The sequence below is a fragment of the Allobosea sp. UNC402CLCol genome (genome assembly GCF_000745475.1).
Lineage (GTDB): Bacteria > Pseudomonadota > Alphaproteobacteria > Rhizobiales > Beijerinckiaceae > Allobosea > Allobosea spartocytisi.
In genome coordinates, this window is record NZ_KN050692.1 from 327,955 (window position 1) to 437,309 (window position 109,355).

Annotated in this window: 118 protein-coding genes, 3 tRNA genes and 1 riboswitch (1 of these 122 running past the window's edge); of the genes, 55 read left to right on the forward strand and 66 right to left on the reverse strand. The window is 66.2% G+C overall.

Translation table 11 applies throughout. From position 1 onward, the window contains the following. Nucleotides 1–181: hypothetical protein (locus GY40_RS28075; protein WP_197062813.1), on the reverse strand; the 181-nt coding region annotated here is incomplete at its 3' end. A 19-nt stretch (nucleotides 182–200) separates the two neighbouring features. Between GY40_RS28075 and GY40_RS27320 the strand changes: the two genes are divergently transcribed. The 12 genes from GY40_RS27320 to GY40_RS24270 all read left to right on the forward strand — a co-directional run bounded on the left by GY40_RS27320 (nucleotide 201) and on the right by GY40_RS24270 (nucleotide 6,699). Continuing rightward, on the forward strand, nucleotides 201–494 hold the full coding sequence (locus GY40_RS27320) for a hypothetical protein (protein ID WP_081925636.1): 294 nt from the start codon (nucleotides 201–203) through the stop codon (nucleotides 492–494). Nucleotides 495–651: 157 nt separating this feature from the next. After that, entirely contained in the window at nucleotides 652–1,596 is a 945-nt protein-coding gene (locus GY40_RS24220) for a hypothetical protein (RefSeq protein ID WP_038367926.1), read from the forward strand. Nucleotides 1,597–1,605: 9 nt separating this feature from the next. Then, nucleotides 1,606–2,826 carry a RecT family recombinase gene (locus GY40_RS27800; RefSeq protein ID WP_051988479.1) on the forward strand — a complete coding sequence of 407 codons (1,221 nt, stop codon included), beginning with the start codon at nucleotides 1,606–1,608 and terminating at the stop codon, nucleotides 2,824–2,826. Between the two features lie 3 nt (nucleotides 2,827–2,829). Further along, complete coding sequence (locus GY40_RS24230) at nucleotides 2,830–3,264, forward strand: hypothetical protein (RefSeq protein WP_038367927.1); 435 nt, start codon at nucleotides 2,830–2,832, stop codon at nucleotides 3,262–3,264. Then, nucleotides 3,264–3,611 carry a hypothetical protein gene (locus tag GY40_RS24235; protein WP_038367929.1) on the forward strand — a complete coding sequence of 116 codons (348 nt, stop codon included), beginning with the start codon at nucleotides 3,264–3,266 and terminating at the stop codon, nucleotides 3,609–3,611. Before GY40_RS24230 ends, GY40_RS24235 begins: the two co-directional genes overlap by 1 nt. Before the next feature lie 150 nt (nucleotides 3,612–3,761). After that, complete coding sequence (locus GY40_RS24240) at nucleotides 3,762–4,118, forward strand: HNH endonuclease (protein ID WP_166653021.1); 357 nt, start codon at nucleotides 3,762–3,764, stop codon at nucleotides 4,116–4,118. A gap of 37 nt (nucleotides 4,119–4,155) precedes the next feature. Beyond that, nucleotides 4,156–4,404: a hypothetical protein gene (locus GY40_RS24245; RefSeq protein WP_038367931.1), complete on the forward strand. Its 249-nt coding sequence runs from the start codon at nucleotides 4,156–4,158 to the stop codon at nucleotides 4,402–4,404. Nucleotides 4,405–4,412: 8 nt separating this feature from the next. After that, nucleotides 4,413–4,667, forward strand: coding sequence for a hypothetical protein (locus tag GY40_RS24250; protein WP_038367934.1), 255 nt, complete (start codon nucleotides 4,413–4,415; stop codon nucleotides 4,665–4,667). Continuing rightward, nucleotides 4,664–4,858 carry a hypothetical protein gene (locus GY40_RS28410; RefSeq protein WP_038367936.1) on the forward strand — a complete coding sequence of 65 codons (195 nt, stop codon included), beginning with the start codon at nucleotides 4,664–4,666 and terminating at the stop codon, nucleotides 4,856–4,858. Before GY40_RS24250 ends, GY40_RS28410 begins: the two co-directional genes overlap by 4 nt. Continuing rightward, nucleotides 4,851–5,147, forward strand: a complete 297-nt coding sequence (locus GY40_RS24260) for a hypothetical protein (protein ID WP_038367938.1) — start codon at nucleotides 4,851–4,853, stop codon at nucleotides 5,145–5,147. Before GY40_RS28410 ends, GY40_RS24260 begins: the two co-directional genes overlap by 8 nt. A 2-nt stretch (nucleotides 5,148–5,149) precedes the next feature. After that, nucleotides 5,150–5,443, forward strand: a complete 294-nt coding sequence (locus tag GY40_RS24265; protein ID WP_038367941.1) for a hypothetical protein — start codon at nucleotides 5,150–5,152, stop codon at nucleotides 5,441–5,443. Then, nucleotides 5,440–6,699 (forward strand): hypothetical protein, encoded by a 1,260-nt coding sequence (locus GY40_RS24270; RefSeq protein ID WP_038367943.1) that lies wholly within the window; start codon nucleotides 5,440–5,442, stop codon nucleotides 6,697–6,699. The genes GY40_RS24265 and GY40_RS24270 overlap by 4 nt, the downstream gene beginning before the upstream one ends. Nucleotides 6,700–6,769: 70 nt before the next feature. Here GY40_RS24270 and GY40_RS24275 read toward each other — a convergent pair. Together GY40_RS24275 and GY40_RS24280 are read right to left on the reverse strand one after the other, a co-directional pair. Further along, nucleotides 6,770–6,846 (reverse strand) — tRNA-Asp (locus tag GY40_RS24275). A 150-nt stretch (nucleotides 6,847–6,996) separates the two neighbouring features. After that, nucleotides 6,997–7,488, reverse strand: coding sequence for a hypothetical protein (locus GY40_RS24280; RefSeq protein ID WP_156116069.1), 492 nt, complete (start codon nucleotides 7,486–7,488; stop codon nucleotides 6,997–6,999). Nucleotides 7,489–7,542: 54 nt separating this feature from the next. On the opposite strand from GY40_RS24280, the gene GY40_RS24285 reads away from it, so the two are divergent. Together GY40_RS24285 and GY40_RS24290 are read left to right on the forward strand one after the other, a co-directional pair. Next, nucleotides 7,543–7,618: transfer RNA gene (locus GY40_RS24285), tRNA-Val, on the forward strand. Between the two features lie 215 nt (nucleotides 7,619–7,833). Next, nucleotides 7,834–8,229 carry a DoxX family protein gene (locus GY40_RS24290; RefSeq protein ID WP_038368764.1) on the forward strand — a complete coding sequence of 132 codons (396 nt, stop codon included), beginning with the start codon at nucleotides 7,834–7,836 and terminating at the stop codon, nucleotides 8,227–8,229. A 116-nt stretch (nucleotides 8,230–8,345) separates the two neighbouring features. On the opposite strand, the gene lon is transcribed toward GY40_RS24290, so the two are convergent. The 5 genes from lon to GY40_RS24315 all read right to left on the reverse strand — a co-directional run bounded on the left by lon (nucleotide 8,346) and on the right by GY40_RS24315 (nucleotide 15,166). Further along, nucleotides 8,346–10,769, reverse strand: coding sequence for an endopeptidase La (gene lon / locus GY40_RS24295; RefSeq protein WP_038367944.1), 2,424 nt, complete (start codon nucleotides 10,767–10,769; stop codon nucleotides 8,346–8,348). 365 nt (nucleotides 10,770–11,134) lie between these two features. Beyond that, the gene (gene clpX, locus GY40_RS24300) at nucleotides 11,135–12,403 is read right to left on the reverse strand and encodes an ATP-dependent Clp protease ATP-binding subunit ClpX (RefSeq protein WP_038367947.1); all 1,269 of its coding nucleotides are present in this window, start codon (nucleotides 12,401–12,403) and stop codon (nucleotides 11,135–11,137) included. 273 nt (nucleotides 12,404–12,676) lie between these two features. Beyond that, complete coding sequence (locus GY40_RS24305) at nucleotides 12,677–13,297, reverse strand: ATP-dependent Clp protease proteolytic subunit (RefSeq protein ID WP_038367950.1); 621 nt, start codon at nucleotides 13,295–13,297, stop codon at nucleotides 12,677–12,679. Between the two features lie 161 nt (nucleotides 13,298–13,458). Beyond that, entirely contained in the window at nucleotides 13,459–14,889 is a 1,431-nt protein-coding gene (gene tig, locus GY40_RS24310; protein WP_038367952.1) for a trigger factor, read from the reverse strand. Between the two features lie 192 nt (nucleotides 14,890–15,081). Further along, nucleotides 15,082–15,166 (reverse strand) — tRNA-Leu (locus GY40_RS24315). Nucleotides 15,167–15,413: 247 nt separating this feature from the next. Here GY40_RS24315 and GY40_RS24320 point away from each other — a divergent pair. Then, nucleotides 15,414–16,796: a multicopper oxidase family protein gene (locus tag GY40_RS24320; protein ID WP_248311270.1), complete on the forward strand. Its 1,383-nt coding sequence runs from the start codon at nucleotides 15,414–15,416 to the stop codon at nucleotides 16,794–16,796. Nucleotides 16,797–16,927: 131 nt separating this feature from the next. On the opposite strand, the gene GY40_RS24325 is transcribed toward GY40_RS24320, so the two are convergent. From GY40_RS24325 to GY40_RS24335, 3 genes are all read right to left on the reverse strand, one after another. After that, nucleotides 16,928–17,461 (reverse strand): gluconokinase, encoded by a 534-nt coding sequence (locus tag GY40_RS24325; RefSeq protein ID WP_038367957.1) that lies wholly within the window; start codon nucleotides 17,459–17,461, stop codon nucleotides 16,928–16,930. Between the two features lie 5 nt (nucleotides 17,462–17,466). Next, nucleotides 17,467–18,453, reverse strand: a complete 987-nt coding sequence (gene gnd / locus GY40_RS24330; protein WP_038367959.1) for a phosphogluconate dehydrogenase (NAD(+)-dependent, decarboxylating) — start codon at nucleotides 18,451–18,453, stop codon at nucleotides 17,467–17,469. Nucleotides 18,454–18,534: 81 nt separating this feature from the next. Next, nucleotides 18,535–19,413, reverse strand: a complete 879-nt coding sequence (locus GY40_RS24335; RefSeq protein ID WP_051988482.1) for an AraC family transcriptional regulator — start codon at nucleotides 19,411–19,413, stop codon at nucleotides 18,535–18,537. Between GY40_RS24335 and GY40_RS24340 the strand changes: the two genes are divergently transcribed. Further along, entirely contained in the window at nucleotides 19,412–19,822 is a 411-nt protein-coding gene (locus GY40_RS24340; protein ID WP_038367965.1) for a DUF2000 family protein, read from the forward strand. The two genes, GY40_RS24335 and GY40_RS24340, sit on opposite strands and share 2 nt — an antisense overlap. A 4-nt stretch (nucleotides 19,823–19,826) precedes the next feature. Here GY40_RS24340 and GY40_RS24345 read toward each other — a convergent pair whose 3' ends face one another. Together GY40_RS24345 and GY40_RS24350 are read right to left on the reverse strand one after the other, a co-directional pair. Next, nucleotides 19,827–20,129 (reverse strand): hypothetical protein, encoded by a 303-nt coding sequence (locus GY40_RS24345; protein ID WP_038367967.1) that lies wholly within the window; start codon nucleotides 20,127–20,129, stop codon nucleotides 19,827–19,829. A 6-nt stretch (nucleotides 20,130–20,135) separates the two neighbouring features. Further along, the gene (locus tag GY40_RS24350) at nucleotides 20,136–21,146 is read right to left on the reverse strand and encodes a 1-aminocyclopropane-1-carboxylate deaminase (protein ID WP_038367970.1); all 1,011 of its coding nucleotides are present in this window, start codon (nucleotides 21,144–21,146) and stop codon (nucleotides 20,136–20,138) included. Between the two features lie 157 nt (nucleotides 21,147–21,303). Here GY40_RS24350 and GY40_RS24355 point away from each other — a divergent pair, with 157 nt between their 5' ends. From GY40_RS24355 to GY40_RS24365, 3 genes are all read left to right on the forward strand, one after another. Continuing rightward, entirely contained in the window at nucleotides 21,304–21,768 is a 465-nt protein-coding gene (locus tag GY40_RS24355) for an Lrp/AsnC family transcriptional regulator (RefSeq protein ID WP_038367973.1), read from the forward strand. A 100-nt stretch (nucleotides 21,769–21,868) separates the two neighbouring features. Continuing rightward, nucleotides 21,869–22,297 (forward strand): MerR family transcriptional regulator, encoded by a 429-nt coding sequence (locus GY40_RS24360; RefSeq protein ID WP_038367976.1) that lies wholly within the window; start codon nucleotides 21,869–21,871, stop codon nucleotides 22,295–22,297. Continuing rightward, entirely contained in the window at nucleotides 22,233–22,637 is a 405-nt protein-coding gene (locus GY40_RS24365) for a carboxymuconolactone decarboxylase family protein (protein WP_038367979.1), read from the forward strand. Before GY40_RS24360 ends, GY40_RS24365 begins: the two co-directional genes overlap by 65 nt. Before the next feature lie 64 nt (nucleotides 22,638–22,701). On the opposite strand, the gene urtE is transcribed toward GY40_RS24365, so the two are convergent. The 5 genes from urtE to urtA form a co-directional block, all read right to left on the reverse strand. Continuing rightward, nucleotides 22,702–23,397, reverse strand: a complete 696-nt coding sequence (gene urtE, locus GY40_RS24370; RefSeq protein WP_038367982.1) for an urea ABC transporter ATP-binding subunit UrtE — start codon at nucleotides 23,395–23,397, stop codon at nucleotides 22,702–22,704. A gap of 189 nt (nucleotides 23,398–23,586) precedes the next feature. Beyond that, nucleotides 23,587–24,351 carry an urea ABC transporter ATP-binding protein UrtD gene (gene urtD, locus GY40_RS24380; protein ID WP_038368765.1) on the reverse strand — a complete coding sequence of 255 codons (765 nt, stop codon included), beginning with the start codon at nucleotides 24,349–24,351 and terminating at the stop codon, nucleotides 23,587–23,589. 5 nt (nucleotides 24,352–24,356) lie between these two features. Then, complete coding sequence (urtC, locus tag GY40_RS24385; protein ID WP_038367987.1) at nucleotides 24,357–25,496, reverse strand: urea ABC transporter permease subunit UrtC; 1,140 nt, start codon at nucleotides 25,494–25,496, stop codon at nucleotides 24,357–24,359. Further along, nucleotides 25,493–27,112, reverse strand: coding sequence for an urea ABC transporter permease subunit UrtB (gene urtB, locus GY40_RS24390; RefSeq protein WP_156116070.1), 1,620 nt, complete (start codon nucleotides 27,110–27,112; stop codon nucleotides 25,493–25,495). The genes urtC and urtB overlap by 4 nt, the downstream gene beginning before the upstream one ends. 199 nt (nucleotides 27,113–27,311) lie before the next feature. Continuing rightward, nucleotides 27,312–28,601 carry an urea ABC transporter substrate-binding protein gene (gene urtA / locus GY40_RS24395; RefSeq protein WP_248311271.1) on the reverse strand — a complete coding sequence of 430 codons (1,290 nt, stop codon included), beginning with the start codon at nucleotides 28,599–28,601 and terminating at the stop codon, nucleotides 27,312–27,314. A 632-nt stretch (nucleotides 28,602–29,233) separates the two neighbouring features. On the opposite strand from urtA, the gene rnr reads away from it, so the two are divergent. The 6 genes from rnr (at nucleotide 29,234) to GY40_RS27810 (ending at nucleotide 33,923) form a co-directional block, all read left to right on the forward strand. Beyond that, nucleotides 29,234–31,561, forward strand: coding sequence for a ribonuclease R (gene rnr, locus GY40_RS24400; RefSeq protein WP_051988483.1), 2,328 nt, complete (start codon nucleotides 29,234–29,236; stop codon nucleotides 31,559–31,561). Further along, entirely contained in the window at nucleotides 31,558–32,004 is a 447-nt protein-coding gene (locus tag GY40_RS24405) for a DUF983 domain-containing protein (protein WP_038367989.1), read from the forward strand. Before rnr ends, GY40_RS24405 begins: the two co-directional genes overlap by 4 nt. Next, nucleotides 32,001–32,735 (forward strand): NUDIX hydrolase, encoded by a 735-nt coding sequence (locus GY40_RS24410; RefSeq protein WP_038367992.1) that lies wholly within the window; start codon nucleotides 32,001–32,003, stop codon nucleotides 32,733–32,735. The genes GY40_RS24405 and GY40_RS24410 overlap by 4 nt, the downstream gene beginning before the upstream one ends. Before the next feature lie 168 nt (nucleotides 32,736–32,903). Next, the gene (rpmG, locus tag GY40_RS24415) at nucleotides 32,904–33,071 is read left to right on the forward strand and encodes a 50S ribosomal protein L33 (protein WP_038367996.1); all 168 of its coding nucleotides are present in this window, start codon (nucleotides 32,904–32,906) and stop codon (nucleotides 33,069–33,071) included. Between the two features lie 390 nt (nucleotides 33,072–33,461). Beyond that, on the forward strand, nucleotides 33,462–33,686 hold the full coding sequence (locus GY40_RS27805) for a hypothetical protein (protein WP_156116071.1): 225 nt from the start codon (nucleotides 33,462–33,464) through the stop codon (nucleotides 33,684–33,686). A 93-nt stretch (nucleotides 33,687–33,779) separates the two neighbouring features. Next, nucleotides 33,780–33,923: a hypothetical protein gene (locus GY40_RS27810; RefSeq protein WP_156116072.1), complete on the forward strand. Its 144-nt coding sequence runs from the start codon at nucleotides 33,780–33,782 to the stop codon at nucleotides 33,921–33,923. A gap of 396 nt (nucleotides 33,924–34,319) precedes the next feature. Here the strand turns inward: GY40_RS27810 and GY40_RS24425 are convergent, their stop codons facing one another. Both GY40_RS24425 and GY40_RS24430 read right to left on the reverse strand, forming a co-directional pair. Next, nucleotides 34,320–35,696: a PleD family two-component system response regulator gene (locus GY40_RS24425; RefSeq protein WP_038368002.1), complete on the reverse strand. Its 1,377-nt coding sequence runs from the start codon at nucleotides 35,694–35,696 to the stop codon at nucleotides 34,320–34,322. 15 nt (nucleotides 35,697–35,711) lie between these two features. Next, entirely contained in the window at nucleotides 35,712–36,080 is a 369-nt protein-coding gene (locus GY40_RS24430) for a response regulator (protein WP_038368004.1), read from the reverse strand. Nucleotides 36,081–36,211: 131 nt separating this feature from the next. On the opposite strand from GY40_RS24430, the gene GY40_RS24435 reads away from it, so the two are divergent. Next, nucleotides 36,212–36,508, forward strand: a complete 297-nt coding sequence (locus GY40_RS24435; RefSeq protein ID WP_038368007.1) for a DUF3572 domain-containing protein — start codon at nucleotides 36,212–36,214, stop codon at nucleotides 36,506–36,508. Next, a complete protein-coding gene (locus tag GY40_RS24440; RefSeq protein ID WP_081925637.1) occupies nucleotides 36,509–37,855 on the forward strand; it encodes a DNA polymerase IV in 1,347 nt (448 codons plus the stop codon). Here the strand turns inward: GY40_RS24440 and GY40_RS24445 are convergent. After that, entirely contained in the window at nucleotides 37,812–38,678 is an 867-nt protein-coding gene (locus GY40_RS24445) for a cell envelope integrity EipB family protein (protein ID WP_197062814.1), read from the reverse strand. The two genes, GY40_RS24440 and GY40_RS24445, sit on opposite strands and share 44 nt — an antisense overlap. Before the next feature lie 192 nt (nucleotides 38,679–38,870). On the opposite strand from GY40_RS24445, the gene GY40_RS24450 reads away from it, so the two are divergent. From GY40_RS24450 to GY40_RS24485, 8 genes are all read left to right on the forward strand, one after another. After that, complete coding sequence (locus tag GY40_RS24450) at nucleotides 38,871–39,344, forward strand: RidA family protein (RefSeq protein WP_038368770.1); 474 nt, start codon at nucleotides 38,871–38,873, stop codon at nucleotides 39,342–39,344. Next, nucleotides 39,344–40,123, forward strand: coding sequence for a glycerophosphodiester phosphodiesterase family protein (locus GY40_RS24455; protein ID WP_038368012.1), 780 nt, complete (start codon nucleotides 39,344–39,346; stop codon nucleotides 40,121–40,123). The genes GY40_RS24450 and GY40_RS24455 overlap by 1 nt, the downstream gene beginning before the upstream one ends. After that, nucleotides 40,120–41,358 (forward strand): GNAT family N-acetyltransferase, encoded by a 1,239-nt coding sequence (locus GY40_RS24460; RefSeq protein WP_038368015.1) that lies wholly within the window; start codon nucleotides 40,120–40,122, stop codon nucleotides 41,356–41,358. Before GY40_RS24455 ends, GY40_RS24460 begins: the two co-directional genes overlap by 4 nt. Then, the gene (locus GY40_RS24465) at nucleotides 41,351–42,121 is read left to right on the forward strand and encodes a 2'-5' RNA ligase family protein (protein WP_038368017.1); all 771 of its coding nucleotides are present in this window, start codon (nucleotides 41,351–41,353) and stop codon (nucleotides 42,119–42,121) included. Before GY40_RS24460 ends, GY40_RS24465 begins: the two co-directional genes overlap by 8 nt. Before the next feature lie 88 nt (nucleotides 42,122–42,209). Then, nucleotides 42,210–42,638 (forward strand): HIT family protein, encoded by a 429-nt coding sequence (locus GY40_RS24470; protein WP_038368020.1) that lies wholly within the window; start codon nucleotides 42,210–42,212, stop codon nucleotides 42,636–42,638. Nucleotides 42,639–42,700: 62 nt separating this feature from the next. Further along, on the forward strand, nucleotides 42,701–43,165 hold the full coding sequence (locus GY40_RS24475; RefSeq protein ID WP_038368023.1) for a carboxymuconolactone decarboxylase family protein: 465 nt from the start codon (nucleotides 42,701–42,703) through the stop codon (nucleotides 43,163–43,165). A 128-nt stretch (nucleotides 43,166–43,293) separates the two neighbouring features. Further along, the gene (locus GY40_RS24480; protein WP_038368026.1) at nucleotides 43,294–43,761 is read left to right on the forward strand and encodes a carboxymuconolactone decarboxylase family protein; all 468 of its coding nucleotides are present in this window, start codon (nucleotides 43,294–43,296) and stop codon (nucleotides 43,759–43,761) included. A gap of 22 nt (nucleotides 43,762–43,783) precedes the next feature. After that, entirely contained in the window at nucleotides 43,784–44,668 is an 885-nt protein-coding gene (locus tag GY40_RS24485; protein WP_051988484.1) for a sigma-70 family RNA polymerase sigma factor, read from the forward strand. Here GY40_RS24485 and GY40_RS24490 read toward each other — a convergent pair. The 5 genes from GY40_RS24490 to clpS form a co-directional block, all read right to left on the reverse strand. Next, on the reverse strand, nucleotides 44,665–45,027 hold the full coding sequence (locus GY40_RS24490) for an AzlD domain-containing protein (protein WP_081925639.1): 363 nt from the start codon (nucleotides 45,025–45,027) through the stop codon (nucleotides 44,665–44,667). The genes GY40_RS24485 and GY40_RS24490 overlap by 4 nt on opposite strands. After that, nucleotides 45,024–45,746 carry an AzlC family ABC transporter permease gene (locus tag GY40_RS24495; RefSeq protein ID WP_038368028.1) on the reverse strand — a complete coding sequence of 241 codons (723 nt, stop codon included), beginning with the start codon at nucleotides 45,744–45,746 and terminating at the stop codon, nucleotides 45,024–45,026. Before GY40_RS24495 ends, GY40_RS24490 begins: the two co-directional genes overlap by 4 nt. Nucleotides 45,747–45,971: 225 nt before the next feature. Beyond that, nucleotides 45,972–46,256, reverse strand: coding sequence for a hypothetical protein (locus GY40_RS24500; RefSeq protein ID WP_038368030.1), 285 nt, complete (start codon nucleotides 46,254–46,256; stop codon nucleotides 45,972–45,974). A 14-nt stretch (nucleotides 46,257–46,270) separates the two neighbouring features. Beyond that, nucleotides 46,271–48,823 carry an ATP-dependent Clp protease ATP-binding subunit ClpA gene (clpA, locus tag GY40_RS24505; protein WP_038368033.1) on the reverse strand — a complete coding sequence of 851 codons (2,553 nt, stop codon included), beginning with the start codon at nucleotides 48,821–48,823 and terminating at the stop codon, nucleotides 46,271–46,273. A gap of 43 nt (nucleotides 48,824–48,866) precedes the next feature. After that, the gene (clpS, locus tag GY40_RS24510) at nucleotides 48,867–49,208 is read right to left on the reverse strand and encodes an ATP-dependent Clp protease adapter ClpS (protein ID WP_038368775.1); all 342 of its coding nucleotides are present in this window, start codon (nucleotides 49,206–49,208) and stop codon (nucleotides 48,867–48,869) included. Nucleotides 49,209–49,510: 302 nt separating this feature from the next. On the opposite strand from clpS, the gene kdsA reads away from it, so the two are divergent. Beyond that, a complete protein-coding gene (kdsA, locus tag GY40_RS24515; RefSeq protein ID WP_038368036.1) occupies nucleotides 49,511–50,380 on the forward strand; it encodes a 3-deoxy-8-phosphooctulonate synthase in 870 nt (289 codons plus the stop codon). Continuing rightward, a complete protein-coding gene (locus GY40_RS24520) occupies nucleotides 50,373–51,569 on the forward strand; it encodes an MFS transporter (RefSeq protein WP_051988485.1) in 1,197 nt (398 codons plus the stop codon). The genes kdsA and GY40_RS24520 overlap by 8 nt, the downstream gene beginning before the upstream one ends. A gap of 134 nt (nucleotides 51,570–51,703) precedes the next feature. Here GY40_RS24520 and queF read toward each other — a convergent pair whose 3' ends face one another. Continuing rightward, the gene (gene queF, locus GY40_RS24525; RefSeq protein ID WP_038368038.1) at nucleotides 51,704–52,159 is read right to left on the reverse strand and encodes a preQ(1) synthase; all 456 of its coding nucleotides are present in this window, start codon (nucleotides 52,157–52,159) and stop codon (nucleotides 51,704–51,706) included. 323 nt (nucleotides 52,160–52,482) lie between these two features. Here queF and GY40_RS24530 point away from each other — a divergent pair, with 323 nt between their 5' ends. After that, a complete protein-coding gene (locus GY40_RS24530; RefSeq protein WP_038368040.1) occupies nucleotides 52,483–52,713 on the forward strand; it encodes a hypothetical protein in 231 nt (76 codons plus the stop codon). Here GY40_RS24530 and GY40_RS28520 read toward each other — a convergent pair whose 3' ends face one another. Beyond that, on the reverse strand, nucleotides 52,714–52,839 hold the full coding sequence (locus GY40_RS28520; RefSeq protein WP_260368326.1) for a hypothetical protein: 126 nt from the start codon (nucleotides 52,837–52,839) through the stop codon (nucleotides 52,714–52,716). A gap of 300 nt (nucleotides 52,840–53,139) precedes the next feature. Between GY40_RS28520 and eno the strand changes: the two genes are divergently transcribed. Further along, entirely contained in the window at nucleotides 53,140–54,423 is a 1,284-nt protein-coding gene (gene eno, locus GY40_RS24535; protein WP_038368043.1) for a phosphopyruvate hydratase, read from the forward strand. A 21-nt stretch (nucleotides 54,424–54,444) separates the two neighbouring features. Here the strand turns inward: eno and GY40_RS24540 are convergent, their stop codons facing one another. Beyond that, entirely contained in the window at nucleotides 54,445–55,095 is a 651-nt protein-coding gene (locus GY40_RS24540) for a hypothetical protein (RefSeq protein ID WP_156116073.1), read from the reverse strand. A 172-nt stretch (nucleotides 55,096–55,267) separates the two neighbouring features. Between GY40_RS24540 and GY40_RS24545 the strand changes: the two genes are divergently transcribed. Next, complete coding sequence (locus GY40_RS24545) at nucleotides 55,268–56,251, forward strand: DMT family transporter (protein WP_038368049.1); 984 nt, start codon at nucleotides 55,268–55,270, stop codon at nucleotides 56,249–56,251. Here the strand turns inward: GY40_RS24545 and GY40_RS24550 are convergent. The 5 genes from GY40_RS24550 to GY40_RS24570 all read right to left on the reverse strand — a co-directional run bounded on the left by GY40_RS24550 (nucleotide 56,171) and on the right by GY40_RS24570 (nucleotide 60,174). Continuing rightward, nucleotides 56,171–56,953, reverse strand: a complete 783-nt coding sequence (locus GY40_RS24550) for a hypothetical protein (RefSeq protein ID WP_051988486.1) — start codon at nucleotides 56,951–56,953, stop codon at nucleotides 56,171–56,173. The genes GY40_RS24545 and GY40_RS24550 overlap by 81 nt on opposite strands. Next, the gene (gene tgt / locus GY40_RS24555) at nucleotides 56,950–58,104 is read right to left on the reverse strand and encodes a tRNA guanosine(34) transglycosylase Tgt (protein WP_038368051.1); all 1,155 of its coding nucleotides are present in this window, start codon (nucleotides 58,102–58,104) and stop codon (nucleotides 56,950–56,952) included. The genes GY40_RS24550 and tgt overlap by 4 nt, the downstream gene beginning before the upstream one ends. Before the next feature lie 261 nt (nucleotides 58,105–58,365). Continuing rightward, nucleotides 58,366–58,722, reverse strand: a complete 357-nt coding sequence (locus GY40_RS24560) for an ArsC family reductase (RefSeq protein WP_038368054.1) — start codon at nucleotides 58,720–58,722, stop codon at nucleotides 58,366–58,368. 12 nt (nucleotides 58,723–58,734) lie between these two features. Next, entirely contained in the window at nucleotides 58,735–59,442 is a 708-nt protein-coding gene (locus tag GY40_RS24565) for a glutathione S-transferase N-terminal domain-containing protein (protein WP_038368055.1), read from the reverse strand. 114 nt (nucleotides 59,443–59,556) lie between these two features. After that, the gene (locus tag GY40_RS24570) at nucleotides 59,557–60,174 is read right to left on the reverse strand and encodes a 2'-5' RNA ligase family protein (RefSeq protein WP_197062815.1); all 618 of its coding nucleotides are present in this window, start codon (nucleotides 60,172–60,174) and stop codon (nucleotides 59,557–59,559) included. A 178-nt stretch (nucleotides 60,175–60,352) separates the two neighbouring features. On the opposite strand from GY40_RS24570, the gene GY40_RS24575 reads away from it, so the two are divergent. Both GY40_RS24575 and GY40_RS24580 read left to right on the forward strand, forming a co-directional pair. Continuing rightward, entirely contained in the window at nucleotides 60,353–60,778 is a 426-nt protein-coding gene (locus GY40_RS24575; protein WP_248311272.1) for a GbsR/MarR family transcriptional regulator, read from the forward strand. 67 nt (nucleotides 60,779–60,845) lie between these two features. Then, the gene (locus GY40_RS24580) at nucleotides 60,846–61,529 is read left to right on the forward strand and encodes a methyltransferase family protein (protein WP_038368060.1); all 684 of its coding nucleotides are present in this window, start codon (nucleotides 60,846–60,848) and stop codon (nucleotides 61,527–61,529) included. A 158-nt stretch (nucleotides 61,530–61,687) separates the two neighbouring features. Here the strand turns inward: GY40_RS24580 and GY40_RS24585 are convergent, their stop codons facing one another. The 4 genes from GY40_RS24585 to GY40_RS24600 form a co-directional block, all read right to left on the reverse strand. Continuing rightward, nucleotides 61,688–62,605 carry an oxidoreductase gene (locus GY40_RS24585; RefSeq protein ID WP_038368063.1) on the reverse strand — a complete coding sequence of 306 codons (918 nt, stop codon included), beginning with the start codon at nucleotides 62,603–62,605 and terminating at the stop codon, nucleotides 61,688–61,690. 49 nt (nucleotides 62,606–62,654) lie between these two features. Next, nucleotides 62,655–63,224, reverse strand: a complete 570-nt coding sequence (locus GY40_RS24590; RefSeq protein WP_038368066.1) for a TetR/AcrR family transcriptional regulator — start codon at nucleotides 63,222–63,224, stop codon at nucleotides 62,655–62,657. Between the two features lie 250 nt (nucleotides 63,225–63,474). Then, nucleotides 63,475–65,043, reverse strand: a complete 1,569-nt coding sequence (gene guaA, locus GY40_RS24595) for a glutamine-hydrolyzing GMP synthase (RefSeq protein ID WP_038368068.1) — start codon at nucleotides 65,041–65,043, stop codon at nucleotides 63,475–63,477. 108 nt (nucleotides 65,044–65,151) lie between these two features. Beyond that, nucleotides 65,152–66,450: an RsmB/NOP family class I SAM-dependent RNA methyltransferase gene (locus GY40_RS24600; RefSeq protein WP_038368070.1), complete on the reverse strand. Its 1,299-nt coding sequence runs from the start codon at nucleotides 66,448–66,450 to the stop codon at nucleotides 65,152–65,154. 182 nt (nucleotides 66,451–66,632) lie between these two features. On the opposite strand from GY40_RS24600, the gene GY40_RS28080 reads away from it, so the two are divergent. Together GY40_RS28080 and GY40_RS24605 are read left to right on the forward strand one after the other, a co-directional pair. Then, the gene (locus GY40_RS28080) at nucleotides 66,633–66,773 is read left to right on the forward strand and encodes a hypothetical protein (protein WP_166653092.1); all 141 of its coding nucleotides are present in this window, start codon (nucleotides 66,633–66,635) and stop codon (nucleotides 66,771–66,773) included. Between the two features lie 216 nt (nucleotides 66,774–66,989). Next, nucleotides 66,990–68,150, forward strand: a complete 1,161-nt coding sequence (locus GY40_RS24605; RefSeq protein ID WP_038368073.1) for a glycerophosphodiester phosphodiesterase — start codon at nucleotides 66,990–66,992, stop codon at nucleotides 68,148–68,150. Nucleotides 68,151–68,178: 28 nt separating this feature from the next. Here the strand turns inward: GY40_RS24605 and crcB are convergent, their stop codons facing one another. The 6 genes from crcB to GY40_RS24635 form a co-directional block, all read right to left on the reverse strand. Next, complete coding sequence (crcB, locus tag GY40_RS24610; RefSeq protein ID WP_038368783.1) at nucleotides 68,179–68,607, reverse strand: fluoride efflux transporter CrcB; 429 nt, start codon at nucleotides 68,605–68,607, stop codon at nucleotides 68,179–68,181. A gap of 79 nt (nucleotides 68,608–68,686) precedes the next feature. Next, nucleotides 68,687–68,749: riboswitch (Fluoride riboswitch) on the reverse strand. A gap of 322 nt (nucleotides 68,750–69,071) precedes the next feature. Continuing rightward, nucleotides 69,072–69,788: an amino acid ABC transporter ATP-binding protein gene (locus GY40_RS24615; RefSeq protein ID WP_051988555.1), complete on the reverse strand. Its 717-nt coding sequence runs from the start codon at nucleotides 69,786–69,788 to the stop codon at nucleotides 69,072–69,074. 98 nt (nucleotides 69,789–69,886) lie between these two features. Beyond that, complete coding sequence (locus GY40_RS24620) at nucleotides 69,887–71,263, reverse strand: amino acid ABC transporter permease (protein WP_038368076.1); 1,377 nt, start codon at nucleotides 71,261–71,263, stop codon at nucleotides 69,887–69,889. Nucleotides 71,264–71,273: 10 nt separating this feature from the next. Further along, complete coding sequence (locus GY40_RS24625; protein WP_248311273.1) at nucleotides 71,274–72,467, reverse strand: amino acid ABC transporter permease; 1,194 nt, start codon at nucleotides 72,465–72,467, stop codon at nucleotides 71,274–71,276. A gap of 404 nt (nucleotides 72,468–72,871) precedes the next feature. Further along, nucleotides 72,872–73,960: an amino acid ABC transporter substrate-binding protein gene (locus GY40_RS24630; protein ID WP_248311274.1), complete on the reverse strand. Its 1,089-nt coding sequence runs from the start codon at nucleotides 73,958–73,960 to the stop codon at nucleotides 72,872–72,874. A 70-nt stretch (nucleotides 73,961–74,030) separates the two neighbouring features. Next, nucleotides 74,031–75,053, reverse strand: a complete 1,023-nt coding sequence (locus GY40_RS24635; RefSeq protein ID WP_038368079.1) for an amino acid ABC transporter substrate-binding protein — start codon at nucleotides 75,051–75,053, stop codon at nucleotides 74,031–74,033. Nucleotides 75,054–75,319: 266 nt separating this feature from the next. Between GY40_RS24635 and metC the strand changes: the two genes are divergently transcribed. After that, nucleotides 75,320–76,510 (forward strand): cystathionine beta-lyase, encoded by a 1,191-nt coding sequence (metC, locus tag GY40_RS24640; RefSeq protein ID WP_038368789.1) that lies wholly within the window; start codon nucleotides 75,320–75,322, stop codon nucleotides 76,508–76,510. A 131-nt stretch (nucleotides 76,511–76,641) separates the two neighbouring features. Here metC and ppx read toward each other — a convergent pair whose 3' ends face one another. From ppx to GY40_RS24665, 5 genes are all read right to left on the reverse strand, one after another. Further along, nucleotides 76,642–78,150, reverse strand: coding sequence for an exopolyphosphatase (gene ppx, locus GY40_RS24645; protein WP_038368082.1), 1,509 nt, complete (start codon nucleotides 78,148–78,150; stop codon nucleotides 76,642–76,644). Between the two features lies 1 nt (nucleotide 78,151). Continuing rightward, on the reverse strand, nucleotides 78,152–80,323 hold the full coding sequence (locus tag GY40_RS24650) for an RNA degradosome polyphosphate kinase (RefSeq protein WP_248311288.1): 2,172 nt from the start codon (nucleotides 80,321–80,323) through the stop codon (nucleotides 78,152–78,154). Nucleotides 80,324–80,554: 231 nt separating this feature from the next. After that, entirely contained in the window at nucleotides 80,555–81,253 is a 699-nt protein-coding gene (locus tag GY40_RS24655) for an HdaA/DnaA family protein (RefSeq protein ID WP_038368088.1), read from the reverse strand. A gap of 7 nt (nucleotides 81,254–81,260) precedes the next feature. Then, the gene (locus tag GY40_RS24660; protein WP_038368091.1) at nucleotides 81,261–82,367 is read right to left on the reverse strand and encodes an AI-2E family transporter; all 1,107 of its coding nucleotides are present in this window, start codon (nucleotides 82,365–82,367) and stop codon (nucleotides 81,261–81,263) included. 41 nt (nucleotides 82,368–82,408) lie between these two features. Continuing rightward, nucleotides 82,409–82,984: a CDP-alcohol phosphatidyltransferase family protein gene (locus GY40_RS24665; protein WP_038368791.1), complete on the reverse strand. Its 576-nt coding sequence runs from the start codon at nucleotides 82,982–82,984 to the stop codon at nucleotides 82,409–82,411. A 231-nt stretch (nucleotides 82,985–83,215) separates the two neighbouring features. Between GY40_RS24665 and purM the strand changes: the two genes are divergently transcribed. Together purM and purN are read left to right on the forward strand one after the other, a co-directional pair. Beyond that, the gene (gene purM / locus GY40_RS24670) at nucleotides 83,216–84,289 is read left to right on the forward strand and encodes a phosphoribosylformylglycinamidine cyclo-ligase (RefSeq protein WP_038368093.1); all 1,074 of its coding nucleotides are present in this window, start codon (nucleotides 83,216–83,218) and stop codon (nucleotides 84,287–84,289) included. A gap of 2 nt (nucleotides 84,290–84,291) precedes the next feature. Then, complete coding sequence (gene purN, locus GY40_RS24675; RefSeq protein ID WP_038368095.1) at nucleotides 84,292–84,909, forward strand: phosphoribosylglycinamide formyltransferase; 618 nt, start codon at nucleotides 84,292–84,294, stop codon at nucleotides 84,907–84,909. On the opposite strand, the gene GY40_RS24680 is transcribed toward purN, so the two are convergent. The 3 genes from GY40_RS24680 to GY40_RS24690 form a co-directional block, all read right to left on the reverse strand. Continuing rightward, entirely contained in the window at nucleotides 84,837–85,664 is an 828-nt protein-coding gene (locus GY40_RS24680; protein WP_081925640.1) for a WYL domain-containing protein, read from the reverse strand. The two genes, purN and GY40_RS24680, sit on opposite strands and share 73 nt — an antisense overlap. Nucleotides 85,665–85,976: 312 nt before the next feature. Further along, complete coding sequence (locus GY40_RS24685) at nucleotides 85,977–86,339, reverse strand: hypothetical protein (protein WP_038368794.1); 363 nt, start codon at nucleotides 86,337–86,339, stop codon at nucleotides 85,977–85,979. A 101-nt stretch (nucleotides 86,340–86,440) separates the two neighbouring features. Next, nucleotides 86,441–88,528 (reverse strand): molybdopterin-containing oxidoreductase family protein, encoded by a 2,088-nt coding sequence (locus GY40_RS24690; protein ID WP_038368097.1) that lies wholly within the window; start codon nucleotides 88,526–88,528, stop codon nucleotides 86,441–86,443. Between the two features lie 255 nt (nucleotides 88,529–88,783). Here GY40_RS24690 and GY40_RS24695 point away from each other — a divergent pair, with 255 nt between their 5' ends. Further along, on the forward strand, nucleotides 88,784–89,626 hold the full coding sequence (locus GY40_RS24695) for a MipA/OmpV family protein (RefSeq protein ID WP_051988489.1): 843 nt from the start codon (nucleotides 88,784–88,786) through the stop codon (nucleotides 89,624–89,626). A 116-nt stretch (nucleotides 89,627–89,742) separates the two neighbouring features. On the opposite strand, the gene ndk is transcribed toward GY40_RS24695, so the two are convergent. After that, the gene (ndk, locus tag GY40_RS24700) at nucleotides 89,743–90,165 is read right to left on the reverse strand and encodes a nucleoside-diphosphate kinase (RefSeq protein ID WP_038368099.1); all 423 of its coding nucleotides are present in this window, start codon (nucleotides 90,163–90,165) and stop codon (nucleotides 89,743–89,745) included. Between the two features lie 174 nt (nucleotides 90,166–90,339). On the opposite strand from ndk, the gene GY40_RS28525 reads away from it, so the two are divergent. Then, a complete protein-coding gene (locus GY40_RS28525; RefSeq protein ID WP_260368324.1) occupies nucleotides 90,340–90,474 on the forward strand; it encodes a hypothetical protein in 135 nt (44 codons plus the stop codon). 43 nt (nucleotides 90,475–90,517) lie between these two features. Here GY40_RS28525 and GY40_RS24705 read toward each other — a convergent pair whose 3' ends face one another. After that, nucleotides 90,518–90,787: a hypothetical protein gene (locus tag GY40_RS24705; protein ID WP_038368102.1), complete on the reverse strand. Its 270-nt coding sequence runs from the start codon at nucleotides 90,785–90,787 to the stop codon at nucleotides 90,518–90,520. A gap of 354 nt (nucleotides 90,788–91,141) precedes the next feature. Between GY40_RS24705 and GY40_RS24710 the strand changes: the two genes are divergently transcribed. Then, complete coding sequence (locus GY40_RS24710) at nucleotides 91,142–91,528, forward strand: DUF2147 domain-containing protein (protein ID WP_038368104.1); 387 nt, start codon at nucleotides 91,142–91,144, stop codon at nucleotides 91,526–91,528. 133 nt (nucleotides 91,529–91,661) lie between these two features. Here GY40_RS24710 and GY40_RS24715 read toward each other — a convergent pair whose 3' ends face one another. From GY40_RS24715 to gatB, 4 genes are all read right to left on the reverse strand, one after another. Then, nucleotides 91,662–92,369: a glutathione S-transferase N-terminal domain-containing protein gene (locus GY40_RS24715; protein ID WP_038368107.1), complete on the reverse strand. Its 708-nt coding sequence runs from the start codon at nucleotides 92,367–92,369 to the stop codon at nucleotides 91,662–91,664. Nucleotides 92,370–92,496: 127 nt separating this feature from the next. After that, nucleotides 92,497–92,985 carry a GNAT family N-acetyltransferase gene (locus tag GY40_RS24720; protein ID WP_038368110.1) on the reverse strand — a complete coding sequence of 163 codons (489 nt, stop codon included), beginning with the start codon at nucleotides 92,983–92,985 and terminating at the stop codon, nucleotides 92,497–92,499. Between the two features lie 45 nt (nucleotides 92,986–93,030). Further along, nucleotides 93,031–93,537: a GNAT family N-acetyltransferase gene (locus tag GY40_RS24725; RefSeq protein WP_038368112.1), complete on the reverse strand. Its 507-nt coding sequence runs from the start codon at nucleotides 93,535–93,537 to the stop codon at nucleotides 93,031–93,033. Between the two features lie 140 nt (nucleotides 93,538–93,677). Next, nucleotides 93,678–95,159 carry an Asp-tRNA(Asn)/Glu-tRNA(Gln) amidotransferase subunit GatB gene (gene gatB, locus GY40_RS24730; protein ID WP_038368115.1) on the reverse strand — a complete coding sequence of 494 codons (1,482 nt, stop codon included), beginning with the start codon at nucleotides 95,157–95,159 and terminating at the stop codon, nucleotides 93,678–93,680. 321 nt (nucleotides 95,160–95,480) lie between these two features. On the opposite strand from gatB, the gene GY40_RS24735 reads away from it, so the two are divergent. Then, nucleotides 95,481–96,632, forward strand: a complete 1,152-nt coding sequence (locus tag GY40_RS24735; protein WP_038368118.1) for an efflux RND transporter periplasmic adaptor subunit — start codon at nucleotides 95,481–95,483, stop codon at nucleotides 96,630–96,632. A gap of 85 nt (nucleotides 96,633–96,717) precedes the next feature. After that, nucleotides 96,718–99,918: an efflux RND transporter permease subunit gene (locus GY40_RS24740; protein WP_038368120.1), complete on the forward strand. Its 3,201-nt coding sequence runs from the start codon at nucleotides 96,718–96,720 to the stop codon at nucleotides 99,916–99,918. Between the two features lie 126 nt (nucleotides 99,919–100,044). Here GY40_RS24740 and GY40_RS24745 read toward each other — a convergent pair whose 3' ends face one another. From GY40_RS24745 to GY40_RS24760, 4 genes are all read right to left on the reverse strand, one after another. After that, on the reverse strand, nucleotides 100,045–100,251 hold the full coding sequence (locus tag GY40_RS24745; RefSeq protein ID WP_038368122.1) for a hypothetical protein: 207 nt from the start codon (nucleotides 100,249–100,251) through the stop codon (nucleotides 100,045–100,047). Between the two features lie 185 nt (nucleotides 100,252–100,436). Further along, nucleotides 100,437–101,951 (reverse strand): Asp-tRNA(Asn)/Glu-tRNA(Gln) amidotransferase subunit GatA, encoded by a 1,515-nt coding sequence (gene gatA, locus GY40_RS24750; RefSeq protein WP_038368125.1) that lies wholly within the window; start codon nucleotides 101,949–101,951, stop codon nucleotides 100,437–100,439. A gap of 83 nt (nucleotides 101,952–102,034) precedes the next feature. Continuing rightward, a complete protein-coding gene (gene gatC / locus GY40_RS24755; RefSeq protein WP_038368128.1) occupies nucleotides 102,035–102,322 on the reverse strand; it encodes an Asp-tRNA(Asn)/Glu-tRNA(Gln) amidotransferase subunit GatC in 288 nt (95 codons plus the stop codon). Between the two features lie 109 nt (nucleotides 102,323–102,431). After that, nucleotides 102,432–103,130 carry a metal-dependent hydrolase gene (locus GY40_RS24760; RefSeq protein WP_038368130.1) on the reverse strand — a complete coding sequence of 233 codons (699 nt, stop codon included), beginning with the start codon at nucleotides 103,128–103,130 and terminating at the stop codon, nucleotides 102,432–102,434. Between the two features lie 123 nt (nucleotides 103,131–103,253). Between GY40_RS24760 and ade the strand changes: the two genes are divergently transcribed. After that, nucleotides 103,254–104,954 (forward strand): adenine deaminase, encoded by a 1,701-nt coding sequence (ade, locus tag GY40_RS24765; protein WP_038368133.1) that lies wholly within the window; start codon nucleotides 103,254–103,256, stop codon nucleotides 104,952–104,954. A gap of 115 nt (nucleotides 104,955–105,069) precedes the next feature. Here the strand turns inward: ade and GY40_RS24770 are convergent, their stop codons facing one another. Further along, nucleotides 105,070–105,654, reverse strand: a complete 585-nt coding sequence (locus GY40_RS24770; RefSeq protein ID WP_051988490.1) for a GNAT family N-acetyltransferase — start codon at nucleotides 105,652–105,654, stop codon at nucleotides 105,070–105,072. Nucleotides 105,655–105,835: 181 nt separating this feature from the next. Here GY40_RS24770 and ruvX point away from each other — a divergent pair, with 181 nt between their 5' ends. Continuing rightward, complete coding sequence (gene ruvX, locus GY40_RS24775) at nucleotides 105,836–106,333, forward strand: Holliday junction resolvase RuvX (protein WP_038368799.1); 498 nt, start codon at nucleotides 105,836–105,838, stop codon at nucleotides 106,331–106,333. A gap of 129 nt (nucleotides 106,334–106,462) precedes the next feature. Here ruvX and GY40_RS24780 read toward each other — a convergent pair whose 3' ends face one another. Further along, the gene (locus tag GY40_RS24780; protein WP_197062817.1) at nucleotides 106,463–106,831 is read right to left on the reverse strand and encodes a hypothetical protein; all 369 of its coding nucleotides are present in this window, start codon (nucleotides 106,829–106,831) and stop codon (nucleotides 106,463–106,465) included. Between the two features lie 168 nt (nucleotides 106,832–106,999). Next, nucleotides 107,000–107,395, reverse strand: a complete 396-nt coding sequence (locus GY40_RS24785; protein ID WP_038368137.1) for a hypothetical protein — start codon at nucleotides 107,393–107,395, stop codon at nucleotides 107,000–107,002. A gap of 192 nt (nucleotides 107,396–107,587) precedes the next feature. On the opposite strand from GY40_RS24785, the gene GY40_RS24790 reads away from it, so the two are divergent. Continuing rightward, nucleotides 107,588–108,550, forward strand: coding sequence for an AEC family transporter (locus GY40_RS24790; protein WP_211200309.1), 963 nt, complete (start codon nucleotides 107,588–107,590; stop codon nucleotides 108,548–108,550). A 472-nt stretch (nucleotides 108,551–109,022) separates the two neighbouring features. Here the strand turns inward: GY40_RS24790 and dprA are convergent, their stop codons facing one another. Then, on the reverse strand, nucleotides 109,023–109,355 hold the end of the coding sequence (gene dprA / locus GY40_RS24795; RefSeq protein WP_248311275.1) for a DNA-processing protein DprA. It continues 888 nt past the right edge of the window; the window shows 333 of its 1,221 coding nt (coding positions 889–1,221); its start codon lies off the right edge, out of view; it ends in the stop codon at nucleotides 109,023–109,025.

Sequence of the window (109,355 nt, forward strand, 5' to 3'; positions counted from 1 at the left end):
GCTCGCGCTGCTCGCGCTGCTCGGGCTGCTCGCGCTGCTCGGGCTGCTCGGACTGCTCGGGCTGCTCGGACTGCTCGCGCTGCTCGGGCTGCTCGCATGTCGCCTTCCTCTGGAACAAGAAGGACGAGAAGGGCGACCCGAGCGCCGACATCCCGGCCGGACCGCCGCAGGTTCCTGTCATCGAGAATATCCACCAGAAGGTGTTCGAGGCCGCTTCGGCGCCCGGCGCGCTGCGCATGAGCTCGTGGCACACCTGCGGCACGACGCACTGCCGAGCCGGCTGGGTCGTTCATCTTGCAGGCGACGCTGGTTATGCGCTGGAGCGGTTTTTCAACACCGAGCTCGCGGCGATGAAGATTTACGACGCGAGCAGCGATCTTCCCAAGGTCTCGCCCGTCCACTTCTACGACGGCAACGAAGCCGCCCTCGCCGACATGAAGCGCATGGCGGATCTGGAAGCGGCCGCCAACGCGCCAGAGCCGCAGGCGGCCTGATGCCAACCCGGCGCGCCTCCGATGGTTCGTTGAGGCGCGCCACCCTCGCAGTCCACATGCGGCTCCAAGCCGAAACGGAAGCCCGCAAGGCCGGGCTGCAAATCACAGCCTGGCGCGACGGCAAGCCGGTCGTCCGCCTCCCGATGAGGAAGCCGAAATGACCGAAGCCGCGCTGAAAGAGGATTTCTCATACTGGAAGGCGCAGTTGGCCGGCCAGAACCCCGAACTGACCGACAAGCTGCCGCGTTGCGGCTGCTATCGGTACCGCGGCGATCCGGTCCTGATCCGCGTCGTCGACGGGACCATGTTCGCCTGGATTGGCCGCAAAGGTCAGCAGACGCGCCGGCTGGCTGACGCCTCGTTCGCGGAGACGACCTTCTCGTTCTTCTGCCGCGACGCCATCAGCTCAGACCTCTACGACGCCGTCGCCAACAAGAACCAGCCGTGGCCGGAGGACATCGAGAGCCTCGACGACGCCCGCTCCAACTTTCCGACCGATCCGTTCGAAGCGCTGATCGCAGAGCTCGATCTGATCGAGTTGAAGATCGCCGAGTTTTTCAAGACGCCGGTCCTTGCCGGAGACGATGTCCGCGCCCTTCAGGCCGACAAGTGGAAGGAACGAGCGCGCGAACTCTCCGGCAAGATCGAGGACATGCGGGTCGCGGCGAAAAAGCCGATCGATCAGCAGGCCAAGGAGATCCAGAAGAAGTTCGTTCCGCCGCGCGACCGCGCCGATGCCTTGGTCTCCAAGGTCAATACCGGAATGTCGGTCTATTCCCTGGCGAAGAAGCGGGCTGTCGAGGCGCAGGAAGCCGCTGATCGCGCGGCGCGGGTAAAAGCTGCCGCTGCCATGGGCGAAGCCGCCCCGGTTGAGCAGGCGCCCGTGCGCGGCCGCAGCAAGGTCGCCACCAACAGCACGACCGTCCGGACGCGCAAGGTGGCCGTCATCAATGATCTGCCCGCCGCGGCAGCTTTCTATGCGGCCCTCCCCGAGCCCCCGGTCCAGTTCGTGACGGTCATCAAGCAGATGGCCGAGCAGAACCTAAAAACCGGCGTCGCCGTGCCGGGCTGCGAACTGAAAACCCTCGAATACGTCGCCTGAGAGGCCATCATGAACGCCATTGCCAAAATCGAGCCGCGCAAGTCCGTCATCGCCACCCTTGCCGATTCCTACGGGATGGAGGCGCAGGCCTTCGAGGCGACCTTGAGGGGTACGGTGTTCCCGGCATCGGGGACGCGCGAGGAATTCGCCGCCTTTGTGCTCGTCGCGAAGGAATACCGGCTGAACCCGCTTCTGCGCGAGATCTATGCCTTCCCGAAGAAGGGCGGCGGCATCGTTCCGATCGTCGGCATCGACGGCTGGCTGAACCTTATCAATGGCCACCAGCAGTTCGACGGCATGGAATTCGACCAGCACGACGACGAGAAGGGCGCTCTGATCGCGGTCACCTGCCGCATCTTCCGCAAGGATCGGTCCCATCCGACGGTGGTGACCGAGTATCTCGAGGAGTGCATTCGGGGCACCGAGCCCTGGAAGATGAAGCGCCGGATGCTACGCCACAAGGCGGCCATGCAGTGCGCCCGCTATGCCTTCGGCTTCAGCGGCATCTACGACGAGGACGAAGCCGCCGATATCGCCCAGGTGCGCGAAGTTGGCGGGGGCTCGCTTCCAACCGCGCCGCCGCCCCCTCCTTCTGACGATGAACTCAATTCGGCTTTGAACGTTGAGGATGCAGTCGTCGTTTCCGATTCCGCTGATATCGCTCCCAAGGATGCAGCGGACGCCGCCGGCGCATCGACAACGGCCCCCCAGTCCGACGATGCGCCGGTGGCACCCTCCGATGATGCGATCGATCCCGAGGCCGAACTGTCGAACCTCGACGAGAAGCTAGGCTTCGCGACCAACTCCGATGATGTCGAAGCCTGGTACGTCGAGACGGATGTCGAGGCGGTGCTGGCTGACTTCTCCGGCTTCGTGGAGCGCGCCCGTGAGATCCGCGACCGTCACGTTCAGCGGACCTCGCGCCAGACCGATGCATCTCCCGCTGCGCCGTCCGCCGATGAGGCCAGCGACGATGTTCCACCACCTCCGGCCGGCGATGATGATGCTGGCCAGCCGGAGGATATGAGCACGCCGGAAGCCTATGAGGCTCTGGTGAAGGCGAAGCTGACCGCCGCCAGCGACTTCAAGGGCTACGAGGAGGTCCGCTCCTGGTGGAGCGCAACGCGACCTGTCCGGCACGCCCTCGGCATCAAAGAGCACGCTGATATCGAGCGGCTGCAGAACCACTTCGCTGCCCGCAAGGGCGAGCTCGAAAAGGCGAAGGGCTGAGCCATGCAGCGCGGCGACGAAATTCTCGCGCGCTGGGACGGCAAGGCGCTGCGCGCCGTCGGCGGTCGAGATCGCGACGCCATCGCGGAGTTCCCCGCCGACACCGTGTTCTCGCTGCGGAAGTGGGAACCCGGCACCCAAGGCGCGCGGGCTTTCATCTCCGTTTTCCTGAAGGTCTTCGCGGAAGCGCACCCCGACGCAACCATGACGGATCAGAAGCTCAAGGCGAGCCTCAAGGCTACGCATCATTGGATTGACGGCGTCGTGTTCGACGAGGCCGGCGGCGAAGCGAAGTTCAAATCCATCGGCAAGATGAGCCGGGACGATCTCGCGCTGTTCACGGAGCAGGCCAAGGACTTCGCCGCTGATCTCGGGCTCGATGTCGCTGCTCTTGAGGCTGAGACGGCAGAGCGCCTGAAGCCGCGGAGGGAGCGGTGATGGCATCTCCCAATTCTTGGGCTTTCCCCGGCGCGAAATGCGTCTGCATCGAGGACGATTTTTGCTCCGTCCACCAGGGCAAGTTCTCGATCCCCACTCGCATCCCGATGATCGGTGAAGTCCCGACGATCCGCGACTTCGTCGTGGGAGAGGCCAGCTTCGGAACGGGGATGGAGGACGAGGTATATGTGTCCTTCTACGAGATCGAGCTGATGCAGTCCGATGGTCCGCTGAGCGGTGCAGTCCGGTTCCAGCTTTCGTGCTTTCGTCCTCTTCTCGACCGTCCGACCGACATTTCGATCTTCGAGCGCCTGCTGAAGCCGTCCAAGCAGACGGAGGATGCGTGATGATCTGCGCTCGCTGCCACACCGACACGGTTACATGGCGCGGACCTCTCTCGGCGCTGACGCACACCGAATGCTCTTCGTGCGGCAGCATCAACTGCCTGCACGTCGAGCAGCCGGCTGATGCGGAAGGCGATCAGGAGGAGGCTCCTGATGCGTCGTGAATTCTCCCGCAAAACCCGATCCCAGGCATTTGCCCGCTCCCGAGGAAACTGCGAAGCCTGCGGCGCGCGGCTGATGCCCGGAAAGTTCCGCTACGACCACATCCTGCCCGACGCCCTCGGCGGCGAGCCGACGCTTGAGAATTGCAAGGTCCAGTGCGTGACCTGCGATGCGCCGAAGACCGCAGCAGACGTCACCCGCATCCGCAAAGCCGACCGCCAGCGGGACAAGCACACCGGCGCCTATGAGCGGAAGAAGTGGCCGAAGCAGATCCGCCGTCCGGCTCCGCCGCAGCGCCGCGCCACGGCTCCGCTGTCCAAGCCCCTTCCTCCCCGGCGGTTCACATGAGCCCCCGCCCTTTCCCCAATCGCAAGAGGAGCAAGCCGTGAGCGATATCGACGGAACGATGGCATTCGACAACGTCATGGATCGACTGCTCGATGAGCGCGAGTTTCGCATCACCGTAGTGCGCGAGCGTGATGAGACGCGCCGAGAGGTGGCGGTGGGGCAGCAGCGGATCCGCGAACTGGAGCGCGATCTCAGCAAAGCCAATGCCGATCTCGTTCGCTGGAAGGCTCTGGTGCCCCAGGACGTGCGCGAGAAAGCCGAGAAATCCGACGAGATCCCGTTCTGAGGCGCCCTATGAAGCCGATCACCATCACCTTCGGCACGTCGTCTGCCGGCGCTCGCTATTTCGATGTCGAGCAGGGCGGCAAGGTCTGCGACGGGCTGGCCTGGGACGAGATGCTTGGCCAGGTCGTCACGCTGACGCTGCAAGCGCAGCCCGGCGGCCGGGCCTATCCGATGAAGACACCGGCGGAGTGGCAGGCAGAGCGCGAACGTCGCGCCGTCGCTGCTGCCCGCCGCGAGCACGAAGCAGAGTGGGACGCGGCATGAGCAGGTTCAAGCCCCGCACCCCGAAATGGCCTTGGCGCAATTTCCTGACGGCCGATGAGGCTCGAATTCTCGCTCGAGCCGATGCAGCCAAGTCCGAATGGAAGCGGCTGAACGTCGAACGGGCCGCCATCACGAACAGAGCGATCCAGCGGGCGAAGGCCAACGCAGGGCGGGAGGTGGAGAATGGCTGACAGCCCCATCAATATGGATGACGCCCGGCCCGAGGCGGCCGCCCATCCTGATCTCGCCATCCGGCTTTTCCCGTTGGCCGATGCGCAGGCTGCCGACGCTCTCAAGCCCATCCCCCGCCAGGGCGTCGGCAGCCAATCCGCTCAGGTCTATCGATATCGTTGGGACCGCTGCGGCCGTAAGGGCCAGTGCTGCCGCGTCTTCGCGCGCGGCACGATGAACAGCGCCGGCCTTCAGTTCGAGGACGGCTTTCGCATGGTCTCCTCCGGCAACGCGCTGAGGAGGGCGTGACAATGCAACTGGCGCCGCAACCCTCCCAGGTCCGCTACACGGTCGATCCTCGCGACGTGCCGCCGGTCAAGGCTGCGCGTCGCCTTCATCTGACCCTGTCGGAGTTCGAGCGCATCCTTCCACGCCTGCTTCAGCGCGGTTTCCCACGACCGGATCCGGACACGGGCAACTACGATCTGAAGGCTGTCGATCAATGGATGGATAACCGCTCGACCTTGACCCCCGCGAATCAGCCGCGCGATGCTCGAGAGGTTACCGCTGAGCGCCTTGCCGAATTGGCTAAGAGGCGCCGATGAACCGCATCGAGCACCTCATGGGCAAAGACACGATCCGGCACCTGATCTTCATGAGGAACAGGTGGCGCTACAAGCCCTCGCATCTGATGAAGCCGCACGGATTCAAGTTCCTGACGTTCGGCCCTGGTATGATGGTCGGGAACCACAACGTTCCCTCCCCTGAGGATCAGCAGCGGGCGATCGAGCTCAACGCAGAGTGGGATCGCATACGTCTCGGGCTGCAGCAGGATGCCGCGCCGCGCTACGCGCCGGGTACCGTCGGCGCTGCCTATCTCCGCGTCATTAAGATGCGCAGCGCTGAGTTGGCGAAACAAGGGCTCAAGCAGAGCAAGGACCAACAGACGAGGGACGACTGGCCCCGCGCCTGGACCTGGATCGGTCCACTCTGGGGCGACACCGATCCGAAGACGATCCAGCCGGAGGCATTCCTGTCGATCGATGAGAGGACCGGCGAAGCGACCGGCCTGGTCGCCCTCATTGAGAAGCAGGTCTCGATTTCCGAGCGCCACCGCGTGGTCAAGGTCTGGCGCGCGCTGTGGAAGAAGATGGCAGCGATGGGATACTGTGCGCTCGATGCTGACCCGTCGCTCGCATTCGCGAACCGAGCCCCAGATGCCCGGCAGGCGATCTGGTCCGAGGGCGAGGTTGTGCGGCTGTGCAAGCGCGCATGGCGCATGGGGTACAAGGGGCTCGCGGCCTGCATGGCCACGGCTTGGGACAGCCAGCTTTCTCCTATCGACCTGCGATCTCTGACGACAGGACAGCGGGCCGACGACATACAGGGCGCGATCTTCTCTCTTGCGCGCACCAAGACCGGGCGCGCCGCCGCGGCGTCCCTCGGCAAGCGCGCAACGTGGGCGCTAGACGCCTATATCGCCAGCCTCTCGTTTGAGCTTCTGCCGAACGTGCCGATCTTCCGGACGCGTGGAAGCGGCACGACGAAGAAGGGTGGCAAGCCGCAACCGCCCTCCCCGTACACGAAAAACAAGCTCGCGGAGGACTTCCGGACGATTCGCACGGCGGAGTTAGGCGAGGCCGAGGATCGAAAGCTATCCGATATGCGTCGGTCTGGCACGGTTGAGGCCACTGCAGGCGGCGCAGATGCGCAGGCCGTTTCCACCAAGATGGCCAATACGCTCGCTGCCTCAGCCCGGCTTCAGAAGACCTATAACCCGGTCAACTTGGTTACGGTGCGGGAAGTGGATGCGATCAGGAGAGAGGGCCGGGCCAAGCTTCGCGAGAACAAAACGCGCTGAAATTTGTAACGGAGCCGGCTGGGCGTTTGTAACGAAAGGAAGAGATTAGTGACTAACCTCTTGATTTATATGGCGCGGGCGACGGGGCTCGAACCCGCGACCTCCGGCGTGACAGGCCGGCACTCTAACCAACTGAGCTACGCCCGCGCTGGGCGACTGAGGCGCGGTGGCCGTCAGCGAGGTGTGGATTATGGCCCCGGGCCGGAAGTGTCAAGCGCCCGATGCCGGCAAAACCAAATCGGTGGAAAAATATCTCCGGCACCGCGAAAGGACGCGCCCCGCGCCGGGCCGCAAAACTCATTCCCGAGAGGCCAGACAGGGATCGAGCATCACATGGCGGGCGTTCTGGCGGGCGTAGCCACCGCGCAGCACCGCCATATCGCCGAGCTTCAGGTCGTTGGCGCCATAGGTCACGCAGAGCACACGCACGCCCGGATCCGCGCAGACGGCGACATACCAGACCGCGCCATCGGTCTGGATCAGGGTGACGGGGCCGGCGATCGCCATATCGACACGCGAATCGCGCGGCACCGATTCCGGGAGCTGGGCCGCGATGCTCTCGCAGCTCGCCGGCGTCGCCGGCTGCTCGGGCTGGGAGAAGGCGGGGCGCCCCTCGAAGAAGGAATCGGGCAGGAGCGACTGCGCGGCCGCCTGTTGCGCGGCGAGGAGGGCGAAGCCGGCCAGCCACCGCAAGGCAAGACCGGGATGTCGTGATCGGAAGCTCATGGCCGGAACAGTGCCGACGAAGATGGCGGAATTCGGCTGCGTACCGGAGCGCTTTGCGGGCAACGCTGCCGAGCCTGCTTGCGATACGCGCGCCGAGGCCTTAAACGCGAGCGCTGAGGGCGGTTAGCTCAGTCGGTAGAGCGTCTCGTTTACACCGAGAATGTCGGCGGTTCGAGCCCGTCACCGCCCACCATCGCTTGAATCACCACGTCCGGTAAACTCTTCGCTCCGGCTCACGCCGCGTGCGGCGCGGATGTTCTCCCCCACGCCCGAGTTGCGCGCCCGATTGCCGGCACGGTTTTCGGACCGTCGCGACCGGCCTTCACAGCATTGTTTTCGATTCGTGTGTTGAACGGCCCGGCCCTACGGGCAAAACCCTGTCGCGTTCAACGGAAATGGATACCGCACATCATGGGATCACTCGATAGCGCTCGCCCCTATGCGCTGACGGCCTTCAGGATCGCGCTCGGCCTCGTCGTCTTCTCATTCGGGACGGCGAAAATCCTGCACCTGCACCCAGGCAACTTCACCCCTCCCGTCGGCTCCCTGCCCTGGATCGCCGGATCGATCGAGCTGATCGCGGGCTTTCTCTTCCTCGTCGGCTTCCAGACGCGCGCCGCCGCGTTCGTGCTCTCCGGCCTGATGGCGGCCGCCTATTTCATCGCGCATTTCCCCAAGAGCTTCTTCCCGACCGAGAACGGCGGCTTCGCCGCCGCCGTCTTCAGTTTCGCCTTCCTATATTTCGTGACGGCCGGCGGCGGCTATCTGAGCCTCGACCGGGCCTTGCGGACGAAGACGGCCTGACAGGCCGCCCACTGACGAACCGCCAAGCGTGCTTCAACGAAACAAGCGTGCTTCAAACGAAAAAGGCCGCCGGACCTCTCGGTCCGGCGGCCTCTCATGTCAGGCGATGCCTTCGCTCAGTGAGCGACGACGCCCGCCGCATCGTCCTCAGTGCCCTTGGGGGGGACGGCGTTGACGTCCTCCTCCCAGACGATCGGAACCGGCTGGCGGGTCAGCGCATGCTGGAGCACCTGCTCCATGCGCGAGACCGGGACGATCTCCATGCCGTCCTTCACGGACTTCGGCAGGTCGATCAGGTCCTTGGCGTTCTCCTCGGGGATCAGCACCTTCTTGATGCCGCCCCGCAGAGCCGCCAGCAGCTTCTCCTTCAGCCCGCCGATCGGCAGCACCCTGCCCCGCAGCGTGATCTCGCCGGTCATGGCGACGTCGCGGTTGGTCGGGATGCCGGTCAGGATCGAAACGATGGCGGTGGCCATCGCGATGCCGGCCGATGGCCCGTCCTTCGGGGTCGCCCCCTCCGGAACGTGAACGTGGATGTCGCGCCGGTCGAAGAGCGGTGGCTCGATCCCGAAATCGACGGCCCGCGAGCGGACATAGGACGCCGCCGCCGAGATCGATTCCTTCATCACGTCGCGCAGGTTGCCGGTGACGGTCATGCGGCCCTTGCCGGGCACCATGACGCCCTCGATCGTCAGCAATTCGCCGCCGACCTCGGTCCAGGCCAGACCGGTGACGACACCGACCTGATTCTCCGTCTCCGCCATGCCATAGCGATAGCGCGGCGGGCCGAGATATTCCTCGAGCAGCGGCTCGTCGACGACCACCTTCGCCTTCTTGCCGAGCACGATGTCCTTCACGCCCTTGCGGACCGTGTTGGAGATTTCGCGCTCGAGGTTACGGACACCGGCCTCGCGGGTGTAACGCCGCACCAGGGTCTGCAGGGCCTCGTCGGTGATCGACCACTCCTTGCCGTCGAGCCCGTGCTTCTTGATCGCGTTGGCGATCAGGTGCTTGCGCGCGATCTCGGTCTTCTCTTCCTCGGTGTAGCCGGCGATGCGGATCACCTCCATCCGGTCCAGCAGGGCCGGCGGGATGTTCAGCGTGTTCGCCGTCGTCACGAACATCACGTTCGACAGGTCGTAATCGACCTCGAGGTAATGGTCGTTGAAGGTCGAGTTCTGCTCGGGGTCGAGCACCTCCAGCAGGGCCGCCGAGGGATCGCCACGGAAGTCCTGGCCCATCTTGTCGATCTCGTCGAGCAGGATGAGCGGGTTCGAGGTCTTGGCCTTCTTCATCGACTGGATGATCTTGCCGGGCATCGAGCCGATATAGGTGCGGCGGTGACCGCGGATCTCGGCCTCGTCACGCACGCCGCCGAGCGACATGCGCACGAACTCGCGCCCCGTCGCCTTGGCGATCGACTTGCCGAGCGAGGTCTTGCCGACGCCGGGAGGACCGACGAGGCACAGGATCGGGCCGGCGAGCTTGTTGGCGCGCTGCTGCACGGCGAGATACTCGACGATGCGGTCCTTGACCTTGTCCAGGCCGAAGTGATCGTCGTCCAGCACGAGCTGGGCGGCGTTCAGATCCTTCTTGATCTTCGAGCGCTTGCCCCACGGGATGCCGAGCATCCAGTCGAGATAGTTGCGCACGACGGTCGCCTCCGCGGACATCGGCGACATCTGGCGCAGCTTCTTCAACTCGGCCGTGGCCTTGTCGCGGGCTTCCTTGGTCAGCTTGGTGCGGGCGATGCGCTCTTCCAGCTCGGCCAGCTCGTCACGGCCTTCCTCGCCGTCACCCAGCTCCTTCTGGATCGCCTTCATCTGCTCGTTGAGGTAGTACTCGCGCTGGGTCTTCTCCATCTGGCGCTTGACGCGCGAGCGGATGCGCTTCTCTACCTGAAGCACGGACATCTCGCTCTCCATGAGCGACAGGACCTTCTCCAGACGATGGGCGACGTTGGTGATCTCCAGCACGGCCTGCCGGTCGGCGATCTTGACCGCGAGATGCGAGGCGACCGTGTCGGCGAGCTTGGCAGGCTCGTCGATCTGCGAGACGGCGGCGACGATCTCGCCCGAGATCTTCTTGTTGAGCTTCACATAGCTCTCGAACTCCGAGACGACCGAGCGGGCCAGCGCCTCGATCTCGACCTTCTTGCCCTCTTCCTCGGCAAGGCCCGTGGCCTCGGCCTCGTAGAAGGACTCGGCTGCCGAATAGGAGGAGGCCTTGGCGCGGCCGACACCCTCGACCAGCACCTTCACGGTGGAGTCGGGCAGCTTCAGAAGCTGCAGCACGCGGGCGAGCGTGCCGATCTCATAGATCTCGTTGGGCTGCGGGTCATCGTCGCCGGCATTCTTCTGGGTCGCCAGCAGGATGAGCCCGTCCGTCTTCACGACTTCCTCGAGCGCGCGGATGGACTTCTCGCGACCGACGAAGAGCGGGACGATCATATGGGGGAAAACGACGATATCGCGCAGGGGCAGGACCGGGTAGGTGCCGGTCTCGCCAGAGACGAAGGGAGCGCGGGGCGTCGACGTCATTGACTTATCCTTTGCAGTTGCGCCCGGCGAACCCCCGAGATGGGCGGAACGATCGGACGTTTGCGGCCAGGGGACCATTCGCCCTTCCGCCCTCGCGCATCGCACCCTCATCAGGCATGCGACTCTCGCAAGTGCACCTAAAGTGGAGACTTCCTTTCTGGCTTTCAAGCGAGGCAGCCGGTCTATGCACTGCTGTCCTGCCTGTCGGACATACGAAGAAATCCCTGCCGTTCGGCTTTGAGTTCAGCGTCTCAATTTTCGACCGGCCCGTCGCGGAACGAAACCGCGGCCGGGCCGCATCCCATCAAAACGCAAAACGCGCGCCAAGAGGCGCGCGTCCTGTTGTCGCAATGTTGCGGCGGGCGTCAGGCAGAGGCCGTCTTGTTCTCGTCCTCGCGCTCCGCATAGATGAAGAGCGGACGAGCCTTGTTCTCCACGGCCTCCGGGCCGATGACGACCTGCTCGACGCCTTCCAGCCCCGGCAACTCGTACATGGTCTCGAGCAGGATGCCCTCCATGATCGAGCGCAGGCCGCGGGCGCCGGTCTTCCGCTCGATCGCCTTGCGGGCGATCAGGCTGACGGCCTCGTCGGTGAAGGTGAGCTGGGTGTCCTCCATCTCGAAGAGGCGCTGATACTGCTTCACCAGCGCGTTCTTGGGCTCCGTCAGGATGGTCTTCAGCGCCGGCTCGTCGAGATCCTCCAGCGTCGCCAGCACCGGCAGGCGGCCGACGAATTCCGGGATCAGGCCGAACTTGAGCAGGTCCTCGGGCTCGACATCGCGGAAGATCGCGCCGGTGCGGCGGTCGTCCGGAGACTGGACCTTGGCACCGAAGCCGATCGAGGTGCCCTTGCCGCGGCTCGAGATGATCTTGTCGAGGCCGGCGAAGGCGCCGCCGCAGATGAACAGGATGTTCGTGGTGTCGACCTGCAGGAATTCCTGCTGCGGATGCTTGCGCCCGCCCTGCGGCGGCACGGAGGCGACGGTGCCTTCCATGATCTTGAGCAGCGCCTGCTGGACGCCCTCGCCCGAAACGTCGCGGGTGATCGAGGGATTGTCCGACTTGCGGCTGATCTTGTCGATCTCGTCGATATAGACGATGCCGCGCTGCGCCCGCTCGACATTGTAGTCGGAAGCCTGGAGCAGCTTGAGGATGATGTTCTCGACATCCTCGCCGACATAGCCGGCCTCGGTCAGCGTCGTCGCGTCGGCCATGGTGAAGGGCACGTCGAGGATGCGGGCGAGCGTCTGCGCGAGCAGCGTCTTGCCCGAGCCGGTCGGCCCGATCAGCAGGATGTTCGACTTCGCCAGTTCGACGTCGTTGTGCTTCGTCGCGTGGCTCAGACGCTTGTAGTGGTTGTGGACCGCCACCGAGAGCACCTTCTTGGCGTGCTCCTGGCCGATGACGTAATCGTCCAGAACCTTGCGGATCTCCTTGGGAGTCGGCACGCCGTCCTTCGACTTCACCAGCGCGGATTTGGATTCCTCGCGGATGATGTCCATGCAGAGCTCGACGCATTCATCGCAGATGAACACGGTCGGGCCCGCGATGAGCTTGCGGACCTCGTGTTGGCTCTTGCCGCAGAAAGAGCAGTACAGCGTGCTCTTCGAGTCGCCGCCGGGCTTGCTAGCCATTGTCCATCTCCAGTTCCGGAGCCCGGGACCACACCAGCCGAGGCAGATGCAACCGTCGTCTCTCCGTCATAAAATAAGCGCTCAGATCACGATGATTAGGTTAACGGCCCGTTCCGATACATCCGGATACGCTGGGTCGATCCAAATCGGATCATGATGAAGCGCCTCGTCCGCTCACCCCGACCCCATGCAAACACGGGGCCGATCCGCTTTCAATATGGGCCTTCGACCTGCCCACGCCAACCCACAGGATCGGGACCGCTCGTCGCAACCTCACGCGTCCTCGGGCCGCTTCTCGATGACCTTGTCGATCAGGCCGAAATCGCGGGCCTGCTCGGCGGTCATGAAGTTGTCGCGTTCCAGCGCAGCGTGGATGTCCTCGTAGCTGCGGCCGGTGTGCTTCACGTAGATTTCATTGAGCCGCTTCTTCAGGCTCTCGACTTCCTTGGCGTGGATCAGGATGTCGGTGACCTGGCCCTGGAAGCCGCCGGAGGGCTGGTGGACCATGATGCGGGCATTCGGCAGGGCAAAGCGCATGTCCTTGGCGCCGGCCGTCAGCAGCAGCGAGCCCATCGAGGCGGCCTGGCCGACGCACAGCGTCGTCACCGGGCAGCGGATGAACTGCATCGTGTCGTAGATCGACAGGCCCGAGGTGACCACGCCGCCGGGCGAGTTGATGTAGAAGGAGATTTCCTTCTTGGGGTTCTCGGCCTCGAGGAAGAGGAGCTGCGCCACGATCAGCGAAGCGGAGAAGTCCTCGACCGGGCCGGTCAGGAAGATGATGCGCTCACGCAGCAGGCGCGAATAGATGTCGAAGGCGCGCTCGCCGCGGCTCGACTGCTCGACCACCATCGGGACGAGATTGTTGTAGGTCTCGATCGGATCGCGAAGCATGGATCAATCCTTGGGAGTAAGCGCCGTATCGGGCGACGAGGTCGAATCGGCAGTGTCTCGGAAGACACTCACATAAGCACGCCGAACGTGGCTGAAAAGGGAAGCGCCGCCGGTCGCGAAGGCCGGCGGCGCAAAGGCTGGCATTAAGGTTGCCGGAACGCTCAGGCGGAAGCGTCTTCGGCCTTGTCTTCGGCCTTCTTGCTCTTCTTGGCGGCAGCCTTCTTCGGCTTGGCCTCGGTGGCGGCTTCCACCTCGTCATCGGCGTAGAGCGCCTCGCGCGATACCGTCTGATCCTCGACCTTCACCTGGCCGAGCAGATGGTCGACGACCTTCTCCTCGAAGATCGGGGCGCGGATCTCGGCGAGAGCCTGCGGGTTCTTGCGGTAGAACTCCCAGACCTGCTTCTCCTGGCCCGGGAACTGGCGGGCGCGCTCGATCAGGGCCTGGGTGACCTCGTCATCCGAGATCTGCACCTTGGCCTGCTCGCCGATCTCGGCCAGCACGAGGCCGAGGCGCACGCGGCGCTCGGCGATCTTGCGGTAGTCGGCGCGGGCTGCGTCCTCGGTGGTGTCCTCGTCGGCGAAGGTCTTGTTGGCCTGCTTCATGTCGGCCTCGACCTGGCTCCAGACGCTGTTGAACTCCTGGTCGACCAGCGTCGGCGGCAGCTCGAAGGTGTACTTGCCGTCGAGCGCGTCGAGCAGGCTCTTCTTGAGCTTGCGGCGCGACTGGGCGCCGAAGTCGCGGCCGATCTGCTCGCTCACGGCGGTCTTGAGCGCATCGAGCGACTCCATGCCGAAGGCCTTGGCGAGCTCGTCGTCGATCTTGATCGCGTCCGGGCCCTGGACCTCGGTAACGGTGACCACGAACTCGGCCGCCTGGCCGGCGAGATGGGCCGCGCCGTAGTTCTCAGGGAAGGTGACCTTGATCGTGCGGGTCTCGCCCTGCTTCACGCCCTCGAGCTGCTCCTCGAAGCCGGGGATGAACTGGCCGGAGCCGAGATCGAGCGGGATGCCCTCGCCGGTGCCGCCCTCGAAGGCCTTGCCGTCGATGGTGCCGACATAGGAGATCATCAGGCGGTCGCCGGTCTCGGCCTTGGCCTTCTCGCCCTTCGCCGAATAGGTGCGGTTGCCGGACGCCATGCGCAGCAGCGCGGCGTCGACATCGGCGTCCGGAACCTCGGCGACCGGCTTCACGAGCGAAACGTCGGAGATGTCGACGAGCTCGATCTTCGGCAGAACTTCGAGGGCGACGGTGAAGGCGAGATCGCCCTTGGCCTCCATCGCGGCCTCGATCTCGTCCTTGTTCTCGGGGAAGCGGATCTGCGGCTCGAAGGCGAGCTTCAGGTTGTTGTCGGCGACGATCTTCTGGTTCGCCTCGTTGACGGCGTTCTGGAGGACGTCGGACATGACCGAGCGGCCATAGAGGCGGCGCAGATGCGCGACCGGCACCTTGCCCGGGCGGAAGCCGTTGATCTTGGCCTTGCCCTGGAGGTCCTGCAGGCTGTCGTCGAGCCTGGTCTTCAGGTCGGCGGCGTTCAGCACCACCTGGAATTCGCGCTTGAGGCCCTGGGACAGGGTTTCGGTCACGTTCATTTTTGTACCGCCAACAGCTCGTTTACGTCTCAATGTCCAAAGCGCGACGCCGGTTCCGGCCGCCACCGCGCTCGCGAAAAATTCCGGCATCGGACCGAAAAGTGGCTTCCACTTTCCGGAAAATCCGATGCGATAACAGTCGCATCGATCACCGTTACCGCATCCGGAAGGACACGCGATGATCTCGGCCGATGGTGCGGGCGGAGGGACTCGAACCCCCACGACTTTCGCCGCTGGTACCTAAAACCAGTGCGTCTACCAATTCCGCCACGCCCGCCGGCCCGATAGCGCTGCGCGCGAGCAAACGCAGCGCGGCCATCATTGGGCCGCGGTGCTATACGCATTTCAGGCGGCGGTTGCAGCAAAAAAATGACGGTTCTGCAAAATGCCGGTGCCGCCACTTTTCGGCACGCTTCCCGCCCGGCCCTCTCGCCAGTGCCCGCCGGCCGGATTATGCGGAGGGAATGACGAGCCTGCCGCCAGACCGCCCGACCACCGCGACCCGCCGTCAATGGCTGGCGGGAATGAGCAGCACCGCCCTGCTCGCCCCCCTGCCCGGCCACGCCCAAAGCCCGACACCGCCCGGCAACACAAAACCGCCGGAGGAGCCCCCGGTCAGAACGCTGGTCGCCGGCCCCGCCAAGCTCCGTTTGCGGCCGGCGCCGGCCGCCGAGACCGAGATCTGGGCCTTCGACGGCACGACGCCGGGGCCGAGCTTGCGAATCAAGCAGGGCGAGACGCTGCGACTGAAGCTGGAGAACAAGACGGCCGCGCCCCTCTCGCTGCACTGGCAGGGCCTGCGCGGCGCAGCGGCGCAGGACGGCGTCGGCGGCTTCAGCCAGCCGCCGGTCGCGCCGGGCGACAGCATCGAATACCGGCTGACGCCGCCGGATTCGGGCACCATCCTGTATCGCCCGCTGGTCATCGGCGGCTCGTCCGAGCCGGCGGGGCGGGGCTTGAGCGGGCTGCTGATCGTCGAGGAACGCGAGCCGCCCGCCGTCGATCTCGACCTGCCGGTGTTCGTGAACGACTGGCTGCTCGGCGACGACCAGGCGATCCTGCCCTTTGCCTTGCAGGCCACGAGCTCGGCCGCCGCCGGTCGGCTCGGAAACTGGCTCACCGTCAACGGCAAGCCACCGCCGCAGCCGGTCAAGCTGCTGCCCGGATCGCGCGTGCGTCTCCGGCTCGCCAATGGCTGCAACGCCCGCATCATGCGACTGCGCTTCGACGGCGCGAAGGCTGCGGTCGTGGCGGTGGACGGCCAGCCAACCGAAACCTTCGAGCCGGTGCATGCGCAACTGCCCTTCGCGCCGGGCACGCGCTACGACGTCATCCTCGACCTGCCGATCGAAGCCGGCGCCTCGGTCAACGTCACCGCCCTGATCGGCCCGGGCCTGCCACTGGTGCGGATCGTCACGGATGGCGCGGCGAAGGTCCCGCCAGCCGCGGTGCCGGCGCTCAAGCTCAACCCCGCTTTGCCCGCCGCGGTCCGGATGCAGGACGCGCTGCGGCCGACGCTGGTGATCGAGGGCGGCGGCAAGCCGACGCCGGAGCGGACGCTCGACTATACCGGCCTCGATCTCGCCCGGCCCTGGCTGGTCAATGGCGGCATCGGAGCGAAGGACGGCAAGCCGCTGTTCAGCGTCAAGCGCGGCACGCCCGTCGTGATGGCGATCGACAACCGCACCGCCTTCATCCAGCCCGTGCATGTGCATGGCCACGCCTTCCGCCTGCTGCACCCGCTCGACGACGGCTGGGAAAACTACTTCCTCGACACGGTGCAGATTCCGGAAGGCAAGAAGCTGCACATCGCCTTCATCGCCGACAACCCCGGCCGCTGGCTGATCTCCTCGACCGTGCTGGAACGCTTCGATCTCGGGTTGTGTTGCTGGTTCGAGGTGGTGTGAGGTCTTCTGCTCCGTCATTCTCGGGCGAAGCGGAGCGGAGACCCGAGAAGCCCAGGCCGAGAAGACACTGGTTTCCGAGATGCTCGGGTCAAGCCCGAGCATGACGGCGGTGGCAGTCTCGCCTGATCCGATCAGCCCGCGTCCAGCCCCAGCCGCTCCACCACATCCTGCACGATGGCGTCCTTGCTGTCCTCGACCGAGACGACGAGCGGATTCTCGTCGGGCCCCGGTTCCTGCAGCGTGGCGAACTGGCTGTCGAGCAGCGCCGGCGGCATGAAATGGTGCTGCCGGGCCGCCATGCGCCGGCCGATCAATTCGCGCGAGCCCCTGAGATAGACCAGCCTCACATCCGGCCGATCGCCGATGATGACCTCGCGATAGGCCTTCTTGAGCGCCGAGCAGGTGACGATGCCGTGCTCGCCCGTCGCCCTGAGATCGTCGATCCAGGCGGCGATGGCGGCGAGCCAGGGCTTGCGGTCCTCGTCGGTCAGCGGGGTGCCGCCGGCCATCTTGGCGACGTTCTCGGGCGGGTGGAAGGAATCGGCATCGCGGAACGGCCAGCCGAGGCGCGCCGCCAGCCGCTCGCCGAGCGAGGTCTTGCCGGAGCTGGCGACGCCCATGATGACGATGACGGCCGGGCGACCGCCCTTATCTTCTGCGCTCACGCCGGTCAGCCCTGCTTTTTCGGCTCGACATGGCCGCCGAAGCCGGCGCGCATGGCGGAGAGGATCTTCTCGCCGAAGGTGTGATCGACCCGCGAGCGGAAGCGCGCGAAGAGCGCCGAGGTCAACACCTCAGCCGGCGTCGCGGTCTCGACGGCGGCATCGACGGTCCAGCGACCCTCGCCCGAATCGGAGACGTTGCCGGTATAGGCGGAGAGCTCCTCATCGGCAGCTAGGGCCTCGGCCGTCAGGTCGAGCAGCCAGGAGGTGACGACCGAGCCGCGGCGCCAGACCTCGGCGATCTCAGCGACGTCGAAGTCGAAGCCGTAATCGGCCGGCAGGCCTTCCTTGGCCGATGCGTTGCGCAGCAGGTCGAAGCCTTCCGCGAAGGCCTGCATCATGCCGTATTCGATGCCGTTATGGACCATCTTGACGAAATGGCCTGAGCCGGTCGGGCCGCAATGCAGATAGCCCTGCTCGCTGGTCGGGTTGCGGCCTTCGCGATGCTTGGTCGGCTCGACCTCGCCCTTGCCGGGCGCCAGCACCTTGAAGATCGGCTCCAGCCGGTCGAAGGCCTCCTTGGCGCCGCCGATCATCAGGCAGTAGCCGCGCTCCAGCCCGTGCACGCCGCCGGAGGTGCCGACATCCATGTAGTGGATGCCCTTGGCCGCCAGCTCCTTGCCGCGGCGGACATCGTCCTTCCAGAAGGCGTTGCCGCCATCGATCAGCACGTCGCCTGCGCCGACGAGGCCGGCAAGTTCGGCGAGCGTGCCCTCGGTGATCTTACCGGCCGGCAGCATCACCCAGATGGCGCGCGGCGCCTTCAGCTTGGCGACCATGTCCTTGAGGTCGGCGGCGACGGTGGCGCCATCCGCAGCAAGGGCCTGCCCCGGTTTCGGATCGCGGTCATAGACCACGCATTCATGGCCAGCGCGCATCAGCCGGCGCACGATATTGCCACCCATCCGGCCGAGGCCGATCACTCCGAGCTGCATGTCAGATCACTCCTGCCGGGAAGCCGGCTCTTCTGCCTGCTTGAAGCATGGCGGCAGCGGGCGGAGCAAGCGGGGGTCGGGTCAGCGCGCCGCGGCGGCCCGCTGCTGCAGACTCCGCCAGCGACCCGGCGTGATGCCGTAGGCCCTGTGGAACTGGCGGGTGAGATGGCTCTGATCGGCGAAGCCGCAGGCAGCCGCGACCTCCGCCAAACCCGTACCGAGCGCGAGCAAGCTTCGCGCCCGGCCGAGGCGACGCATGACGAGATAGTTGTAGGGGCTCGTTCCGAAGGTCGCCCGGAATTGTCGCGCCAGGGTGAAGCGGTCGAGGCCGGTCAACCTCTCGAGATCTTCGGAGGCGACCGGTGATTCGAGATGGCCATCGAGATAATCCCGCGCCCGCTCCAGCGCCGGACGATCGAGCCGATGCCGGCGCATGCGCGCCGCGGAAGCATCGATCGCGGCCAGCGCGTCAGCCAGGGGAACCACGATGTCATCGAGCCCGAGCGCTTCGAGCGGCGCATCGAGATCACGAAGCGCGCCGGTAATGGCACTTACCAACCGAGCATCTTGCGAGACGGCGGCCGGAACGAAGGGCAGGCTGCGGCCGGCCTCGCCCATCGCCTCGCGGATCAGCCGCGGCTCGACATAGATCATCCGGTAGCGAAAGCCCTCGGCGATGCCGGAGCGGCCGTTATGGATCTCGTCCGGGTGGATGACGATCGCATGGCCGCTCAGGCTGTCGCGCCGGGCGCCGCGATAGTCGAAGGACTGCACGCCGGAAAGCGTCAGCCCGAAGGCATAGGTGTCGTGGCGATGCGGATCATAGGCGTAGCCATGGAAGAAGGCCTCGATCCGCTCGATGCCATCAGCGCCGGTGCCGAGCCGCACCCAGTCCGCGGCACCCGGCTTGCACGATCGTTCAAGACTGGCCTTTCCGGCCTCGGCTAACGCTGCACCCATGCGTTACGATACCAAGATCGCCATCGTGGTGCGCGAGAATCTCGCGACCTGGCAGAAACTCAATGTCGCGAGCTTCCTCGCCGGAGGGCTCGTCGGCGCCTCATCCGAACTCGCGGGAGAGCCCTATCAGGACGGCTCGGGCCGGTTCTACGGCCCGCTGATCCGCCAGCCCGTGCTGATCTTCGCCGCGACCGGCGAAGAGCTGACGCAGGTGCTGCAGCGCGCGCAGGGGCGCGGCGTCAGGGCCCATCTCTACACATACGAGCTTTTCGCGACCGGCAACGATGTCGACAACCGCGAAGCCGTGGCGGCGGTCGCCACGGCCGATCTCGATCTCGTCGGACTCGCTCTCCATGCCGAACGCAAGGAGATCGACAAGATCGTCAAGGGCCTGAAGCTGCACGATTGAAAGCTCAGGGAAACAGAGCCTCCACCGGGCCGGCGGCGCGCACCGGCTCGCGCATCAGGACCCGCGCGTCCACGCCGTTCGGAAACGCCGCATCGGCGCGCCAACCGGCGATGATCGCAGCCGCATCGGCCACCCTGGCGAGATCGATTACCATGATCTCGCGGGCAGCCTCCTCGCCCCTGCGCTCGGTCGCGACGAAGCGCAACTGCCCCTTGCTGGCCGCGACCAGCGCCTCGACCCGGCCGAGCAGGGCCTGCCGAACGCCCGCGGCCCGTGCGTCGTATTCGACAAGAAGCAGCCCTTCCATGGCGGCTCAGCCGTTGCGGAAGGTGTAGCTGTAGCCGTTGATCGCCGGCACGCCGCCGAGATGGGCGTAAAGCACCTTCGAACCGGCCGGGAAGAAGCCCTTCTTCACAAGATCGATCATGCCCTGCATGGATTTCCCCTCATAGACGGGGTCGGTCATCATGCCTTCGAGCCGGGCCGACATGCGGATCGCCTGAAGCGTCTCCTGCGAGGGCACGCCGTAGACGGGGTAGGCGTAGTCCTCGTTGAGGACGATATCGTCTTCGGAAATGTCCTTGCCTCCGATGAGCGCCGAGGTCTTCTGCGCGATGTCGAGGACCTGCGCCTTGGTCTGGGCCGGCGTGGCGGAGGCATCGATGCCGATGACGTTGCGCTGGCGGCCGTCCTTGGCGAAGCCGACGACCATGCCGGCATGAGTCGAGCCCGTGACAGTGCAGACCACGACGTAGTCGAACTTGAAGCCGAGTTCGGCCTCCTGCGCCCTCACCTCCTCGGCGAAGCCGACATAGCCGAGCCCGCCGAATTTATGGACCGAGGCGCCGGCCGGAATCGCATAGGGCTTGCCGCCCTTGGCCTTCACATCGGCCAGCGCATTCTCCCAGCTTTCGCGGATGCCGATGTCGAAGCCCTCATCGACCAGCTCGACATGGGCGCCCATCACACGCGACATCAGGATATTGCCGACCCGGTCATAGACGGCGTCGTCATGCGGCACCCAGCTTTCCTGCACGAGCCGGCACTTCATGCCGATCTTGGCGGCGGTCGCCGCGACCATGCGGGTGTGGTTCGACTGCACGCCGCCGATCGAGACCAGCGTGTCGGCGCCGGAGGCGATGGCGTCCGGCACGATGTATTCGAGCTTGCGCAGCTTGTTGCCGCCGAAGGCGAGGCCCGAATTGCAGTCCTCGCGCTTGGCGTAGAGCTCGACGGCGCCGCCGAGATGGGCTGAGAGCCGCGAGAGCTTCTCGATCGGCGACGGCCCGAAGGTGAGCGGATAGCGCTCGAATTTCTCCAGCATGGGTCTTGCTTGCTCCGTTAAACACCGGAGAAAGCTAACAAAATCGCTTCGAAACGTCCTTCCGAAATGAGCCCTCTTTCTATTGCACTTCCGCCGCAATAAGCAATTCTGTGACTCCTGCAATCAGAAATTGAGCCATATTTCGGAAGAATCTTTCATGCACCAGACGCTCGACAAAACCGACCTCAGGATTCTGCGACTGCTGCAAAGCGACGGGCGCATGGGCAATGCCGAGATCGCCAAGCGGGTGAACACCAGCGCCGCGACCTGCCATCGCCGCATCCAGCGCCTCTTCGCCGAGGGTTACGTCACCGGCGTGCGGGCTCAGATCGCGCCGAAGAAGGTCGAGATGGGCACGCTCGCCTTCGTCGGGGTGGTTCTGGACCGCTCGACGCCGGAAAGCTTCGGCGCCTTCGAGGAGGCGATCCGCGAGATGAAGCTGGTGCTCGACTGCCACATCGTCGCCGGCGATTTCGACTACATCCTGAAGATCCGCGTGCGCGACATGGCCGATTTCAACAAGCTCCACGCCGACAGGCTGATCGCGCTGCCGGGCGTGCGCCAGACGCGCACCTTCTTCGTGATGAAGGAGGTCGTGGACAACGCGCCGCTGGTGTTCTGAGGGATCGCGCGGTCCCTCCCCCAAAAAATCGCGTCGACGGCATTGACTTAGAGCGCACTCGAACTCGTAGCTTCCCGGGTGTCACGACGAGAAGAACGGCATGAAGATCGGCGAACTGGCCCGGCGTTCGGGGCTGACGGCCCATACGATCCGCTATTACGAGCGCATCGGCCTCCTGCCCTATGCCGACCGGGACCGGTCGAGCCAACGCGACTACGATGCCTCGATCCTGACCTGGATCGAGTTCCTGGGCAGGCTCAAGACCACGGGCATGCCGATCCGCGAGATGCTGCGCTACGCCGCCTTGCGGGAACAGGGTGCCGGCACGGAACCCGAGCGGCGCGCCCAGTTGGAGCGCCACCGCGAGCAGGTCCGCGCCCGCATCGCAGAGCTCAACGCCTGCCTTCTCGTCCTCGACACCAAGATCGCCGGCTATGCCGGCGCCGGGAACAGGATAGAAGACTATGACGCATATCAACGCTCACGCCGAAACCAGCCGGCTAGAACGCGGCAAGCGCGCGCTCGCTGAGATCGACGGCGAAGCAGGCCACAAGGTGATCGCGGCGCTCGCCGACATCGCACCCGATTTCGCGGACTATGTGTTCGAGTTTCCCTTCGGCGACATCTATTCGCGGCCCGGTCTCGACCTGCGCTCGCGCGAGATCGCGACGATCGCCGCCCTTGCGGCGATGGGCAATGCCGCGCCGCAGCTCAAGGTGCATATCGAGGCGGGGCTGAATGTCGGCCTCTCGCGAGAGCAGATCACCGAGGTCCTGATCCAGATGGCCGTCTATGCCGGGTTTCCGGCCGCGCTCAACGGGCTGTTCGCGGCGAAAGAGGTCTTCGCGGCGCGTGATCTCGCCGCCTGACGAGAGGCTGCATCGGAGCCGCTGACTCTTAATCAGCGGGTCTGGTAATCAGCGGGTCCGCCCCTCAGACCTGAATCAGCCTCTGCACCTGGTTGCCGTCGAGCTCGTTCATCGGGCCGGACAGCACGACCTCGCCGCGGTCCATCACGAACATCGTGTCGGCGAGGTCGCGGGCGAAGTCGAAATACTGCTCGACGAGCACGATCGCCATGCCGCCCTTCTGGCGGAGATAGTCGATGGCGCGGCCGATATCCTTGATGATCGAGGGCTGGATGCCCTCGGTCGGCTCGTCCAGAACCAGCAATTTGGGCCGGGTGACCAACGCTCGCGCTATGGCGAGCTGCTGCTGTTGGCCACCCGAGAGGTCTCCGCCGCGCCGGCCCAGCATGGACTTCAGCACGGGGAACAGGTCGAAGAGTTCATCCGGGACGAAGCGCTCCCTGCGCTTCAGCGGCGCAAAGCCGGTCTCCAGATTCTCCTTCACCGTCAGCAGCGGGAAGATCTCCCGCCCCTGCGGCACATAGGCGATGCCGGCCCGCGCGCGATCCTCGCTGCGCAGAGTCGAGATGTCCTCCCCGTCGAAACGGATATGGCCGGCCGAAATCGGCTGATGGCCGACGATGGCGCGCATCAGCGAGGTCTTGCCGACGCCGTTGCGGCCCATCACGCAGGTGACCTTGCCCGGTTCCGCGGTGACGGAGACGCGGCGCAGCGCCTGGGCCGCGCCGTAATGAAGGTCGATGGCGTCGACGGTCAGCATGAGGTCGCCCCCTCGCCGGAATCGCAAGGAAACACCGCGTCATCCCGGACGCAGCGCAGCGGAACTCCGGGATCCATCGGAAGCCTCCGGAGCCCTCCGATGGATCCCGGATCGGCGCCGCTTCGCGGCTTGTCCGGGATGACGGTGAGGATCAGCAGACGGACTGAGCCGGATGAGAACAGCGTCATCTCACCGCCCCAGATAGACTTCGACGACGCGCTCGTTGGCGCTGACCTGATCGAGCGGCCCCTCGGCCAGTACCGAGCCCTCATGCAGGACCGTGACCTTCACCCCGAGTTCGCGGATGAAGCCCATGTCGTGCTCGACCACGATGACCGAATGATCCCTGGCGATCTCCTTGAGCAGCACCGCCGTCTGCGCCGTCTCGCCATCGGTCATGCCGGCGGCGGGCTCGTCGACGAGCAGGAGCTTGGGGTCCTGCGCGAGCAGCATGCCGATCTCGAGCCACTGCTTCTGGCCGTGCGACAGGGAGCCCGCGAGCCGGTCGCGCTTGTCGGCCAGTTTCACGATGCCGAGGATGTCGTCGATGCGCTTCTGCTGGGGCTCTTCCGTCTTCCAGAACAGCGTCCTCCCGACCGTGCGCTTCGATTTCAGCGCGAGCAGGATGTTGTCCTCGATGGTGTGGAAGTCGAACACCGTCGGCTTCTGGAACTTGCGGCCGATGCCGAGATTGGCGATCGCGGCCTCGTCGAGCTTGGTGAGATCGACCGAGCCGCCGAACATCACCGTGCCGACATCGGGCTTGGTCTTGCCGGTGATGATATCCATCATCGTGGTCTTGCCGGCGCCGTTGGGGCCGATGATGGCGCGCATCTCTCCCGGTTCTATGGTCAGAGACAGTCCGCGGATCGCCTTGAAGCCGTCAAAGGAGACGCTGACGCCGTCGAGATAGAGCAGCGAGGAGGTCAAAGCGCCGGGCACGGGAGCGTTCATCGCGATCACTCCGCCGGAGCCGGCTCGGCGGCCGGTGTCGTGCCGGGCTTGCGGCGGCGCGCCCACAGCGCCTCGGCCGTGCCGAGGATTCCCTTGGGCAGGAAGAGCGTCACCACCACGAAGAGGCCGCCGAGCGCGAAGAGCCAATAGGGCGCCATGAAGCCCGAGGTGAAGACGGTCTTGGCCCAGTTGACTACGACGGCGCCCAAGGCCGCGCCGACAAGCGTGCCGCGGCCGCCGACCGCGACCCAGATCACCGTTTCGATCGAGTTGGCCGGGGCGAATTCGCTGGGGTTGATGATGCCGACCTGCGGCACGTAGAGCGCGCCTGCCACGCCCGCCATGCAGGCCGAGACGGTGAAGACGAAGAGCTTGAAGCGGTCGACCCGGTAGCCGAGGAAGCGGGTGCGCGACTCCGCGTCCCGGATCGCGATCACGACCTTGCCGAGCTTCGAGACGACGATGCCGCGCGCGATCAGGAAGCCGACCGCCAGCATCACGCAAGTCAGGGAAAACAGAGCGGCACGAGTCGCTTGCGCCTGGATGTTGAAGCCGAGGATGTCCTTGAAATCGGTCAGGCCATTGTTGCCGCCGAAGCCCATATCGTTGCGGAAGAAGGCGAGCAGCAGCGCATAGGTCAGAGCCTGGGTGATGATCGAGAGATAGACGCCGGTGACGCGCGAGCGGAAGGCGAACCAGCCGAAGACGAAGGCGAGCAGGCCGGGCACGGCCAGCACCATCAGCATGGCGAAGGGGAAGGACGAAAAGCCGTACCAGTACCAGGGCAATTCCTGCCAGTTCAGGAAGACCATGAAGTCGGGCAGGATCGGGTTGCCATAGACGCCACGCGAGCCGATCTGGCGCATGAGGTACATGCCCATGGCGTAACCGCCGAGCGCGAAGAAGGCGCCGTGGCCCAGGCTCAAGATGCCGCAATAGCCCCAGACCAGATCGAGCGAGACCGCCAGCAGCGCGTAGCAGAGATATTTGCCCCAGAGCGACATGGTCGAGGTCGGCACATGGAAGGGCGAGGAAGCCGGCAGCAGCAGGTTCGAGAGCGGCACCAGCACGGCCAGACCGAGCAGGATCGCGAGAAAGATGCCGCCGCGCCGGTCCATCTTCTGCAGGAGGAAGCGGGTGATCATGCTTCCACCGCCCGGCCCTTGAGCGCGAACAGGCCGCGCGGGCGCTTCTGGATGAAGAGGATGATGCAGACCAAGAGCGCGATCTTGCCGAGCACCGCGCCGGCATAGGGCTCGAGCAGCTTGTTGGCGACGCCGAGCGTCATCGCGCCGACCAGCGTGCCCCATAGGTTCCCGACGCCGCCGAAGACCACGACCATGAACGAGTCGATGATGTAGCTCTGGCCGAGATTGGGGCTGACATTGTCGATCTGGGAGAGCGCGACGCCGGCCAATCCCGCGACGCCCGAGCCGAGCCCGAAGGTCAGCGCGTCGATGCGGCCAGTGCGGATGCCCATGGCCGAGGCCATGCGGCGGTTCTGGGTGACGGCGCGCATCTGCAGCCCCATCGGCGTCAGCTTCAGGATGGCGAGCAGCGCCGCGAAGACCAGTCCCGCGAAGACGATGATCCAGAGTCGGTTATAGGTGATCGCGAGACCGCCGAGATCGAAGGCGCCGGACATGAAGGCGGGAGCGCCGACCTCTCGGTTGGTCGGGCCGAAGGCGGTGCGGACCGCCTGCTGCAGCATCAGGCTGATGCCCCAGGTCGCCAGCAATGTTTCGAGCGGCCGGCCATAGAGGAAGCGGATGACGCCGCGCTCGATGGCGATGCCGACCGCGCCCGAGACGATGAAGGCCGCCGGCAAGGCGATGGCCAGCGACCAGTCGAACAGGCCGGGCGCGTTCGCCCGGATGATCTCCTGCACCACGAAGGTGGTGTAGGCGCCGAGCATGACCATCTCGCCATGGGCCATGTTGATGACGCCCATCACACCGAAGGTGATGGCAAGGCCGATGGCGGCCAGCAGCAGCACCGAGCCGAGCGAGAGCCCGTACCAGAGGTTCTGCGCCATGGCCCAGAGACGCAGGCGGCCCTCGATGGCGGAGATCGCCCTCGCCTGCGCGTCCTTGAGCGCCGGGGTCGCCTCGCCCGCGAGCGAGCGCAACGTCGCCAGCGCATCCTGGTCGCCGCGCTCGCGCAGCAGGTCGATGGCGCCGAGACGGTCGAGCGGGGCGGCATCGGGCTTGGCGATCAGGATCGCGGCCTGGGCCTGGCGCAGGGCGGCGAGCGCGCGCGGATCGGTCTCCTTGCCGATGGCGGATTCGACGATGGGCAGGAGGCTGGCATCGCGCGACTTGAAGACCGCTTCGGCCGCGGCAGTCCGTTTCGCGGGTTCAGGATTGAGCAGGCTCAGGCCGCCGAGCGCGGCCTGCACGGTGCGCCGCACCGCGTTGTTGAGGCGAACGGTCTTCACATCCGCCGGAGCGGCGGTAAGCGCAGCGCCGGTCCTGGCGTCGACGAAGCCACCGGCCGGGGTCTTCAGCACGACGCCGCCGGGGCCGGCGAGCAGGCGACCGTCGTTCAGGGCTTCGACGATCAGCGCAGCATTGGGATGGGCGGTCGACACCAGGATTTCGACGGCGCGCGTCGTGTCGGAATAGCTGTCGGCGGCGAGGCGCGTGAAGGCCTCGTCGGCAGTCTGCGCGAAGGAGGCGATCGAGGCCGCGACCAGTGCGACGACGATCACTCCGAGATGCAGCAGGCGATAAAGGAAGGACATCAAGACCGGCTTCCGCATTCAGGTCATCCCGGGCGCCCGCAGGGCGACCCGGGATCCGGGCGTTTCCCCGAAAAGCTCAGGCATCGATCCCGCCTCTAGGCTTCGCTCCGCCGGGATGACGGAGCGGGACGAGCAACCGCGATGGAACGGCGAGATACGAGGCGAGATACGAGGGACGACCGGGATATTTCCCGTGCCGCCCCTCCCCCTCATGATCTCAGGCGCCACCGCACTTGTTGGTCTTGACGTTGAAGTTGCCGCACTTCTTCTCGACCCAGTCGCCGACCAGATCCTTGGAGCCGTCGAGCTCCTTCGACCAGGCATCGCCCGGAACGAGGCCGGAGGTCTTCCAGACCACGTCGAACTGGCCGTCATCCTTGATCTCGCCGATGAAGACCGGCTTGGTGATGTGGTGGTTGGGCAGCATCTTCGAGATGCCGCCGGTCAGGTTCGGCGCCTCGATGCCGGGCAGCGCGTCGATGACCTTGTCGGGGTCGGTCGACTTGGCCTTCTCGACCGCCTTCACCCACATGTTGAAGCCGATGTAATGCGCCTCCATCGGGTCGTTGGTGACGCGCTTCGGGTTCTTGGTGAAGGCCTGCCACTGCTTGATGAAGGCCTCGTTCTCCGGCGTCTTGATCGACTCGAAATAGTTCCAGGCGGCGAGATGGCCGACGAGCGGCTTGGTGTCGATGCCGGCAAGTTCCTCCTCGCCGACCGAGAAGGCGACGACGGGAATGTCGGTCGCCTTGATGCCCTGGTTGCCGAGCTCCTTGTAGAACGGCACGTTGGCATCGCCGTTGATGGTCGAGACCACGGCCGTCTTCTTGCCGGCCGAGCCGAACTTCTTGATGTCGGAGACGATGGTCTGCCAGTCGGAATGACCGAAGGGCGTGTAGTTGATCATGATGTCCTCGGGCTTCACGCCCTTGGATTTGAGATAGGCCTCGAGGATCTTGTTGGTCGTGCGCGGGTAGACATAGTCGGTCCCGGCGAGCACCCAGCGCTCGACCTTCTCCTCCTTGGCGAGATAGTCGACGGCGGGGATCGCCTGCTGGTTCGGGGCCGCGCCGGTGTAGAAGACGTTGCGCTCGCTCTCCTCGCCCTCGTACTGGACGGGGTAGAACAGGATGTTGTTGAGCTCCTTGAAGACCGGCAGCACCGATTTGCGCGACACGGAAGTCCAGCAGCCGAAGGTGGCCGCGACCTTGTCCTTGGTGATCAGCTCGCGCGCCTTCTCGGCGAAGAGCGGCCAGTTCGAGGCCGGATCGACCACCACAGCCTCGAGCTTCTTGCCGAGGACGCCGCCCTTCTTGTTCTGCTCCTCGATGAGCATGAGCATGACGTCCTTCAGGGTCGTCTCGGAGATCGCCATCGTGCCCGAGAGCGAGTGCAGGATGCCGATCTTGATGGTCTCCTGCTGCGCCGCCGCCGGCAGATAGGAGGAACCGAGGAAAGCGGCGCCTGCGAGCGCGGTGCCGAGGAATTCGCGACGATTGCTGTTCACGGGCTGCTCCCGAATATTCCTGTTGAGCGGCGCCGCGATCGGCACCGACAGGCCTCCCCGGCCCGAAGGCAGGTATCGCAAGCCACATGCCAACCGGCCTCACCGAACGGGTCGTCGCGCAAATCTCTGCCGCTAGGTCAGCAAACCCCGCATTTCCTGCGAAAGAGGCGGGCCCCGACGCAATGATCAGGTCACATCGATCATTTCTGCTCATTTTGCAGGCAAATCCACTGCCTGCTAATTGCGCACCGCACCATCCGCCTGAAATTTAGCCCGCAAACACGCCGCTCACGGCGCAGCGGACAGCGCTTTTTTTGGCATTTACGTGGAGCCGAGAATCACCCTAGCCTCATCTGGTCGGTAACAACTGAAAGGAGGTGATCCAGTGTCTCATTGTCATCAGCCGCTGGTGCAAGGCGGGTGGACCTGGACCTCTTCTTGCTGGGGTTCGTGTTCCGCGTGAGTTTTCGCACCTTTGATCCGGTTCGCTGGATCGCGGTTCGACAATGGAAGGGCTGTCCGAAAGGGCGGCCCTTCTTCTTTTCGTCTCGCGAATGCTGGCACTTGCTCGCCGGCCGTGGCAGACAGTCGGGTGTGGTTCATATCCTTCCCATCCTGACGAGCGGCGCCCCGTGAACGTGCCTGAACCGAGCCGCGAGGCGATCCTCGATTTCATCGAGGAGGAGCGTTCCGCCGGCCGCGAGGTCGGGCGGCGTGAGATCGCGCGTGCCTTCGGCCTCGACCAGGGCGGCAAGATCTGGCTCAAGCGCCTGCTGCGGGAGATGGAACAGGAAGGCGAGATCGGCGGCGACGGCAAGGAGCGCCCGGTGCATCCGCGCGGCGCCCTGCCCCCGGTCCTGCTCTGCGAGGTGAAGTCCCGGGATCGCGACGGCGATCTCGTGGCGCAGCCGCTCGAATGGAACGAAGCCGATGACGGCGCGCCGCCGCGAATCCTGATCGAGAACCGGCATGAGGGCCGGCGCAAGCCGAAGGATGCACGCCCTGCCCCCGGCGTCGGCGATCAGGTCCTGCTCAAGCTGACGCGGCTGCGCGGCGTCGATGGCTTCGCCTATTCCGGCCATGTGCTGAAAGTGATGGGCAAGGCGAAGGCCGCCGTGCTCGGCATCTTCCGGGCCCTGCCCGACGGTTCCGGCCGGCTCGTCCCGATCGACAAGAAGGCGCAAGGGCGCGAGGCGATCATCCCGAAGGGACGCACCGGAGAGGCCGAGGACGGCGATCTCGTCTCGGTTTCGCTCCGCCGCGAGAGCCGCTTCGGCCCGCCGGAGGCGCAGGTGCGCGAGCGGCTGGGCTCGCTCAAGTCGGAGCGCGCCGTCAGCCTGATCGCGATCCATGCCCACGGCATCCCGCATGAATTCCCGCCGGCGGCCCTCAAGGAAGCCGCCGAGGCGCCGCTAGCGAGCCTGAAGGGCCGCGAGGATTGGCGCGAGCTGCCGCTCGTCACCATCGACCCGGCCGACGCCAAGGACCATGACGACGCGGTCCACGCCGCGCCGGACGAGAGCCCCGACAACCCCGGCGGCTTCGTCGTCACCGTGGCCATCGCGGATGTCGCGGCCTATGTGCGGCCCGGCTCGGCGCTCGACCGCGAGGCTCTGGAACGGGGCAACTCGGTCTATTTCCCCGACCGCGTCGTGCCGATGCTGCCGGAGCGGATCTCGAACGATCTCTGTTCGCTGCGCGAGCATGAGGACCGGCCGGCGCTGGCCGTCAGGCTCGTCCTGAAGGCGGACGGCTCGAAGAAGAGCCATTCCTTCCATCGCGTATTGATGCGCTCGGCGGCGAAGCTTTCCTACCAGCAGGCGCAGGCCGCCATCGACGGCACGCCGGACGAGAAGACCGGCCCGATCCGCGAGAGCGTGCTGATGCCGCTCTGGGCGGCCTATGGCATCGCGGCGCGTGCCCGCGACCAGCGCCAGCCGCTCGAACTCGACCTGCCCGAGCGCAAGCTGGTCCTGAAGCCCGACGGCGCGGTCGAGCGCGTGATCGTGCCGGAACGGCTGGCGGCGCATCGATTGATCGAGGAGTTCATGATCCTCGCCAATGTCGCGGCCGCCGAGACGCTGGAGAAGGCCGGGAGCCTGTTGATCTATCGCTGCCATGACGAGCCCTCGCTCGAGAAGATGCGCGCGCTCGGCGAGGTCCTGGCTTCGATCGGCATCAAGCTGCCGAAGGACGGGGCGCTGAGGCCCGTGCTGTTCAACCGCATCCTCGGGATGATCAAGGGCTCGGAAAACGAGACGCTGATCAACGAGGTGGTGCTGCGGACCCAGGCGCAGGCCGAATATGTCGCGGAGAATTACGGGCATTTCGGCCTCAATCTACGCCGCTACGCCCATTTCACCTCGCCGATCCGGCGCTATGCCGACCTGATCGTGCATCGCGCCCTGATCACGGCGCTGAAGCTGGGCGAGGACGGGCTGCCGAAAAACGTGACGCTCGCCGAATTGCGCGAGGTCGCGACCCGCATCTCCGCGGCGGAGCGGCGCGCCATGGCGGCCGAGCGCGAGACCACCGACCGGCTGATCGCGCATTTCCTCGCCGACCAGATCGGCGCGAGCTTCGACGGGCGCATCGGCGGGGTGAACCGCGCCGGGCTCTTCGTGAAGCTCGACGGCACCGGTGCCGACGGCTTCGTCCCGGCCTCCACGTTGGGCGGCGACTACTATCGCTATGACGAGGCGGCCCATGCGCTGATCGGCGAGCGCACCGGCGAGAGTTGGCGGCTCGGCGACAAGGTCCATGTCAAGCTCGTCGAGGCGGCGCCGGTCGCAGGCGCGCTGCGCTTCGAGCTGCTCTCGGCCGGCCGCACCGTGGCGACCGGACGCGCTGGCAAGCGAAGTGGCGGCACGCCATATGGAACGAGCCGACCCGCCGCCTCCTTCGGCCGGACAGGCAAGACCAGGCCGGGCAAGAGCGGGGCGGGCAAGAGGCGCCGATGAGCGTTCAGTTTCACGGTCCTGCCGGGGACGCCGGCCTGCGCGACTGGCGCGGGGCGATCACGCGCGGCGTCAAGGGCCGCTGCCCGCATTGCGGCGAGGGCCGGCTGTTCCGCGCCTTCCTGAAGCCCGTCGACCGCTGCGAGGCTTGCGGCGAGGACCTTTACCACCAGCGCGCCGACGACCTGCCGCCCTATATCGTCATCACCATCGTCGGCCATGTCGTGGTCGGCGGGTTGCTGCTCGCCGAGAAATACGGCGACTGGCCGATGTGGTGGCACATGGCGCTGTGGCCCACTCTGACGATCATCCTCTGCCTGGCCCTGATGCAGCCGGTGAAGGGAGGCGTCATCGGCCTGCAATGGGCCTTGCGGATGCATGGCTTCGGCGGCGAAGCCGATCAGCCCGAGCGCCAGCCCCTGCCTTCCCGCGGACGCAATCCATGACCGACCATACCGTCACCCTGACCCAGGCCGAACGCGCGCGCGTCACCGTCAACCTGCGCCCCAAGGACGCCGCGACGATGCTGATCATCGATCGCAACGACGCCCGGCCCAAGGTGCTGATGGGCAAGCGCCATGAGAGCCACAAATTCATGCCGGGCAAATATGTCTTCCCCGGCGGCCGCCTAGACGACGGCGACCGGCGCATGGTGGCGACCGGCGCATTGTCGCAGATCTGCGAGGACCGGCTGCTCAAGCGCGCTGTGCGGCCGAGCGCGAGCAAGGCGCGCGCGCTGGCGCTGGCGGCGGTCCGGGAGACGTTCGAGGAAACCGGCCTGCTCTTCGGCTCGGACGAATTCGGCGTGCCCGAATTGGCGCCCGAGGGGAGCTGGAGCGAGTTCGCCGGCCATGGCGTGTTCCCGGATCTCTCCGCCATCACCTTCGTCGCCCGCGCGATCACACCGCCGCGCCGGCCGAAGCGCTTCGACACGCGATTCTTTACCATCGACGCTTCGGCCCTGGCCAAGAAGATCGACGGGGTGACGGGACCCGATTCGGAATTGACCGACCTGGTCTGGGTCGATTTCGACGAGGCCAAGGCGCTCGACCTGCCGAGCATCACCAAGGTCATCATCCAGGAGGTCGAAGCGCGGATCGCAGGCGGATTCGCGCCCTATCTGCCGGTGCCGTTCTATTGGGAGAAGCGCGGCAGCTTCGTGCGCGAGGAGCTTTGAAGCGCGACGAGGCCGCATTCCCGGATGAAGCGCACATCCGGCCACGCTATTCTTCCTTGACTTCGCCGGCCCTTTGCGGCATCTCCCGCGCTGACGGTTTGCCGGGTCTGCCCGGCCATTTTCTTTTCTGAGGGCCATCCGCGGCCCGCATGGTTCGAGGATAAGCCCATGGCCAAGGCCGTGACGATCAAGATCAAGCTGCTTTCGACCGCCGACACCGGTTTCTTCTACGTGACGAAGAAGAACTCGCGCACGATGACCGAGAAGATGTCGAAGAAGAAGTACGACCCGGTCGCGCGCAAGCACGTCGAGTTCAAGGAAACCAAGATCAAGTAAGGCACCCGCCTTCGGATCTGGATGCTTTTTGCAAAGCCGCCCGCCAGGGCGGCTTTTGCTTTTCGGGTGGCCCGAGCTTCGCAAAACAATCCGCCAGGCCGCGGCGACCGCTCCGGACCCGCGTGAAGCCGGCACCGGCGACCGCATCCTCCGCCAGGGGATGGAGTGCCCGGCTATTCTTCCTGGGACGTGGGATAGCCACCACGGTCGAACTGTCGCTCGCTCCGCTTCTGGCGATCCCGATCGGCCGTCATGACGCAGTTCGCGAAGGCGTCCGTCCCGCGCTGGAAGCCGTAGGCATCGCAGCGAGAGCGATCCTCGACGATGGGCTCGGGCGTGCTCGCGCAAGCACCCAGAGCGAGGACGAGAGTTGATGCAGCAAGGAGCCTCATGGCCACCAGCATCGTCGAGCGCATGGCGAATTTAGGGCCATCGTTCGATGCCGATGCGTCGGCGGCTCCGCCGCCACGCTTGCCGCTTGGTGTCAGCCTGCAGCGCGCCGGCGCCGCGCAAGACGCGGCCCCTCGCAACGCTTTCGCAGGCAAGCCTGTTAATCGGCTGCTCGACACGCTATTTGCTGGAGCAGCGCTGTTTCGGCTTGGCATGCGCCGCTAGAGTTTCCCCGGCACCGATCACGGAGTGCTTTCTTTGGCGAATCAAGAGGATGGGAAGGCGCATCACAGAACGAGCGGTCTCGCGCGACACTTGTTGAAGCTGCTCGTCGAGATCGACTCGTCGCGCTTTCTCAGCAAGAGAATCGCAGCGGCGCTTGGATTGATCGGCCTGCTTGGAAGCTTCGCTGCCGCCGGCTATTGGCTGCCTGCGCTCTTCCAGCACTATTTTCCGGGATAGGCTATCTGCTCCCGTCGCGCTGAAAGCGGCGAAGCATGGGCTTGCGGCTTTATCTGTTGCCACCGCTACCGGAGATGAGGTGGCCGGTCGGCGACGGTTCTGAGGAGGCCAGAATTCCGCTGCCGACCGGCCGAGCCCTTCGGTTTCCCAGGAGATGCGGCGGACCTGAGTCTCCGAGGGGCATTACCGAGCAGCGATGCCGCTGCGTTGCGGAAACACTTACAATCTGACTGAAACGAATCAATCGAATACGACCGATTCGCCATTGTTCATCGATTTTTAACCTTACCTGCTAAGCTTAAGCTTGAGGCTGCGCGCACTGACTCAAGGTCACGTTTCACGAATCGGCGCAGCGGCTTAGCGGAAAGACTTCATCCGCTGGATGCGGAAACGCCCTCAAGCGGCGTTGGCGGCAATCACGCGGTTGCGGCCGCTGGCCTTGGCCCGATAGAGCGCGTCGTCCGCGCGCTTCACGATATCGGCGGAGGAGGCGTCGCCGGCCTTGCGGCTCGCCACGCCGATCGAGACCGTGACCGGGATCTCGCGACTGTTGTTGTAAATGGCGAAGGGCGTGTTCTCGACGCGCTCGCGAATGCGCTCCGCCACGGCATAGGCCGCCTTGGGGCCGGTTTCCGGCAGAACCACCACCACCTCCTCGCCGCCCATGCGCGCGACGAGATCGATGCCGCGCGTGCAGGCGCGCACCCGGTCGGCGAATTCCTTCAGCACCTCGTCGCCGGCATCGTGCCCCCAGCTGTCGTTGACCACCTTGAAGTGGTCGACATCGAGCACCATCACCGACAGGGCGCGGGCCCTCAGCGCGGATTCGTCGAACATCGCGGCGAGGCGCGTGTCCATGAAGCGGCGATTATGCAGCCCGGTGAGCTGGTCCAGCACCGCCATTTCCATGGAGGATTGCAGGCTGTCGCGCAGCCGGTCGGTGAAACGCTTGCGGCGCACCTGCGTGCGCACGCGGGCGAGCAGCTCGTTGCGGTCGATCGGGCGGATCAGGAAATCATGCGCGCCGATGTCGAGCCCGCGCAGGATGCGGCCCCGATCCTCAGCCTCCCCCATCAGCAGCACCGAGATGTCACGGGTGCGGTCGAGTGAGCGGAGCTGGCTGCACAGGCGCAAGCCGTCCTGCCCCTGCAGGTCGAGGCTGATCAGGACCGCGTCGACATCTTCTTCCGCCGCCCGCACAGCCGCCCGCTGGGAATCGGGCTCGACCTCGACGAGATGGAAGGCCGAAAGCGCGCTCTGCAGGCGCTCGGCGACCGAGACGCGGTCCTCGACCAGCAGCACCCGCCCGTTGAGGCCGGTTTCGGCGGCGGCCGCCACCAGAGGATCGGCGATGCCGAGGCGGCGCGAGGCGGCGGCGCGGTTGCGCAGCTCGTCCGTCATGGATTTCAGCCGCGAAAGGCTGCGCACCCGCGCGAAGAGCGCGACATCGTCGAGCGGCTTGGTGAGGAAATCATCGGCCCCGGCATCGAGACCCTGCAGGCGGTCGCGCGGCTGGTCGAGCGCCGTGACGATCACCACCGGGATATGCGCCGTCACCGGCGTGCTCTTCAGGCGGCGGCAGACCTCGAAGCCGTTCATGCCCGGCATCATCACGTCGAGCAGCACGATGTCGGGCTCGCCCCGCTCGCAGATCGCCAGCGCGTCAGGGCCGCTCGTCGCCGTGAGCACGTCGAAATACTCAGCCGAAAGCTTCGCTTCCAGCAGCTTCAGATTGGCGGGAACGTCATCGACGATGAGGACGCGAGCGGACATGGAAGGGCTTTCGACTCAGGCTGCGCCGGCATAGGCGCGGACGGTCTCCAGGAATTTCGCTACCGAGATGGGCTTCGACAGATAGGCCTCGCAGCCGCCTTCGCGGATGCGCTCCTCGTCGCCCTTCATCGCAAAGGCGGTGACGGCGATGACGGGGATGGCCTTGAGGTCGTCGTCCTCCTTGATCCATTTCGTGACCTCGAGCCCCGAAACCTCCGGGAGCTGGATGTCCATCAGGATCAGGTCCGGCCGATGGGTACGGGCCAGCTCGATGGCCTCGATCCCGTCCGAGGTCTTGAGCGTGGCATAGCCATGCGCCTCGAGCAGGTCGTTGAAGAGCTTCATGTTGAGCTCGTTGTCCTCGACGATCAGAACCGTCTTCATTCGGCCGCCCTTCGTGCTGCGCCGCCAAAATCCGACTTGCGTCGGAGCTTCGGCCTGGCGGCTTCGTTCGCTAAATGTGCTAGCATGACAGCAGTTGACGAAACGCAAATCGAATATGCGACACGAGGCCGATGGCACCGCGACAAAGCTTTCCCGACGCCGAGGCGCTGGCGGTCCAGGCGCTGGGCTTCCTCGCCGCCGAACCCGAGCGAATCGGGCCTTTCCTGGCCACGACCGGGCTTGATCCCGCGAATTTGCGCGCCGCCGCCGGTGAACCCGGCTTCCTTGCCGCCGTGCTTGATCATATCGGATCGAGCGATTCGCTCCTGCTCGAATTTGCCGAAAATTTAAGGCTGAATCCGGAAATCGTGGCCGAGGCACGCCGCCGGCTCGCCGGGGACGCGCCCGGCCCCGGCGAATTCGCCTGAATGAGCGGGGTTTTGCGCGTGCGCAGCCTGTGCCGCGATTGCCTGAACGACCACGAGGCCGCGGGCCCGCTGCGGCGTTGCCCGACTTGCGGCTCGCCACGGCTGATCCGCCACGCCGAGCGCGATCGCTTAAGCCTTGCCCATATCGACTGCGACGCCTTCTACGCCACGATCGAGAAGCGCGACGATCCGAGCCTGCAGGACAAGCCGGTGATTGTCGGCGGCGGCAAGCGCGGCGTCGTCTCGACCTGCTGCTATATCGCCCGCACCTATGGGGTGCGCTCGGCCATGCCGATGTTCAAGGCGCTGGAGGCCTGCCCGGACGCCGTCGTCGTCAAGCCGAACATGGCGAAATACGTCTCGGTCGGCCGCGAGGTCCGGCAGATGATGCGGGAGCTCACGCCGCTGGTCGAGCCGCTCTCGATCGACGAGGCCTTCCTCGACCTCTCCGGCACCGAGCGGCTGCACCATGCCAGCGCCGCCGAGACGCTGGCGCGCTTTGCCCGGCGCGTCGAGGACACGCTCGGCATCACCATCTCGGTCGGGCTGTCCTATGCGAAGTTCCTGGCCAAGGTCGCCTCCGACCTCGACAAGCCGCGCGGCTTCTCGATCATCGGCCGGGCCGAGGCCGTCGCCTTCCTCGCCGACAAGCCGGTCGGGCTCATTCCCGGCATGGGGCCGGCGAGCGTCGCCAAGCTCGCGGAGGGGGGCTTCAAGCTGATCGGCGACCTGCGCGAGGCTCAAGACGAGAATCTCTTCCGTCTCGCCGGCAAGGACGGGCCGCGGCTGAAGAAGCTCGCCAACGGCATCGACCCGCGCAAGGTCACGCCCGAGCGCGAGACCAAGAGCGTCTCCAGCGAGACGACCCTGGATGTCGATCTCTCAGGTTTCGAGGAGCTGGAGCCGATCCTGTGGCGGCTCTGCGAGAAGACGTCGAAACGGCTGAAGGCTCAGGAGCTTGCGGGGCGGACCATCACCCTGAAGCTCAAGACAGCAAGCTTCCACAGCATCACCCGCGCGACCCGGCTGCCGGAGCCGACCCAGCTCGCCGCCAGGCTTTTCGCCGCCGGGCGCGACCTGCTGAAGCGGGAATGCACCGGCCCGCGCTACCGGCTGATCGGCATCGGCACGAGCGATTTCAGCCCGCCGGCCGAGGCCGATCACGGCGATCTCGCCGACACCGCCACGCCTCGGCTGAAGGCCATGGAGGGCGCGCTCGACAAGCTGCGCGCTCGCTTCGGCGACGCTTCGATCGGCCGGGGCCTGAACCTCAGGCTGCCGCAGCGTCCGTCGAGCGAACCGGCTATTTCGCGCAAGGCTCCTGAGAAAGAAGGTCCAGACGGCTGAGGGTGCCGCGCAGGGCGAAGCTGCCGTAATCGAGATGGATCGCGCCGGTGACGCCGTTCTCGTAGAGCTCGAAGGAGATGGTGTAGGACGGCGTCGATTCGCCTGCGCCGACCTTGTAGTAGGAGATCGAAACCGGCCAGCGGGCGATCTTCTCGAATTCCGGACGCTGCAACGGCTTCTCGGACGGCGCGGCCTCGATGCGCTTCCCGATGATCGAGAGCGTGTCGTAGACCTCCTTGCCGCTGTTGGCGCCGTCATAGAGCCGCACGTTCAGCGTGGTCTTGCCGGCGCGCGCGGCCTGGATCACCGCCTTCATCTGCGCATTGGGGAAAAGGGCGTCGTTCGGCTCGCGATAGGCCTCGGCCTTGGGCTGGCGCAGCTTGACCTCATAGCCGCCGCCGGCCTTCTCGGCCGTGCCGTCGACCGTTTCGGGCTGGGCGCCGCCCGACGAGCTTTCCGTCTTGAAACGGTAGCTCGCGCCGTCGCCGGCCTCGAAGCTGGTGGTGCGGGCATCGACGACGCGCGGGCCGGCCTCGGTGCCGAGCTGCGTCACCTGCCGGAACGAAAGCGCGTAGCCCTCGCAGGCGTCGCCGGTGAACTCGAAGGCGATGCGGCCCTTCGCCGCCTCGATGTTGCCGGACGGCTTGGCGCCGTCGAGAACGAGGTCGTAGACGGCGCGATGCGGCGCCAGCACCACCCGGTCGGCCGCATTGCCCTTCGGCGCGGCCTTGTCCTGCGAGGCGCTCTGGGCCTGCGCCCCGCCCGCCAGCAGCAGCGCCGCCACGCAAACCCGCCCCGCAAGGCCGAATAGACTTCCGCTCATGATGTCGCTTGTCCGCTTCCTGTCAGCGAAATCTAGGTGCATTGCGGCAATGGCGCAAACAAGGCGAAACGCCTCGGCTTCCGTGCCGTGGCAGACCTGCCCGCGCGGCATGCCGCGGCGCTTGCGAGCCGTCCGGCCATCGGCCATGAAAGGCCCCTGCCCTCGTTCGCGCAGCCAGACGGAGCCAAGACCATGAACGTCGTCGATACCAAGCTCGCCGAACTCGGCATCACCCTTCCGACACCGGCCGCGCCGATCGCCAATTACGTGCCCTACGTCATCACGGGCAAGCTGCTGGTCATCTCCGGCCAGCTCTGCTTCGGCCTCGACGGCAAGCTCTCCGACAAGCACAAGGGCAAGCTCGGCGCCGAGATCTTCAACGAGGCGGGGTTGGAAGCGGCACGGCTCTGCGCCATCAACGTGCTCGCCCAGGCGAAAGCCGCGCTCGACGGCGATCTCGGCCGGATCGTGCGCTGCGTCCGCCTCGGCGGCTTCATCAACGCCGCCCCGCATTTCTCCGCCCTGCCGGCGATCATGAACGGCGCGTCGGACCTGATGGTCGAGGTTCTCGGCGACAAGGGCCGTCATGCCCGCTCGACGGTCGGCGTCGCCGAATTGCCGGCCGATGCCGCGGTCGAAGTCGAAGCCATGTTCGAGATCGCCTGATGAGCGCCGGCCTCGCAAAGGGCGCCAGCCGGCCCGATCTCGGCTGGCTGGTGGCGAAGCCGATCGCCCATCGCGGCCTGCACGATCTCTCCGCCGGCGTGATCGAGAACAGCCCCTCGGCGGCGAAGGCGGCCATCGCTGGCGGCTTCGGCATCGAATGCGACGTGCAGCTCACCGCCGACGGCGAGGCGGTGGTGTTCCACGACTTCGTGCTCGACCGGTTGACGGGCGAGACCGGGGCGGTCGTGGCGAAGACGGCGGCCGAACTCGGCAAGATCACGCTCAAGGGTTCGAGCGACCCGATCCTGACGCTCTCCGCCTTCCTCGACCTGATCGGCGGCCGGGTCCCGCTCGTCATCGAGATCAAGAGCCGCTTCGACGGCAATCTCGCCCTGACCCGGCGCACGGCGGAGGTCCTGACCGGTCATGCGGGCCAGCCGATCGTGATCAAATCCTTCGATCCCGAGATCGTGACCGCCTTGCGCACGCTCGCGCCGCAGATCCCCCGCGGAATCGTCGCGATGAACGCCTATGATTACGGCGATTACGACAAGCTCTCGCCCGAACGAAAGCATGCGCTCGCCAATCTCCTCCACTTCACCGAAAGCCAGCCGCACTTCCTCTCCTGGAAGGTCACGGACCTCGAAAGCGCCGCGCCCTATCTCTGCCGCAACGTCATCGGGATGCCGCTGATGAGCTGGACGGTACGCACCCCGGAGGAACGGCAGCGGGCGGCCGATTTCGCCGACCAGATGGTGTTCGAGGGCTTTCGCCCTTGAGCGACGGCCCGGGCGACAGTCTCAGCGTCCGCGTTGCGACCTCGCTCAAAGCCGTGCCCGCCGGCGCGTGGAACGCCTGCGCCAATCCTCATGCCTTGCAGGACGCCCTCGCGGCGCCCTGCTCCCCATCCGCGGAAACCGGCATCGACCGCGACAACCCCTTCGTCAGCCATGAATTCCTGAGCGCGCTGGAAGAGAGTCGCTGCATCGGCGGCCGCTCGGGCTGGTCGCCGGCCTATCTGGTCGTCGAGGACGAGAGCGGGCAGATCCTCGCCGCGAGTCCCAGCTTCCTGAAGAGCCACAGCCAGGGCGAATATGTCTTCGATCATGGCTGGGCCGATGCCTATGAGCGCGCCGGAGGGCGCTACTACCCCAAGCTCCAGGTCGCGGCGCCCTTCACGCCTGCGACCGGCCCCCGCCTGCTCGTCGCCGATACGCCGCGCGCCGAAGAGGCGCGCGCAGCCTTGATCGCCGGGCTGGAGGCGCTGCGCGGGCAGACGCAGGCCTCCTCCGTCCATGTCACCTTCGCGCAGGAGCCCGACGTCACGGCGCTGAAGCAGGCCGGCTATCTCGAGCGCAACGATCTGCAGTTCCACTGGCAAAATGGCGGCTTCGCGGGCTATGACGACTTCCTCGCCACGCTGGCCTCGCGCAAGCGCAAGGCGCTGAAGCGCGAGCGGCGCGAGGCGGTTTCGGCCGGCATCACCATCGAGGCTCTGTCGGGCTCCGACCTGACGGAAGCCGTCTGGGACGATTTCCACGGCTTCTATGAGGACACCGGCTCGCGCAAATGGGGCCGGCCCTATCTCAACCGGGAATTCTTCTCGCGGGTCGGCGCAGCGATGGGCGAGCGGGTCGTGCTGATCATGGCGAAGCGGGCCGGGCGCTACATCGCCGGCGCGATCAATTTCCGTGGCGCCAACACGCTCTACGGCCGCAACTGGGGCTGCATCGAGGATCATCCCTTCCTGCATTTCGAGGTCTGCTACCATCAGGCCATCGACTACGCGATCGCGCATGGGCTCGCCCGGGTCGAGGCCGGGGCGCAGGGCGAGCACAAGCTGGCGCGCGGCTACCGGCCGGTCATCACCCGCTCGCTGCATCACATCGCCGATCCCGGCCTGCGCCGGCCGGTCGCGAACTATCTGGCGCAGGAACGCGCGGAGATCGCAGCCGCGCAGGCGGCGCTGGAGGCGGACGGACCGTTTCGGAAGGCAGAGGGCGACAATGACTGACGGCCCCGTCGAGCCTGCGAGCCCGCTGCTGTTCTGCACGGACGCCGAGCTCGGCTATCGCCGCAGCCTGAGCGATTTCTCGCAACCCCTGACGCTCGACGAGAGCTACCGACTGGCGCATCTGCCGCTGGTGGCGCCGGACCATCCGCGCGTCATTCCCTGCCAGGACGGCAAGTTCTACGAGATGGGCCGGCATCCGCGCGTGTTCTCGCTGGTGCTGCCGGTCGACGACGCGACCCTGCAAGCCTCACCGGCCTTCCGCGAACTGCAAAGCGCGCTGAAAGCGGCTCCCTTCGCCGGCAAGATCGCCTGGGACCTGCTTCCGAGGCGACGCGACAAGCTGCACGCGACCATCTGCGGTTCGCTTGGCATCGACAAGCCGCCCGCCATCGCGCCTGAAACCCGCCGGGCGCTGGCCGGGACTGGTCCTTTCGCGGTCGAGCTGCGCGGGCTGTTCTCCGGAAACGTCAATCGCGGGCGCCTCTATCTTCCCGTCTATCCGCAGAAGCAGGACGGGGTGAACATGCTGCACAAGGTCCAGGCGGCCTTCGGACGGCCGCCGGGCGATCTCTGGCTCGTCGGGCTCTACAATCTGACCGAGGATCTCGATGCGGCGGAGACGGCCGCCCTCGCCGCTCTCATCGAACGCTGGCGGGACGTGGCGCTGCTGCGATTCACCCTGCGCGAGCTCTGGCTGCTCGGCGCCAACGACGATCTCGTGCTCGACTCGCAGATCACGGAGACACTGCCGCTCGGCGGTTGACGCAGGGGCGCCGGCGGCCCCGCGGCCTTGACGCCCCGGCGGCCGGGCCACAGGTTGCGACACCTTCGTCGAACCAGCCGGACCCGCCATGAGCGCCTATGACCCGTCCAATGTCTTCGCCAAGATCCTGCGTGGCGAACTGCCCTCCCAGACCGTCTACGAGGACGCCGAGACGCTCGCGATCATGGACATCATGCCGCGCGCCGACGGGCATGTGCTGGTGCTCCCGAAAGCCCCCTGCCGCAACATCTTCGACGCCCCGCCCGAGGCGCTGAAGGCCGTCGCGCTGACGACGCAGAAGCTCTCGCATGCCGTGAAGGCCGCCTTCGACGCCGACGGACTCACCATCCAGCAGTTCAACGAGTCGGCCGGCGGCCAGGTCGTGTTCCACCTGCATGTCCATGTCATGCCGCGCTTCGAGGGCGTGGCGCTCAGGCCCCATACCGGCGCGATGGAAAAGCCGGAGATCCTCGCCGCCCATGCCGAAAAGATTCGCGCCGCGCTGAAAAATTCCTGAGGAGCATGTCACAGCGGCGCGGGCTGCCTCGTCCTGTCTTCATCAACTGATGGAGACGAACCATGAGCCAACGCCTCAACGCCTTTCAGGCCGCGCCCGGCGCGATCGACGCGATGCTGAAGACGCAGACCTACATCAATGAATGTGGGCTGGAGCACAGCCTGCTCGAGCTGGTGAAGATGCGGGCGTCGCAGATCAACGCTTGCGCCTATTGCCTGCACATGCACGCCGCCGATGCGCGCAAGGCCGGCGAGACCGAGGCCCGGCTCTATTTGCTCGACGCCTGGCACGAATCGGACCTCTACACCCCGCGCGAGCGTGCGGCGTTGGCCTGGACGGAGGCGCTGACCCGGCTCTCGCAAGGTGCGCCGAGCGACGAGGCCTTCGCGGAGCTGCGTGCGCATTTCAGCGAGAAGGAATGCGTCGACCTGTCGCTCGCCATCGGCGCGATCAACAGCTGGAACCGGATCAATGCCGGCTTCCGTACGCGCCATCCGGCCGACAAGCCGGCGAAGGCCGCCGCCTGACGCTCACGCCTTGACCGGATCGGCCCACAGGCAGAACCTGCGGGCCGGCAACCGCTATCTCTGTCATCTCATCGGATTTCCCCGAAAAGTGGCTTCCACTTTTCGGTCCGATGCCAGCGAGAACCGCCATGAACAAGCGCCTCAACCCCTATACGACCGCCCCCGATGCATTGAAGCCGATGATGGCGCTCGAGGAGGCGGTCGCGAATTCCGGCCTCGAGCACAGCCTGATCGAGCTCGTGAAAATGCGGGCCTCGCAGATCAACGGCTGCGCCTATTGCCTGCACATGCACTCCGCCGACGCTCGCAAGGCCGGCGAGAGCGAGGCCCGGCTCTACCTGCTGAGCGCCTGGCATGAATCCGCGCTCTATACGCCACGCGAGCGCGCCGCCCTGACCTGGACCGAGGCGCTGACGCTGGTGTCGCAGACCCATGCGCCGGATGCCGATTATGAAGAAGCCTTGCGCCATTTCAGCGGGGAGGAAATGGTGAAGCTCACCCTGCTGATCGGCGCGATCAATGTCTGGAATCGGATCGCGATCGGCTTCCGTTTGCACCATCCCAATGACAGGGCGCCGAAGGCTGCGGCAGCCTAGGAATCCGTATACACGGGATTTCATGACGGACGCCACCGCCGCCGGCTTCGAGCTTCATCGGCCCTATCTGATGCGCCTCGCCTACCGCATGCTCGGCTCGCTCAGCGACGCCGAGGATGTGGTGCAGGATGCCTGGCTGCGCTGGCACGAATCCGCGCCCGAAGCGCTGGCGAACCCGCGCGCCTGGCTCGGGCGCGTGGTGACGCGGCTTTGCCTCGACCTGATGAAATCGGCCCGGCGGCGGCGTGAGAACTATGTCGGAGCCTGGTTGCCGGAACCGCTGATCGAGGAGATCGGCGGCCCTTCCCGCGACGAGGACAATCTCGACATTCCCTATGTGCTGCAGCTCGCCCTGGAGCGATTGTCGCCGCTCGAGCGCGCCGCGTTCCTGCTGCACGACGTGTTCGACGTGCCGTTCTCCGACATCGCCGACACGCTGGGGCGCAGCGAGGCGGCGTGCCGGCAGCTCGTCTCGCGGGCGCGCCGGCATGCGCGGCAGGATGCCCCCCGCCACCCGCTCTCGCCGGACGAGGCCCGCCGCTACGCCATCGCCTTCTTCGAAGCGGCCCACAGCACCGATCCCACAGCCCTGAAGGGGCTGCTCGCACAGGATGCGGTGTTGCATGGCGACGGCGGCGGCAAGGCGAGCTCGGTGCTCAACCCGATCTTCGGGCGCGACAAGATCGGCCGCTTCTTCGCCGGCCTCGCCCGCAAGCCGGAGCAGCAGGGTTTCGCTCCACGCTACGAGCCGGTGCTGATCAACGAGATGCCCGGCTATATCAGCGTGGAAACCGACACCGAGCAGGCCGTGGTGCTCGATATCCGCGATGGCCAGGTCCATGCGATCTACGTCATCCGCAACCCGGACAAGCTCGGCCCGGTGCGCGACCGCCTCAAAGGCAGCTAGACCGCTCCGAACAGCCAGACGCCACCGATCAGCACCGCCTCCCCCATCAGAACCGCGAGCATCATGCGCCGCCGATCGATCGCCATGACGGCGACGGCGGCGGCCAGCGCCGTGATCCGTATCAGCAGCGGTGCGTGGGCCAGCGCACCCGGCGGCGAGACGATGAGCTTGGCGACAATGCCGGCGAGCAGCGCGGTTGCAACGGCGCGGACCCAGTCGAGCAGAGCCGATTCGGCACCGAGCCCGCGTGCGAAGACCACGGCGAGCCAGCGCCAGATCTCCGTCGGCAGCACCGCGAACAGAAAGAGCGCGAGATAGGGCCAATACGGCCCGTCGAGCCAGGCGATGGGCTGGGTCATGCCGTCTTTCGCCTTTTGCCGACGAAGAGCGCGATGGTCCCGGCGACGAGTCCGGCCACGATGAGGTCGAAGCCGCCGCCGATGAAGCGCTCGCAGATCGGGGCCAGCACGAGGCCGAGGATCAACGCGACCACATCGCCGCGATGGCGCAGCCCCGCCGTGAGCGAGACGAGGAAGAAGATCGGCGTGAGGCAGAGCAGCCCGGCGGCGAACGGCAAGGGCAGCGCCCCGACGAGATAATAGCCCGCGAAGGTGCCGAGCGCGCTCACCGCCATGCAGGTGTTGGCGAAGGCGAGGAAATAGGGAACGCGCTGGTGCAGCGGGATCGCCGGCAGCCGCCGCAGGCCCTCGGTCCAGGCGGTGACGGCGACGTAATGCGCCAGCAGGAGCTGCAGCCAGACGCTCTGGCCGGGGCGGCGCAGCAAGGGCAGGATCGCGACCGTCATCGGCAGGAAGCGCAGCGACGCAAAGCCGATCGCGATGGCGATCGCGCTCCAGGCCGCGCCCGCCGCGATCGAGGCAAAGAACAGCACCTGAGAGGGGCCGGCCCAGACGAGAATGGTGGAGAGGACCGCGCTGCCGACGGGGTAGCCGACATCGCGCGCCAGCGAGCCGATGCCGACCAGGCCGAAGCCGACGATCCAGGCCGGCAGCGACAGCGCATCGCGCATGCCGGCCAACGCGACGCGCTGCCAGCTCCAATCGGCGGATACGCTCATGCGGTCATCGGCGGGAAGGCTCGGGAGGGTTCAGGTCCCGGCGAATCCGGAGCCCCCTCCTCTATCGTTCACGCAGCCGACGCTTGCATAGACATCAGCAAGCCGGCCTGCCCTGCGGTAGTTGCAAAGGGAACCAGGCGGCGAAGCGGAATCCGCGAGCACCGCACAGCCGCAGGGTTCAGCGACGAGCCATGGCTTCGCCGCGCGCGGGATGACGGCGCCGCCTCAGCCCTTGCCCTTCAGGGCCATGGCGATCAGCTCGTTGGCGAAGTCGACCAGCTCCTTGGGGATGCCGCCGACCGACTTGATGCCGAGATAGATCAGATAGATGAAGGCCGGGACCAGGATCCAGCCCAGCACCTCCTCGAAGATAATGCGCCGCCGCCGGCGGCGGCTGCGCTTCTCGAACCAGCCGAGCTTTTCCTTCTGCCGCGGCGGTGGCGCGGCGGTTTCGGTCGCGACCTCGCCGGTCTCGGTCGCCAGCGTCGCAGTCTTCCGTCTGAACAGCACGTCTTAACGCCTTCTCACGCCTTGGTCAGCGGAACCTTCGGCACCGTGCGGACGGCACGGCCGGACGCCTTGGTCGGCGCGGCCGAGCCGCCCGGTGCCCCATTCGACCCCGTGCCGGCTGACCCTGCACCACCTTTGGGAGCACGACGAGGCGGAACGGGCTTGGCCGGGGCGGCGCCCGACACCTTGGCGCGCGACTTCGGCTCGCGCTTTGCGGTGGCGGCCACGACATCCTTCTCCGGCTTCGGCTTGACCGGGCCATCGGGGAACTCGAGGCCGAGCACCTTGATGCCGGTCTCGGACTGGACGACCACGACCTTGACGGCGCCGCCGCCCTTGAGACGCCCGAACAGCACCTCATCGGCGAGCGGCGTCTTGATCGTCTGCTGGATGAGCCGGGCCATCGGCCGGGCGCCCATCGCCTCGTCATAGCCGTTCTCAACCAGCCAGTCGCGCGCCTCGTCCGAGAGCTCGATGGTGACGTTGCGGTCGGCGAGCTGCGCCTCGAGCTGGAGCACGAACTTGTCGACGACGCGGGCGACCACGGTCTTCGGCAGGTGGCCGAAGGAGATCGTCGCATCGAGACGATTGCGGAACTCCGGCGCGAACAGCTTGTTGATCGCCTCGGTATCGTCACCCTCGCGCTTCTGGCGGGTGAAGCCATAGGCGTTCTTGGCCAGATCGGCCGCGCCGGCATTGGTCGTCATGATCAGGATGACGTTCCTGAAATCGACCTGCTTGCCGTTGTTGTCGGTCAGCTTGCCGTGGTCCATCACCTGCAGGAGGATGTTGAACAGGTCGGGATGGGCCTTCTCGATCTCGTCGAGCAGCAGGACGCTGTGCGGATGCTGGTCGATCTGGTCGGTCAGCAGGCCGCCCTGGTCGAAGCCGACATAGCCCGGAGGCGCACCGATCAGCCGCGAGACGGTGTGGCGCTCCATATATTCCGACATGTCGAAGCGGATCAGCTCGACGCCGAGCGAAGAGGCGAGCTGGCGCGCGACCTCCGTCTTGCCGACGCCGGTCGGGCCGGCGAAGAGATAGCTGCCGATCGGCTTCTCGCCATCGCGCAGGCCGGCACGGGCGAGCTTGATCGCCGAAGACAGCGCCTCGATCGCCTTCTCCTGGCCGTAGACGGAGCGCTTCAGCGTCTCCTCGAGGTTGCGCAGCACCTCGGCATCGTCCTTCGAGACGGTCTTGGCCGGGATGCGGGCCATGGTCGAGATCGCGACCTCGACCTCCTTCACGCCGATGGTCTTCTTGCGCTTGCCCTCGGGCAGCAGCATCTGCGAGGCGCCGGTCTCGTCGATGACGTCGATCGCCTTGTCCGGCAGCTTGCGATCATGGATGTAGCGCGCCGAGAGCTCCACCGCCGCCTTGATGGCGTCGCTGGTGTAGCGCAGCTTGTGGAACTCCTCGAAATAGGGCTTGAGGCCCTTGAGGATCTCGATCGTGTCCGGGATCGACGGCTCGTTGACGTCGATCTTCTGGAAGCGGCGCACCAGCGCCCGGTCCTTCTCGAAATACTGGCGGTATTCCTTGTAGGTGGTCGAGCCGATGCAGCGCAGCGTGCCGGAGGCGAGCGCGGGCTTGAGCAGGTTGGAGGCGTCCATCGCGCCGCCCGAGGTCGCACCGGCGCCGATCACCGTATGGATCTCGTCGATGAACATGATCGCCTTCGGGTGCTGCTCGATCTCCTTCATCACCTGCTTGAGGCGCTCCTCGAAGTCGCCGCGATAGCGCGTGCCGGCGAGCAGCGTGCCCATGTCGAGCGAGAAGACGGTGGCGTCGTGCAGCACCTCCGGCACCTCGCCGCGGATGATCTTGAGCGCGAGGCCCTCGGCGATCGCGGTCTTGCCGACGCCGGGGTCGCCGACCAGCAGGGGGTTGTTCTTCTGGCGGCGGCAGAGGATCTGGATGGTGCGCTGGACCTCGGCCTCGCGGCCGATCAGCGGATCGATGCGCCCGTCCCTCGCCTTGCGGTTGAGGTTGACGCAGTAAGCGTCGAGCGCGCTTTCCTTTTTCTTCTTCTCCTTGTCGTCGCTCTGGCCCTGCTCGGCGCGCTGCTCACGCTGCGGCTCGGCATCGTCCTCGGCGCCGCGCACCGGACGGCTCTCGCTGGCGCCCGGGCGCTTGGCGATGCCGTGGCTGATGTAGTTGACCGCGTCGTAGCGGGTCATGTCCTGCTCCTGCAGGAAGTAGGCGGCGTGGCTCTCGCGCTCGGCGAACATCGCGACGAGCACGTTGGCGCCGGTCACCTCCTCGCGGCCGGAGGACTGGACATGGATGACGGCGCGCTGGATCACGCGCTGGAAGCCCGCCGTCGGCTTGGAATCGTCACGGCCGTCGGTGACCAGATTGGTCAGCTCGGCGTCGATGTAGTCGACGAGGTTGCGACGAAGCAGGTCGAGATCGACGCTGCAGGCGCGCATCACCGCGGCCGCGTCCTGATCATCGACCAGCGCGAGCAGGAGATGCTCGAGAGTGGCGTATTCGTGGCGGCGCTCATTGGCCAGAGCCAGAGCCCGGTGAAGCGCCTGTTCGAGACTGCGCGAGAAACTCGGCAAGGGGCGCGCTCCTATCTGTTTTGAGAGGGTGAAATACCCAAGGCTACTTCTTCTCCATCACGCATTGCAGCGGATGCATGTGCTTGCGCGCCAGATCCATCACCAGCGTAACCTTGGTCTCGGCGACCTCGTAAGTGAAGACGCCGCATTCGCCGACGCCGTTCTGATGCACATGCATCATGATCCGCGTGGCTTCGGAGCGATCCTTGTTGAAGAACCGCTCCAGCACGTGAACGACGAACTCCATCGGCGTGTAGTCGTCGTTCAAGAGCAGGACACGATAAAGATTGGGCTTGCGCGTGCGAGTCCGGGTCAGCACCGCCGTCCCGGTTCCCTCGCGCCCGCCATCGGCCGGCGGCCCGGCCCGTTTCGGGCGGTCGGCCATGCCGACGGTGCCCGCGACACGCTCAGCGCGCGCGGACATCCCCTGCGAAATCCCGGCTCGCATCGCTCTGCCCTGGCCTGCCTCGCTCATATCCGTCCGCGCCGTACCCAACCGATCCCGCATCACGATCCAAGATAGTGCTTCGTCACTGAATTTACAGACCTCGTCTCCGCTTCGCCAGCCTGTTCGCGTCGCAGCCGATCAACTCTGCGCTGGCCTCGCCCGCCCCGACCCCGGACCGCGACTTGACCGGGGCGGTGCAGCAGCCATATGCCCGGCTGCCCGCCCGCAAAGGAAATGCCATGACCCCGCACGCCATCGTCTCCATCGGCGAGGATCTCGCCCGGCCCGTGCGCTTCGGCAACGCCCTGCCGCTCGCGCTGATCGCCGGCCCCTGCCAGATGGAAAGCCGGGGCCATGCGCTGGAATGCGCGCTGGCGCTCAAGGAGATCGCGACGGCGCTCGGCATCGGGCTGGTGTTCAAGACCTCCTTCGACAAGGCGAACCGGACCAGCGTGCGCGGCCAGCGCGGCATGGGGCTGGAAGCCGCCCTGCCCGTCTTCGCGGAGATCCGCGAGCGCACCGGCATGCCCGTCCTGACCGACGTGCATGATGCGAGTCAATGCGCGCCCGTGGCGGAGGTGGTGGACGTGCTGCAGATCCCCGCCTTTCTCTGCCGCCAGACCGACCTGCTTGTCGCGGCGGCGAAGACCGGCCGGGTGGTCAACATCAAGAAGGGTCAGTTCCTCGCTCCCTGGGATATGGTGAACGTCGCCAACAAGGTGACGGAAAGCGGCAATGCGAATGTCATGCTGACCGAGCGCGGGGCCTCCTTCGGCTACAATACGCTGGTCACCGACATGCGCTCCCTGCCGATCATGGCCGAGATCGGCGCCCCCGTGATCTTCGACGCCACCCATTCGGTGCAGCAGCCGGGCGGCAAGGGCTCCTCCTCCGGGGGGCAGCGCGAATTCGTGCCGGTGCTCGCGCGCGCGGCGGTGGCGGTCGGCGTCGCCGGCGTCTTCATCGAGACGCATCCCGACCCGGACAAGGCGCCGTCCGACGGGCCGAACATGGTGCCGCTGTCGGAGTTCCAGAGCCTGATCGCCGAGCTGCAGGGTTTCGATCGTCTCGCCAAGGGCCGCCCGTCGCCAAACCTGGCCTATGTCTGAGCCGAAGCCGGCCGCCGGCCATGATCTCGGCGCCCTCATCCCCGTGCTGGGGCTGTGCGGCTTCGCCTCGACCTTCACCATGCGGCTGGTCGACCCGCTGGTGCCGACGCTCGCCGCCGAATTCGGCCAGAGCGTCCACCAGATCGCCTTCCTGGTGACGGCCTTCGCCGGCTGCTATGCGCTCGGCCAGCCCTTCCTCGGTCCGATCGCCGACTCGGTCGGGAAGCTGCGCAGCATCTCGACCTGCCTCGCCTTGCTGTGCGTGCTGTCCGGCCTTGCGGCCTTCGCCACCAACTACTGGATGCTGTTCGCGCTGCGTGCCGGAGCCGGCGTGATGGCGGGCGGCGTGATCCCCGCCGCGATGGCGGCGATCGGCGATAGGGCTCCGATGGCCGAGCGGCAGATCATGCTCGGTCGCTTCCTCGTCATCATGATCATCGGCCAGATGGCGGGCGCCTCGTTCTCGGGGGTGGTCGCCGACCATATCGGCTGGCGGGCGGTGCTGGGGGTGGCTGCCGCGCTCGCGGCCTGCGGCGCGCTGGTGGTGCGGCTCGTCCTGAAGCCCCGACCCCTCGCCGAACGGCCGCCGCTGAGTCTCGCCGGCGCCATGACGAGCTACGCAGCCGTCTTCGCCAATCCGCGCAGCAAGGTGCTGTACGGCCTCGTGCTGCTGGAAGGCGCGCTGATCTTCGGCTTGCCACCCTTCGTCGCTGCGATCCTGCACGAGCGCTCGGGCACCGGCCCATCCGAGGCGGGGATCGCCATCGGCGCGATGGGGCTTGGCGGGTTGGTCTATGGCCTGCTGACGCGCATCCTTGTCCAGCGCGTCGGACCTGCGCAGATGATGCGCCTTGGCGGGCTTGCCGTGGCGCTGGCCGATTTCGCCTTCATCCTGCCAGCGCCATGGTGGACGTCGATCGGCATCTTCCTGTCAATCGGCTTCGGCTTCTTCCTGATCCACGGAACGTTCCAGGCCCAGGCGACGGAGCTTGCTCCCACGGCACGCGGTTCGGCGATGGCGCTCTTCGCCTGCTTCTTCTTCATGGGCCACGCGACCGGGCCGCTGCTGATGGGCACGGCCCTTCAAGCGCTCGGCACGCAAGGAGCGCTCGCCCTCTTCGGCACCGCCGTCGGCCTGCTCGGGCTGATGGCGCCGAAGCTGCTGCCGCCCTTGGGCTCGCGGACCTGAGAGGTACACGCCGCCGTCATGCTCGGGCTTGACCCGAGCATGTCTTCCCAAAGGACGTTCCCTGCGCTCCTCTGCCCGGAGATTCTCGGGTCAGGCCCGAGAACGACGCCCGGCTCCCAAACGTCCGGCCGGCCTCAGCGCCCGCGATAGGGCGCGACGCCCTGGTCGGGCAGCCAGAGCCCCTTCGGCGGCTCACCGGTCTGCCAGAACACGTCGATCGGGATGCCGCCGCGCGGATACCAGTAGCCGCCGATGCGGAACCATTCCGGTTCCAGCAGATCGACCAGTGTCTTGCCGATGCCGACGGTGCAATCCTCATGGAAGGCGCCGTGGTTGCGGAACGAGGCGAGATAGAGCTTGAGCGACTTCGACTCCACCAGCCACTGGCCCGGCAGATAGTCGATGACGAGGATGCCGAAATCCGGCTGGCCCGTCACCGGACAGATCGAGGTGAATTCCGGGCAGGTGAAGCGGGCGAGATAATGCGTACCGGCATGGGGATTGGGCACGCGGTCGAGGCGGGCTTCCTGCGGCGAGGCCGGCAGCGCGCTGGATTGCCCGAGCTGCAAGGTCGAGGCGTCGATGGACATCGGATGCTCCTGTGTTTGCGCCGCTTCTAGAGCAGGACGCGAAACAGTGGGAGCCGGTTTTTCGCGAGAATCCTGCCCCAACCCTTTGGCCAGAGCATCTTGCGCGATGGTGGGAGCTGCCCGTGCAGGCGCATGACCCTTCGGCGCGCATCGGAGCCGGGCCGCATAGCCTCGCCCGTATCGGACAAGCGCAGAGATCGCCCCAAAGACCTACCGGGCGCGATATCTCAATATTTATCGATCTTCCACACGCATCCTTGCGACGCACCATGCAACATCATAGTGCAAATCAATAGCGTAACGGATCAGATCCCGATAATTTTATGATAATTGCGGGTATATTATTTCTGCTCGGTATTCTGATTGGCCTGTCCTATGGCTATCCGGCCATCGTCATTGCCAGCGCCGCTTTGACGCTCTTCTTCTTTCCGCTCTGGTTGATCCGCGGAGAGCTGAGCTTCTTCACCCTCTTCATCTGGATCGGCTATCTGTTCGCGCTCCAGAGCGGCTTCCTGCTTGGCAGCTATTTCGCCACGCCGGATGACGAGGCGTGATCACCAGAACCAGATCGGCCTGCCGGCGTAGAGGCACAGGCCGACCCACCACGCGACGGTCAGCGCGCACCAGAACAGGACAAGGGCGAGAGAGGGGCGACGACGAGCGGACATATTCTGGAACATGCTTGTTTCCCGATGAGGCGAAGCGCCAAAACCATCGAAAAATCCGCAATCATCGCGCCACGCCTTGCCGGTCCGCGTTCCAGAGTAGCCGCTCTTCACACAGTCTCCTCTCGCCTGATCGCGCGGGCCAGAAAGCGCGATCGGCCTTGCCGCGATGCGCAACCCACAAGGAGGCCTCATTATGGCTTCCCGCGCCATGACGCGCCGGCCGGCTTGACCCCACCCCATGTCTAGCCAAGGCCGGGAACAGCCTCTAGAAGCTGCCTGTCCTTCCCGCTTGCCCCTTCTCCGGAGCCTGCCATGACCGCCATCATCGACATCATCGGACGCCAGATCCTCGATTCCCGCGGCAATCCGACGGTCGAGGTCGATGTGGTGCTCGAGGACGGCTCGATGGGCCGCGCCGCCGTTCCCTCCGGCGCCTCGACCGGCGCGCATGAGGCGGTGGAACTGCGCGACGGCGACAAGTCGCGCTATCTCGGCAAGGGCGTCCTGCAGGCTGTCGAGTCGGTCAATGTCGCGATCGCCGAGGCGATCGTCGCGATGGACGCCGAGGACCAGACCGCGATCGACCAGACGATGATCGAGCTCGACGGCACGCCGAACAAGCGCAAGCTCGGCGCCAACGCCATCCTCGGCGTCTCGCTTGCCGTCGCCAAGGCTGCTGCCGAGGCGTCCGGCCTGCCGCTCTACCGCTATGTCGGCGGTACCTCGGCCCGCGTCCTGCCCGTGCCGATGATGAACATCGTCAATGGCGGCGCCCATGCCGACAATCCGATCGACTTCCAGGAATTCATGGTGATGCCGATCGGCGCGAGCTCCTTCGCCGAAGGCCTGCGCATGGGGGCGGAGATCTTCCACACGCTGAAGAAGAAGCTGCACGACGCCGGCCACAACACCAATGTCGGCGACGAGGGCGGCTTCGCCCCCAACATCAAGTCGGCGGAAGCGGCACTGGATTTCGTCATGCAGGCGGTCGAGGCGGCCGGTTACAAGCCGGGCGAGGACATCGCGCTGGCGCTCGACTGCGCCGCGACCGAGTTCTTCAAGGACGGTTCCTATGTCTATGAGGGCGAGCGCAAGACGCGCGATCCCAAGGCGCAGGCCAAGTACCTCGCCAAGCTCGTCGGCAGCTATCCGATCGTCTCGATCGAGGACGGCATGGCCGAGGATGACTGGGAGGGCTGGAAGGCTTTGACCGACCTCGTCGGGGCGAAGTGCCAGCTCGTCGGCGACGATCTCTTCGTCACCAATGTCGAGCGCCTGTCGCGCGGCATCAAGAGCAAGACCGCCAACTCGATCCTGGTCAAGGTCAACCAGATCGGCACGCTGACCGAGACTCTCGCCGCCGTCGATATGGCGCAGCGCGCCGGCTACACGGCGGTGATGTCGCACCGCTCGGGCGAGACCGAGGACTCGACCATCGCCGACCTCGCCGTCGCCACCAATTGCGGGCAGATCAAGACCGGCTCGCTCGCCCGCTCTGACCGGACCGCGAAGTACAACCAGCTTCTGCGCATCGAGGAAGAACTCGGCACGCAGGCGATCTATGCCGGCCGCGCCGCGCTGAAGGCCCTCGCCTGATCGAGGCCCGCGCTGCCGCGCTCACCAGCGCGGCAGCAGGCCGCTCGCCTGCGACAGGCCCCAGGAGCCGACGGCCTGGACGCCGCCAGCAGCCCCCGAAACGGCATCGACGACCTTCGTCGCCGGTGCGATCACGAGACGGCTCCAGGAATCGTCGTGGGACGTCTCGGCCGTCGAGGCGACCTCGATCGCCGTCGCCGCGGCGGGGGGCAGGATGACCAGCGGCCCCGATGCCGCAACGGCGCGGGTCGTCGGCGAAGCGCTCCGGCGCGACACTGCACGGGGCGTGCTGTCGCCCGCCCGCGGCCGGCGCTCGGAGAGCATCGCGAGCTGCGGCGGCGCCCATTCCCCGGTTTCCGGCCAATTCAACGACATCGGCATCGCCAGCGCCGCCGGCGTGACCGGCGCGTTGGCCAGGATCTCCGCGCCCCCGGCCGAGATGCGCTCCAGCCGGTCGGCGATCTTGCCGTTCCGCAGCATCGCCAGCGCCGGCACGGACGCCTGATTGCCGATCGCGGCGCGGGCACCCTGTCCGGGCGCCGTACCGGACAGAAGCGCAGGCAGCGCCGCGAGCAAAGCAACAGTCGTCACCACGCCCAGCGAAAGCAGGAGGTGGTGGCCGAGCCGGCTCGCCATCGCTGCCGGGCTGGGTGGATAGAGGGTGCTGGACATCGCTGCCACTCCGGATCGCTCGCTGCCCCTTTGGCTCGCGGGAGCCAACAAGCCCTGCCCTGTGGGCGGCAGAAGGGCCGAACCGGGGCGCAATTGCGGTTCGCATCCGCAAGCGCGGGCGCCATGCGCAACGGCCCGTAACGGCAGTGCAGCAGTCGCGCTATGCCAGCGCATGGATCAGCGCGTCGCCAGCCTTCCCGCACCTCAGGACAAGGAACGCCGCCGACGCCGGCTCGCCGTCGCCGGCATGCTGCTCAGCGTGCTGATCTTCGGCTCCAACTTCGTCGTCAGCCGGCACGCCATGCTCAACGGCGTCGGTCCGCATGATCTGATGGCACTGCGTTTCGCGACGGCGGGCCTGTTGCTGATGCCGCTCTTCCTGCGCGGGGGCGGCTTGGCCACCTGTGGCGGCGTCGGCTGGAACCGCGGCCTCTGGCTCGCGGCGACCAGCGGCTTCCCGATGACCTTCCTGATGCTGACCGGCCTCACGATGGCCCCCGCCGCCCATGGCGCCACGATCGGCCCGGGCACCGTGACCGTGATCGGCATCGTCGGCAGCGTCGTCCTGTTCGGAGCAAGGCTCTCCGCGCCGCTGATCGTCGGCATCCTCGGCGTGATCTGCGGCTTGAGCTTCCTCGCCTTCGCCGGCAGCAGCGGGGCGGCGTCCGAGACGCTCAGGGGCGATCTCTGCTTCCTCGGCGTCGGGCTGCTCTGGGGCTTCTACCCACTGCTGATCCAGCTCTGGAAGATCGACGGCCTCAAGGGAGCGGTGATCGTCTCGGTGCTGTCGCTCGCCTATCTGCCGATCTACTTCCTGTTCTTCTTCCGCGGCTTCGACATCGCGCCCTGGTGGGTTCTCCTCCTGCATGCGCTCTATCAGGGCGTCATCAACGTCATCCTGGGTCTGTGGCTCTGGGGCTGGGCCGCGCATGTGCTGGGCGCCGCCGTGGTCGGGCGGTTTCCGCCGCTGATCCCCGTCACCGGCACGACGCTCGCCATTCCGGTGCTGGGCGAGCTCCCCGGCCCGATGCAGCTCGCCGGCTTCGGTCTGATCGTCAGCGGGCTGTTCGTGGCGTCATGGCGCCGGCCGGTGCGCCAGGAGCCCGAGATTCCAGCAGATCGACAACAGCAATCCGAGAGCCAGCGCCGTTCCTGAGCCGAGCGGGACGGCCGTGAAGTGGAGCACGGCCAGGCCGAGGCCGACGCCGAGCAGGCCGAGCGCGCCATTCCCGATCAGGGCGGCGGTCGCGGCCCCGCCGATGCGCGGCTGCAGGATCAGGACGAGGCTCGACAGCACCAGCGGGAGCCCGGCGAGGATGCCCGACCAGTTCGCCCCGACCTGATGGCTCGCCACGGTGACGCCACCGACCAGGGCGGCGACGCAAGCGGCGCGCAGCGGAACTGCGAACCAGGCCCGCTTTGACAGGACGGAGGGCCGCGCGGCGAGAAACGGCCGCACCAGGAGATGAACAAGGACAAGCGCGACCGTGGCGAGCAGCGTCAGGGGTAAAGCCGCCAGCGACAGGGCTCGCACCCCGAGCAGCACCGCGATCCAGGCCGTCAGCGCGGCAGCAAGGCTCGGCAGCGTTGCAAGGCGTTGCGCCGCCAGGACATAGGCCAGGACGAAGCCGGCATTGGCGACATTGGAATGCATCGTGCCGCGGGCGCTCTCGGCGATAAAGGCCGGCTCGTGCTCGAGCGCCAGGAAGAACAGGACCGGGCCGAGCGAGATCGGCAAGGTGGCGATCATCGCCGCGAGCTTCGGCCCGCTGCGCTCGGCGATCAGCGAACAGGTGACCACCACCGCGGCCGCGATCGCCATCTTGACGAGCAGCAGGCCGGGATCGGTAACGGTCACGCCGGGCTGCTTCCGGGTTCGCCCCTGGCCCAGCCTTCCTTCGTCTCGGCGATGAAATCGGCGAGGCGCCCGGCCGCGATGGCACCACGCAGGCCCGCCATCAGCTCCTGGTAATAGGCGAGGTTCACCCAGGTCAGCAGCATCTTGCCGAGCATCTCCTCGGCCTTGACCAGATGGTGCAGATAGGCGCGCGACCAGCCATTCGCGGCCGGGCAGGCGGATTGCTCGTCGATCGGCCTGATGTCCTCGGCATGCTTGGCGTTCTTCAGGTTCATCCGGCCGAAGCGGGTGAAGATCTGGCCATGGCGGCCGGCGCGCGTCGGCATCACGCAGTCGAACATGTCGATGCCGCGCGAAACCGCCTCGACGATGTCGTCGGGCGTGCCGACGCCCATCAGATAGCGCGGCTTCTCCTGCGGCAGATGCGGCTCGACGGCCTCGATCATCGCCAGCATGACCTCCTGCGGCTCTCCGACCGCGAGCCCGCCGACGGCATAGCCCTTGAGATCCATCGCGGCGAGCTCGCGTGCGCTCTCGACGCGCAGGCTCGGCACAGCCCCGCCCTGCACGATGCCGAACAGCGCGCGGCCCGGATGGGTGCCGAAGGCCGTCTTGCAGCGCTCGGCCCAGCGCAGCGACAGGCGCATCGCCTTCTCGGCCACCTTGTCCTCGCAGGGCAGCGCGACGCATTCGTCGAGCTGCATCACGATGTCGGAGCCGAGCAGGTTCTGGATCTCGACCGAGCGCTCGGGAGTCATCACATGCTTCGAGCCGTCGATATGCGATTGGAAGGTGACGCCCTCCTCGGTCAGCTTCCTGAGCTGCGACAGGGACATCACCTGGAACCCGCCCGAGTCGGTCAGGATCGGGTGAGGCCAGTTCATGAACTTGTGCAGCCCGCCGAGCCTCGCGATACGCTCGGCCCCCGGGCGCAGCATCAGATGATAGGTGTTGCCGAGCACGACATCGGCGCCGAGCGCCCTCACCTGCTCGGGATACATGCCCTTGACGGTCGCGGCCGTGCCGACCGGCATGAAGGCCGGCGTGCGGATGACGCCGCGCGGCATGCTGATCGCGCCGGTGCGCGCGGCGCCGTCGCGGGCCGCGACCTTGAAGGTGAATTCGGGAGTGGCAGCGATGTCCGGCTGCATGGGCTGGGGCTGAACGGTCATAGCCTGCGAGGTAGAGCAGCGCGCCGGTTTAGGGAAGAGACCCGCGCGCCGGATGAGCCATGCGCCATCACCGGGAATCCCGATCAAATCGTCATCCCGGGCGACCACAGGGAGACCCGGGATCCATGCCGGAACCTTCATCGGAAAGGCTCAGCCATGGATCCCGGATCGGCGCCGCTACGCAGCTTGTCCGGGATGACCCGCGCCTTCCCGCCCATCCCCCGTGTTAAAGCGGCGTCGCTACTTCCCCACCAGCGCCGTCTCGTAGATCTCCGGCTTGAAGCCGACGATCGTGCTGCCCTTGCCGAGATCGAGCACTGGGCGCTTGATCATCGAGGGGTTCGCCAGCATCAGCGCGATCGCCTTGCCCGCGTCGAGCCCCTGCTTCTCGGCATCCGGCAGAGCCCGGAAGGTCGTCCCGGCACGGTTCAGCACCGTCTCCCAGCCATGCTCCTTCACCCAGCCTTCCAGCGAGGTGCGGTCGATGCCGCTCGCCTTGTAGTCGTGGAAGGCGTGAGCGACGCCGTGGCTGTCGAGCCAGGCGCGCGCCTTCTTCATCGTGTCGCAGTTCCTGATGCCGTAGATCGTCGTCGTCATACCGAGCGCGCCTCAGGCCGGACGCTTCGGGCTGTCGAGGCCGCGCTGCACCGCCGGGCGCGACAGGCAGCGCTCCAGCCAGATCGGCACATGCGTGAGGCTGGCATAGTCGACGAGTTCGCCGGCGCCATAGAAGCCGACGAGGTTGCGCACCCAGCCGAGCATGGAAATATCGGCGATGGTATAGTCGTCGCCCATGATCCAGGTGCGGCTGCCCAGCCGGTCCTCCAGCACGCCGAGCAGGCGCTTGCTCTCGTTGGCGTAGCGGTCGCGCGGGCGCTTGTCCTCATATTCGCGGCCGGCAAATTTATGGAAGAAGCCGAGCTGGCCGAACATCGGCCCGATCGCCGCCATCTGGAAGAAGACCCACTGGATGGTCTCGTAGCGGGCGGCAGGGTCCTTCGGCAGGAGCTTGCCGGCCTTCTCGGCGAGATAGAGCAGGATCGCGCCGGATTCCCACAAACCGAAGGGCTTCCCGCCCGGCCCATCGGGGTCGATGATCGCCGGGATCTTGCCGTTCGGGTTGAGCGAGAGGAATTCCGGTCCCCAGGTCTCGTTCTTGCCGATGTCGATCAGATGCGGTTCGTAGGGCAGTTCCAGCTCCTCTAGCGCGATCGAGGCCTTCACGCCGTTGGGCGTCGGCAGCGAATAGAGCTGGATGCGGTCGGGATGGCTGGCGGGCCAGCGCTTGGTGATCGCGAAAGCGGAAAGATCGGCCATCGGGTGCTCCGGTTGAATCGGGAGAGCTTCGGGCGGGCACGATAGAGCCGGATGGGCTCAAGGCAACGGGGCAACCGCATCAGCGCCGCAAAACCGGTTTGCGGTGGCGCATGATCAGGGATTGGCCAGGGGCCAGCGGCCGAGGATTTCATAACGCCGGCGCGGAACGCTTCGGATCAGGACGAAATCCGCCACGCGCCAGCTCAACGGCCGCACGCGGAACGCCTTCGTCCGAAAGCGGGCATAGAGCAGCGTCAGATGAGGATGGCAGGGAGAACGCCTGCCCCGAAAGCCGCCTGCCCGCAGTTCCCGATCCAACGCGTCGTGAAGCCGTTCTGCCCCGATCACGCTGTCCTGGCCGGTCATGACGAGCGCCGGTTTCTCCAATCCTTGGGCGAAGGTCGCGACTTCGTCGAGCCGCAGCTTGAAGCCATCCTGCCTGACACGCCCCGCCGCGCGGTGCATCAAGGCCAGCTCCTCAGAATCCGGCTCGCGACGTTCAGGCCATCCCCACAGCGTGACGTGGTATTTGCCGATACCGCGCGGATTGCCGGACAGATCGAGCCAGTTGCGCAGCGCGCGGGCCATATGGTCGGCCGCGGCCGCTGCGATGGGATTGGGCAGAAGCGCGAAGAAATAATTGGCCCGTTCGGGCGGCCGGATACTCCGTTCCATGGTCGCCTCCTTCGAAAAGATGGCTGAGGGCGGCATTCTAGAACAAATCAGGAACACTCGTAAATCGTGATTTTCCTCTCGCACCGCCCGGGCCCGGGACCGGGGCACACCGCGATTTTGCGCTCGAAGACTGTCATGAGGCATCGCTGTTGAGGCTTGCCGCCAGCCGCATTTCCACTATATTCGGAATATGCCGAATATATCAAACAATACCGGCAAGGATGAGCAACGGTTCGTGGAGGACGTGGCACGGCTGCTCACGCCCTGGGGCGTGCCGCCCGTCGCGGCTCGCCTTTATGGCTATCTGCTTCTCTGCCCCGACCCCGTCAGCCTCGACCAGATCACCGAGGGCCTCGAGATCAGCAAGAGCAGTGCAAGCGTCGCCGCGCGACTGCTGGAGAGCTACACGCTGGCGCGTCGCCACAGTCAGCCCGGGACAAAGCGTGCGCTCTATGCCGTGGCCGACGATTACGACGTCATGATCCGGCAGCAAAACCGCCTGCTCGACGCCTTGGCCGAACAGCTGAACGCCGGAGCCGAAATCGCCGCGTCCAAAACGGCAAGCGTGCGCCTCGACGAGATGGCCGATTTCTATCGGGTGATGCGCGGCGCCATGGAAGACGCCATGAGCCGCTGGAAGCTCGGCCGGCGACCCCGGTGAGAAACGAACTCCCGCAGCGGCGTATGCCGCGTGGAAGGATCAACAGATTCGACGCGAGAGGCAGGCAATGGGTCTCGTTCTCAATCTTATCCTCCAGACGATCGTCTGGTTCGGCTTCATGGGCGCGATCATCTTCGGTGCCGCGGGCACGACCGACTATGCCGGCGGCTGGCTCTATCTCGGCCTGATGGTCGCGCTTTCGATCCTGTTTGGGGCAATCATGGCGCGTATCGATCCCGGGCTCCTCAGAGAACGCCTGAAGTCGCCCGTGCAGAAGGACCAGCCGCTCGCAGACAAGCTGGTTCTCGTCCCGATCCTGCTCCTCATCTTCGGAGGCATGGGCTTCATGGCGGCCGATGCGGCGCGCTGGCACTGGTCGATGATGCCGCCATCCGTGCAGTGGGCAGGCTGCGGCCTTCTTCTGGCGGCGCTAGTCTTCGTTTACTGGGTCATGCGCACGAACAGCTTCGCGGCGCCGGTCGTGAAAATACAAAAGGACCGCGGACAGGCGGTCATCTCGACAGGCCCTTATGCCCTTGTCCGCCATCCCATGTATTTCGGCTCGCTCTTCTACATCGCCGGCACGTCGCTCGTGCTCGGCTCGTGGTGGGGACTTGCGACAGTCCCCATCCTCGCCCTCCTGTTCAGCATCCGGATCGGCATCGAGGAGCAGGCGCTGCGGACGGGCCTCGAGGGCTACGACGATTACGCGCGCCGCGTGCGCTGGCGCCTGATACCGCTTATCTGGTGAGACGACTCTACAGTACCCTTGGTCACTCCCAGCAGACTGTTCGGATTGACCATAAGAATCTGATTTCACTATAAATTTCTTAGCTTGGATAACAATAAGCCGACATGGGATCTGTTAAAATCCACGCTGTTGATTTTAACCGTTGTCGCCTCGTGAGGTCACGCGGCCGGCAAGCCTGGATCGATGCCGGTCATGGCGATGGATGCTTCCCACAGCCGCTTCGCGAGCGCTGAATCTTCGGCATGCGGCGCGCGCTTTGCTTCGCCGGCTACACCGCGGATTCCGCCAAAGCCGGTGGGACCATAATAGCCTCCGGGTTTCACCTCGCCGGTCGCGGCCAGAAGTGCCGGCCACGCGCCCTTGTCGGCGCTATTGAGCAACAGGCCGACGATTGGGCCGACGGTCTGGATCAGCCCCATGTGACGGCCAAGACTTGTGGCAGCGACTCCAGGATGAATGCCGATGGCTGTGACGGGCGACTTCGCCGCACGCAGGCGACGATCCAGCTCGAAGAAGAACAGCGCGTTCGCCAACTTACTGGCGCCGTAGCGCTCGGTCTTGACATAACTCTTGTCGGCGTTGAGGTCGTCCCAGTCGATCTTGGCCTTCAGATGTGCGACGCTCGAGGTCACGACCACCCGCGCTCCCGGAGTCTCCGCAAGTTTAGGCAGGAGCAGCGCAGTGAGCGCGAACACGCCGAGATGATTGACGCCGAACTGCGATTCAAACCCCTGCTTCGTGCGCGTCAGCGGCGGGTTCATGACCCCTGCATTGTTGATGAGCGCATCGATCCGGGGCTCCTTCGCGGCGATCTCGGCTGCGGCGCGAATGCTGTCCAGGTCACCGAGGTCCAGCGGCAACCAGATGAGATCCGCATTCGGCGTGATCCGCTTGATCCGCGCAATGGCATCCTGCGCCCTAGTCTGCTCGCGGCAGCCAAGCAGGACGCGCGCGCCCCTGGCGGCAAGCACCCGCGCGATTTCAAATCCTACGCCGGCGTTGGCGCCTGTGACGATGAAGCTTTTTCCCGTTTGTTCGGGGACGTTGGCTTCGGTGAAACCCTTACTATTCGACACTTTCGATCCCTGTCTATGAGTGACTACATACTCATTTATGAGTTAAAATTTAAGCGGCGGACCCCTTCCAGAACAGGTCGAACCCGGCCTGCCGGATGGCGTCACTTTCCTGGGGTTTGGCCGCGACCGCGTTGATGCTGATATCGGCTAAATCGAAGAGAATGGTATCGATGTAGAAGGCGATCCTGTCAGGCGCGGTATGGCCGGCGAGACACTCCTCCACCATCGTTCGCGCATCTCGCTGCATGGCGTGACACCGGTTCCGGCTTTCCGCCGTCACGCGATCCGACACCTTCAACTGGCGAAGGGCCTTGCGCGCTGTGGCATGAGCCACCCCCCAATCAATCAGACGGTTCCAAACCGCGAATAGCCGATCTTGGGCGGAGGCGTTCGCGGGATATGGCGCCAGCATCGTCTCTGTGAGGTCGGTCTCGATCTCCAGAAAGAGCTGATTCAGCAGATCGTCCTTGGTTGGAAAGTAAGTGAACAGCGTCCCCTCGGAAACGCCAGCAGCCTTTGCGATCTTGGCCGTGGACGCGCCTGTGCCCAGGCTGGCCACGAACTCGGCCGCTGCATCGAGCAGCGCCTGTCGCTTTTCTTCACTGACGGGACGCGCCATATTTCGGTCTAACGATATTGAGTGAGTAGATGCTCAATTATCTAGGCGATGGCATCAGATTGGTCAAGGGATGCAGTCCCATCTTTCGCGGTCCGCGTCGCCCAAGCAGGAATGTCCGCTATCTTTTGGGAATCGCTCTGAAGCCGACCGAGCACAAAGTCTCGCAAGCGGACATTTTCGGTACTGTCGAGGTGTGTAAACCGCCTACACTACGACACGGTTTCCCGCAGTATCCGAAACGACGCTCCTGTCACTCCCACTCGATCGTGCCGGGCGGCTTCGACGTCACATCGTAGACGACGCGGTTGATGCCCTTGACCTCGTTGATGATACGGGTTGCCGCACGGCCGAGGAAATTCATGTCGAAGGGATAGAAATCCGCCGTCATGCCGTCGACCGAAGTCACCGCGCGCAGGGCGCAGACATGGTCGTAGGTGCGGTAGTCGCCCATCACGCCGACGGTGCGCACAGGCAGCAGCACGGCGAAGGCCTGCCAGATCACGTCGTAGAGGCCCGCCTTGCGGATCTCGTCGAGATAGATCGCATCCGCCTTGCGCAGGATGTCGAGCTTCTCCTTGGTGATCTCGCCCGGGCAGCGGATGGCGAGACCCGGCCCCGGGAAGGGATGGCGGCCGACGAAGGCCTCGGGCAGGCCAAGCTCGCGGCCGAGCACGCGGACCTCGTCCTTGAACAATTCGCGCAGCGGCTCGACGAGCTTCATCTTCATGCGCTCGGGCAGGCCGCCGACATTGTGGTGGCTCTTGATCGTCACCGAAGGCCCGCCGGAGAAGGAGACGCTCTCGATCACGTCGGGATAGAGCGTGCCCTGTGCCAGGAAGTCGGCGCCGCCGATCTTGGCGGCTTCCGCATCGAAGACCTCGATGAAGAGCCGGCCGATGGTCTTGCGCTTGGCTTCCGGATCGGGACCGACCTTCTCCAGCTCGGAGAGGAAAAGCTCCTCGGCCTCAACATGGACCAGCGGGATGTTGTAGTGATCCCTGAACAGGGTCACGACCTGCTCGGCCTCGCCGAGGCGCATCAACCCATGATCGACGAAGACGCAGGTGAGCTGGTCGCCGATCGCCTCATGGATCAGCACCGCAGCCACCGCCGAGTCGACGCCGCCGGAGAGCCCGCAGATGACGCGGCCGGAGCCGACCTGCTCCTTGATCTTCTTCTGCATCTCGGCGCGATAGGCCGACATGCTCCAGTCCGGCTTGCAGCCGCAGATTTCGACGACGAAATTGCGCAGCAGCTTGCCGCCATCCGGAGTGTGGACGACCTCCGGGTGGAACATCGTGGTGTAGAAGCGCCGCTCTTCATCGCTTGCCACCGCGAAGGGGGCGTTCTCCGAGGTCGCCTTGACCGAAAAGCCCTGCGGCAATTCGGTGACGCGGTCGCCATGGCTCATCCAAACGGGATAGCGCGCGCCCTTCTCCCAAACGCCTTCGAACAGCTTCGAGGGCGCGACGATCTCGACATCGGCGCGGCCGAACTCAGCGGCATGGCCGCCCTCGACCTTGCCGCCGAGCTGATGCGCCATGGTCTGCTGGCCGTAGCAGATGCCCATCAGCGGGATATTCGCGGTGAACACCGCCTCCGGGGCGCGCGGGCTGCCCTCATCCGGCACGGAAGCCGGGCCGCCGGAGAAGATCACGCCCTTGGGCTTCAGCCGCTGGAACGCCTCGCCAGCCGACTGGAACGGGGCGATCTCGCAATAGACGCCGATCTCGCGGATGCGCCGCGCGATCAGCTGCGTCACCTGCGAGCCGAAATCGATGATGAGGATGGAGTCGTGATGGGGCTGAGCGCTCGTCATCGCGTCCCGTTAGAGCATCGGACCGAAAAGTGGAACCCACTTTTCGGGGCAATCCGATGCGGCCTCAGAGTATGGATCACGCGGGCGCGCGCAACGGCTGCCCCCGCCTCAATCCCCGCGTCGCAGGCAAGCCAGATAGAACCCGTCCGTCCCGGTCCGGCGCGGCGAGAGCTGCAGGCCGAATTCCGTGGCGAAGCGGGCGAGCAGGGAGAAGTCGCTCTCGGCCCCGGTGAGCACGTCGATCGGCGCCACCGCGGCGAAGCCCTGGTGACGGCCGAGGAAGGCGCGGATAGCCTCGTCGTTCTCCTCCGGCAGCATCGAGCAGGTGATATAGGCGACGCGCCCGCCCGGCTTCACCAGCCTGGCGGCGCGGGCCAGCACCTCGGCCTGGTCCTTGATCCGCTCGGCGAGCGCGCCGGGGCGCACGCGCCACTTCGCATCGGGATTGCGCCGCCATGTGCCGGAGCCGGTGCAGGGCGCATCGACCAGAACGAGATCGGCCTGCCCGGCGACATCCGCCAAAGGCTCGTGGCCGCGCGAGCGCGGAATGCGGATATCGACGATGTCGGCGCCCGAGCGCGCCAGCCGGTCATGCAGCGGGGCAAGGCGGCGGCTGTCGAGATCGGTGGCGTAGAGATTGCCGCGATTGGCCATCAGCGCCGCCAGCGCCAGCGTCTTGCCCCCTGCCCCGGCGCAAAGATCGATCACCGTATCGCCGGGCTTCGCGCCGGCGAGCAAGGTCACGAGCTGCGAGCCTTCGTCCTGGATTTCGAAGGCGCCGGCAAAGAAGGGGGCTTCAGTCTGAAGCGACGGGCCGCGCCCGTCATGGCCGGGCTGGAAGCGCAAGGCGTCGGGCGACCAGGCGCCCTCTTCCGGCTGGAGATGGGCGAGATCCTTCAGCACCGCGTCGCGGCTGGCCTTGAGCCGGTTGACGCGCAGATCGACGGGAGCGCGCGCCGCCAAGGCCCGCGCCTCCTCCACCGCCATCGCGCCGAACGCCGCCTCGAAGGCGGTCCAGAGCCATTCCGGCACGTCCGCGCGAATCCAGTCGGGCGCATCGTCATCCGAAAAGGCGGTGAGCAGGGCCGTCTCGTCGGCGCTGAGCGGCGCGGGCGCGTGGTTCTCGCCGGAGCAAAGCGCGGCGATCTCGGCGAGCGGCAGGCCGCGCAGGCCCATCAGCATGCCCAGCACCAGCGCGCGCGGCTCCTCGGAAGCCATGGCGTAGCTGGAGGAGGCCTTGCGGCGCAGCGCGTCATAGACCAGCGAGGCGACGGCCGCGCGGTCCTTGGAGCCGGCGAAGCGGCGCGACAGGCCCCAATCCTTGAGCGCGTCGACAGCCGGGCGACGGCGCTCGATGATGTCCTGCAGCACCTCGATGGCGGCGCTGATCCGGGCGGCTGGCGTCATGGTCGTTCGATCCTGGCGCGGGCCGCTGGGGCATGGCGCCGCGAAACAAGGGCAAGGTCAGTTTCAACGCATTCCATCATGTCGCTGCGGCATGGGTATCGCGGCGGCATGTTCTTGACGCGGTCGTTTCATAAGCAGAAAGACGATGCAACCGCATGTCGCGGCCAATGGGACACGACACCATGAAAAATGCCGCCCGCCTTGCCGTTCTCGGCCTCTTCGCCTTCGCTCTCGCCGCTTGCGCCACCCAGCCGCAGGCCGATCTGACCCCGCCGCCCGCCAAGCGCCTCGACGCCAAGACCACGCTCGAGAATCACCGCTGAGGTTCCGTTTGGAAACGCCCTGAACCCTCATCCCGAGCCGTCATTCCGCCCGGAATGGCCTCTCGGAGCAGGGTCGAGAGTTTCCAAACAGATTCCTGACGTCCGGTTCGCAGTCGGCCGTCCCCGGCCGGCAGCGCACAGGCGCGAACACACTTCATGGGGATGTCACATCCCGCGGCCTAGCTTCGCGCGCCCTTTCGCGAGCCGAGGCCCATCATGAAGAAGACGCTGCTTTTCTCGACATCGCTTTTCGCCGCCCTGGCGCTGCAACCGCTGACCGCCGGCGCGCAGTCCGCGCCGACGCTTTCGGGCCAACCGCCTCTCGTCATCGCCCATCGCGGCGCCAGCGGCTATCTGCCGGAGCACACGCTCGAAGGTTACCGGCGCGCCATCGCACTCGGTGCCGACTTCATCGAACCGGACCTGGTCTCGACCAAGGACGGCGTGCTGGTCGTGCGCCACGAGCCGATGCTGAGCGGCACCACCGATGTCGCCGACCGCCCGGAATTCGCCGGCCGCAAGACCACCCGCAAGCTCGACGGCATCGAGACCACGGACTGGTTCGCCAACGACTTCACACTGGCCGAGATCAAGACGCTGCGGGCCAAGCAGGCCTTCGCCGATCGCGATCAGTCGCATAACGGCAAATACGAGATCCCGACCTTCCAGGAGGTGATCGACCTCGCCAAGGCGGAGAGCGCCCGCACCGGCCGGACCATCGGCATCTATCCGGAAACCAAGCACCCGACCTACCACGCCGCGCTCGGCCTCGCCTTCGAGGACAAGCTGCTCGACATGCTCACGGACGCAGGCTGGACGCAGAAGAGCTCCCCGGTCTTCATCCAGAGCTTCGAGACGGCGAACCTGAAATATCTGCGCAAGAAGACGCAGCTCCGGCTCGTGCAGCTCGTCGACGGCGACGGTATCGACAAGGACGGCAAGGTTACGCTGGCCGCCCCTTTCGACCGGCCCTACGACTTCGCGGTGCTCGGCGACAGCCGCACCTTCCCCGACATGCTGTCGCCGGAGGGCCTCAAGGAGATCGCGACCTATGCCGACGGCGTCGGCCCCTGGAAGGTCTATCTGATCGGCGCCCGGCAGACGATCGGCCCGGACGGCAAGCCGAAGGACCTCAACGGCGACGGGAAGATCGACGAGCGCGACCGCAACGTCATCGCGCCGACCAATGTGGTGAAGGACGCGCATGCGGCCGGGCTGGTGGTCCACCCGTGGGCCTATCGCAGCGAGGCGCACCGGCTCGCGGCCGACTACAACAACGACCCGGTTGCCGAATACAAGGCCCATCTGGCGCTCGGCATCGACGGCATGTTCACCGACTTCACCGACCACGCCGTGAAAGCCCGCGACGGCAAGTAGGCCGCAAGGCTTGCCCAGGGAGGAGGCTTCAGGCCTCCTCCTCCATGACCATCTGCGCGATGCGCGGATCACCGTTGAACCGGGTGGCGGCGGCGTGGCCGACCGCGACGGCCGTCACGCAGAGCACGACGGAGGCGACGACGTTGATCGCCGCCCGCACCGTCTCGCCGCTGCGCAACAGGTCGAGCGTCTGCAGGCTGAAGGACGAGAAGGTGGTGAAGCCGCCGCAGAGGCCGACCATCACGAACAGGCGCACGGGCTCGGACACCGGGAAGCGGCCGCTCGCCAGCGTCAGCGTGCCGAAGAAGCCGATGACGAAGGAGCCGGCGATATTGATGAGGATGGTGCCCCAGGGCAGGCTCCCGCTGATCGGCAGCGCAAGCACGGAGATGAGGTAGCGCGCCAGCGTACCGAGCGCGCCTCCGATCATGACGAAAACGACGGTCGAGAAGGACATGCTCGCTTCGGCTCCCTTGTCGACGGGCATGAAAAAACCCGCCTTGCGGCGGGCTCCGGACGGATTCCCACCGCAGTTTCGTGCGGTAGGAGTCATCAGCCCTCACGGGCGGTTTCGGGGGAACTCCATCCCCATCGCCGGTGAGAATAGGATGCCGCGCGGTCCGGCGCAACGGCGTTCGCGGGCGCCGGCCGCATGATTTCCGCATTGGAGCGTGGTGATTTTACCCAGAACCTCCGCCGTCATCCCGGGCTTGACCCGGGATCCATGTCGGAGCGCTTCCGATCAAGGTTCAGGCATGGGTCCGGGATCTTCGCGGAGTTTATCCTTGGGCCGATCGAAGATCGGACCCGAGGGCTGCGTCCGGGATGACTCGCGCTTCCGCCACGACGCAATGCTCGACGAAAAAGAAAAGCGCGCCGGTTTCCCGGCGCGCTTTCGCAATTCGATCTAACCCGACCGTCTCAGTGCAGGATCTGGCTGAGGAAGAGCTTGGTGCGCTCGTGCTGCGGGTTCTTGAAGAACTCGTTGGGGGTGTTCATCTCGACGATCTGGCCGGCGTCCATGAAGATGACGCGGTCGGCGACCTGGCGGGCGAAGCCCATCTCGTGCGTGACGCAGAGCATGGTCATGCCCTCCTCCGCCAGCGAGACCATGGTGTCGAGCACCTCCTTGACCATTTCGGGGTCGAGCGCCGAGGTCGGCTCGTCGAACAGCATGATCTTCGGGCTCATGCAGAGCGAACGGGCGATCGCCACGCGCTGCTGCTGGCCGCCCGAGAGCTGGCCCGGATATTTATGAGCCTGCTCGGGAATCTTGACGCGCTTGAGATAGTGCATGCCGATCTCCTCGGCGTCCTTCTTGGGCATCTTGCGGACCCAGATCGGCGCCAGCGTCAGGTTCTCCAGGATCGTCAGATGCGGGAACAGGTTGAAGTGCTGGAAGACCATGCCGACGTCGCGGCGGATCTCGTCGATCTTCTTGAGATCGTTGGTGAGCTCCGTGCCGTCGACGACGATCTGGCCCTTCTGGTGCTCCTCCAGCCGGTTGATGCAGCGAATCATCGTCGACTTGCCCGAACCGGACGGGCCGCAGATGACCAGCTTCTCGCCGCGGGAGACCTTGAGGTTGATGTCACGCAGCACGTGGAACTCCCCGTACCACTTGTTGACGCCGACCATCTCCACCGCCGTCGCGGTCTTCAACGAGGTCGGCTTCAGCGCTGCCGGGCGGGTGTCGGTGATCTTGGTTTCGGCCATTGCCATGGTTTTTGTCCCTCTCAACGTCTTTGGCCGGCAGCCAGGCGCTTCTCGACCGCAATCGAATATCGCGACATGCCCCAGCAGCACAGGAAATAGAAGATCGCGGCAAAAGCATAGCCCGTCGTCCGCGTCGTCGGCGTCGCCCAGGTCGGATCGACCAGCGTCGCCTGGATTGTGTTCAGGAAGTCGAAGATGCCGACGATCGCGACCAGCGTCGTGTCCTTGAACAGGCCGATGAAGGTGTTGACGATGCCGGGAATGACGATGCGCAGCGCCTGCGGCAGGATGATGAGGCGCATCATCTGCCCGTAGCCGAGGCCGAGCGACATCGCTCCTTCGAACTGCCCCTTCGGAATCGCCTGGAGACCACCACGGATGACCTCCGCCATATAGGCCGAGGCGAAGACCGCGACGCCGATCAGCGGCCGCAGCAGCCGGTCCGGCGAATATTCCTGCGGCACGAAGAGCGGCAGCATGGTGTTCGCCATGAACAGCACCGTGATCAGCGGCACGCCACGCACGAACTCGATGAAGATCACCGAGAGCAGCTGGATGATCGGCAGCCGCGAGCGGCGTCCCAGCGCCAGGACGACACCCAGCGGCAGCGAGAAGACGATGCCGACCGCCGAGATCAGGAAGGTCACCGTCATGCCGCCCCACAGGCCGGTATCGACCCGCGGCAGGCCGAGCTGCTGCTGGATGACGGCGATCAGCCCGAAGACGACGAGCGCCATCAGGATCAGCCGCTTCGGCCGGTAGAAGCGCTGCCAGGGCGACGCCTCGCGCTCCGCCGCCAGCAGCGGCGCAGGAGTCCAGAACGCCAGCGAGGGCACGAAGGACACCACGGCGTAGAGCACCGCCAGCGCGGCACTGAGCAGCAGCAGATTGCGCAGCAGCCCCTCGGCCGTCGCGCCGCCGAGCAGCAGGATGAAGCCGCTGAGCGGCAGGATGATGAAGAAGAAGAAGGCGCCGAGCTTCTTCAGCGGCGCCTTGTTCCAGAGGAGCCAGACGACGCCGAGCGCGAACATCACGAAGACGATGTTGACCCGCCAGCGCTGCGAGACCGGATAGGAGCCGTAGACGAAATACTGGAAACGATCGACCACATAGGGCCAGCACGCGCCGACCGGCCGGCCGATCTTGTCGGCGAGACAGGCTTCGCGGTTCGCACCGGTCCAGACGGCGTCGAGGATGTAGAACCGCACCAGGTCCTCCACCCCGACGATGACGATGTAGAGGCTCACCAGCGTCAGGACCGTGCCCAGCGGGCTGGAGAAGAGGTTCGAGCGGATCCACGCCACCGGGCCGGCCACCGAGAGCGGCGCCGGCTGCTGCGCGAGCGTTTCCCTGCGGACGAAGGCGTTGGGTGCGTTGTCGAGAGTTGCGTCGGTCATCGCTGCGCCCTCACCGTTCCACCAGCGCCATGCGCTTATTGTAGATGTTCATCGCGAACGAGGTCACAAGCGAGATCGTGAGGTAGACCCCCATCGTGATCGAGACCATTTCGACGGCCTGGCCGGTCTGGTTCAGCACCGTGCCCATGAAGACCTGGGTGAGATCGGGATAGCCGATCGCCACCGCCAGCGACGAATTCTTGACGAGGTTGAGGTATTGCGAGGTCAGCGGCGGGATGATGACGCGCATCGCCTGCGGCACGACGACGAGCTTCAGGGTCGGCCCCGACCTCAAGCCGAGCGCGTTGGCGGCTTCCGTCTGCCCTTTCGAGACAGCGAGGATGCCGGCGCGCACGACCTCGGCGATGAAGCCCGCCGTGTAGGTCGACAGGCCGACGAGGAGCGCGACGAATTCGGGGAAGATCTGCAGGCCGCCCGTCAGGTTGAAGCGGCCCTGCTGCGGATACTCGAAGGATAGCGGCTGGCCGGCCAGCAGGAAGACGATCAGGGGCATGCCGATGACCAGGCCGAACGCCACCCAGCCGTTCGGATACTGCTTCCCCGTCTTGGCCTGCTGCCCGCGCGCCCAGATGTAGAACGCGATCGAGCCCGCGATGCCGATGAGGAAAGCGATCACCACCCACTCGAAGGCCGGTGCGAATTGCGGGTTCGGGAAGATGATGCCGCGGTTGTTCAGATAGATGCCGCCGGGCAGCGAGATCGAATTGCGCGCGTCCGGCAAGGGCTTCAGCACCGCGTTGTACCAGAAGAAGAGCTGGAGCAGCAGCGGGATGTTGCGGATGACCTCGACATAGATCATCGCCAGCTTGGCGATGATCCAGTTGCTGGAGAGCCGCGCGACGCCGACCGAGAAGCCGATGATCGTCGCCAGCACGATGCCGAGCGCGGCGACGAGCAGCGTGTTCAGCAGGCCGACGAAAAACGCCTGGCCATAGGTCGAGCCCGAAGCGCTGAAGGGGATGAGCTTCTGGTTGACGTCGAAGCCGGCCGCGTTGTGCCAGAAGCCGAAGCCCGAGGCGATCTTCTGCGCCCGCAGGTTCTCGATGACGTTCGAGGCCGCTGACCAGATCAGGAAGCCGACCACCAGCAGCAGAACGATCTGATAGACATAGCCCCGGATCTTCGGATCGTAGAATAACGACGCCTTGCCGGGTGATACCGTTTCGGTCGGGATGCTCGACACCTGTTACGCCCTTTTTTCTTCGCTTGTTGAGGCCGGCGATCCTGCGGCGGTGCGACTCCACCGAAGGCCGTTGGGTCCGGACCGATTGTCTCTGGTCATTCCTGTCCGTCGTCGATCGCGCTTCCTGCCATGGCGGATGCGCCGCGCCTGTGACGCCCTGTCGCCAAGGCGTGCGGGTACCGCCTCGCCGGCCCATCCGCCGGGCTCGGCTGCGAAGAAACCGGCCGCGCTCGCAGCCTCTCGATCGAACTCTTCATCGTCATTCCCCTGTCGGAGCGGGTTGGTCCCGCTCTCGCCGCGTTCATAGCAAGTCCCGGACCACCTTTCCGGCGGTCTTCTTGTTTCAATCCGGCAACCCGAGGCTCCCGGCCGTTCGGCGCCCCTGCCTCCTGCGCCGGCCGATTTCAGCGCACCGGCGGCGCGTAATGCAACCCACCTCCGGTCCAGAGCGCGTTCAGACCCCGCTCGATCCCCAGCCGCGAGCCGCGGCCGAGGTTGCGCTCGAAGGATTCCCCATAATTGCCGACATGGCGAACGATCCGGTAGGCCCAGTCGCGCGAGAGCCCGAGCGCTCCTCCGAAATCGCCTTCGAGGCCGAGAAGACGGCGGACATCCGGCCGCTCGGAGGCCCGCATCGCTTCCACGTTGTTCTGGCCCACGCCGAGCTCCTCCGCATCGAGCATGGCGAACAGCGTCCACTTCACCAAGCCGAACCAGCCTTCGTCACCCTGCCTCACCACCGGCCCGAGCGGCTCCTTCGAAATCGTCTCGGGCAGGATGACATGATCCTGCGGCGCGGCGAGCCTGCTGCGCTGGATCGCGAGCCCGGCCCGATCATAGGCATAGGCGTCGCAACGGCCGGCCCCATAGGCATCGACCGTCTCGTCGCTGCCGCGATAGGTGACGATCTCGCTGCGCAGGCCGTGACGGCGAAAGAAATCGGCGACGTTGAGCTCCGTGGTGGTGCCCTGCTCGGCGCAGATCGTGGCGCCGCCGAGCTGCGTGGCGGAGGCGATGCCGAGCGCCTTGCGGACCATGAAGCCCTCGCCGCCGTAGAAATTGATCCCGGCGAAACGCAGCCCCAGCGCCGTGTCGCGCGTCATCGACCAGGTCGAGCTGCGCGACAGGAGATCGACCTCCCCCGTCTGCAAGGCGGTGAAACGGTCCTGCGAGGAGAGCGGCACGAAGCTCACCCTGGCCGGATCGTCGAAGATCGCGGCGGCCAGCGCGCGGCAGAGATCGACGTCCAGCCCGGTCCAGTTGCCCCGGCTGTCAGGCATGGAGAAGCCGGGCAGCGATGGCGCGACGCCGCAGAGGATCGTCCCGCGGGCCTTCACCTGCGCCAGCAGATCGCCCTTCGCCAGGGCCTCCGGGGCGATGATCGCCGCGGCGGCAGTCAGCGCAAAGATATGGGCTATCCTCGCTGTTCCCATGGCAAAACCGGTCGTTGCGGCCGATGAGCGGCCGATGTCGTCGCGGTCCGCCCGGGCCATGGCCCAGATCATGGCGCCGGGCGATATCGCGAAGAGGCGCCGGACGATCCGGCGCCTCCCGATGGCACGCTCAGCGAACCGGCGGAGCGTATTGCAGGCCGCCCTTGGTCCAGAGCGCGTTCTGGCCGCGGGCGATCTTGAGCAGCGAGCCCTGGCCGACGTTCTTCTCGAAGGACTCGCCGTAGTTACCCACCAGCTTGACGATCCGGACGACCCAGTCCGTGGTCAGGCCGATCTGCTCGCCGAACTTGCCCTCGGTGCCGAGCAGACGCTTGATCTCCGGATTGTCGGACTTCACCTGCTGGTCGACATTGGCCTTGGTGACGCCGAGCTCCTCGGCGTTCAGCATCGCGTAGCCGACCCACTTCACCAGGTTGAACCACTGCGGGTCATTGTTGCGGACGGAGGGGCCGAGCGGCTCCTTGGAGATGATCTCCGGCAGAACGATGTGATCGTCCGGGGCGGCGAGCTTCAGGCGCTCGGCATAGAGGCCCGAGGCGTCCGTGGTGAAGGCGTCGCAGCGGCCGGCATCATAGGCCTTGATGGTCTCGTCGGCGGTCGCGAAGGCCACGACCTCGTATTTCAGGTTGTTGGCGCGGAAGTAGTCGGCGAGGTTGAGTTCCGTCGTCGTGCCCTGCTGCGTGCAGACCGAGGCGCCGTTGAGCTGCAGCGCCGAGTTCACGCCGAGTTTCTTGCGAACCATGAAGCCCTGGCCGTCATAGTAGTTGACGCCGGTGAAGGCGATGCCGAGCGACGCGTCGCGGGTCATCGTCCAGGTCGAGTTGCGGACGAGCAGATCGACCTCGCCGGACTGGAGCGCGGTGAAGCGATCCTTGGCCGAAAGCGGGATGAACTTGACCTTGGCCGGATCGTTGAAGATCGCAGCGGCCACGGCGCGGCAGACGTCGACGTCGAGGCCGGTCCAGTTGCCCTGCGCGTCCGGCACACCGAAACCAGCGAGGCCGGGATTCGAGCCGCAGTTCAGGATGCCGCGCTGCTTGACCTGCGCGAGTGTGGCCTGGGCCGAGGCGCCCGTTGCGGAAATCGCGAGCCCGGCTCCTGCAAAGAGGGCGGCTGCCAAAAGCTTTTTCATCGTAACTCTCCCGTTGAAACAAGCATACCGGAGGATCCGGACACGCTCGAAAATCCGGTTCGCCGCTGGCGGCTCCCAAACCGCTCTGTCGTTCCCAGCAATGAGGCGGCGTCCCCTTGAACAAGTCGATTGCCAGAGCGACCCATGAGCGTCAAGCAACGGCCATCCGCCGCAGCCGCCACTTGTTCGCCACAATCATCACATGCGAACTTGGCAAGACGGTCAAGCCCGGCCGCCTCGCCTTCCGCTCCAGCCGCATCGGTTCCATGAAAAAGCTGCCCTCCTCTGAATTTGCCCGCCTCGGCACACGGACCCGCCTCGCCCTCGCCGGCCGCGACCCCAGCGACAGCTACGGCTTTGTCAATCCTCCTATCGTACGAGGCTCCACGGTCATCTATCCGAACACGGAGGACTTCCTCGCCCGGAAGGCGCGCTACACCTATGGCACCCATGGCAACCCGACGCTCGACGCGCTCGAGGCCGCAGCCAACACCATCGAGGGCGGCGCGGGCGTGGTTGTGACCCCCTCGGGGCTGCTCGCCTGCACCCTGCCCTTCCTCGCCTTCCTCTCCGCCGGCGACCATGTGCTGGTGACGGACAGCGTCTACCGGCCGACGCGCAATTTCTGCGATTCCTTCCTGAAGCGGATGGGCGTCGAGGTCAGCTATTACGACCCGCTGGTCGGGGCCGACATCGCCAAACTGTTCAAGCCGAACACCAAGGCGGTCTGGACCGAGGCGCCCGGCTCCCAGACCTTCGAGATGCAGGACATCCCGGCCATCGCCAAGGCCGCCGCCGCACGCGGCATCCTGACGATGATGGACAACACCTGGGCGACGCCGCTCTATTTCGACAGCCACGCCTTCGGCGTCGACATCTCGGTCCAGGCCGGCACGAAATACTATGCCGGCCATTCCGACGTGCTGATCGGCACGATCTCGGCCCGCACGCCCGAGCTCTACAAGACCCTGCGCAAGGCCTGGGAAGAGCTCGGCGTCATCGTCGCCCCGGAGGACGCCTTCCTGACGCTGCGCGGCATGCGGACGATGGCGATCCGCCTCAAGGAGCAGATGCCGGCCGGAATCGAGATGGCGAAATGGCTGCAGGCGCGCCCGGAGATCGCCCGCGTGCTGCATCCGGCGCTGCCGGAAGATCCTGGCCATGCCCTCTGGAAGCGCGACTTCACCGGCGCCTCCTCGCTCTTCGCCTTCGAGTTCGCGCCGGTCTCGATGAAGGCGGTCGCCGCGATGTTGGACGGGCTCACGCTGTTCGGCATGGGCGCCTCCTGGGGCGGCTATGAGAGCCTCGTCCTGCCCTTCGACTGCCGCGCCTACCGCACGGCGACGACGCCCGACTACAAGGGGCCGACGGTACGCATCCATATTGGGCTGGAGAATCTCGAAGACCTCAAGGCCGATCTCGAAGCGGGCTTCGCCCGGCTGAAGGCTGCGAGCTGAGAGAAATAGCCGTGATGCCCGGGCTTGACCCGGGCATCACGCGAAGCGGGGCTTCGACCCCGGTTCTGCAAGAGATTCTCGGGTCGGCGCTTCGCTCCGCCCGAGAATGACGCGAGCGTCGATCCCCGGCGTCAGACCCGCCCGATCTCGTAGTCCCGCGCCAGGAGCTTCGCGAGCTGCTTGAGCCGTCCCTCGACGCGCTCGCTCGCCAGCGCCGCGAGATCGTCGGGCAGGCGCAGCACGAGGCGCCTGTCGACGCAGAGCGCCGGAATGCGCGGCAGGATGCCGGCCATGCCGGCCGAGAGCAGATAGCCGACCCGGAAGATCGCGCCGATCAGGACCGCCCGCTCGAACAGAGCCGGCGGCAGCAGCGTCCTGAGACCATCGGCCGCAGGCGAGGACGCCTTCAGCCCGGCATAGCGAAGGAAGATCGTCAGCGCCAGGAAGGCGCGGCCGACATGGTCGATGCCGGTGAAATAGGCATGGGCGATGACGTTCATGCTCTGCTCGCCGCGATAGTCGGGATGGGCGCGCCAGCCGATATCCGACAGCAGGCAGACGGCCTCGACCAGCCGCGCCGAGGGTTCGTCCTGCGGCAGACCCGCCGTCTCCATGATCGCCTTGGTCCAGTCGATCAGCTCGGCCGCGTGGCGTGGATCGCGGGCGCGCAGGAGGTTGTAGTCGCGCGCCGCCTGCAGGAGCGGATCGGCCGCACGCTCCTCGGCCGAAAGCTGCTCGTGCAGCAGGCCCTCGCGCACGCCCTGGGCGGAGATGATGATGTTTCGCGGCTTGCCGCGCTTGATCAGCTCGTCCAGCACCAGTGCGCCATAGGCAAGCAGCGGGCGGCGCGCCGAGGAGACGGCGTCGATCGCATCGAGCACCGACGCGTCGGCGCGCTCGACCAGCCTGACGAAATCGGCCGCGTCCCGGGGCGGGATGGCGTAGCCATGCATGACGTTGAGGGGATAATTGGCCCGGCGCTGATGCAGCGTCGCGAGGGCACGCCAGGTGCCGCCGACGGCGTAGAAGTCCCGCCCCTTCATGGCGGCGAGCTGGGGCAGCTTGTCGAGCTCGTCCTTGACGATCTTCTCGGCCGCCTTCAGCGAGCCCTTCGAGCGGTCGAGCAGCGCCAGGCCGCCGAGCGGCACGCTGGCGCCCTTCCCCACCTCGCCACGCTTCACGGAGATCAGCTCCAGGCTGCCGCCGCCGAGGTCGCCGACCACGCCGTCGGGCTCGTCGAAACCGGAAATGACGCCGAGCCCGGACAGCACCGCCTCGCGCCCGCCCGAGATCAGCTCGATCGGCTGGCCGATCGCCTGCTCCGCCCGGGCGATGAATTCGGGGCCGTTCTCGGCATAGCGCGCCGCGGCGGTGGCGATGACGCGGAGCTCGCCGACATGCATCGCCTCGCAGAGGATGCGGAAGCGCACCAGCGCGGCGATCGCCTTCTCGATGGCGTCCTCGGCCAGGCGGCCGGTCGTGGCGACCTGCCGGCCGAGCCCGGCCATCTCCTTCTCGTTGAAGACCTGCGACGGTGCCCGAACGAGCATCTCGTAGACGACGAGACGAACCGAGTTCGAGCCGATATCGACGATGGCGATGGTGTCGCCGAGCGCCAGACGGCCGGGCGCGTGCTGCAATTCAGGCCTTACGGCCTCCCTTGCGGGAAAGGGCACGGGGACTGGAACTGGAGAGCGATTTTCCACGACCGGACAGACTCGGATTTGTCATGAAGTAATTATGCGCATTGAACGGTTCTTCGTTCGGCGCCGGGACAATGCGGCGCGAGCCGCCATCGGGCAGGATCGTCCAGCTCTGCTCATTGTCGAGCAGGTTGGCGAGCATGATCTGATCGAGCAATTGCTGGTGCACCGTCGGGTTCAGGATCGGCGTCAGCGCCTCGACGCGACGGTCGAGATTGCGCGGCATCAGGTCGGCGGAGGAGATGTAGACCTTCGCCTTGGGCGAAGGCAAGCCATAGCCGGCGCCGAAGGCATAGATGCGGTTGTGCTCCAGGAAGCGGCCGATGATCGACTTGACCCGGATATTCTCCGACAAACCGGGCAGGCCTGGCCGCAGGCAGCAGATGCCGCGCACGACGAAGTCGATCTCGACGCCGGCCCGGCTGGCGTCATAGAGCGCGTCGATGATCTCGGGATCGACCAGCGAATTGCATTTGCCCCAGATCGCGCCCTTGCGGCCGGCCTTCACATGCGCGACCTCCTCGGCGATGTCGCCGAGCAGGCGCTTCTTCAGGTTCGTCGGCGAGACGGCCATGCGCTCCAGCCCGGCCGGCTCAGCATAGCCGGTGATGAAGTTGAAGACGCGGGCGACATCCTGCGAAAGCACCGGATCGGCGGTGAAGAAGGACACGTCGGTGTAGATGCGCGCCGTGATCGGATGGTAGTTGCCGGTCGCGATATGACAGTAGCTGACGAGCTGGCCGGCCTCGCGCCGCACCACCAGTGACAGCTTGGCGTGGGTCTTCAGCTCGATGAAGCCGTAGACGACCTGGACGCCGGCGCGCTCCATCTCCTTGGCCCAGCGGATGTTCGCTTCCTCGTCGAAGCGGGCCTTGAGCTCGACCAGCGCGGTCACCGACTTGCCGGCCTCGGCGGCCTCGGTCAGCGCCTTAACGATCGGCGAGTTCGAGGAGGTGCGGTAGAGCGTCTGCTTGATCGCGACGACATTGGGGTCGCGGGCCGCCTGCTGCAGGAACTGCACCACGACGTCGAAGCTCTCATAGGGGTGATGGACCAGCAGGTCCTTCTGCCGGATCGCGGCGAAGCAGTCGCCGCCATGCTCGCGGATGCGCTCGGGAAAACGGGCGTTGTAGGGCCTGAACTTCAGGTCCGGCCGGTCGACGCTGACGAGCTGGGCAAGCTCGTTCAGGCCGATCATGCCGTTGACCTCGACGACCTCGTCGCTGTCGACCTTGAGCTCGCGCACGATCATCCGGCGCAGATGGTCGGGCATGCCGGTCGAGAGTTCGAGCCGGATGACGACGCCGAGGCGCCGCTGCTTCAGCATGGTCTCGAAGACGCGGACGAGGTCCTCCGCCTCCTCCTCGATATCGAGGTCGGAGTCGCGGATGACGCGGAAGGAGCCGGTGCCCTTGACCTCGTAGCCGGGGAAAAGCTTGGCGATGAAGAGCGAGACCGCATCCTCGAGGGTGATGAAGCGGTGCAAACCTTCGCGGGCGAGATCGGGCAGCTCGATGAAGCGGTCGATCTTGATCGGCACGCGGATCAGCGCGTCGAGCTGGCGCCCGTCGCTGAGGCGCTCCAGCGCGAGCGCGACGGTGAAACCGAGATTCGGGATGAAGGGGAAGGGATGGGCCGGGTCGATCGCCAGCGGTGTCAGCACCGGGAAGACGTAATTGAGGAAATAATCCTCCAGCCAGATCCGGTCCTGCGAACCGATGTCGGCCGGGCCGAGCAGATGGATGCGATTTTCGTGCAGCTCATGGCGCAGTTCGACCCAGCGCGCCTGCTGGTCGTCGGTCAGGGCCGAAACCGCATTGCCGATCTCGACGAGCTGCTCGGCCGGGGTGAGCCCGTCCTGGCTGGGGGTGACGACGCCGGCCTTGAGCTGCTCGCGCAGGCCCGAGACGCGGACCATGAAGAACTCGTCGAGGTTGTTGGCCGAGATCGAGAGGAAGCGCAGCTGCTCCAGCAGCGGATGGCTGCGGTTCGACGCCTCCTCCATGACCCGGCGGTTGAACTGCAGCCAGGAGAGCTCGCGATTCATGAAGCGCGCCGGCTGCCGGCGCAGCGGCAATGCGTCCGAATCCCCCGTCGCCCTATCCGGCATGTCGGGCATGTCGGCCGCGATCTCCGTGGTCATGCGCTTGGTCCGTACCCTTACCCTGGTCGTCGTCCTGCTCGTGCGTCTCATGGGGCGTTGTGAAGCCATCCTACCGTGACGGTTCGATGACAAGCGACATGAATCGCTGTCGGAAAAGGTTAGCAGGCATCGGCCGCCGGCCATAGATAGGAGGCTTCACGGGGCGCCTGGCAGCCCCCGCGATCGTCAGCAGGCCGCTCAGCCCGGCTCCTGCGGGAACAGCTCGGCCAGCACCTCCTGCACCAGCGGGCGCGTCACGCGCCGGCCGCGCTCCAGCGCCACCCGGTCGAGCCGGTCCACAACCTGCCGCGCGGCGGCGAAGGAGCGCTCCATCCTGAGCGCCAGCGTATCGATGACCGCCGTATCGACCACGAGCTGGCGGTCGATGAAGAGCTTGACCAGCACGGCGCGGAGCAAACCGTCATCCGGCGGCTCGATGGTGGCGCTCGGTGCCAGCCGCAGGCGCGAGAGCAGGTCCGGCACGCGCAGGCCCCAGAGATCCGGCGGCGTGCGCGCCGTCAGCAGCAGATGGCCTCCGCGTGCCTTGATCGCGTTCATCAGGTGGAACAGCGCCGGCTCGTCGAAGGGGGCGGCATCGCAATCCTCGATTACCAGCGCGCCACCCGAGACCAGATGCGGCACATTCTCCTCGGTGAGATCGCGCGCAGGAACCGTCCAAGCATGGGCCATGCGGGCCCAGATCGCGGCGAGATGGGTCTTGCCCGCGCCTTCCGGTCCCGTCAGGCGCAGCCAGGCATCCGGCCAGCGCGGCCAGCTTTCGACCAGCCCGTAGGCCGCCTCGTTCGAGGGGCCGACGAGGAAATCCTCGACGCCGTGGCGGCTGTCGACCGGCAGGTCGAAGGCGAGCTGGCGCGGGCGCGAAGGCGCGTCTGACATGGGCGGCTCAGCGCTCGATCTCGATCGTCACATCGGCCTTCGCTGGGTTCGGATGAATGCCGCGATAGAGATTGCTGGCGAGATACTGCCGGAGGGCGAAGCGGCAGAGCACGCCGATGACCGCCGCCAGCGGCACCGCCAGCAGCAGGCCGACGAAGCCGAAGAGCGAACCGAAGGCAAGCAGCGCGAACATCAGCCAGACCGGATGGACGCCGATCGAATCGCCGACGAATTTCGGCTGGAAGATGTTGCCCTCGAGGAACTGCCCGACCAGGAAGACGCCGAGCGTCGCCAGCGGCCAGGTCCAGTCCGGCCAGAACTGCACCGTCGCGACGCCGACCGAGAGCACGAGCCCGGTCAGCGAGCCGACATAGGGAATGAAGGAGAGGAAGCCCGAGATGATGCCGATCAACGCGCCGAAATTGACACCGACCACGCTCAGCCCGATGGCGTAGAAAGCGCCCAGCAGCAGGCAGACCAGCGCCTGCCCGCGCAGGAATCCGGCGATGGCGGTGTCCATCTCGCGGACCAGCCCGCGGATGGTCTTGCGATGGTCGCGCGGCAGCCAGCTATCGACGGTCGCGACCATGCGATCCCAGTCGACCAGCAGATAGAAGGCGATGACCGGCGTCAGCACCAGCAGCGAAAAGACGCCGACGATCGCGGTGCCGCCGCTCCAGAGCGATTGCAGCAGGCCGCCAACCCATTTCGTCGCCTGGCCGACGAGGTCGCCCAGCGAGCTTTGCGCCTGCTTGGCAAGATCGCCGCCGCCGAAGCGCTCGAGCCAGGGCGCGCCCTTTTCGAGCACGAGCGACTGCAGTTTCGCCGCATCCCCGGGCAGCCGTGCCACCAGCCCGGCGAGTTGCTGGCCGAGCAGCGGCGCGAGCAGGATCAGCACCAGCGCGAAGATCAGGATGAAGACGACGAGGATGACGATGGTCGCGGCAAGACGGCTCATCCCGAGGCGCTCCAGCCGGTCGGCCAGCGGATCGAGCAGATAGGCAAGCGCCAGCGCCGCGATGAAGGGCAGCAGGATGTCCCTGAGCAGCACCAGGAACAGCACGAAGACGAAGAGGGAACCCAGCCAAAAGCCGATCTGGCGCTGTAAGGTCATCCATCAGCCTCTTCGCGTCTTCGGCAGGAAGACGAGCAACTCTATACGTGGTCCGGCGGTTCCCGGCCAGCGCGGGCGGTCTCGGTCGATCCCGCCATGTGCCGCAGCCAGAAGGCGAGATAGGCCGCCATCGAGGCGAGCGTCAACAAGGCGACGACCAGCTCGCCGACCGTGCCGGCGGGACCGGGATCGATGCCGAAGGCGCGCGAGCCGAGCGCCAGCGCGGCAAAGGCGATCTGCGCGGCGGTGTTGAGCTTACTGACGATAAAGGGGGCGATCGTGACCGGCCGGTCGAGCAGCCAGGAGAGCAGCACCGCGGCCACGATCATGATGTCGCGCGCCACGACCAGGACGACGAGCCAGAACGGAATCGCGCCGACCACCGCGAGCGTGATGTAGATCGAGACGATCAGCGCCTTGTCGGCGATGGGATCGAGATAGGCGCCGAGCTCGCTCGCCATGCCGCAGCGCTTGGCGAGGAAGCCGTCGACGGCATCGGACACACCCGCGACGACGAAAATGACGAAAGCGGCGTCCCAGCGCGCATTGACGATCATCACGATGACGAGCGGCACCAGGAAGAGCCGGCCGAGCGTGATCAGATTCGGGATCGTCATGGGTGCAGCTTCGCTCAGCATCACGCGCAATGCCAGCCCGGCCACTCATGACATCCGTTTCCTCGCGCCGTCATCCCGGGTTAGCCCAGGCATGGATCCCGGGTCTCTCTTTCGGTCGCCCGGAATGACGCAAGATGGCGATGATAAAGCCAATAAAGCCCGTTCCAAGCCTTGCCAGCCGGGGCGTGCTTGCCTATCGCTCCCGCGAACAGGAACAAAGGCGAGACCGCAATGAGCAAGCCCGGCGCAAACGGACTGACCTATGCGCAGGCAGGTGTCGATATCGACGCCGGCAATGCCATGGTCGACGAGATCAAGCCGCTGGTGCGCGCGACGCGCCGGCCGGGCGCGGATGCCGAGATCGGCGGTTTCGGCGGGTTGTTCGATCTCAAGGCCGCCGGCTTCAACGATCCGATCTTGGTCGCCGCCAATGACGGCGTCGGCACCAAGGTGAAGATCGCCATCGAAAGCGGGCTGCACTCGACGATCGGCATCGATCTCGTGGCGATGTGCGTCAACGACCTGATCGTCCAGGGCGCCGAGCCCCTGCTCTTCCTCGACTATTACGCCACCGGCAAGCTCGACCCGAAGGTCGGCGTCGAGATCGTGCGCGGCATCGCCGATGGCTGCCGCCAGGCCGGCTGCGCGCTGATCGGCGGCGAGACCGCCGAGATGCCCGGCATGTATGCCGAAAAGGATTACGACCTCGCCGGCTTCGCCGTCGGCGCGGCCGAGCGCGGCACGCTGCTGCCCCGCGAGGACCTGAAGCCGGGCGACGTGGTCTTCGGCCTGCCCTCCTCCGGCGTGCATTCGAACGGCTATTCGCTGGTGCGCCGCATCGTCGAGCTCAGCGGCCTCGGCTGGGAGGCCCCTGCCCCCTTCGCCCCCGAGAAGAACCTCGCCGAAGCGCTGCTGGAGCCGACGCGGATCTATGTGAAGCCGCTGCTGCAGGCGCTGAAGGCGACCGACGGCATCAAGGCGCTCGCCCATATCACCGGCGGCGGCTTTCCCGACAATATCCCGCGCGTGCTGCCGGAAGGGCTCGGCGTCGCACTCGACCTCGCCTCAATCCCGGTGCCGCCCGTCTTCGGCTGGCTCGCCAAGATCGGCGGTGTCGCCGAGCGCGAGATGCTGCGCACCTTCAACTGCGGCATTGGCATGATCGTGGCGGCCGATGCGGCGAAGGCCGACGAGGTTCTTGCGGCGCTCAAGGCCGCCGGCGAGGCGCCGGTCAGGCTCGGCGAGATCGTGCCGGCCGCGGAAGGCGAGGAGCCGGTCAGCTATCGCGGCAAGCTCGCGCTGTGAGCATGGCGGCTGGCCGCAAACGCGTCGGAGTGCTGATCTCCGGGCGCGGTTCCAACATGGTTTCGCTGGCGGAAGCCGCGCAGGCGCCGGACTATCCGGCGCAGATCGGGCTCGTGCTCTCGAACATTCCCGATGTCGCGGGGCTCGACCGGGCGCGTGGCTTCGGCATCGCGACCGCGACCGTCGATCACCGCGCCTTCGGCAAGGACCGCGAGGCCTTCGAGCGCGCGATGGACGAGGTGCTGCGCGTCAACCAGATCGATCTGGTCGTGCTCGCCGGCTTCATGCGCATCCTGACGCCCTGGTTCGTGACGCGCTGGGAAGGCCGGATGATCAACATCCACCCCTCGCTGCTGCCGCTGTTCAAGGGCACGCATACGCACCGGCAGGCTCTGGAAGCCGGCGTCGCCGAGCATGGCTGCTCGGTGCATTTCGTCGTGCCGGAGCTCGATGCCGGCCCGGTCATCTTGCAGGCGAAGGTGCCGGTCCTGCCCGGCGACGACGAGAACAAGCTGGCGCAGCGCGTCCTTGCCGAGGAGCACAAGCTCTATCCGGCGGCGCTGGCCGAGGTCGCTTCGGGCCGGGCCAGACTCGAAGGCGGGGTCGTCATCCGCGGCTGAGAGGCGGCTGCGCCCTCGGCGTTCGCCGGCATCCCGCCGCCCTCGCGCTTGCAGCGCTCCCATTCCTCGCGCGTCGCCTCTTCCTCCTTCTGCCAGCGGCGGAAGAGATCGGCGCGGCGGGCGGGGTAACGCTCCTCCAGCGCGACGAGGCCGGTCATACGGTCGGTGCGGAAATGGCGGAAGGCCTGCCGAAGCTCGCACCAGGCGATGACGATGCGGACGCGTTCGTAGAAGGTCATGCCGATCGGCCAGATCATGCGCTGCGTCGCATGGCCGCTTTCGTCGCTGTATTCGATCGAGAGCTTGCGGCCGTTGCGGATCGCGGCGCGCACGGCCGCGACATCGACCTGATCGACCGGCAGCTCGCCCGGATGGGAGGCCGCGAACAAGGCGCCGTCGAGCAGGATCGGCTTCAGATGGGCAGGCAGTACGGCGGCGACCTTGCTGACGACATCCTCGGCCGCTCGCGCGAGCACCGGGTCCGCCCGCTCGCTGAGCCAGCGCATGCCGACGAGCACGGCCTCGATCTCGTCGGGCGAGAGCATCAGCGGCGGCAGGTCGAAACCGGCGTCGAGCACATAGCCGATGCCGGCCTCGCCGCGCACAGGCACGCCTTGGCGCACCAAGGCGCCGATGTCGCGATAGACCGTCCGCACGGAGACATCGAGCTCGGACGCCAGAGTCTCGGCGGTGACGGGGCGCCTGCGGCGACGCAGGCTCTGGATCATGTCGAGCAATCGTTCGGCGCGCTGCACGGCATTATCTCCCTACCCGGCCTCATAGCTGCGGCATCATGGCCCAGCCGGGGTGACAACTTCTGTCAGGAGCGTGTCAGCAGCAAGGCGGGAGGTATCGAAGGCGTGGGATCCCCTCTCCGGAAAGGAGAGGGGTAGAGGTGAGGTGTAGGTCGTTTGACCAGTAAGGCACAAACCTCGCAGCAGCAGCCGTCAGGTCACGGCCACAACGTCCAGCGGCCTTCCCCTCACCCTGCCCTCTCCCTCCGGGAGAGGGTTCCCCGCGCTATCCGAGAAACGGCGCTGCCGCACCGACCAAAAACGCCACTCGGCTCAGATCGGCCGCTTCAGCTTGCACTGGTCGATGAAGCGCAGGCCCTTTTCGCGGGCCGTGTCGTTGAAATAGCCGGTGTCGCGGAAGGCCTGGATCTCGTCCTTGCTCATGGCATTGACGGTGCCCTTGGCGTAGCAGCTGCAGGGCGTGTGCACCGCCTCGCGCGTCGTGTTGAGCAGGCGCGACTGGGTGATCAGGCAGGCGTCGAAGGCACGGAGCTGAATCATGTAGGGCGTCAGATTCTTCGCGGTCGGGTCCGGCGGAGGCAGCGCCGTGGAGCTGCTCGCGGCATAGGCCGAGGCGCCCAACAGCATCGAGAATCCACCGGCCAGAACGACCGCACCCAACCGCCGCATCATCATGACTTGCCCGTCCTTCGAGAAGAAGCGGTCGCATGGATCCCGGCGCCGCCACGCCTCCGCATGACACAGATGCATGAAAGGTCAAGAGGCTCCGAAGCTTGTCAGGCCTTCCGGATCCACACCTTGTTGTCATGGAAGGCGGCACCGCCGAAAGGCGCCGGCGAATCGGCGCCGGTCAGGGTGTTGATGCCGCGACCGTGCTTATGGGCCGCATTGGGCCAGATCGACTCGGCGATGACCACGCCGCGTACCAGCCCTGCGAAGATCGCCGCGGTCAGATGGACCGTGCCGCGCCGGTTGCCGACGACGACTTCGTCGCCGGCCGCGATGCCGAGCCCGGCCGCATCGTCCGGATGCAGCATCAGCGTCGGCTGCCCCTCCTTCTTCAGCGAGCCTGGCGTCTCATTGAAGGTCGAATTAAGGAAGCTGCGCGCCGGGCTGGTGGCGAGGCGGAAAGGATGCTCGTCATCGGCGAGCTCGATGACGTCCCACTGATCGGGTAGCGCCGGCAGCCGGTCATAAGGACCAACGAGGCCGTCATTGGCGTTCGGCACCTTCGGCCAGTCCGGCTTGAAGTGGAACTTGCCGTCGCGATGGCCGAATCCCTTCAGGTAATGCGCCGTCTCGAAATCCGGCTGTACGTCGAGGAAATCATTCGCGATCAGCTCGTCCAGCGTACCGCGCCCGCTCTCGCGCAGCGTCCAGTCGACGATTTCGCGCGGGGTCATGGCGAAGCCGCGATGCTCGGCGCCCAGCCGCTGCGCCAGCGCCGAGACGACCTCATGGTTCGAGCGGCACTCGCCCGGCGGCTCGATCAGCTTGCCGCCCCACATGATGTGCTGGTGGCCGCCGCCCTGGTAGAGATCGTCATGCTCCATGAACTGCGTCGCCGGCAGGACGATGTCGGCCATGGCCGCCGTCTCGGTCATGAACTGCTCGTGGACGACGGTGAACAGGTCCTCGCGGGCAAAGCCCTGCTTGACCAGCTCCTGCTCGGGCGCGACCGAGACCGGGTTGGTGTTCTGGATGAAGAGCGCCTTGACGGGGCCGCCATCGCGCAGGGCCGGCGCATCGCCGGTCAGGACGCGGCCGATCTGCGACTGGTCGAGCTGGCGCACGCCGCGCTCCATGGTGTCGAGCCCCTCGATCAGGCTCTTGCGCCATCTGTAGATGCCGCTGTTGCTGTGGAAGGCGCCGCCGCCCTCGTACTGCCAGGCTCCCGTCACCGCCGGCACCGACAGCGCCGCATGCATCGAGACCGCGCCGTTACGCTGGCGCGCGAAGCCGTAGCCGAGGCGGAAGAAGCTCCGCTTGCGGGTGCCGACCAGCGTGGCGAATTCCTCGATCTCGGCGGCGCTCAGCCCCGTGATCGCCGCCGCCCATTCCGGCGTGCGCGTGGCGAGATGGGCTTCCAGCTCGTCAGGGCAGTCGGTATGGCCAGCGAGATAGTCGCGGTCGGCATGGCCGTCGCGGAAGAGGACATGCATCACCGCGCAGGCCAGCGCCGCGTCGGTGCCGGGCTTCAGGACGAGCGCGAGATCGGCCTGCTGCAGCGTGGCGTTGCGGTAGATGTCGATGGCGACGATCTTGGCGCCGCGCTCCTTCCGCGCCTTGATGGCGTGGTTCATGACGTTGACCTGGGTGTGCACGGCGTTGGTGCCCCAGATCACGACGCAGTCCGACTTCGCCATCTCGCGCGGATCGACGCCGGCGAGACGGCCCGTGCCGGCGATGAAGCCTGTCCAGGCGGTCGTCGTGCAGATGGTCGAGTACTGGCCGGAGTACCGCTTGGCGTGGCGCAGGCGGTTGATGCCGTCGCGCATCACCAGCCCCATCGTGCCGGCGTAGTAATACGGCCAGACCGCCTCGGGGCCATGCTCGGCCTCGATGGCGAGGAAACGGCGCGCGATCTCGTCGAGCGCCTCGTCCCAGGAGATGCGCTCGAACTGCCCTGCCCCCTTCGGGCCGACGCGCTTCAGCGGGTGCAGCAGCCGGTCGGGATGGTGGATGCGCTCGGCGTAGCGGGCGACCTTGGCGCAGATCACACCGTCGGTATAGCTCTGGCGCTTCGAGCCCCGGACGCGGCCGATGCTGCGTCCGTCGAGAACCTCGACCTCGAGCGAGCAGGCAGAAGGGCAGTCATGCGGACAAACCGAGGGGCGGATCTCGACGCGGGGCATCTGGTTCATGGAGCTTTTCTAGTCCATTGCGCGGCGGCGCGGGAGCCGAAATTCGCGACAGGCCGCATGCGTAAGGCGCCGTTTGGAAATTCCCTCAGCCCCGATCCCGAGGAGCCGTCCGTGAGGAATGGCTTCCCAGGATGAGGGCTCGAATCATCAAGCGGACGCTAAGAAGCCGTCAACGCTAACCGCGTCTTAATCCTCCTGATCGACATTGCAGCAAGATCCCTTGCGAGAGGTGCCACGGCGCCGGAGTTCTCGACTATGCGTTGCGTTGCGTATCTGGCGGGCCTCGTGCTCGGCCTTGCCCTGTCCTTGCCCGGAGCCGCACAGGCCCAGTCGAGCGACTACACCCAGCTCACCTCGCCCCAGTCGGCCCAGAACTGGTATCTGACGGTCGGGGCGGGCCTGCGCTACCAGCCGGACTATACCGGCTCCGACGACTATCTCTTCCGGGCGCGGCCGATCATCTCGCTCGGCCGGGGGCTGAAGAGCACCTGGTGGGCGGCCGAGGACGACGCCATGCTCAGCATCGGCGTGTTCTCCGGCCAGGGCTGGCGCATCGGCTTCTCGGGCGATCTGCTCTGGAAGCGCAACGCCAAGGTCAACCCGGCGCTGGTCGCGGTGCCCCCCACGAAATTCGGTGGCGAGGCCGGCGCCTTCGCCGAATTCTATCCGACATCCTGGCTGCGCGCCCGCGTCGACGTCCGCCGCGGCATCGTCGCCCATGACGGCGTCGTCGCCGACCTCAAGCTCGATGCCTTCACCAATCTCGGCCCCTGGACCTTCGGCATCGGCCCGCGCATGCGCATCGCCAGCGCCGATTACGTGCGCACCTATTTCGGCACCAGCGGCGCCCTGCCCGGCACCGGCGGGCTGCTGCAGCGCTTCAATGCCGGCGTGCATTCGTATGGCGCGCTGGCGCAGGCGACCTATCACTGGTCCGACCGGCTCCAGACCACGACCTATGTCGAGTACAAGCGCCTGACCGGCGACGCCGCCCGCTCGCCGATCGTCCGGCCCTTCGGTTCGCGCAACTCGATCACCGTCGGCATCTCGGCGAGCTATTCCTTCGACACCGGATCGAACTACTCGCTCGGCTTCTGAGGAACGGCAGGGCCATGGCCGGGCAAGCGCCCGGTCAGGCTTGCGCCCCAAAAGAAAAGGGCGGACCGGCAAACCGGTCCGCCCTTTTTGCTTTTCAGCCTGAACTGCGGCTGCGATCAGCCGACGATCTCGTTGCCCGCGAAGAACTGGGCGATCTCGACGGCCGCCGTCTCGGCAGCGTCCGAGCCGTGCACGGTGTTCTCGCCGACCGACTGGGCGAAGAGCTTGCGGATGGTGCCCTCGGCGGCGTTGGCCGGGTTGGTGGCGCCCATCACGTCACGGTACTTGGCGATGGCGTCCTCGCCTTCCAGAACCTGCACGACGACCGGGCCGGAGGTCATGAACTCGACGAGCTCGCCGAAGAAGGGACGCGCCGAATGGACCGCGTAGAAGGTCTCGGCCTGGGCCTTGGTCATCTGGATGCGCTTCTGCGCGACGATCCGCAGGCCAGCCTTCTCGATGACCGCGTTGACCGCGCCGGTGAGGTTGCGCTTCGTCGCGTCGGGCTTGAGAATGGAGAAGGTACGCTGGACAGCCATCGAATGATCCTTGGAAGGGTCGAATAAGGGAATGCGGCGCGCTTATAGCTGCCGCCTTCGCACCCTACAAGGCTTGCCCCAAAAGGGGCGCACACCGGGCTACCGCACCGGAATCCATGAGCCGACTGAGCTGTTTCGTGCTAGGATGGCGCGTGAACAACAGGGAGCCAATCCATGGTTGTCGTTGCGATCGTCTTCGCGGGCTTCGTTTCCCTGCTCTGCCAGGTGCTGCTCGTGACGCCTGACTCCATCAGCAAGGACCGCAGGGGCAACCTGCCCCCGCCCTCGGGCGGCATCGCGGCCTTCTGAACGACGCGAGACCGCGTCGTCTCCGAGTAGCCGAACGTGGCGCTCAGTGCCGCGTCAGGAAAGTGCGGGCCTCGCGCAACGCTTCCGCGATCTCATCACGGCTCATTTCCAGCGCCAGCTCCTGCCGATGCGCCGCCGCCCGGGCGCTGCCGCGTGCGAAGGCGATGTTGAACCAGGTCTGAGCCTTGACCAGATCGACGGCTCCTGCCCGCCCCGAAGCATGCATCAGCCCGAGCTCGCAATAGGCCTCGGCCGATACTTCCACCGGTGCCACCAGTGAAGCGGGGATCGCGCTCATCTCCATGCGTGCCATGATTGAACCCACCCTGTCTGTCGTTGCGGCCAGCCACCCGTCCAAGGCTCCGACCGATGAGTGCGAGAGTGGCCGCAACCGTTAAAGCGCGGGCTAAATTTTGCGATGAATCGAGTCTCAACGAGACGTCATCGCCAGGTTAAAGCAACGGGGCGTTTACGAAGGAATGCCGGAAAAGCGTTTCCGCTCAATGCCCTGACCAGAGCGGAGGAATGCCGGCGTTGATGATGGATTCACCTTGCCTCACGGAACCGCCGGCAAGAACTGTCGCTGCGGCATCTTGGAGCCGACGCAAAACGGCGCTATGGTTCACATGTAAACCATAACGGCCGACGGGCCGATCAGGAGGAAACGATGAGGACACTGGCGGCTTTCGGCCTGGCAGGCCTGGCGGCGTTCACTCTGGCCGGCGCGGCCACGCGCGCCTCGGCGCAGGAGGTGGTCGGCGTCTGGGAACGCGACACCGGCGCCTCGCGCGTGCGCTTCAGCAAATGCGGCGATGCGCTCTGCGGCACGATCTCATGGCTCAAGGATCCGAACGGTCCGGCGAAACTCGGCCAGCGCATCTTCTTCGACATGAAGCCGAACGGCGCGAACAAGTGGAACGGCAGCGCCTTCAACCCGGAGGACGGCAAGACCTATTCGGGCACGATGACGCTCTCGGGCAATGCGCTGACCACGGCAGGCTGTGTCATGGGCGGCTTGATCTGCCGCACGGTGAAGTGGTCGCGGATCAATTGAGCCGGTTTTCCTTCTCCCCTCGGGGAGAAGGTGTCTGCGAAGCAGACGGATGAGGAAAGGGTGGCGCTGACGGCCCTCATCCGTCAGCGCTTCGCACTGCCACCTTCTCCCCCGGGGGAGAAGGGAGAGCAGTTCAGCTCGCCTTCTGGCCGAAGAGGACCGCCTTCTGCTCCGGCGTGTTGATGCCGGCCGGGCTGCGCAGCTCCTCGCCGACCTTGAGGCCGCGCTCGACCGCGGGGCGAGCGAGCATCGTCTCGATCCAGCGGCCGACATGCGGGAACTGCTTGATGTCCTGGCCCTGCCGCTCCCAGCCGCGGGCCCAGCCGATGCAAGCCATGTCGGCGATGGAATAATCGCCGCAGATGTAGTCGCGGCCCGCGAGCCGCTTGTTCAGCACGCCATAGAGGCGATTCGCCTCGTTGGTGTAGCGCTCGATGGCGTAGGGCACCTGTTCGGGCGCGTAGAGGCGGAAATGATGGGTCTGGCCGAGCATCGGGCCAAAACCGCCCATCTGCCAGAACAGCCACTCGTCGACCGCGACGCGGCCACGCTCGTCCTTCGGATAGAACTTCCCGGTCTTGCGGCCGAGATATTGAAGGATGGCGCCGGATTCGAAGACGGAAATCGGCTTGCCGTCCGGCCCGTCGGGATCGACGATGGCCGGCATGCGGTTGTTGGGCGAGATGGCGAGGAACTCGGGCTTGAACTGGTCGCCCTTGCCGATGTTCACCGGAACGACGTTGTAGGGCAGCCCGCATTCTTCGAGCATGATGCTGATCTTGTAGCCGTTCGGCGTCGGCCAGAAATAGAGGTCGATCGGATTGGCGGGAGCTTGCGACATCGGGAGCTTCCTTGCTGCGACGAGACTTCAGCCGCCAATCTATGGTTAGGCCGGCGGGGCCGGAAGGGGTTGCGCCCGCCCACAGCGCGACTGCGCCATGTCCTCCCCGCGTGTAACCTTTTCAGGTTCAGAGCGGCTTCTTGAAGCCCTCATGGCTCTGGTCGAAGCCGAGTTTGCGGTAGAAGCGATGGGCATCGACGCGGCTCTTGTTCGAGGTCAGCTCGACGAGACCGGCGCCGCTCTCCTCGGCAAAGGCCAGGGCGTGGCGGATCATCAGCGCACCGATGCCGAGCCCACGGCTCTCCGGCGAAACATGGACGCTCTCGATCTTGGCGCGCTTGCGCCCGCGCGCGATGAGGCCGGGGATCAGCGTGATCTGAAAGGTGCCGATCACCTGCCCTGCCCGCTCGGCGACGCAGAGCGCGCTGTCCCTGTTGGCAGCGATCTCGGCGAAGGCCTCGGCATAGGCGGGGTGACGTGCCTCGGCAGCGATCTCCTCCGGCGTCAACGTCTGCGTCGGCGCGCCGAGCATCATGAGTTCCACGATGCGTGCGACATCCTCGGCCCGCGCGCGGCGGATGGTGATTTCGGCGGCGGAGACAGATGTCCTGGTCATCGCATCGGCTTTCGGCTCAGGCACAGACGGGAAGTGGGCGCGAGGTCACTCGGCAAAGAGGCGCTTGGCCATCAGCAGCGTGTTCGGCGTGTCGTCGCGGCCGTCGAAGCGCGCCTGGCGCTGCAGGAAGAAACCCATGCGTTCGTAGAAGGCGATCGCCGGTTCGTTCTGGCTCTCGACCTCGAGGCGGGCGACCGGCGCCTTCGGAAAGCAGGCGAGCGCGACCTGAAGCAATGTGCGGCCGATGCCGACGCCCTGCCAGGCCGGCAGGACATAGAGCCGGGTCAGCAGCGCCGCGCCGTCGCGTTCCGGTCTGGCGGATGCCGTGGCGACGATCTCCGCACCGACCGACGCGACGAGGAAGACGCCCTCGTCGCGGCCGAGCTGGCTGTGCAGATTCTCCGGCGAATGCCAGGCATTGGTGATCTCGGCGACCCGCTGCCAGCCATAGATGCCGTCATAGGTCGCGTGCCAGGTCTCGACCAGAAGCGCCCTGACCGCCGGAATGTCGGCGGCTTCGGCGTCACGGATGACGAGGTCGGCGGGGGTCATCCCAATCGTCCAGCTTGCGCAGGAAACACCGCGATCGTCCCGGATTTGACCCGGGATCCAGGCCGGAGCGCTTCCGAAAAAGCTTCAGGCATGGCTCCCGGATCTCCGCGTCGCAGCGTCCGGGATGACGGCGTATTCGATCACTCGATCCCCAGCTTCTTCTTCAGGATCTCGTTGAGGGCCTGTGGGTTGGCCTTGCCGCCGGAGGCCTTCATTGCCTGGCCGACGAACCAGCCCAGCATGGTCGGCTTGGCCTTGACCTGCTCGACCTTGTCGGGATTGGCCGCGATCAGCTCGTCGACGGCCTTCTCGATCGCGCCGGTGTCGGTGACCTGCTTCATGCCGCGGGTCTCGACGATCTGGCGCGGGTCGCCGCCCTCGGTCCAGAGGATCTCGAAGAGGTCCTTGGCGATGCGGCCCGAGATGACGTTCTCGCCGATCAGGTCGACGAGCCCGCCGAGCTGGAGGGCCGACACAGGAGAGGACGCGATGTCCTTGCCTTCCTTGTTGAGGCGGCCGAACAGCTCGTTGATCACCCAGTTCGCGGCGGCCTTGCCGTCGCGGCCCTTCGCCACCGCCTCGAAATAGTCGGCCTGCTCGCGCTCGGCGACGAGCACCGAGGCGTCATAGGGCGACAATCCGTATTCCGCGATGAAGCGGGCCTTCTTGGCGTCCGGCAGCTCCGGCAGCGCGCCCTTCAGATTCGCGACGAAGGCGTCGTCGAATTCGAGCGGCAGCAGATCGGGATCGGGGAAGTAGCGGTAGTCATGCGCCTCTTCCTTGGAGCGCATCGAGCGGGTCTCGCCCTTGCCGGGATCGTAGAGCCTCGTCTCCTGGTCGATCGTGCCGCCATCCTCGATGATGCCGATCTGGCGGCGCGCCTCGACCTCGACCGCCTGGCCGATGAAGCGGATCGAGTTGACGTTCTTGATCTCGCAGCGCGTGCCGAGCTCGTCGCCGGGCTTGCGGACGGACACGTTCACGTCGGCGCGGAGATTGCCCTTCTCCATGTCGCCGTCGCAGGTGCCGAGATAGCGCAGGATGGTGCGCAGCTTCGAGACATAGGCCTTCGCCTCCTCGGCCGAGCGCAGATCTGGCTTGGAGACGATCTCCATCAGCGCCACGCCCGAACGGTTGAGGTCGACGAAGCTCATCGTCGGATGCTGGTCGTGGATCGACTTGCCGGCGTCCTGCTCCAGATGCAGGCGCTCGATGCCGACCGTGATCTGCTCGGTCGGCGAGAGATCGACCACGATCTCGCCCTCGCCCACGATCGGGCTCTTGTACTGGCTGATCTGATAGCCCTGCGGCAGGTCCGGGTAGAAATAGTTCTTGCGGTCGAAGACCGAGCGATTGTTGATCTGCGCGTTGAGGCCGAGGCCCGTGCGCACCGCCTGGCGGACGCATTCGGCGTTGATCACCGGCAGCATGCCCGGCATCGCCGCATCGACGAGGCTGACATGTTCGTTCGGCTCGGCGCCGAAGCCGGTGGAAGCCCCGGAGAACAGCTTGGCGTTGGAGGTGACCTGGGCGTGGATCTCCATGCCGATCACCACTTCCCAATCCCCGGTCGCGCCCTTGATCAGCTTCTTGGGGTCGGCGGGGCGGACATGCGCGTTCATCTCTAACCTTTCGGCTCTCAAACTCGGCTACGCGTTACGCTTTCGGCGAACGGGCGGCAAGGGTCACGGCGCGCAAGGATCACAGTGCGCGGAGGTCGCCGCGCGCAAGACGCATTCCTCGCGCCAGGGCCTCAACGCGTCATCCGGAGGCCGAAACGCGTTGCACTCCTGCAACCAGATGGCGGGAACATTGCTTATTTGTGTCAGGAAGGCGTCCTATGATGGGTGATGGTTCTTGACATTCGTCACTGCCATACCCTTCTTGCGCCAACGGCCGGAAACCAACGATGATATGCCTGGCCCGCAATCCGGAGTTTCTCCATGTCACGCAGCCGTTTTATCGGCCTGGTGCTCGCTGCCGCCGCGTCGACCATCCTCGTTCAGCAGGATGCGTCCGCCCAGGGAGCGCCGCCGGCCCCGCCCGTCCAGATCGCCAACCCGCTCGCCAAACGCGTCACCAACTGGGACGAGTATACGGGCCGCTTCGAAGCGAGCGAGCAGGTCGAGGTGCGCGCGCGCGTCTCCGGCTTCATCGACCGCGTCCATTTCCGTGACGGCGCGCTGGTTCAGAAGGGCGACCTCCTCTTTACCATCGATCAGCGGCCTTACAAACTGGCCGTCGACGTGGCGCAGGCCGACATCGCCCGCGCCAAGGCGCAGGTCGATCTCGCCCGCAACGAGGTCGAGCGCGCCGAGGGCCTGACCCAGAACCGCACGATCACGGCGCGCGACGTCGACCAGCGGCGGGCCAATCTCGACAGCGCCGTCGGCACGCTGCAGGGCGCGGAGGCAAATCTCAAGACCGCTCAGCTCAATCTCGAATGGACCGAGGTGCGCGCGCCGCTGGCGGGTCGCATCTCGAACCGCCGCGTCGATCCGGGCAACCTGATCTCGGGAGGCCAGTCCGGCGCGACGCTGCTGACCACCATCGTCGCGGTCGATCCGATCTACTTCACCTTCGACGTCTCGGAGGCCGACTATCTGCGCTATGCCCGCATGGCCAATCCGCGCGACGGTGCCAGCCGCGATTCCGGCACGGTGGTCGAAGTGCGCCTGTCCGACGAGGCGAAGTGGGACCGCCGCGGCAAGGTCAACTTCCTCGACAACGCGCTCAATGCGCGTTCGGCCACCATTCGCGGCCGCGCCGTGTTCGACAACAAGGACCAGTTCCTGACGCCCGGCGTGTTCGGCCGCCTGCGCTTCTTCGCCGGTGAGGCGGATGCGCTGCTGGTGCCCGACGCCGTCATCGCCTCGGACCAGTCCCACAAGGTCGTGCTGACCGTCGGCCCCGAGAACAAGGTGGTGCCGAAGATCGTCGAGCTCGGCCCACTCAGCGAAGGCCTGCGCGTGATCCGCGCCGGCCTGACCTCGCAGGACAAGGTCATCGTCGGCGGCAATGCCAATCCGATGGTCCGTCCGGGCGTGGCGGTCACGCCGCAGCCGGGCGAGATCAAGGTCGCGACAACGAACTGACCGGTCAGGGGCCGGCCCTCGGCCCCTGACACGACAATCCGGGCGCCTTGCGGCGCCCGTCCGCCTTTTCCGGACAGGACCTTCCATGTTCCGCTTCGCCCATTTCTTCATCGACCGGCCGATCTTCGCCACGGTCCTCTCGATCCTGCTGACGATCGCCGGCGCGATCGCCCAGCGCTCCCTGCCGATCGCCGAATATCCCGAGATCGCCCCGCCGACGGTGTCGATCCGCGCCACCTATCCCGGCGCCTCGGCCGAGACGGTCGCCGCCACGGTGGCGACGCCGATCGAGCAGGAGGTGAACGGCGTCGACGACATGCTCTACATCACCTCGCAGTCGACCGGCGACGGCGTGGTGACGATCAACGTCGTGTTCAAGGGCGGTACCGATATCGACCAGGCGCAGGTGCTGGTGCAGAACCGCGTCTCCCAGGCCGAACCGCGCCTGCCGCAGGACGTGCGGGCGCTGGGCGTCCAGGTGCGCAAGGCCTCGCCCGACTTCCTGATGGTCATCAACATGATCTCGCCGGACGGGTCGCGCGACGCGCAATACATCTCCAACTACGCCTCGCTCTATGTGAAGGACGTGCTGACCCGCGTCGACGGCGTCGGCGACGTACAGGTCTTCGGCGCGCGCGACTTCTCGATGCGCATCTGGCTCGACCCGGCCAAGGTCGCCTCGCGCAACCTGACGGCGAGCGACGTCGTCGCTGCGCTCAGGGCGGCAAACGTGCAGGTGGCCGCCGGCGCGCTGAACCAGCCGCCCGCGAAGTCGAACGAGGCCTTCCAGCTCTCGGTCAATACGCTCGGCCGCCTGACCGACGTCTCCGAGTTCGAGAACATCGTCGTGCGCTCCGACGCCGATGGCGGCACCATCCGCGTCCGCGACATCGCCCGCGTCGAGCTCGGCTCGCAGGACTACACAACCAACGCCTATCTCGACAACAGGAACACCGTCGCCATCGGCGTCTTCCAGCGGCCCGGCTCGAACGCGCTCGCGACATCGGACAAGCTGATCGCGACGATGAGCGACATGTCCAAGCAGTTCCCGCCGGGACTCGAGCACCGCATCATCTACAACCCGACCGAGTTCATCGCGCAGTCGGTCGACGCGGTGGTGCACACGCTGTTCGAGGCGATGATCCTCGTCGTCGTGGTGGTGATCCTGTTCCTGCAGACCTGGCGGGCGGCGGTGATCCCGATCGTCGCGATCCCGGTCTCGCTGGTCGGCACCTTCCTGATCATGAGCGCGGTCGGCATCTCCTTCAACACGATCTCGCTGCTCGCGCTGGTGCTGGCGATCGGCATCGTCGTCGACGACGCGATCGTGGTCGTCGAGAACGTCGAGCGCTATCTGGCGCAGGGAATGTCGCCCAAGGAGGCCGCGCACAAGACCATGGACGAGGTCGGCGGCGCGCTGCTCGCGATCGCGCTCGTGCTCTGCGCGGTGTTCATCCCAACCGCCTTCATCAGCGGCCTGCAGGGCACGTTCTACCAGCAGTTCGCCGTCACCATCGCGGCCTCGACTGCGATCTCCTGCTTTGTCTCGCTGACGCTCTCGCCGGCGATGTCGGCGCTGCTGCTGAAGCCGCACAAGGCGCATGACCCGCATGAGCAGCACGGCTTCATCTACAAGCTGGGCGCGCCTGTGCGCTGGTTCTTCCACTACTTCAACGCGGCCTTCGACTGGCTTTCGCGCAGCTATGGGCGCGTCACCTCGCGGCTGATCCGCCTCGCCGTGATCCTGCTCATCGTCTATGCCGGGCTGATCGCGCTGACCGCGCAGCGGCTGGTCCAGACGCCGACCGGCCTCGTTCCGCAGCTCGACCGCGGCTATTTCATCGCCGTGATCCAGTTGCCGCCCGGCTCCTCGCTCGAGCGTACCGACGCCGTGCTGCGCAGGGCCAACGAGATCCTGCAGTCCCGCCCCGGCGTTGCGCATACCGTCGCCTTCGCCGGCCTCGACGGCGCGACCTTCACCATCGCGCCGAACACCGGCGTCGCCTTCGTCACGCTCTCCCCCTTCGAAGAGCGCGTGAAGCAGGGCCTGACGACCCAGGGCATCTTCGGCGACCTCCGCCAGCAGATGTTCGGGATTTCGGAAGCCTTCACCCTGCTGATCGAGCCGCCGGCGATTTCCGGCATCGGCAATGGCGGCGGCCTCAAGGGCTATGTGCAGGATCGCAGCGGGCGCGGCCTCGCGGCGCTCGAAGGCGCGGCCTGGACGGTCGCCGGCTCGGCCGGCCAGCTGCCCTTCATCGTGCAGCCCTTCACCCTGTTCTCGACCAAGACGCCGCAGATCTACGCCGATATCGACCGCACCAAGGCGGAGATGCTCGGCGTGCCCGTCACCCGCATCTTCGAGACGCTGTCGATCTATATGGGCTCGGCCTATATCAACGACTTCAACCTGCTGGGCCGCACCTTCCGCGTCACGGCACAGGCCGACAATCCGTTCCGCCTGACCACCCGCGACGTCGCCAATCTCAAGACCCGCAACGCGGATGGCGAGATGGTGCCGATCGGCTCGGTCGCCACCTTCAAGGACACGACCGGTGCCTATCGCGTGCCGCGCTACAATCTCTATCCGGCAGCGGAAGTGCAGCTTTCGATGGCGCACGGCTTCTCCACCGGCCAGGGCATCGCGGCGGTCGAGAAGATCGCGGCCGAGCGCCTGCCGGCCGGCTTCGGCTTCGAATGGACCGAGATCGCGCTGCAGGAGAAGCTCGCCGGCAACACCGCGATCGTCGCCTTCGGCCTCGCGGTGGTCTTCGTCTTCCTGCTGCTGGCGGCTCTCTACGAGAGCTGGCTGCTGCCGCTGGCGGTCATCCTGATCGTGCCGATGTGTATCCTGGCGGCGATGTTCGGGGTGAACTACGCCAATCTCGACCGCAACATCCTGGTCGATATCGGCCTGGTGGTGCTCGTCGGCCTGGCGGCGAAGAACGCGATCCTGATCGTCGAGTTCGCCAAGCAGGCCGAGGATGAAGGCATGAACCGGCGCGATGCGGCGATCGCCGCGGCCCGGACGCGACTGCGGCCGATCCTGATGACCTCGGTCGCCTTCATCCTGGGCGTGCTGCCGCTGACCATCTCGGTCGGCGCCGGCGCCGAGATGCGCCAGGCGATGGGCATCGCGGTGTTCTCCGGCATGCTGGGCGTGACCTTCTTCGGCCTGATCTTCACGCCGGTGTTCTACGTGATGGTGCGCTGGCTGGCGGATCTGCGCGGGACCAAGCGGAAGGTGCAGGCCCCGCCGCCGGCCGAGCCGACAGCGGCGCACTGAAGCCGCCGGCAGCCGCTCCGGCAACCGGAGCCACGAACAAGAAAGGGGCCGCAATTGCGGCCCCTTTTCGTTTCGTCTCCGCTTAGAGGCTTTCGGAGCCCGAGCGGCGAAGCCTTTCGGAAAGGATCAGACCAGGCGCCGTGCCACCGCCCGGCACCCCAGAGCGAGGCCCAAGGCAATGACGGTCGCGATGGCTCTCGCCGCCGGATCGGGAACAGCCTCCCCTCGCGCCATCTGGACGATCGTCAGCAGGACCAGCAGGACAGCGACGAAGGCGAGGATGCCGGCAAGCACCGTCAGGCAGGCATAGGCCATAGCGCGGCTGAAGATCATGGCCGTCTCCTCGCGGGTTGCTTCTGCTGTTTACACCGTCATTGCGAGCGCAGCGAAGCAATCCAGAGAGACTGGGTTGAATGTTTCACCCGGTCCTCCTGGATTGCTTCGTCGCTTCGCTCCTCGCAATGACGGTCGAGTCAGCCGGCAGTTCCCTAGCCGGGCCGGCAGAACCTATCGCGCGCTCAGCCCCACCAGCGCTCGCTGACCGGGAAGCGGCCCGCCGCCTGCTCGATCACCTCGCCGAGCGAGAACAGCGTCTCCTCGTCGAAGGGGCGGCCGATGAGCTGGAGGCCGAGCGGCAGGCCCTGGCTGTCCAGCCCTGCCGGCACCGCGATGCCTGGCAGGCCGGCCATGTTCACCGTCACGGTGAAGATGTCGTTCAGGTACATCTCGACCGGGTCGGCCGAGCCCTTCTCGCCGATGCCGAAGGCCGCCGAAGGCGTCGCCGGCGTCAGAACCGCATCGATGCCGTCGGCATAAACCGTCTCGAAATCGCGCTTGATCAGGGTGCGGACCTTCTGGGCGCGCAGATAATAGGCGTCGTAATAGCCGGCCGAGAGCACGTAGGTGCCGATCATGATGCGGCGCTTGACCTCGGCGCCGAAGCCGGCGGCGCGGGTCTTCTCATACATCTCGACGATGTCCTTGCCCTGCTCGCGCAGGCCGTAGCGGACGCCGTCATAGCGGGCGAGGTTGGACGAAGCCTCGGCCGGGGCGACGATGTAATAGGCCGGCAGGGCGTATTTCGTGTGCGGCAGCGAGATCTCGACGATCTCGGCACCGGCGGCCTTGAGCCATTCGATGCCCTTCTGCCAGAGCGCGTCGATCTCGGGGTTCAGCCCCTCCAGCCGGTATTCCCGGGGAATGCCGATCTTCATGCCCTTCACCGAACGGCCGACGGCGTATTCGTAATCCGGCACCGGGGTATCGACGCAGGTGGTGTCCTTCGGGTCATGCCCGGCCATGGAGCGCAGCATCACGGCGCAGTCGCGCACGCTCTTGCCGATCGGCCCGGCCTGGTCGAGCGAGGAGGCGAAGGCGACGATGCCCCAGCGCGAGCAGCGGCCGTAGGTCGGCTTGATGCCGACCGTGCCTGTGAAGGCGGCCGGCTGGCGGATCGAGCCGCCGGTGTCGGTCGCGGTGGCGGCGAGGCAAAGATCGGCGGCGACGGCGGTCGCCGAGCCACCCGAGGAGCCACCCGGCACGAGATGGTTGCCTTCGACCGCCCCGCCCTGCCCGGCTCCGACATTGGAACCGCTGCGCCGCCAGGGGTTGACGACGTTGCCGAAAGCCGAGGTCTCGTTGGACGAGCCCATGGCGAATTCGTCGTTGTTCAGCTTGCCGAGCATCACCGCGCCGTCGCGCCAGAGCTGGCTAGAGACGGTCGATTCATAGGGCGGCACGAAATTGCCGAGGATCTTCGAGCAGGCGGTGGTGCGCACGCCCTGTGTCGCGAAGAGGTCCTTGATGCCGAGCGGCAGCCCCTCGAGCGGCCCGGCCTCGCCTTTGGCGATGCGCTCGTCTGAGGCGGCGGCCTGCTTCAGGGCATGCTCGGGCGTTTCGAGCACGTAAGCGTTGAGGGCGCGGCCCTTCTCGACGGCGGCGATATGCGCCTTGGTCAGCTCGGTCGCGGTGAAGGTCTTGGCCTTCAGGCCGTCACGGGCCTCGGTCAGGGTCAGGCGGGTGAGATCGGTCACGGGAAAATTCCGGAGTTATCTGGTCAAAAGACCCCCGATCGCGCTGCGCGCGTCCGGGGTGATCGAACAAGCGCGTTTCGCGCCTATTCGATCACCTTGGGCACCATGAAGTAATCGTCTTCGGAAACCGGGGCGTTGGCGACGATCTCGTCGGCGATCTCGCCGTCATCGACCACGTCCTCGCGCTGCTTCATCGCCATCGGCGTCACCGAGGTCATCGGCTCGACACCCTCGACATTGACCTCGTTGAGCTGTTCGACGAAGCCGAGGATGGCGTTGAGCTCGCCTTGCAGCTTGGGCAGATCGGCCTCCGGAACGGCGATGCGCGCGAGATGCGCGACGCGCTTGACGGTGGCGAGATCGACCGACATGGCGGACTCCTGAATGGGGCGCAGCTTATGCGCCTGAAAACGGTTCGCCGGGGCTATAGCGCGGCGAACACCCCGACGTAAATCAACATTGACGATCCGGGAGCCCGGCTCAGATCGCGAAGGCTTCGCCCTTCTTCGGCACCACGACCTCGATGCCGCTGCCCTGCATCCCGGCGACGAAAGCATCGGCATTCGAGTCGATGATCGGGAACGAGCCGTAATGGCAGGGAATCGCCACCTTCGGCTTGACGAAGCGGGTCATGGCGAGCGCCGCGACCTTGCCGCCCATGGTGAAGCGGTCGCCGACCGGGCAGATGCAGGCTTCGACGCCATGGATCTCGCTGAGGAGCGCCATGTCCGAGAAGATGTCGGTGTCGCCCATATGCCAGAGCGTCTTCTCGCCCTTCGCCTTGATGATGGCCCCGTTGGGGCTGCCGACCGGGACGGCGACGCCGGCCTCGCCCATTCCCGCCGAATGGTCGGCGCGGACCAGCGTGACGCTGAACGGGCCGAGATCGACGGTGCCGCCCGTATTCATCGGCTGGAATTTCTTCAGCCCCTTCGCGGCGAGATGCATGGCGAGGTCGTAATTGGTGATGACCGTCGCGCCGGTCTTCTCGGCGATGTCGAGCGTGTCGCCGACATGGTCGCCATGGCCGTGGGTGACGACGATATGGGTCACGCCGTTGGAGATGGCCGCGATATCGCCCTCGAAGCCCGGATTACCGGTGAAGAACGGGTCGATCAGGATGACGGCGCCGTCGATCTCGGCGCGGAAGGCGGAATGGCCGTACCAGGTGAGCTTCATGCGGGGGTCTCCAGGCTTTTCAGTTGCCGGCCCCTATCTAGGCCGATCCGACCGCCCGACCAAGTCGACAATGCGCGCGCAGCCATGCAGGCTGTCGGCATGACCAGCCAACGGAATCGCTCCATGACCGACGCAGCCACGCTCGCCCGCCGGATCGCTCAGGGGCATGGCGACGAGCCGGCCGATCTCGTCATCAAGGGCGCGCGCCTCCTCGATCTTGTTACCGGCGATCTCGTCGAGAGCGACATTGCCCTCTGCGGTGACACCATCGTCGGGACCTATGGCCAATACCAGGGCAAGCGCGTCTTCGACGCCGCCGGCCTCATCGCCGTGCCCGGCTTCATCGACACGCATCTGCATATCGAATCCTCGCTGGTGACGCCCTTCGAGTTCGAGCGCTGCGTGCTGCCGCACGGCGTCACCACCGCGATCTGCGATCCTCACGAGATCGCCAATGTGTTGGGCGGCGAGGGCATCCGCTATTTCCTCGCCTGCTCTGAGGCGATGCGGATGGATCTGCGCGTCAACCTGTCGAGCTGCGTGCCGGCGACGCATCTGGAGACGGCCGGCGCGCAGCTCGAGGCTGCCGACCTGACCCCGATGATGGACCATCCCAAGGTCATCGGCCTCGCCGAATTCATGAACTTTCCGGGCGTGATCCACCGCGATCCCGGCTGCCTCGCCAAGCTCGAGGCCTTCTCGGACCGCCATATCGACGGCCATGCGCCGCTGGTGCGGGGCATGGCCCTCAACGCCTATCTCGCCGCCGGCATCCGCACCGACCACGAGACGACCACCGCCGACGAAGCGCGCGAAAAACTCAGCAAAGGCATGGCGATCCTGATCCGCGAGGGCTCGGTCTCGAAGGATCTGCATGCGCTGATCCCGCTGATCTCGCGCGATGCCTCGCCCTTCCTCGCCTTCTGCACCGATGACCGCAACCCGCTCGATATCGGCGAGGAAGGCCATCTCGACTACATGATCCGCACCGCCATCACGAACGGCGCGGATATGCTGGCGACCTACCGCATCGCCTCGCTCTCGGCGGCGCGGAATTTCGGCCTGTTCGACCGCGGCTTCATCGGGCCGGGCAAACGCGCCGACATCGTGCTGGTCGAGGATCTCGCCACCTGTTCGGTGCGCCATGTCTTCACCGGGGGGCGGTTGGTCGAAGCCGGGCTGTTCGAGGGCCGGACTGAGGTTCCGGCGGTCGGGCATGGCAGCGTGAAGAGCCGCAGGCTCACGCCGGCCGATTTCCGAGCACAGGCCCGCGAGGGCGAGACGCCGGTGATCGGCGTCGTGCCCGGCCGGATCATCACCGAGCGGCTGGCGATGTCCCTGCCCGCGCGCGATGGCGAGGCCCTGCCCGATCTCGCGCAGGATGCGGTCAAGGTCACGGTGATCGAGCGCCATGGCAGGAGCGGCGGCATCGCCACGGGCTTCGTCCATGGCTTCGGCATGAAGCGCGGCGCCATCGCCTCTTCGGTCGGCCATGACAGCCACAATCTCTGCGTGGTCGGCGTCGATGACGTGGCGATGGCGGCGGCGGCCAACCGGCTGATCGAGACCGGCGGCGGCTTCGCGGTGGCCGATGGCGACAAGGTCGTGGCGGAGCTGGCGCTGCCGGTCGCCGGGCTGATGAGCGAAGCGCCTTTCGAAGCGGTGCGGCACGATCTTGAAACGCTGCGCGCGGCGGCGAAGGCGCTCGGCGTCGTGCTGGCGGAACCCTTCCTGCAGGTCGCCTTCCTGACCCTGCCGGTGATCCCGCATCTCAAGATCACCGACAAGGGGCTGGTCGATGTCGACCGGTTCGCGCTCGTCTGAGCGACATCTCGCGCGATCTCGGCGCATTCGAGCGGGCCGATTCTTCAATAAGCGGAATCGTTTCCGATCACGGCTTCATCCAACGATTCACCTGTTGGCCCTCTGGCGAGGCTGATCACCGAGCGGTGCTGAGCTGGAAACGCAGATGCGGGTCGGGGCTATAGAGCGGCGCGGTGAAGGCTTCGACCAGCCGCCCGCCGTTCTTCTCGATGATGCGCCGCGAGGCGTGGTTGGACTCGTCGCAGGTGATGACGACCTCCGGCAAGCCGGCCTGATGCGCCACCTGCAGCATGGCGCCGAGCGCGGCGGTGGCGTAGCCGTGGCCGGCGAAGGCCGGGAGGATGGCGTAGCCGATATGTCCGAGCACATGCTCGGGCAGGGCCAGCATCGGGCGGCCTTCTGCATCCGCCTGCCAGCGCAGATTGATCGAGCCGACGAAGGGACGCCCGGGTCTGTCCTGCGCGAAGATCCAGCGCGTCGGCCCCGGCAGGCGCTCGACCTCGCGGCCATCCGGCAGGCGGATAAGGCCCGGTCCACCGCGGAGTTCGGCGAGGAAGGCGTCGGGATCGGCAGCGATGGCGGCGAGCTGTTCCGGCGCGACGTCGCGTGTCGTATTCGGCGACCAGCCGCCGCGCAGCGCCGCCTCATAGGGCGCGAGCAGGGCTCTGTCGGGAACTTGCAACGAGATCAGAGCCGGCACGCGCAGTGTATCCTTCCATGGCGGCGATCCCGCCTTCGTGCATCGAGGATAGAGCGCTCGGTCGCCATGCGCGACGGTTCCGGCACGATCTGGCGCGACGGTGGCCATTCCTGGGATGCAAGGCGCGCTCTTCGCGCAGCAATCGCTCGTAAGCGCGGGCCCCGCGTGCTACCGCGCTGGGATGACCAGTGCCATCGTTCCGCTCGAAAGCCTTCTCGATCTGCCGGATCACGCGCGGCTGCTCGGGCTCGACCTCGGCACCAAGACGATCGGGCTCGCGCTGTCGGATGTGGAGCGCAGCATCGCGACGCCGCTCGAAACCATTCAGCGCGTCAAGTTCGGGCTCGACGCTGCCGCGCTGCTCAAGATCGCGGGCAAATATCAGGTCGCCGGGCTGGTGATCGGCCTGCCGCTCAACATGGATGGCAGCGAGGGGCCGCGCGTGCAGTCGACCCGCGCCTTCGTGCGCAATCTCGCGCCGCTGACCGAATTGCCGATCGTGTTCTGGGACGAGCGGATGTCGACGCTTGCGGTCACGCGCACCCTGCTCGACGCCGACGCCTCGCGGGCCAAGCGCGCGGCCGTGGTCGACAAGATGGCGGCCGCCTACATCCTCCAGGGCGCGCTCGACCGGCTCGCGCGACTGGCCGACGACGCATTCGGGCCGGAAACGGCGTGAGCCCGGCGCCACGCCGGGGCCCCGATCAGATCGAAGCCTGTCCGCCGTCCCGACATGGCGAAGACCGGAACGGAAGGATTTTCCGTCCCGGCCCGGGTCGTGATTGATGTCGGAGTGCCGGCGAGGCTGTCAGAAGCCGCGCTTGATGGCCCGCTTCTGCGCTTCGCGCTGGTTTCGGATCGCGCGCTTCTGCTGCTCGATCGACATGCCGTAATAGGGATTGCCGCGCCGGCCGTAAGCGCGTCCACCGCCATAGGCCGGCCCGCCACGATACCCCGGGCCGCCGCGATAGCTGGGCGCGCCGTTGTCGATCGGACCGCCGGCGGCCGGCGGCCGCTGGTAATTGTAGTTGTAGTTGCCGCCCCGGGAATACGGGTTGGCCTGATAGCTCCCGCCACGGCCGTAGTCATTGCCGTAGGGCATGTCCTGCGCGAGCGAGACGGCCGGCGCCAGCCCGAGGGCGAGCACCCCAACCATCAGCGCTCGTTTGACCGACACGTAGCGTTTCAACCCAATCATCCGACATTCCCCCAATTCAGGCCCACCGCGAGCCGGAGCGGCTCACGGTGGCGTTTCTCTGTCCGGCCGAAGTGGCGACCGGATCTCGATCTTGTTATCTTATCGGAGCAAGGAGCGAGTTCCGCCCTTCGCTCCGATCATCCGCGATCAGCGATGATCGCGGAAGTCGTAGGGCGCATAGTAGCCGTAGGGCGCGTAGTAGCGCGGCGCCACATAGACCGGCGGCGGCGGCGCGTAGACCGGCGCGGCATAATAGCCGCCATCGTAATACGGGTCATAGGACCGGGCGCTCGCCGCGGCAGCCGCCGCTCCGAGGATGCCCAGGCCGACACCGGCCGCAATGGCCGAGCCCCGCGAAGGCCCACGCCAGCCGCCGCGATAGTAACCGCGATAGCGATACTGGCTGTATTCGGCCTGCACCTTGTCGAGCCTGGCCGGATCAAAGGAACGGCGCTCCTGCGCCATCGCCGGCACCGCAACGCTACCCACCGCGACACTGGCCGCGGTCAGAGCGACAATCCATTTCTTCCTCAAAGACATCATGACGATATCTCCTTTCCCGGGGCAGCGCCCGAACCTTGCGGATATCTTGCGCCGCCACTCTTGAATGAGACCTGAACCAATCACGGCGGCAATGCGGCGGAGACAAAGGCGACTGAATGGCAACGCGCTTGCTCCCGATCCGCCTGCCATGGGAGGGACAGGCCGGTCTTCCATCCGACTCTACAACCGGTGATGGAAGCCTTTGTTCCCTCCGGCCATTTCCACGAGTTCCCGCCCGTCATGCTCGACAGCCTGATCGCCGTCTTCCTCGTCATCGCGACGGGCTGGTTCCTCAAGGTTCGCGAGATCGTCTCGCCGGCACATTGGATCGGCGTCGAGCGGCTGACCTATCAGGTGCTCTTCCCGGCCGTCGTCATCTACACGCTGGCGATGGCCAATCTCGGCGACCTGCCCGTGCTGGCCATGGGCTTTAGCCTCGTCCTCGCCATTCTCAGCGTCGCGGCCCTGTTGCTGCTGGCGCGCCCGCTGCTCGCGCGGGCCGGCATCGACGGGCCGGCCTTCACCTCGATCTTCCAGGGCTCGGTGCGCTGGAACACCTTCGTCGCGCTCGCCCTCGCCTCCGGGTTGCAGGGCCGCACCGGCGCGACGCTGATGGCGATCGCGGTGGCGTCGATGATTCCGCTGCTCAACGTGATCTGCGTGCTGGTGCTGGCACGCTTCGCGAATGGCAAACCGATGAGCACCAGCGCCACCATCCGCTCGATCCTGTACAACCCCTTCATCTGGTCGTCCGCGGTGGGGCTCACCCTCAACCAGGTGCAATGGGCCATGCCCACGGCCTTCATCGGCTATCTCGACGTGCTCGGCCGCGCCTCGCTCGGGATCGGGCTGCTCGTGGTCGGGGCCGGGCTCGACCTGAAGCGGCTGGCCCGACCGAACCTGGCGCATGGCGTCGCCGTTCTGCTCAAGCTCGTCGCGATGCCGCTGGCGGCATGGCTCTTTGCCGGGCTTTTCGGCGTGACGGGCCCCGCCCTGACGATGACGATCATCGCGGGCGCCGTGCCCACGGCGACGGCTGCTTATTTCCTGGCCCGGGACCTCGGCGGAGACGCGCCGCTCATGGCCGAGATCACCACCTTGCAGACTCTGCTCGCGCTCGCCACGATACCGGTGGCAGTCCTTCTTCTGGGATAGAATCCGCCGATTTTGGAGGAAAAGCGCCCAATCGCACCGGCTCTCTTCCGCTTGCCCCGAAGGCTGGCGCCTTATGCGAGCACAGGGCGGAACCATATCCTAAAACTTGTATTTAATTACATATACACCCTATAAGTGCATCACTGGCGTTGAGCCGGCGACAGTGAACGACTGGCCTCCAACCATGAGGGAGTCTGCCCGCGATGAATCCGGTCGATAAGGTCCGGTCCGCGTATAGCGATGCCGACAGGAAACCGAACTGCCGGAACGGCCGCTTTCGCCGTTCGAGGCCGCGAGTTTCATCGAAGGGATGACGGCGGAGCTGCGCCGGATGGCCCGGAACGCCAAGCTCGACACCCTGTCCTATTTCCTCGAAATGGCGCGGATCGAGGCCTCGGCGCAGATCGAGCAGATCGCAGAGCGGAAGCTCGACGCCTGATCCGGACCGGTCCTGTAGCGAAGCGGGAAGCCCTCAGGCGCCCGCGCGCGACAGGCCGCCTCCAGGATGCCGCAGCACGGCTCCGGTCAATTCCAGTTCGATCAGCGCGCGCCCGACATCCCGCGCCGGATAGCCGCTCGCACGCACCAGATCGTCCAGAGCGACCGGCGTCGGGCTCAGCAGCCCGAGCAGGTTCGAGCCGATATCGTCCGCCTCGCCCGTCCCGGCCGGCGGCGCGGGCGCAAAGCCATCGCGGTCGCTTCCGGCCGCCTCGGTGACCGGCGGCTTCGTCACATCCGGCAGGTCGAGCTCGTCCCAGAGCGGTTCGCCCGCGCTCGCCACAGCCTCCTCCCGCATGGCCTGATG

Bases quoted from the DNA above. Each gene is read 5' to 3' on its own strand.
- GY40_RS24220 (WP_038367926.1), top strand. From the start codon at position 652: ATGACCGAAGCCGCGCTGAAAGAGGATTTCTCATACTGGAAGGCGCAG.
- GY40_RS27800 (WP_051988479.1), top strand. From the start codon at position 1,606: ATGAACGCCATTGCCAAAATCGAGCCGCGCAAGTCCGTCATCGCCACC.
- GY40_RS24230 (WP_038367927.1), top strand. From the start codon at position 2,830: ATGCAGCGCGGCGACGAAATTCTCGCGCGCTGGGACGGCAAGGCGCTG.
- GY40_RS24235 (WP_038367929.1), top strand. From the start codon at position 3,264: ATGGCATCTCCCAATTCTTGGGCTTTCCCCGGCGCGAAATGCGTCTGC.
- GY40_RS24240 (WP_166653021.1), top strand. From the start codon at position 3,762: ATGCGTCGTGAATTCTCCCGCAAAACCCGATCCCAGGCATTTGCCCGC.
- GY40_RS24250 (WP_038367934.1), top strand. From the start codon at position 4,413: ATGAAGCCGATCACCATCACCTTCGGCACGTCGTCTGCCGGCGCTCGC.
- GY40_RS28410 (WP_038367936.1), top strand. From the start codon at position 4,664: ATGAGCAGGTTCAAGCCCCGCACCCCGAAATGGCCTTGGCGCAATTTC.
- GY40_RS24260 (WP_038367938.1), top strand. From the start codon at position 4,851: ATGGCTGACAGCCCCATCAATATGGATGACGCCCGGCCCGAGGCGGCC.
- GY40_RS24265 (WP_038367941.1), top strand. From the start codon at position 5,150: ATGCAACTGGCGCCGCAACCCTCCCAGGTCCGCTACACGGTCGATCCT.
- GY40_RS24270 (WP_038367943.1), top strand. From the start codon at position 5,440: ATGAACCGCATCGAGCACCTCATGGGCAAAGACACGATCCGGCACCTG.
- lon (WP_038367944.1), bottom strand. From the start codon at position 10,769: ATGACGTCGACGCCCCGCGCTCCCTTCGTCTCTGGCGAGACCGGCACC.
- clpX (WP_038367947.1), bottom strand. From the start codon at position 12,403: ATGGCTAGCAAGCCCGGCGGCGACTCGAAGAGCACGCTGTACTGCTCT.
- GY40_RS24305 (WP_038367950.1), bottom strand. From the start codon at position 13,297: ATGCTTCGCGATCCGATCGAGACCTACAACAATCTCGTCCCGATGGTG.
- tig (WP_038367952.1), bottom strand. From the start codon at position 14,889: ATGAACGTGACCGAAACCCTGTCCCAGGGCCTCAAGCGCGAATTCCAG.
- GY40_RS24320 (WP_248311270.1), top strand. From the start codon at position 15,414: ATGAGCAGCACCGCCCTGCTCGCCCCCCTGCCCGGCCACGCCCAAAGC.
- gnd (WP_038367959.1), bottom strand. From the start codon at position 18,453: ATGCAGCTCGGAGTGATCGGCCTCGGCCGGATGGGTGGCAATATCGTG.
- GY40_RS24340 (WP_038367965.1), top strand. From the start codon at position 19,412: ATGCGTTACGATACCAAGATCGCCATCGTGGTGCGCGAGAATCTCGCG.
- GY40_RS24335 (WP_051988482.1), bottom strand. From the start codon at position 19,413: ATGGGTGCAGCGTTAGCCGAGGCCGGAAAGGCCAGTCTTGAACGATCG.
- GY40_RS24345 (WP_038367967.1), bottom strand. From the start codon at position 20,129: ATGGAAGGGCTGCTTCTTGTCGAATACGACGCACGGGCCGCGGGCGTT.
- GY40_RS24350 (WP_038367970.1), bottom strand. From the start codon at position 21,146: ATGCTGGAGAAATTCGAGCGCTATCCGCTCACCTTCGGGCCGTCGCCG.
- GY40_RS24355 (WP_038367973.1), top strand. From the start codon at position 21,304: ATGCACCAGACGCTCGACAAAACCGACCTCAGGATTCTGCGACTGCTG.
- GY40_RS24360 (WP_038367976.1), top strand. From the start codon at position 21,869: ATGAAGATCGGCGAACTGGCCCGGCGTTCGGGGCTGACGGCCCATACG.
- GY40_RS24365 (WP_038367979.1), top strand. From the start codon at position 22,233: ATGACGCATATCAACGCTCACGCCGAAACCAGCCGGCTAGAACGCGGC.
- urtE (WP_038367982.1), bottom strand. From the start codon at position 23,397: ATGCTGACCGTCGACGCCATCGACCTTCATTACGGCGCGGCCCAGGCG.
- urtD (WP_038368765.1), bottom strand. From the start codon at position 24,351: ATGAACGCTCCCGTGCCCGGCGCTTTGACCTCCTCGCTGCTCTATCTC.
- urtC (WP_038367987.1), bottom strand. From the start codon at position 25,496: ATGATCACCCGCTTCCTCCTGCAGAAGATGGACCGGCGCGGCGGCATC.
- urtB (WP_156116070.1), bottom strand. From the start codon at position 27,112: ATGCGGAAGCCGGTCTTGATGTCCTTCCTTTATCGCCTGCTGCATCTC.
- GY40_RS24405 (WP_038367989.1), top strand. From the start codon at position 31,558: ATGAGCGTTCAGTTTCACGGTCCTGCCGGGGACGCCGGCCTGCGCGAC.
- GY40_RS24410 (WP_038367992.1), top strand. From the start codon at position 32,001: ATGACCGACCATACCGTCACCCTGACCCAGGCCGAACGCGCGCGCGTC.
- rpmG (WP_038367996.1), top strand. From the start codon at position 32,904: ATGGCCAAGGCCGTGACGATCAAGATCAAGCTGCTTTCGACCGCCGAC.
- GY40_RS27805 (WP_156116071.1), top strand. From the start codon at position 33,462: ATGGCCACCAGCATCGTCGAGCGCATGGCGAATTTAGGGCCATCGTTC.
- GY40_RS24425 (WP_038368002.1), bottom strand. From the start codon at position 35,696: ATGTCCGCTCGCGTCCTCATCGTCGATGACGTTCCCGCCAATCTGAAG.
- GY40_RS24430 (WP_038368004.1), bottom strand. From the start codon at position 36,080: ATGAAGACGGTTCTGATCGTCGAGGACAACGAGCTCAACATGAAGCTC.
- GY40_RS24435 (WP_038368007.1), top strand. From the start codon at position 36,212: ATGGCACCGCGACAAAGCTTTCCCGACGCCGAGGCGCTGGCGGTCCAG.
- GY40_RS24440 (WP_081925637.1), top strand. From the start codon at position 36,509: ATGAGCGGGGTTTTGCGCGTGCGCAGCCTGTGCCGCGATTGCCTGAAC.
- GY40_RS24445 (WP_197062814.1), bottom strand. From the start codon at position 38,678: ATGAGCGGAAGTCTATTCGGCCTTGCGGGGCGGGTTTGCGTGGCGGCG.
- GY40_RS24450 (WP_038368770.1), top strand. From the start codon at position 38,871: ATGAACGTCGTCGATACCAAGCTCGCCGAACTCGGCATCACCCTTCCG.
- GY40_RS24455 (WP_038368012.1), top strand. From the start codon at position 39,344: ATGAGCGCCGGCCTCGCAAAGGGCGCCAGCCGGCCCGATCTCGGCTGG.
- GY40_RS24465 (WP_038368017.1), top strand. From the start codon at position 41,351: ATGACTGACGGCCCCGTCGAGCCTGCGAGCCCGCTGCTGTTCTGCACG.
- GY40_RS24470 (WP_038368020.1), top strand. From the start codon at position 42,210: ATGAGCGCCTATGACCCGTCCAATGTCTTCGCCAAGATCCTGCGTGGC.
- GY40_RS24475 (WP_038368023.1), top strand. From the start codon at position 42,701: ATGAGCCAACGCCTCAACGCCTTTCAGGCCGCGCCCGGCGCGATCGAC.
- GY40_RS24480 (WP_038368026.1), top strand. From the start codon at position 43,294: ATGAACAAGCGCCTCAACCCCTATACGACCGCCCCCGATGCATTGAAG.
- GY40_RS24485 (WP_051988484.1), top strand. From the start codon at position 43,784: ATGACGGACGCCACCGCCGCCGGCTTCGAGCTTCATCGGCCCTATCTG.
- GY40_RS24490 (WP_081925639.1), bottom strand. From the start codon at position 45,027: ATGACCCAGCCCATCGCCTGGCTCGACGGGCCGTATTGGCCCTATCTC.
- GY40_RS24495 (WP_038368028.1), bottom strand. From the start codon at position 45,746: ATGAGCGTATCCGCCGATTGGAGCTGGCAGCGCGTCGCGTTGGCCGGC.
- clpS (WP_038368775.1), bottom strand. From the start codon at position 49,208: ATGGCCGACCGCCCGAAACGGGCCGGGCCGCCGGCCGATGGCGGGCGC.
- kdsA (WP_038368036.1), top strand. From the start codon at position 49,511: ATGACCCCGCACGCCATCGTCTCCATCGGCGAGGATCTCGCCCGGCCC.
- GY40_RS24520 (WP_051988485.1), top strand. From the start codon at position 50,373: ATGTCTGAGCCGAAGCCGGCCGCCGGCCATGATCTCGGCGCCCTCATC.
- queF (WP_038368038.1), bottom strand. From the start codon at position 52,159: ATGTCCATCGACGCCTCGACCTTGCAGCTCGGGCAATCCAGCGCGCTG.
- GY40_RS24530 (WP_038368040.1), top strand. From the start codon at position 52,483: ATGATAATTGCGGGTATATTATTTCTGCTCGGTATTCTGATTGGCCTG.
- GY40_RS28520 (WP_260368326.1), bottom strand. From the start codon at position 52,839: ATGTTCCAGAATATGTCCGCTCGTCGTCGCCCCTCTCTCGCCCTTGTC.
- eno (WP_038368043.1), top strand. From the start codon at position 53,140: ATGACCGCCATCATCGACATCATCGGACGCCAGATCCTCGATTCCCGC.
- GY40_RS24540 (WP_156116073.1), bottom strand. From the start codon at position 55,095: ATGTCCAGCACCCTCTATCCACCCAGCCCGGCAGCGATGGCGAGCCGG.
- GY40_RS24545 (WP_038368049.1), top strand. From the start codon at position 55,268: ATGGATCAGCGCGTCGCCAGCCTTCCCGCACCTCAGGACAAGGAACGC.
- tgt (WP_038368051.1), bottom strand. From the start codon at position 58,104: ATGCAGCCGGACATCGCTGCCACTCCCGAATTCACCTTCAAGGTCGCG.
- GY40_RS24560 (WP_038368054.1), bottom strand. From the start codon at position 58,722: ATGACGACGACGATCTACGGCATCAGGAACTGCGACACGATGAAGAAG.
- GY40_RS24565 (WP_038368055.1), bottom strand. From the start codon at position 59,442: ATGGCCGATCTTTCCGCTTTCGCGATCACCAAGCGCTGGCCCGCCAGC.
- GY40_RS24580 (WP_038368060.1), top strand. From the start codon at position 60,846: ATGGGTCTCGTTCTCAATCTTATCCTCCAGACGATCGTCTGGTTCGGC.
- GY40_RS24590 (WP_038368066.1), bottom strand. From the start codon at position 63,224: ATGGCGCGTCCCGTCAGTGAAGAAAAGCGACAGGCGCTGCTCGATGCA.
- guaA (WP_038368068.1), bottom strand. From the start codon at position 65,043: ATGACGAGCGCTCAGCCCCATCACGACTCCATCCTCATCATCGATTTC.
- GY40_RS24600 (WP_038368070.1), bottom strand. From the start codon at position 66,450: ATGACGCCAGCCGCCCGGATCAGCGCCGCCATCGAGGTGCTGCAGGAC.
- GY40_RS28080 (WP_166653092.1), top strand. From the start codon at position 66,633: ATGAAAAATGCCGCCCGCCTTGCCGTTCTCGGCCTCTTCGCCTTCGCT.
- GY40_RS24605 (WP_038368073.1), top strand. From the start codon at position 66,990: ATGAAGAAGACGCTGCTTTTCTCGACATCGCTTTTCGCCGCCCTGGCG.
- crcB (WP_038368783.1), bottom strand. From the start codon at position 68,607: ATGTCCTTCTCGACCGTCGTTTTCGTCATGATCGGAGGCGCGCTCGGT.
- GY40_RS24615 (WP_051988555.1), bottom strand. From the start codon at position 69,788: ATGGTCGGCGTCAACAAGTGGTACGGGGAGTTCCACGTGCTGCGTGAC.
- GY40_RS24620 (WP_038368076.1), bottom strand. From the start codon at position 71,263: ATGACCGACGCAACTCTCGACAACGCACCCAACGCCTTCGTCCGCAGG.
- GY40_RS24630 (WP_248311274.1), bottom strand. From the start codon at position 73,960: ATGGCCCGGGCGGACCGCGACGACATCGGCCGCTCATCGGCCGCAACG.
- GY40_RS24635 (WP_038368079.1), bottom strand. From the start codon at position 75,053: ATGAAAAAGCTTTTGGCAGCCGCCCTCTTTGCAGGAGCCGGGCTCGCG.
- metC (WP_038368789.1), top strand. From the start codon at position 75,320: ATGAAAAAGCTGCCCTCCTCTGAATTTGCCCGCCTCGGCACACGGACC.
- GY40_RS24650 (WP_248311288.1), bottom strand. From the start codon at position 80,323: ATGCCGGATAGGGCGACGGGGGATTCGGACGCATTGCCGCTGCGCCGG.
- GY40_RS24655 (WP_038368088.1), bottom strand. From the start codon at position 81,253: ATGTCAGACGCGCCTTCGCGCCCGCGCCAGCTCGCCTTCGACCTGCCG.
- GY40_RS24660 (WP_038368091.1), bottom strand. From the start codon at position 82,367: ATGACCTTACAGCGCCAGATCGGCTTTTGGCTGGGTTCCCTCTTCGTC.
- GY40_RS24665 (WP_038368791.1), bottom strand. From the start codon at position 82,984: ATGACGATCCCGAATCTGATCACGCTCGGCCGGCTCTTCCTGGTGCCG.
- purM (WP_038368093.1), top strand. From the start codon at position 83,216: ATGAGCAAGCCCGGCGCAAACGGACTGACCTATGCGCAGGCAGGTGTC.
- purN (WP_038368095.1), top strand. From the start codon at position 84,292: ATGGCGGCTGGCCGCAAACGCGTCGGAGTGCTGATCTCCGGGCGCGGT.
- GY40_RS24685 (WP_038368794.1), bottom strand. From the start codon at position 86,339: ATGATGATGCGGCGGTTGGGTGCGGTCGTTCTGGCCGGTGGATTCTCG.
- GY40_RS24690 (WP_038368097.1), bottom strand. From the start codon at position 88,528: ATGAACCAGATGCCCCGCGTCGAGATCCGCCCCTCGGTTTGTCCGCAT.
- GY40_RS24695 (WP_051988489.1), top strand. From the start codon at position 88,784: ATGCGTTGCGTTGCGTATCTGGCGGGCCTCGTGCTCGGCCTTGCCCTG.
- ndk (WP_038368099.1), bottom strand. From the start codon at position 90,165: ATGGCTGTCCAGCGTACCTTCTCCATTCTCAAGCCCGACGCGACGAAG.
- GY40_RS28525 (WP_260368324.1), top strand. From the start codon at position 90,340: ATGGTTGTCGTTGCGATCGTCTTCGCGGGCTTCGTTTCCCTGCTCTGC.
- GY40_RS24705 (WP_038368102.1), bottom strand. From the start codon at position 90,787: ATGGCACGCATGGAGATGAGCGCGATCCCCGCTTCACTGGTGGCACCG.
- GY40_RS24710 (WP_038368104.1), top strand. From the start codon at position 91,142: ATGAGGACACTGGCGGCTTTCGGCCTGGCAGGCCTGGCGGCGTTCACT.
- GY40_RS24715 (WP_038368107.1), bottom strand. From the start codon at position 92,369: ATGTCGCAAGCTCCCGCCAATCCGATCGACCTCTATTTCTGGCCGACG.
- GY40_RS24720 (WP_038368110.1), bottom strand. From the start codon at position 92,985: ATGACCAGGACATCTGTCTCCGCCGCCGAAATCACCATCCGCCGCGCG.
- GY40_RS24725 (WP_038368112.1), bottom strand. From the start codon at position 93,537: ATGACCCCCGCCGACCTCGTCATCCGTGACGCCGAAGCCGCCGACATT.
- gatB (WP_038368115.1), bottom strand. From the start codon at position 95,159: ATGAACGCGCATGTCCGCCCCGCCGACCCCAAGAAGCTGATCAAGGGC.
- GY40_RS24735 (WP_038368118.1), top strand. From the start codon at position 95,481: ATGTCACGCAGCCGTTTTATCGGCCTGGTGCTCGCTGCCGCCGCGTCG.
- GY40_RS24740 (WP_038368120.1), top strand. From the start codon at position 96,718: ATGTTCCGCTTCGCCCATTTCTTCATCGACCGGCCGATCTTCGCCACG.
- GY40_RS24745 (WP_038368122.1), bottom strand. From the start codon at position 100,251: ATGATCTTCAGCCGCGCTATGGCCTATGCCTGCCTGACGGTGCTTGCC.
- gatC (WP_038368128.1), bottom strand. From the start codon at position 102,322: ATGTCGGTCGATCTCGCCACCGTCAAGCGCGTCGCGCATCTCGCGCGC.
- GY40_RS24760 (WP_038368130.1), bottom strand. From the start codon at position 103,130: ATGAAGCTCACCTGGTACGGCCATTCCGCCTTCCGCGCCGAGATCGAC.
- ade (WP_038368133.1), top strand. From the start codon at position 103,254: ATGACCGACGCAGCCACGCTCGCCCGCCGGATCGCTCAGGGGCATGGC.
- ruvX (WP_038368799.1), top strand. From the start codon at position 105,836: ATGACCAGTGCCATCGTTCCGCTCGAAAGCCTTCTCGATCTGCCGGAT.
- GY40_RS24785 (WP_038368137.1), bottom strand. From the start codon at position 107,395: ATGATGTCTTTGAGGAAGAAATGGATTGTCGCTCTGACCGCGGCCAGT.
- GY40_RS24790 (WP_211200309.1), top strand. From the start codon at position 107,588: ATGGAAGCCTTTGTTCCCTCCGGCCATTTCCACGAGTTCCCGCCCGTC.